The organism is Microbacterium sp. LWH11-1.2 (genome assembly GCF_038397745.1).
Taxonomy (GTDB): Bacteria; Actinomycetota; Actinomycetes; order Actinomycetales; family Microbacteriaceae; genus Microbacterium.
The window spans coordinates 2,684,420-2,797,179 of sequence record NZ_CP151636.1; the positions used below are offsets into that span (position 1 = coordinate 2,684,420).

Genomic DNA, 112,760 nt, shown 5'->3' on the forward strand with positions numbered 1-112,760 from the left:
CCGAGACCGAGGAGCCGGCGAAGGCCGAGACCGCTGAGCCTGCTCCCGTGCAGCAGCGTGTGCCGGCCACGAGCATCGAGCCGGCGTTCGCGGATGACGACATCGACATCCCCGAATTCCTGAAGTGACAGGAGTGACGGCCGAGGACAGTCAGCAGTCGGACCTGGCCGCGCGGCTGTCGGCGATCGACGAGCGCATCGCCGACGCCGCGCGCCGGGCCGACCGCGATCCCGCGGAGATCACTCGGATCGTCGTCACGAAGTTCCACCCCGCATCGCTGGTGACGGATCTGCAGGCGCTGGGCGTGCGCGAGGTCGGTGAGAACCGGCAGCAGGAGCTCTCCGCCAAGCAGGCCGAGCTCTCGGCACTGGATGTTCGCTGGCACTTCATCGGCCAGGGGCAGACGAACAAGGCGGCGGCGATCCGACGGAGCGCGGATGTCGTGCACTCGGTCGACCGCGGTCGACTCGCCGATGCGCTGCACCGCGCCGCGGAAGACGACGATGTGCTCGACGTCCTCGTGCAGGTCAATCTGACGGACGACGCGGGGCGAGGCGGTGTCGCCCCGGCCGAGGCCCGCGCTCTGGCTGAGCACGTGCTGACTCTGCCGTCCCTGCGTCTGCGCGGGGTGATGGCGGTGGCACCCCTCGACGAGGAGCCTGCCTCGGCGTTCGCCCGTCTTCGCGGCATCGCCGATGCGATCCGCGAGGTCGAGCCCTCGGCCACCTGGATCTCCGCCGGAATGACGGGTGACTTCGTCGAAGCGATCGACGCGGGCGCGACACACCTGCGGATCGGCTCCGCAATCACCGGACCCCGCCCCGACCGGGGTTAACCTGTGAACAGACCACCCCAAACGTTCGAACCGGAGGACACGATGGGTAACCCGCTGAAGAAGACCATGGTGTATCTCGGCCTCGCCGACGAGGAAGAGGTCTACGAGGAGGAGACGCAGGCTCCGGCCCGCGCCCACCGCGAACGTGACCGCGACCGCGATCGTGACCGCGAGGAGTCGGCTCCGGCTCCCGTCACGCCGCTGCGCCGCCCGGTCGCCGTCCGTCAGCCTGCTGCCGGCACGGTGAACGAGATCCTCACGGTGCACCCGAAGCAGTACCGCGACGCTCAGCTGATCGCGGAGAGCTTCCGTGAGGGTGTCCCGGTCATCATCAACCTCTCGCAGATGAGCGACGCCGACGCGCGTCGTCTGATCGATTTCGCCAGCGGCCTCTCGCTCGGGCTCTACGGCCGCATCGAGCGCGTGACCTCGAAGGTCTTCCTGCTCTCGCCGGAGAACATCGCGGTCTCGGGCCAAGGGGGAATCGCGCACGCGGACGCCGAGTCCGCGGGCTTCGACCAGTCGTAGCCCGTGGAGCTGGTCTCCGTCGTCGCCAGGATCGTCCATCTGGTGCTGCTGCTCTACATCTTCGTGCTCTTCGCGAGGCTGATCCTGGACTACATCCCGATGTTCAATCGGGAGTGGCGTCCGAAGGGATTCGGGCTCGTCGTCGCAGAGGCCGCCTACACGGTGACCGATCCGCCCATCCGGTTCTTCCGGCGGATCATCCCCCCGTTGCGGATCGGCTCGCTGTCGCTGGACTTCGGGTTCGCACTGACGATGCTCATCGTCCTGGTGCTCATGAACATCGTGGGATTGTTCATCTGACCGACCGGCGAGTTCTCGCGCCCTGGGTGTCGTGACATCGCGACGCCGAGGCTCGGGGACTATGCTGGCACCCAGGTGCGCGCCCCGGGTTCGCGCCACATAAAGACCGCGCCATAATCGTTACTGGCAACCGAACTCATCGAAAGAGGAGCCATCATGGCACTTACCCCGGATGACGTCGTCACCAAGCAGTTCCAGCACGTCCGCTTCAAGGACGGCTTCGACCCGGACGAGGTGGACGACTTCCTCGACGAGATCGTCATCGAGTGGCGCAAGGCTCTCGAGGAGAACGTCGAGCTGAAGGCCAAGCTGGCCGCCTACGAGTCGGGCGCAGCCCCCGCGGCCGCTGAGCCCGCCGCTGCCGCCCCCGTGGTCGCCGAGGCGCCTGCCGCTCCCGTCGCCGAGGTCCCGGCCGAGCCTGCTCCGTCGGGTTCCGCCACCGCGACGGCCGGCATCATCGAGCTGGCCCAGCGCCTGCACGACGAGCACGTCGCCGAGGGTGAGGCGAAGCGCAACCAGCTGATCGCCGACGCCGAGGCCGAGGTCGGCCGCATCCGCAGCGAGGCCGAGGCCAAGCAGCGCGAAGAGGCCGCACGTCTGGAGCGCGAGCGCAACACGCTCGAGGCCCGGATCACCGAGCTCCGCAACTTCGAGCGCGACTACCGGTCGCAGCTCCGCGGCTACATCGAGGGTCAGCTCCGCGACCTCGACGAGAAGTCGGCCTCCACGGACTCCACGCCGGTCTCCGCGATCGGCCTGTAAGGCGCCCTCTTGTCAGGACGTCGTCCCCTTCGTCGGTCGGCGGCCGGTGCGATCGTTGCGATTCTCGCAGCGGTCGTACTGGCCGCCGATCAGTTTGTGAAGTACCTCACCATCGAGCACCTCCCTCTCCATGAGGTCGTGCCCGTGCTCGGGGAGTTCCTTCAGCTGTATTACATCCGCAATTCGGGCGCGGCCTTCTCGCTCGGCAGCGGAGTGACCTGGATCTTCACCATCGCTCTGAGCGTGGTCGCCGTGGTCATCATCTGGAAGGCGTTCGACGTCCGCTCCCGTTGGTGGGCAGTCGTCCTCGGCGCGCTGCTCGGCGGCGTGCTCGGCAACCTCACCGACCGTCTCTTCCGCGAGCCGGGATTCGGCAACGGTCACGTGGTCGACATGATCTCGATGCCGTGGATGATGCCCGCGATCTTCAACGTCGCGGACATCTTCATCGTGACCGGGATGATCTCGGTCGCGCTGCTCGTCGTGCTCGGTCTGCGTTTCGACGGCACCCGGGAACGGGACCACGCGCCGGTCGAGACAGAAGAGGAGGCCGAGGCCGCCGCTGTCGCCGCCGAGGACCAGGAGATGCTCGACGACGCGGATGCCGTCGCCGACGCGGATTCCGCATCGGTCGCCGGCGAGGTCGCGTCCGCCGAGGATTCGTCGCCGTCGGACGGTCGCTGACCGTGGAGTCGCGGTCCCTTCCCGTCCCCGACGGCATGGACGGCGAGCGCGTCGACGCGGCGCTCGCGCGCATGCTCGGCTTCTCCCGCACCTTCGCCGCCGATGTGGCGTCCGCGGGGGGAGTGCAGCTCGACGGCGTCGTCCTGGACAAGTCGGATCGTCTGCGAGGCGGCGCCTGGCTCGAGGTCGAGTGGCAGCCCAAGGAGGCGCCGAGGATCATCCCGATCGCCGTCCCCGAGTTGGGCATCGTCTACGACGATGACGACATCGTCGTGGTCGACAAGCCCTCGGGCGTCGCAGCTCACCCGTCGGTCGGGTGGGAGGGGCCCACGGTCATCGGCGCCCTCGCCGCGGCGGGATTCCGCATCGCGACCAGCGGTGCGGCCGAGCGTCAGGGGGTCGTGCACCGTCTCGACGTGGGAACCAGCGGCCTGATGGTGGTCGCCAAGACCGAGGCCGCGTACACGGCTCTCAAGCACGCGTTCAAGGAGCGTACGGTCGAGAAGATCTACCACGCCGTCGTGCAGGGGCATCCGGATCCGCTCGCCGGCACGATCGACGCTCCGATCGGTCGCCATCCGAACCACTCGTGGAAGTTCGCCGTCGTCCCGGACGGGAAGCCCTCCGTGACGCACTACGAGACCCTGGAGGCGTTCCCGGGGGCCTCGCTCCTCGAGATCCATCTGGAGACCGGGCGCACCCATCAGATCCGCGTGCACATGGCGGCGCACCGGCATCCGTGCGTCGGCGACCCGCTCTACGGCGCCGACCCGACGCTGTCCGCCAGGCTCGGCCTGACGCGGCAGTGGCTGCACGCACACCAGCTGGCCTTCACCCACCCGGCGACGGGGGAGTGGGTGCAGTTCGCGTCGCCGTATCCCGCGGACTTCCAGCACGCGCTCGATGTGCTCCGCGGAGAGTAGTCCGCGCCGATCTGGGCCGCTGAGCCCGTCGAAGCGTGCGATGTCGCCGGGGTGCGCCACACTGGGCGCATGAGCATCGAGGTGCGTCCGGCGACCGTGTTCGACGACGTCGCGACGCTGGTGGGGCCGAAGAAGCCGACGTCGAACGTCTGCTTCTGTCTGAGCTATCGCATCGGCAGCAAGGAGAACGTCGCGCTGAAAGGAAATGCGCGCGCCGACCGGGTGCGGGAGCTGTGCCATCAGGATCCGCCGCCGGGCGTGATCGCCTACCTCGACGACGAGCCGGTCGGCTGGGCGGCCCTGCATCCGCGGAGTGAGACGAGCTTCGCGCGCAATCGGCTCATCCCGCACATCGACGACCTCGACGTGTGGTCGCTGTGGTGCTTCCGGGTTCGGCCTGGGCACCGCAGACAGGGCATCTCGCACGCGCTGATCGAGGGCGCCGTCGCCTACGCGAAGAAGCGCGGGGCCCCTGCGATCGAGGGATATCCCGTCGACAACCGCGGCGAGAAGGTGAACCTCACGATGGCGTACGTCGGCACGAGGAGCCTGTTCGAAGACGCCGGATTCACGAAGGCGGCCGACACGGACTCGGTCCTCGACGGCTTCCCGCGCGTGCTCATGCGCCTCGATCTGACGGCATCGAAGAAGTCGTCGAAGAAAACGTGAACCCATCCGGGGCGCACGGACAATACACAGCGTGAGCACAGACAGCGAGATCATCCAACGGTCTCTGGACCAACCATCAGCCTTCGCCCAGCTGTTCGATCGACATGCGCGCGTGGTCAACGCCTTCGCGACGTACCGGATCGGCCGGCATGCGGCGGAGGACGTCCTGAGCGAGACGTTCCTCGTGGCGTTCCGACGTCGCGCGGACTTCGATCGTGACGTCGAGTCGGCCGTGCCCTGGCTGCTCGGCATCGCCTCCCGCCTCATCCGCCGACACCGCGCAGTGGAGGCCAAGCACTGGCGTTCGTTCGCGGCGGCCGTCTCGGGTGAGGAGCATTCCTCCGAGGGAGGTGTCGACGACGCGATGACGCGGATCGACGCGGAGCGCGAGGTCGCAGGGCTCAGAGCACGTATCGCCGCGCTCGCGCCGAGGGATCGGGAGACGCTCCTGCTCTACGCATGGCAGGGGTTGTCCTACGACGAGGTGGCGACAGCGCTCGGCGTCCCGGTCGGGACCGTCCGTTCGCGGTTGAACCGCGTGCGGAAGCGCCTGGACCCCGTTCGCAGGGCGCATGCGAGGCGACAGACAGAGATACAGACAGAGACGCAGACAGACCGAGCAGCAGGGAGCATCCGATGAACGTTTTCGAGAAGGTGCAGGAGACCCGACCGGAGATCGACGGGGCCGAGGAGAACATCTCGGCGGCGCGGGTGCGACTCCTGAGTGAGATCCACGCCGAACAGCGCCCTGCGCGGTCGCGCGCGGCACGACGCCCGTGGATCATCACGGCCGGCCTGGTGGGCGCCGCCGCGGCGGTGACCGCCGGTGTTCTCGTGGTCGGCAACCTCACGACGCCGACGACCGGAAGGGTCGAGGCCATTCCGACCATCGTGCCGAAGCCGTCGGTGGAGCCCACACCGGAGCCGACGGTGGAGCCGTTGACGGCCGCCGGAGCGTTCAGCGCGGCAGGAGCATCCGCGAGCACGTTCACCGGATTGACGGTCGCACCGGGGCAGTATCTGAGGGTGCACACCGACTCCGAACAGATGGTCTACCAGCACCCGGACACCGGGGTGGGAGAATTCCAGACTGATCGATCGACCGCGGCGAACGCCTGGATGGATGCCGTCTCCTGGGACAACTACGTCCCCGCGGACACATCGTCCGACTGGTACTCCGTGGGGGGCCAGGTCGAGATCCTGCAGGAGTTCGGCCCCGATGCCGCCGCGCTCGCGGAACAACATGTGCAGGAGATCGGCGGGCCGAGTGGGCCGAACACGTTCGCCGGCGGGATTCCGCCCTGGGAGACCTCGAGCGGTTTCTCGATGCACTCCTTCTGGCAGGACATGCCTCGCGATCCGGCCCAGCTGATCGCGTGGATCAGGCAGAATCAGGGTTCCGTGACGGGGGACCAGGACTACAAGGTCGGTTGGGTGCTGGTGGACCTGCTCGCGAAGAACGTCGGGTCACCCGACGTCCGATCGGCGATGTACGGTGCGCTGAGCATGCTCAGCGGCTCGGAGATCGTCGAGACCCAGGGGAACATCGTCACGCTGAGCTTCTCCGCTGCTGAGCAGGCGCTGTCCGGTACTGACGGCATCCGACGTCGGACAGTGACCATCGACATCTCGTCGGGGCTCGTCCTCGAGAAGACGGTGACGCTCGATGTCGCGTCGCCCCTGGTCCCCGCGGACCTCCCGGACGAGCGGTACACCTACACCGTGAGCGTCGTCGACGCGCTGCCGTGACGAATTTCGAACCGTCTGCGCTCTCCGGGGCAATACATAGTGTGAGCACAGACAGCGAGATCATTCAGCGGTCGCTCGGGCAGCCCCGAGCCTTCGCCGAACTGTTCGATCGGCACGCCAGGACGGTGGGCGGCTATGCCGCCCGCCGTCTCGGGGCCGATGCGGGCGAGGACATCCTCAGTGAGACGTTCCTGGTCGCGTTCGCACGACGGAAGTCGTTCGACACTTCCTGGGACTCGGCGCTTCCCTGGTTGTACGGGATAGCTTCGCGACTGATCAGGAAGCATCGGGCCCGAGAGGCCAAGCACTTCCGGTCGAGCGTCGAGTCCGCGCAGCGCGAGGAGCACATCTCCCACGGAGACCTCGAGACGACGATCGCGCGTCTCGACGCCGAGATATCCACCCGCGAGCTGGCGCCGCGGATCGCGGCCCTCTCGGCCAAGGACCGGGAGACCCTCCTGCTCTACGCCTGGGGAGACCTGACCTATGAAGAGGTCGCCGTCGCCCTGGGCGTCCCCGTCGGGACCGTCCGGTCCCGGATGAACCGCGTTCGGACGCGGTTGGATCCGGCCAGGGCGATCACCCGAGAACGAGCAATGAATGACAAGGAAGGAGCGGTCGATGGACGTTTTCGAGCGCGTGCGTGACGTGAATGCAGGAACCGGCCTGACGGAGGATCGGATCATCGGTGCCCGCATACGGCTTCTCCAGGGGATCGACGACAGCCGCAGTGCGGAGCGCAAGCGCCTCCTGAAGAGGCCGATGTTCCTGATCGCCGGCGCGGTGGCCGGAGCGGCCGCGGTGACGGCGGGCGTCGTCGTGGTCAGCCAACTCACGGCACCCTCTCCACACGTGGAGGCTATTCCCGCGCCCACGGCGGGACCTCGTGAGCCCGGCCAGACCGTTCCGAAACCGGAGCCGACCTCCGGCACGACGATCACGGAACCGTACCCCGGCACGACCCCGCAGGCCGGGCAGTATCTTCACGTGGGGATCACATCGGAGCGCCTGCTCTACCGGGACGGGCGCGTGTTCGTCTGGCCGGCGCACGGCGATTTCCCGCCGATCTCCGGCCTGTTGGTCCGTGAGTACAGTCAGACCTACGTCCCTGCCGATCGATCGGGCGACTGGTATTTCGAGTGGGGGCCGAGCTCCGAACGGGTGCAGTTCTTCCCGGAGGATCAAGGTCCGGCGGGCGAGCTCGCCTGGGACAACCAGGTTCCGGTGAACCCCGAGGTCATCGGGAGCTGGAACACCGGCGGCCAGCCGGGCGACGGCGACGTGCAGACCGGTTCGACCGCCTGGTACGCGCCCTATCCTCGCGATCCCCAAGCGCTGCTCGACTACCTCCGCGCTCAGGCTGCGACCTACGCCGAGTCGCCGGAAGCCGTCGACGACGCCCTGATCGACAATCTCATCTTCACGATCCAGTCCAACATCGCCCCGGCGGACGTGCGAGCGGCCTTCATCGGCGCCCTCGAACTCAGCGGGCTCGCACAGAAAGAGACGACGGCGGACGGGAAGACGAGATACCAGGTGCACCGCGCACTCTTCGATGCCCGCACCGAAACGCTCACGATCGACCCCGCGACGGGATGGGCGACCGAGTACACGCTGCGGTACGACCGCACCGACGGGGCAGCGGGGGACATGGTACCGGCGAACATCCCGGACATCCGGGCCACCTACACGGTCTCCATCGTCAACTCCGTCCCGTAGTCCGGAGGGGCCGAGGAGCCCCGGCACCTATCTCGGTGCCGGGGCTCTTCGGCGTCCGACGTCGGATGCCGAAAGTAGACTCGAAGGCATGGCATCCGACTCCTTCGCCCACCTCCATGTGCACAGCGAATACTCGATGCTCGACGGTGCAGCGAAGATCGCGGCGATGACCCAGGCGGCCGCCGATTACGGCATGCCGGCCATCGCGGTGACCGATCACGGCAACACCTTCGCCGCGTTCGAGTTCTACAAGGCGGCGAACGCCGCAGGCGTCAAGCCGATCATCGGGCTCGAGGCCTATGTGACCCCGGGAACGCATCGCAGCGACAAGTCGCGCGTGCAGTGGGGCTCGCCCGATCAGAAGAGCGACGACGTCTCCGGTTCCGGTGCGTACACCCACATGACGATGTGGAGCGAGACGACCGAGGGCATGCACAACCTCTTCCGGCTCAGCTCCCGCTCGAGCATGGAGGGCTACTACTTCAAGCCGCGCATGGACCGTGAGCTTCTCCAGACCTATTCCAAGGGCCTGATCGCGACGACCGGCTGCCCCTCCGGCGAGATCCAGACGCGCCTGCGTCTCGGTCAGTACGACGCCGCGCGCGCGGCGGCAGCGGAATTCCAGGACCTCTTCGGCAAGGAGAACTACTTCGCCGAGATCATGGACCACGGCCTCTCCATCGAGCGGCGCGTGATGACCGATCTCCTGCGTCTGGCGAAGGACCTGAACATCCCGCTGGTCGGCACCAACGACTCGCACTACACCCACCAGCACGAGGCCGACGCGCACGAGGCGCTGCTCTGCGTCCAGTCCGGCTCGACGCTCGACGACCCGAACCGCTTCAAGTTCGACGGCGACGGCTACTACATCAAGACCGCCGCCGAGATGCGCCAGCTGTTCCGCGACCACCCCGAGGCGTGCGACAACACGCTGCTGATCGCCGAGCGCTGCGAGGTCGAGTTCAACACCGCGGCGAACTACATGCCGCGTTTCCCCGTCCCCGACGGCGAGACCGAAGACAGCTGGCTCATCAAAGAGGTCGAGGTCGGCCTCCACTACCGGTATCCCAACGGCATCCCCGACAAGGTGCGCAAGCAGGCCGAGTACGAGACCGGCATCATCCTGCAGATGGGGTTCCCCGGCTACTTCCTCGTCGTCGCCGACTTCATCAACTGGGCCAAGGACAACGGCATCCGCGTCGGTCCCGGTCGTGGTTCCGGTGCCGGCTCGATGGTCGCCTACGCCATGCGGATCACCGACCTCGACCCGCTCGAGCACGGCCTCATCTTCGAGCGCTTCCTCAACCCCGACCGCGTCTCGATGCCCGACTTCGACGTCGACTTCGATGACCGGCGCCGTGGCGAGGTCATCGAGTACGTGACCCAGAAGTACGGTTCCGAGCGCGTCGCGCAGATCGTCACGTACGGCACCATCAAGTCCAAGCAGGCGCTGAAGGATGCCGGGCGCGTGCTCGGCTTCCCGTTCAGCATGGGAGAGCGTCTGACGAAGGCGATGCCGCCGCCCGTCATGGGAAAGGACATGCCCCTCGACGGCATGTTCGACTCGGCGCACCCGCGCTACAAGGAAGCCAGCGAGTTCCGGGTCCTCATCGAGACCGACCCCGAGGCGAAGACGGTATTCGACCGCGCGCTCGGGCTGGAGGGACTGAAGCGCCAGTGGGGCGTGCACGCGGCCGGCGTCATCATGTCGTCCGAGCCGCTGCTCGACATCATCCCGATCATGCGCCGCGAGCAGGACGGCCAGATCGTCACGCAGTTCGACTACCCGTCCTGCGAGTCCCTCGGCCTGATCAAGATGGACTTCCTGGGGCTGCGCAACCTCACGATCATCTCCGACGCGCTCGACAACATCCGCATGAACCGCGGCGAGGAACTCGATCTCGAGCGCCTTCCCCTCGACGACCGCGGCGCCTACGACCTTCTGGGCCGCGGTGAGTCGCTCGGCGTCTTCCAGCTCGACGGCGGGCCGATGCGCTCGCTGATGCGCCTGATGAAGCCCGACAACTTCGGCGACATCTCGGCCCTCATCGCGCTGTACCGTCCGGGCCCCATGGGCGCGAACTCCCACACGAACTACGCGCTCCGCAAGAACGGCGCCCAGCCGATCACGCCGATCCACCCCGAGTTCACCGAGTCGCTCGCCGACATCCTCGAGGAGTCCTACGGTCTGATCATCTATCAGGAGCAGGTCATGGCCATCGCGCAGCGCGTGGCCGGGTTCTCGCTCGGTCAGGCCGACATCCTCCGTCGCGCGATGGGCAAGAAGAAGAAATCCGAGCTGGACAAGCAGTTCGAGGGCTTCCAGGCCGGAATGCACGCGAACGGCTACTCCGACGGGGCCGTCAACGCGCTCTGGGAGATCCTGCTGCCGTTCTCCGACTACGCGTTCAACAAAGCGCACTCGGCGGCCTACGGCGTCGTCTCGTACTGGACCGCGTACCTCAAGGCGCACTATCCCGCCGAGTACATGGCCGCGCTCCTCACCAGCGTCGGTGACTCCAAGGACAAGATGGCGCTCTACCTGAACGAGTGCCGCCGCATGGGGATCAAGGTGCTCCCGCCCGACGTCTCGGAGTCCATCAACTTCTTCGCGGCCATCGGAGACGACATCCGCTTCGGTCTCGGCGCCGTCCGCAACGTCGGCAGCAACGTCGTCGACGGCATCGTGCAGTCCCGCAAGGACGAGCGCTTCGACTCGTTCCACCACTTCCTCGACAAGGTCCCGCTGCACGTCTCGAACAAGCGCACCGTCGAGTCCCTGATCAAGGCCGGGGCCTTCGACTCGATGGGCGACTCGCGACGCGCCCTCATGGAGGTGCACGAAGACGCGGTCGAGGCCGCCGTCGATCGCAAGCGGAACGAGGCGCAGGGCGCGATCGGATTCGACTTCGACAGCCTCTACGACGGCACCGAAGAGGTGGCGCCGGCCAAGGTCCCCGCGCGGCCGGAGTGGATCAAGAAGGACAAGCTCGCGTTCGAGCGCGAGATGCTCGGTCTCTATGTGTCCGATCATCCGCTCGCCGGTCTCGAGGTGCCCCTCGCCAAGCACGCGTCGATCTCGATCCATGACCTGAACAATTCCGAGGACATGCAGGACGGAGACCAGGTCACCGTCGCGGGGCTGGTGACCAGCGTGCAGCATCGTGTCGCCAAGGCCAGCGGCAACCCCTACGGCATGATCACCGTCGAGGACTTCAACGGCGAGGTCACCGTGATGTTCATGGGCAAGACGTACATCGAGTTCCAGCACATCCTGCAGCAGGACTCGATCCTGGCCGTGCGCGGGCGCGTGTCGCGTCGCGACGACGGGCTGAACCTCCATGCCCAGTCCGCGTTCGCGCCCGACGTCGGCTCGTTCGATGCGGCCGGTCCGCTGTCGCTCGTGCTCGCCGAGCAGCGCGCGACCGAACGCGTCATGAACGAGCTCGCCGAGATCCTGCGTCGGCACAACGGCGACACCGAGGTCCTGCTGCGGGTGCACCGCGGCGGAAGCGCGAAGGTCTTCGAGGTGCCGATGCCGGTCAAGGTCTCCGCCGACCTCTTCGGTGACCTCAAGTCGCTGCTCGGCCCCGCCTGTCTGGGGTGAGCGGGTAGGATCGTGAGCCGTCGGGGGGCGATCAACGCGCCCCGGACGAGCACCGTGACGAAAGGACGACCATGAGCACGGATCTGCCCGAGCAGTCGGACATCGAGGACGAGACCTTCACCGACGACGACGGCGTCCTCTACGACGAGGACGTCACGCCGGAGTTCGGCATCCTCGGCTTCACGCTGCGCGAGCTCCTGATCGTGGGCGTGTGGCTGGTGTCCTTCGTCGTCTCCTTCTTCCCTCTGGGCGGCGGGCTCTCGCTCTGGGGCGTCGGCGTCCAGTGGATCCTGCCGATCGGCGTGCCCACCGCCGCCGTGTTCCTCCTCGTGCTCCGGCGCTTCTCGCCGGACGGCATCCGTCGCGTCGGCTCGCTGGGCATCGATCAGTTCGCCTCCGTCGCGTTCTCGGTGTCGGCGACCGTGTGGGTCGGGACGCTGTGGCTCGCGGTCTCCACCCTGATCGAGGGAGGCTTCTGGAGCCTCCCGTGGAACGGGATCCTGCTGCTGGTGACCTCGCTCGCCCTCGTCGTCCTCACGGTCTTCGCCCCGATCATCCCCGGGCTGAAGGAGGACTTCCACGGTCGCCTCGTGACCCTGGCGCACCGCAACGCCAACCCGGTCCGCCCGGTCATCGCGCGTCCGCGCCCCGAGGTCGTCGCCGCTCCCGAGACGGTGGCCGCTCCCGAGACGGTCGACGCTCCAGAGGCCGTGGCTGGTCCGGAATCGGATGCCCCGGCGCCCGAGAACAACGCAGACTTCACCGAGACCACCGCGTTCCCGGCCGACTTCGACCGGGAACTCTCCGGGCAGCAGGCGACCGACGAGGTGGCGCGCCTCGACCTCGCGGCGCAGGTGCCGCTCGTGGCCCACGCCTCGGGCGGTGACACCGGTACCGAGCAGGTCACCTCGGATGACGAGTACGTCCCCACGTACTCCCGACGGTCCCGCGGCCAGGAGCAGGAGATCGTGTCGGACACCGGCAGCATCGAATCGCTGCTCGAGACCGCGGCGCGCGTGGAGGGCGAGGAACCCTACGTCGAGAGCGACGACATCGTCGACGCCGACCTCGACGCGACCAACCCGCGTGAGTCCGCTCCCGTCGCGCAGCCGTTCTGGATCCTCGCGCCCTCGGAGCGCGATGTGCACGACGAGCGCGGCGAACCGCTGTTCCGCATCGGGCCGACCGCCTGGGCGCTGGTGATCGAAGATCGTGGAGGCGCGTACGTCATCCGCCATGACGACGGCCGGATCGGCTACCTCCACGAGATCTCCGACATCACGAAGGGCTGACATGCGAACGATCGATCTGCGAGGGCGCGAGCTCTCGCCGGCTGACATGCTCGCCGCCGTCCCGCGTGCCACGCAGGCGCGCGCGGAAGCGCTCGACGCGGCCACGCGCATCGTCGACGACGTGCGCGACCGCGGCGAGGCCGCCCTGCGGGAGCAGGCGGAGCAGTTCGATCGGGTGACCGGTCACGCCATCCGGGTTCCCGCCGACCAGATCACTGCGGCGCTCGCATCGGTCGATCCGACCGTGCGTGCGGCGCTCGAGGAGGCGATCATCCGGGTGCGCCAGGGCTCCGCAGCCCAGGTGCCCGCCCCGCAGGTCACCGAGATCGGCCCCGGCGCCCGGATCCTGCAACGCTGGCAGCCGGTCGCGCGCGCCGGCGTCTACATCCCGGGCGGCAAGGCGGTGTACCCGTCGAGCGTGATCATGAACGTCGTTCCCGCGCAGATCGCCGGCGTGCAGCAGATCGCCCTCGCCTCACCGCCGCAGGCCGACCACGACGGTCGCATCCACCCGACGATCCTCGCCGCGGCCGCACTGCTCGGCGTCAGCGAGGTCTACGCGATGGGCGGCGCCGGAGCGATCGGCGCGCTCGCATGGGGAGTCCCGACGATCGGGCTCGACCCGGTCGACGTGGTCTCCGGTCCAGGCAACAACTTCGTGGCCTCCGCCAAGCGGGCGGTCGCGGGCGTGGTCGGCACGGATTCCGAGGCCGGTGCCACCGAGATCCTCATCGTCGCCGACGAGAGCGCCGACCCGCGGCTCGTCGCCGCCGACCTGATCAGCCAGGCCGAGCACGACGAGCAGGCATCCGCTGTGCTGGTCACCGACGCGGTCGAACTCGCCGAGCAGGTCGCGGTCGAGATCGACCGGCAGGCCGCCGCGACGCGCCACAGCGAACGGGTGCGTGTCGCGCTCGACGGTCCCCAGTCCGCGATCGTGCTCGTCGACGACCGGGCCATGGCGACCGCGTTCAGCAACGCGTACGCCCCCGAGCACCTCGAGCTCCACCTCACCGACGCCGAGGACGCGGCATCCGCCTTCACCAGCGCGGGCGCGGTCTTCGTCGGAGATCAGACGCCGGTCAGCCTGGGCGACTACATGGCCGGCAGCAACCACGTGCTGCCCACCGGGGGACAGGCGCGCTACGCTCCCGGCCTCGGCGCGTACACGTTCCTGCGTCCGCAGCAGGTCATCTCCTATGACCGGGCGGCACTCGCCTCCGTGCGGGAGGGCGTCGTCGCCCTGGCGAACGCCGAGGTCCTGCCCGCGCACGGCGAGGCGATCGAGGCGCGCTTCACGGCGTAGGATCGGTCAGATGCACTGCCCCTTCTGCCGTCACTCCGATTCGCGCGTCATCGATTCGCGTACCAGCGACGACGGGCTCTCCATCCGACGGCGCCGTCAGTGCCCGGAGTGCGGAGGCCGTTTCACGACCACCGAAACCGCGAGTCTCAACGTGATCAAGCGCTCCGGCGTCATGGAGCCGTTCAGCCGCGAGAAGGTCATCTCGGGCGTGCGCAAGGCCTGCCAGGGCCGCCCCGTCACCGAGGCGGACCTCGCGGTCCTCGCGCAGCGCGTGGAGGAGGCGGTCCGGCAGACCGGTGTGTCGCAGCTCGACACGAACGAGATCGGCCTCGCGATCCTCGGACCGCTGCGCGAGCTCGACGAGGTCGCCTTCCTGCGCTTCGCCAGCGTCTACCAGGCCTTCGACTCCCTCGAGGACTTCGAATCCGCGATCACCGATCTGCGCGCCGACCACGCGGAGCAGGAGCGCGCGGACCGGTAATCTGGCAGGGATGTATCCGCTGCTCTTCCGCGCTGTCCTCTCGCGCTTCGATCCCGAGTTCGCCCATCACGCCGGCATGGCGGTGATCCGCGTCCTCGGGACGCCGCCGTTCTCCGCGGCGACCCGCGCGATGACCCGCCCCGATCCGTCGCTCCGCGTCGAAGCTCTCGGGCTGACCTTCCCGTCGCCCTTCGGCATCGCGGCGGGCTTCGACAAGAACGCCGTCGGCGTGCGCGGTCTCGCAGCGCTCGGCTTCGGGCACGTCGAGGTGGGCACCGTGACGGCGATCCCGCAGGACGGGAACCCCAAGCCGCGACTCTTCCGCCTCATCGCGGATCGCGCCGTGATCAACCGGATGGGCTTCAACAACCAGGGGGCGGATGCCGTTGCACGCCGTCTCGCGAAGCTCCGCCGCGGCGCGCCCGATACGGTGATCGGCGTCAACATCGGCAAGAGCCGGGTCGTCGAGGTCGAGGACGCGACCGCCGACTACGTCGCCTCCGCCACGAGGCTGGCCCCGCTCGCCGACTACCTGGCCGTCAACGTGTCGTCCCCGAACACCCCGGGTCTGCGCGGTCTGCAGGCCGTCGAGACCCTCGCGCCCCTGCTCCGTGCGGTGCGCGAGGCATCCGGCTCCACGCCGCTGCTCGTGAAGATCGCGCCCGACCTCCCCGATGAGGAGATCGCCGCGATCTCGCGGATGGCCGTCGACGAGGGGCTCGCCGGCATCATCGCGCACAACACCACGATCAGCCGCGACGGCCTGCTCACGGATGACGCGACCGTCGAGGCCGCGGGCGCGGGTGGTCTCTCGGGGGCACCTCTCAAGCAGCGCTCGCTCGAGGTGCTCCGCGTCGTGCGCGGCTCCGTGCCCGCCGACTTCTGCGTCATCGCCGTCGGCGGCGTCGAGACGCCCTCCGATGTCCAGGAGCGACTGGATGCCGGAGCGACCCTGGTGCAGGGCTACACGGCGTTCCTCTACCGCGGCCCGTTCTGGGGCCGCGAGCTCAACAGGGGACTGGTCAGTCGGGGTACTGTCCGCGCTTGACCTGCGGCTTCGGCAGACGCATGAAGCGCATCTGCAGGGCGCGCATCGCGGCGTACCAGCCGAGACCGCGCTCCATCCGCTCGGCGCCGAACTTCGCCGCGACCTTGCGCTTCACCCGGAAGCCGAGCAGGATCATGCCGCCGATCGCGATCACCAGGTAGCCCATCATCACGATGTAGGCGTAGAAGGAGATCGCGAGGTTGGCGGGGATGAGAGACGCGAGGATGACGAGCACCATGACCGCCATGACGAACTCGGCGGGGTGCCAGCCGGCATCCACGTAGTCCCGCACCCAGCGGCGCTGCGGACCCTTGTCGCGCGCCGGGAGGAACTTCTCCTCACCCGCGGCCATGCCCGCCTGGGCGCGTGCGCGACGCTCGTTGAGCTCGGCGCGGGCGGCGGCCTTGGCCTCCTTGGTGTTGGCGACCAGGGGACGGCGACGGGCCGCCTCCTGCTCCGCGCGGGTCGGCGTCGCACGACCCTTGCCGACGGCTGGCGTCTCGGAGGCGTCGTCGTTCGTCGAAGGGGAGACAGGGGTAGTGGCCACGAGATTCCTCGGTTCGCTGAAAAGAGATCACCTTAAGATTACTCGCATGACCTCTTCTGCTCATCCCGCTCCGTCGACACCGCCCAGCGAATCCGAGGCGGCCGTCCTCGAAGCGGTCGCGACGGGCATCCCGTCGGCCCTGTCGGATCTGGGACACCTGGTCCGCATCCCCGGGATGGCATGGCCGGCCTTCGACCAGACGCAGCTGGAGCGGAGTGCGGATGCCGTGGCAGCCCTGGCGAAGGACACGGGCGTCTTCGACGAGGTGCGCGTGCTGCGGGCGGCGATCCCCGGCACCGACGAGCACGGACAGCCCGCCGTGCTGGCCACGCGCGCGGCGCGCAACGGCAAGCCCACGATCCTGCTCTACGCGCACCACGACGTGCAGCCTCCGGGAGACGATGCGCTGTGGGAGACCCCGCCGTTCGAGCCGACGGTGCGCGACGGTCGTCTCTACGGACGCGGCGCCGCGGACGACAAGGCGGGGATCATGGCGCACATCGCGTCGATCCGGGCGGTCAGCGAGGTGCTGGGCGACGATCTCGACCTGGGCATCGCGATGTTCATCGAGGGGGAGGAGGAGTACGGCTCCCGCTCCTTCGCGCAGTTCCTCTCCGACAACAAGGACGCGCTGCGCGCCGACGCCATCGTCGTCGCCGACTCGGGGAACTGGGACTCCGTCACCCCGGGACTCACTGTCTCGCTGCGCGGCAACGCCCGCTTCACGGTGCGCGTGCGCACGCTCGACCACGCATCGCACTCCGGGATGTTCGGCGGCGCAGCGCCCGACGCGATGATGACGACCGTCCGGATGCTGTCGACGCTGTGGAACGACGACGGCTCCGTCGCCGTCGAGGGGATGACCGAGCGCGATGCGCCGACGCCCGACTACAGCGAGGAGACGCTCCGCGACGAGGCGGGGCTGCTCCCCGGCACGACGCCGATCGGTAACGGCTCGATCCTCAGCCGCATCTGGAACAAGCCGTCGATCACGATCATCGGCATCGATGCCACGAGCGTCGCGGCGGCGTCCAACACGCTGCTCCCCGAGGTCACGGTCGTGATCAGCGCCCGCGTCGCCCCCGGGCAGACGGGGGAGGAGGCCTACGCGGCGCTCGAGCGTCACCTGCGCGCCCACGCGCCGTTCGGAGCGGAGCTCGAGTTCTCTGACGTCGATCTCGGCAACGGGTTCCTGGTGGACACCAGCGGATGGGCCGTCGCCCTCACGCGCGACGCGATGCGGGACGGCTACGGCGTCCCTCCGGTCGACCTCGGGGTCGGCGGATCGATCCCGTTCATCGCCGACCTGGTGCGGGAGTTCCCGACCGCGCAGATCCTGGTCACGGGGGTCGAGGACCCCCACTCGCGGGCACACAGCCCGAACGAGTCCCTGCACCTCGACACGTTCCGGCACGCCGTCGCGACCGAGGCGCTGCTGCTCGCGCGGATGAACGCGCGCGACCTCTGAGCCTTCCGGTCCGACCGGCGGTAGAATTACCGGGAACGCCGTGCCCCTGCGGCCCCGTGACAAGGAGCGACATGAGCGACACCACACTGACTTCCGCTGAGACCACCACCCGCGCGCACGGCATCAGCCTCACCGACGCCGCCGCGGTCAAGGTCAAGAACCTCCTCGAGCAGGAGGGTCGCGACGACCTGCGTCTGCGCGTCGCCGTGCAGCCCGGCGGATGCTCGGGTCTGATCTACCAGCTCTACTTCGACGAGCGCTACCTCGAGGGCGACGAGACCGTCGACTTCGACGGCGTCGAGGTCATCGTGGACAACATGAGCGTCCCGTATCTCGACGGTGCATCCATCGATTTCAAGGACACGATCTCCGAGCAGGGATTCACGATCGACAACCCCAACGCGGCGGGCAGCTGCGCGTGCGGCGACAGCTTCCACTGATCCGAACGACCCCCGCCAACCTGCGTGGTTGGCATGAATCAGGTGTGAGGTTGCCCTAGACTTGGGGTGTGCCCTGTCCGCAATCTGAAAGGTGCATCGTGCCCTCGAAACACCGCCTTCGTTGGGTCGCTCTCCCCTTGGGAGTGGCGGCAGCCGTGGTCCTGGCGGGATGTACCACCACCGAGTTGAACGGCTACCTCCCCGGCTTCATCGAGGGTGAGGCTGCGGCCACCAACCAGACCGAGCGGGTCTCCTCCCTCTGGGTGAACTCCTGGATCGTCCTGCTCGCCGTCGGCATCATCACCTGGGGCCTGATGGCCTGGGCCGCGATCGCGTACCGCCGCCGCAAGGGCCAGACCGGCCTGCCGGTGCAGATGCGCTACAACATGCCGATCGAGATCTTCTACACGATCGTGCCGCTCATCCTGGTGCTGGGAATGTTCTTCTTCACGGCTCGCGATCAGACGGAGATCGAGGCGAAGTGGGACGACCCCGACGTCGAGATCACCGCGATCGCCAAGCAGTGGGCGTGGGACTTCCAGTACGACGCCGAGTCCGACGACGACACCGTCTGGACGATGGGCATCCAGGCCCAGCCCGACGCCGAGGGCAACATCGACCAGGCGCAGCTGCCCACGCTGGTGCTGCCGGTCGACAAGAAGGTCACGATCGACCTGCGGTCGCGCGACGTCATCCACTCGTTCTGGATCATCGACTTCCTCTACAAGAAGGACATGTTCATCGGGGCGGACAACTCCTGGTCCTTCATCCCGACGCGTGTCGGCGAGTACGCCGGCAAGTGCGCCGAGCTCTGCGGCGAGTACCACTCGATGATGCTCTTCAACGTGAAGGTCGTCGAGCAGGACGAGTACGACGCCTACCTCGAGTCGCTCAAGGAGAAGGGCAACACGGGAGACATCACGGACGAGTACGACCGTCTCTCGAACCTCCCCGGAACCACGCCGAAGAACGACTCCGAGGAAGGAGAGGAGTAAGCCATGTCGACCACTGAAGCCCCCCGTACCGATGAGGCCCCTCGCTCTCGACCCACCGCTCTGCCCGCCCGCCAGGCCGCTCTGATGAGCTCCTCGCGCGTGGAGCAGAAGGGCAACATCGTCGTCAAGTGGATCACCTCCACCGACCACAAGACCATCGGGTACATGTACCTGATCGCGTCGGTGCTGTTCTTCCTCCTCGGCGGTGTGATGGCCCTCGTCATCCGCGCCGAGCTGTTCGCTCCGGGAATGCAGATCATCCCGACGAAGGAGCAGTACAACCAGCTCTTCACGATGCACGGCACGATCATGCTGCTCATGTTCGCGACCCCGCTGTTCGCCGGCTTCGCGAACGCGATCCTGCCGCTGCAGCTCGGTGCCCCCGACGTCGCGTTCCCGCGTCTGAACGCCTTCGCGTTCTGGCTGTTCCTGTTCGGCTCCACGATCGCGGTCGCCGGCTTCCTCACCCCGCAGGGCGCGGCATCCTTCGGCTGGTTCGCATATCAGCCGCTCGCCGGAGCGTCGTTCACGCCCGGCGCCGGTGGAAACCTCTGGATGGTCGGACTCGGGATCTCCGGTTTCGGAACGATCCTCGGTGCCGTGAACTTCATCACCACGATCATCACGATGCGCGCCCCCGGCATGACGATGTGGCGCATGCCGATCTTCTCGTGGAACACGCTCATCACGAGCCTCCTCGTCCTGATGGCCTTCCCGGTGCTCGCTGCGGCGATCTTCGCGGCAGCCGCGGACCGCATCCTGGGCGCGCACATCTACGACCCGGCCAACGGTGGCGTCCTGCTCTGGCAGCACCTGTTCTGGTTCTTCGGGCACCCTGAGGTGTACATCATCGCGCTGCCGTTCTTCGGCATCGTGTCGGAGATCTTCCCGGTGTTCAGCCGCAAGCCGATCTTCGGGTACAAGACGCTCGTCTACGCGACGATCGCGATCGCAGCCCTCTCCGTCGCCGTGTGGGCGCACCACATGTACGTCACGGGATCCGTGCTGCTGCCGTTCTTCGCCCTGATGACGATGCTCATCGCAGTACCGACAGGTGTGAAGATCTTCAACTGGATCGGCACGCTGTGGCGGGGCTCCGTGACCTTCGAGACGCCGATGGTCTTCGCGCTCGGCTTCCTGGTCTCGTTCGTCTTCGGCGGACTGACCGGTGTCATCCTCGCGGCGCCGCCGCTGGACTTCGCGCTCTCGGACTCGTACTTCGTCGTCGCGCACTTCCACTACGTCGTCTTCGGCACCGTGGTGTTCGCCATGTTCGCCGGCTTCTACTTCTGGTGGCCCAAGTGGACCGGGCGGATGCTGAACGAGCGTCTGGGCTACGTGCACTTCTGGATGCTGTTCATCGGCTTCCACATGACCTTCCTCATCCAGCACTGGCTGGGTGTCGACGGCATGGTGCGTCGCTACGCGGACTACTCGGCGGCCGACGGATGGACCTGGCAGAACCAGGTCTCGACGATCGGTGCGATCATCCTTGGTGCTTCGATGCTGCCGTTCTTCCTGAACGTCTGGATCACGGCGCGCAAGGCGCCGAAAGTCACGGTCAACGACCCGTGGGGATACGGCGCTTCGCTCGAGTGGGCGACGTCCTGCCCGCCGCCGCGTCACAACTTCACGTCGATCCCGCGCATCCGCAGCGAGCGTCCGGCCTTCGACCTGAACCACCCCGAGGCAGCTGAGTTCGCGACCACCGCGCCCGGCGAGCGAGAGGCCCACTAAGTCATGCGCGACAACGTCATTCTCTGGTGGATCCTGACCGCCTTCTTCGCCCTCGTCGGCGTCGTCTACACCGGCTGGCACATCATCGCTACGCCGGACCCCGAATTCGCGAAGCGGATCGAGTGGGTCGGCACGGTCGCGCTGTTCTTCGCCGCCTTCATGGGCGCGATGATCGCGTTCTACCTCGACCGTACGCACAGCGCCCAGGGCGGTGAGCTTCCGGAGGACATCCTGACGGCAGACATCGACGACGGCGATCCTGAGCTCGGCGAGTTCAGCCCGTGGTCGTGGTGGCCGATCGTGCTCGCGGCTTCCGCCGGCGTCTTCGTCGTCGGGCTCGCCGTCGGACATTTCCTGCTCCCGATCGGACTCGCGATCTTCGTGGTCGCGATCGTCGGCTGGGTGTACGAGTACTACCGCGGGCACTTCGCACGCTGACACACGTCCAAGAAGGCCCCCGGATCGCTCCGGGGGCCTTCTTCGTGTGTCCAGCGGTGGACGGTCAGGCGCGGGTGCGGATGCGAGCGACACCGGTGAGCGGGTCGACGGGGCGGTGGTGCACGCCGTCGGCATCCTCTACGGGATAGCCCTCGCGTACCCAGTACTCGAAGCCGCCGATCATCTCGCGGACGCGATAGCCGAGCTTCGCGAACTCGAGGGCGCCTTTCGCGCCGGCGTTGCAGCCCGGGCTCCAGCAGTACACGACGACCTCGGCATCCTCGGGGATCTCCTTCGGAGCTCTCGTGGCGATCTCGCCGTAGTGCATGTGCACTGCGCCCGCGACGCGCCCCTGCGCCCAGGCCTCGTCGGAGCGCACGTCGATCACGACGAGCTCGTCTCCGGCCTTGAGGGCGGCATGCACATCACTGGCGTCGGTCTCGAAGGAGAGCTTGGCTGCGAAGAAGTCGGCGCGATCGATCATGCCCTCAGCCTAGGCGGGCGGCGTCGCCACTCAGTAGCGCATTACCGCCGTCTGACGCCGGAATCGCGCCACGCTCCGGAGCGATCAGAACGCGATGGTCATCTGCACGCGTCGGCCATGCGCGGAGAGCTGCAGGGCTTCCTCCGTGGCGATCAGCCGCCGGTGGAACGCGGAGTCGGGCTCGCTCTCCACGAAGCCGCAGGAGGCGTAGAACGGAGCGTTCCACGGGACGTCGGCATAGGTGCGCAGGGTCACGCGCTCGTGGCCGCGCTCCCGAGCTTCGTCCAGCGCTGCGCGCACGAGTCGCCGGCCGATTCCGCGTCGTCCGTGTGCCGGGTGCACGGAGAGCTGCTCCAGGTGCGCGTGCCCGTCGATCTCGAGGACGTGCACGAAGCCGGCGGCGACGGGAGGCGCGGCATCCTCCACGACCTCCGCGACGAGGAGGAAGCCGGGAAGGGCCGACCGCTCTGCGTCCGTAGCCGGAGGAGGCCAGTCGGCCGCGTCGAAGCGTTGGATGAGGAGGGTGTCGGCGGCGGCTTCGATCTCCGAGATCGTTGCGGCGTCCGCCGGCCGACTGTGGCGCACCGACGTCGTCACGGCTGCTCGCCTCGGACAGCGGCGACGGCCTCGATCTCCACCAGCTGGTCGCGGTAGCCGAGCACCGTCACTCCGAGCAGCGTGCTCGGAACATCGTGCTCACCGAATGCGGCATGCACGACATCCCAGGCGTCGACGAGATCGGCCTGATCAGACGACGCCACGAGCACGCGTGTGCTGATGACATCCGTGAGGCCAGCACCGGCGGCTTTCAGCGCCTCGGTCAGGGTCTGCACGCACTTCGCAGCCTGCGCGGCGTAGTCGCCGGGCGCGGCGGTCGTACCGTCTTCGTTCAGAGGGCAGGAGCCGGCGAGGAAGATGAAGCGAGAGCCGGCCGGCGCGGTGGCCGCGTACGCATAGGGGGCGTCGGCGAGAGAGGCGGCACGGATCAGCTGTACGACGGAGGACACTCGTCGATCCTTTCACAGCAGCGAGAACGATGAAGGCCCCGTCCGGATCGGACGAGGCCTTCATCGATGGGGGAGTGGCGACTACTCGCCCTCCTCCGACTTCTTCTTGCGCGGCTTCTTCACCGGCTCCGTGGCGATCACGGTGCTGGGTGTGTTCGCCGTCTCCTCGACGTGCGTCTCGCTGGCGACGAGCGGTGCATCCGGTGCTCCCGCACGCTCATGAGCGCCCTGGATCTCGGCTGCCTCGGTCTCCTCGTTGTGAGCCGTGACGTGGTGCTGGTGCGAGTCCGCCTCGTCGACCTCTGCCTGCGTGAGCGGGGCGAGACGGTCTTCGAAGAACCACCGCGAGATCGACGAACGGAGGTTCTCGGTCCAGGGGATGCGGCCCTTGGCGTTCGGACGGACGACCAGCGGCTCGTAGCCGTCGACGTCGATGAGCTTCCAGCGGTCGTACTCGTCGACCGGCTGGTGCACCTCGATGAACTCGCCGCCGGGGAGGCGGACGATGCGTCCGGACTCGTAGCCGTGCAGCACGATCTCACGGTCCTTCTTCTGCAGCGCGATGCAGATGCGCTTGGTGACGAAGTAGCCGAGGACAGGGCCGACGAAGAGCAGCGCCTGGAGGGTGTGGATGACCCCTTCCATCGTGAGCATGAAGTGCGTCGCGATGAGGTCGGACGAGGCCGCAGCCCACAGCACGGCGTAGAAGATGACGCCGGCGACGCCGATGGCGGTGCGGGTCGCCGCGTTGCGGGGACGCTGAGCGATGTGGTGCTCGCGCTTGTCGCCCGTCAGCCACGCCTCGAGGAACGGGTAGATCGCCACGACGACGATGAACAGACCCAGGACCGCGACCGGGAGCAGGATGCCGAACGACCAGGTCCGATCGAAGAGCACGAGGTCGAGGTTCGACGGTGCGAGTCGGAGGGCGCCGTCGGCGAACCCGATGTACCAGTCCGGCTGCGTTCCAGCCGAGACGGGGGACGGGTCGTAGGGACCGTACGCCCAGATCGGGTTGATCTGGAAGAACGTCGCGATCAGCACGATCGTGCCGAACACGATGAACAGGTATCCGCCCATCTTCGACATGTAGACCGGCATCATCGGGTAGCCGACGACGTTCTCGTTCGTGCGACCGGGGCCGGCGAACTGCGTGTGCTTGTTCACGATCATGAGCATCAGGTGCACCACGATCAGCCCGATCACGAGCAGCGGCAGCAGCAGGATGTGCAGCGTGTACAGGCGGCCGACGATGTCGGTGCCGGGGAACTCGCCGCCGAACACGATGAACGACGTCCAGGTGCCGATCAGCGGGATGCCCTTGACCATGCCGTCGATGATGCGGAGGCCGTTGCCCGACAGCAGGTCGTCGGGGAGCGAGTAGCCCGTGAAGCCCTCGGCCAGCGCCAGGATGAACAGCACGAAGCCGATGACCCAGTTGAGCTCGCGCGGCTTGCGGAACGCACCCGTGAAGAAGATGCGGAGCATGTGCACGCCGATGCCGGCGATGAACACGAGCGCAGCCCAGTGGTGGATCTGGCGGACCAGGAGGCCACCGCGCAGGTCGAACGAGATGTGCAGCGACGACTCGAGGGCCGCAGACATCTCGATGCCACGCATCGGGGCGTATGCGCCGGTGTAGTGGGTCTCGACCATCGAGGCCTGGAAGAAGAACGTCAGGAAGGTTCCGGAGAGGAACACGACCACGAAGCTCCACAGCGCGATCTCGCCGAGCATGAACGACCAGTGGTCGGGGAAGATCTTGCGACCGAGCTCCTTGACGAAGCCCGAGAGGCTGGTGCGCTCATCGATGTAGTTCGACGCGGCTCCCACGAAGCGGCCGCCGAGGGGCGCCTTCGTGTCCTTGTCGTCCTTGGACAGCGTTGCGGTGCTCAATGGCGCTCCCAGAAGCTCGGGCCGACGGGTTCCGTGAAGTCGCTGCGTGCGACCAGGTAGCCCTCGTCATCGACGGTGATGGGCAGCTGCGGCAGCGGGCGGGCCGCCGGGCCGAAGATGACCTTTGCGTGGTCCGTGACGTCGAACTGCGACTGGTGGCACGGGCACAGCAGGTGGTGCGTCTGCTGCTCGTACAGTGCCACGGGGCATCCGACGTGCGTGCAGACCTTGGAATAGGCGACGATGCCGTCGTAGGACCAGTCCTTGCGGTCCTCGGCCTCGATGAGCTGCTCGGGGCGGAGGCGCATCATCAGGACGATAGCCTTGGCCTTCTCCTCGAGGTAGCCGTCGTGGTGGCTGAGCTCCGCGAGCTCCTCGGGGATCACGTGGAACGCGGAGCCGAGGGTCACGTCGGCGGCCCGGATCGGCGTGCCGTCGGGGTCACGGACGAGGCGCGAGCCCTCTTCCCACATCGTGTGCTTGAGCAGCGCCACCGGGTCGCCCGCGGTGGGGTCGTCCGGCGTGGAGTGCGGAGCCAGTCCGCGGAAGAGCGTGACGCCGGGGATGATCGAGGCGACGACCGCGGCGAACAGCGAGTTGCGGATCATGGAGCGGCGGCCGAAACCGGACTCCTCGTTCGCATCGGAGAACGCCTTGATGGCCGCTTCGCGCGTCGAGTCCTTGCCCCGCGTGGGGTGGCGGTACTCGATGTGCTCCTTGTCGGACATGAGCGCCTTGGACCAGTGGATCGCACCGATGCCGAGGGCCAGCAGCGCGAGAGCGATGCCGAGTCCGATGAAGAGGTTGTTCTGCCGGATGTCGATGAGCGCGCCGCTCTCGATCGGGAACAGCATGTAGGCGGCGACCGCCCAGATGCTGCCTGCGAGCGAGAGGTAGAACAGGGTGTAGACCGTGCGGGCCGCGTTCTTCTCGGCGCGCGGGTCCTTGTCGGTCATCCGCTCGCGGTGCGGCGGCAGTCCCGGGTTCTGCACGGGATCGCTGACTGCGACACCCAGCCCCGGAGAGGGCTGGTAGGCCCTGTCAAGAGCCTGCGAGTCGTCGTCGTGTGCCATGGTGCTCCTCGTACGTTCCTCTTCGATGAATAAGCGTCAGTTGGACTTCGCCGTGATCCACACGGTTACGGCGACGAGCGCGCCGATACCGAAGATCCACACGAAGAGACCCTCGGAGACCGGTCCGAGGTTGCCGAGCGAGAAGCCGCCGACCGGCACGGCCTGCTGCTGGAAGAGCAGCGCCGAGATGATGTCGCGCTTGTCCTCGTCGGACAGGTTCATGTCGCCGAAGACCGGCATGTTCTGCGGTCCGGTGACCATCGCGGCGTACATGTGCAGCGCGCTGGTCTCGGTCAGCGCCGGAGCGTACTTGCCCTCGGTGAGGGCACCGCCGGCAGCCGAGACGTTGTGGCACATCGCGCAGTTCACGCGGAAGAGCTCGGCGCCGTTGGCGACGTCGCCCTTGCCGTCGAGCGTGTGCTCGCTGGGGTAGGTGGGGCCGGGGGCGACCGACTGGATGTACGACGCCATCGCGAGGATCTGGTCCTCGGTGAACTGCGGCTCCTTCTGCGGCGCCTGCGGTCCCTGCATCTGCAGCGGCATGCGGCCGGTGGAGAGCTGGAACTCTGCCGCGAGCTCGCCGACGCCGTAGAGGCTCGGTCCGTTCGCGGTGCCCTGGAGGTCGAGTCCGTGGCAGGTGGCGCAGTTCGCCGTGAACAGCTTCTCGCCGTCCTCGACGGTCAGCTGCGTCGCCGCTGTCGGCGTATCGGTCGCCGCGAACGCGGCTGACGCGCCGGCGTACACGGCGCCGGTGATCATGAGGCCTGCTCCGATGAGCGCGGCCGCCGCCAAAGGGCTGCGACGACCGCCAGAACGGCGCTTCTTCTCTCGTGCCATCTCGGGGATCAGCTCCGCTCTTATTTCAGGAAGTAGATAACGAGGAACAGCACGATCCAGACGACGTCGACGAAGTGCCAGTAGTAGGACACCACGATCGAGGAGGTCGCCTCCTTGTGCCGGAAGTTCTTGACGGCGTACGCACGGCCGATCACGAGCAGGAACGCGACGAGTCCGCCGGTGACGTGCAGGGCGTGGAAGCCGGTCGTCAGGTAGAACGCGGAAGCGTACGAGTCGGCGTTGATCGGCATGCCTTCAGCGACGAGCTGCGCGTACTCCCACACCTGGCCCGAGACGAAAATCGCGCCGAGAGCGAAGGTGAGGAAGAACCACTCGACCATGCCCCAGCCGAACAGTCGACGACGACCGGCGCCGTTCTTCTGTCCCTTGTCGAGCTTGTAGGGCTGCAGGTCCTCGGCCGCGAACACACCCATCTGGCAGGTGAACGAGGAGAGCACGAGGATCGCGGTGTTCACTGCGGCGAAGGGGACGTTCAGCAGGTCGCTGCGCTCGGCCCAGAGCTCGGGGGAGGTGCTGCGGAGAGTGAAGTAGATCGCGAAGAGTCCCGCGAAGAACATCACCTCGCTGCCGAGCCACACAATGGTGCCGACAGCTACCGGGTTGGGCCGCTTGATCGTTCTCGCCGCCGGGGCATACGTCGCTGAGGTCGTCACCCTTCCATTATGGCCGATCCTCGGGGGTGATTCTCGCACCGGAGGGCCTCGTTTTGCCCTCCAGGGACTTAGGGGACCCTAAGAAAACACTGCGAATACCCGGTGAATACGCGGGAAACGGCGGATGCCCACGCGATGGGTGCGCGCCCTGAACCGTCTGCACGTTTTCTCGGCGCCGATAGGATCGCACACATGGCTGATTCCCTGACCTGGTCCGATGTGCTCACCTCTCTGCTGGAGCGCCGCGACCTCACGGTCTGGGAGTCCACGTGGGCGATGCGGCAGATCATGCAGGGGAGTGTGACGGAGGCTCAGCTCGCCGGGTTCCTCATCGCGCTGCGCGCGAAGGGCGAGACGATCGATGAGATCGTCGGCTTCCGCGATGCGATCCTCGAGGCCGCGGTTCCGCTCCCCGTCTCACCGAACGTGCTCGACATCGTCGGCACGGGCGGCGACCGCGTCGGCACCGTGAACGTGTCGACGACGGCAGCGATCGTCATCGGCGCCACGGGAGTCCCCGTCGTCAAGCACGGCAACCGGGCCGCGAGCTCGGCATCCGGTTCCTCCGACGTCCTCGGGGCGCTCGGGCTGGAGCTCTCGCTCGACCCCGCGGCCGTGGCATCCATCCTCGACCGCACCGGCATCACGTTCGCGTGGGCGGGAGCGTTCCACCCCGGCTTCAAGCACGCGGGTCCGGTGCGCGCCGAACTCGGCGTGCCGACCGTGTTCAACATGCTCGGCCCGCTCTGCAACCCCGCGCGCGCCGAGGCGAACGCGGTCGGCGTCGCGCAGATCGAACGCGTCCCCCTGATCACCGGCGTCTTCCGTACCCGTGGCGCGACCGCGCTCGTGTTCCGGGGCGACGACGGGCTCGACGAGCTCACCACCACCGGGCACAGCCGGATCTGGGAGGTCACGCGCGGAGATATCCACGAGCACGACCTCGATCCCCGTGATCTCGGCATCCCGCTGGCCGATCTCGCAGATCTGATCGGCGGGTCGCCGCAGCACAATGCCGAGGTGCTCCGCCGCACGCTCGCGGGCGAGACCGGGGCGGTGCGGGACATCGTCCTGCTCAACGCGGCGGCCGGCATCGTGGCGTTCGAGCTCTCGCAGGACGCGACGCAGGTGCAGCGGCCGATCCTCGAGCGGCTCCGCGAAGGGTACGAGCGGGCGACCGCGGCCGTGGACGATGGCCGCGCCCTGGCGAAGCTCGATCAGTGGATCGGCGTGAGCCGCGAACTGGCCGCCGCCGAGGGCTGACATGGATCCCGTCGACGCACTGCTCGAGATCGCCTCTCTGCTGGAGCGCGAGCGGGCGTCGCGGTATCGGGCCAAGGCGTTCCGCCAGGCGGCGCAGACCCTGCAGGACCTGCCGGACGACGTCCAGGCGGATCCGACCCGGCTCCGAGCAGCTCGCGGTATCGGCGAATCCACCTTCGCTGTCATCCGACAGGCGCAGTCGGGCCAGGTGCCGGACTATCTCGTGGAGCTGCGCGGCGATGTCGAGCCGGAGATCGTCTCCGAGCTGCGCGCGAAGCTGCGAGGAGATCTGCACGCCCACACCGACTGGTCCGACGGCACGACCTCGATCCCGGTGATGGCGGCGGCCGCGCGGGCGCAGGGGCACGAGTATCAGGCGATCACCGATCATTCGCCGCGGTTGCGCGTGGCGCGTGGGCTGTCTGCCGAGCGACTTCGTGAGCAGATGCCGTTGGTGAGAGCGGAGTCCGGAGACGGCTTCACGCTGCTCGCCGGGATCGAGGTCGACATCCTCGAGGACGGTGGGCTGGACCAGGAGGACTCGCTTCTCGCGGAGCTCGACATCGTCGTGGCCTCGGTGCATTCCAAACTGCGCATGGATCGGCGGCCGATGACAGCGCGGATGATCGCGGCGGTGTCGCACCCGAGGGTCAACGTGCTCGGGCACTGCACGGGACGCCTGGTGCAGGGCGACCGGGGGACGCGTCCGCAGTCGGAGTTCGACGCCGCCGCGGTGTTCGCCGCCTGCGCGGAGAACGGTGTCGCGGTGGAGATCAACTCCCGGCCCGAACGGCAGGATCCGCCGGACGAGCTGATCGCGATCGCGCTCGAGGCCGGATGCCTGTTCTCGATCGACTCCGATGCCCACGCGCCGGGGCAGCTGTCGCTTCTCGATCACGGTGCCGAGAGGGCCGAGCGCGCAGGGGTCCCCGCGTCGCGCATCGTCACGACGTGGGGCCTCGAGAGACTGCTGTCCTGGGCCGAGTGACGCGAGCCGGTGATCAGCCGGCCGCGAGGGCCGCGTTCGAGACGGCTGCCACGGCGCGAGTCATCGACCCGCCGAGGTTCCACTTGTCGGCGAGGGCTGTCGCAGCGTCGGCCTCGGCGGGATCCAGCGCGTGCAGCGGGATGCTCGGATCGTTGATGGGCAGTGATCTGGCGACGGCGACGACGGTCGGCGCGACGTCGAGGTAGGCGGTCGAGGCGAGGATCTTCGCCCGCACGCCGGCGCTCATCCCTTCGCCGGCTTCGGCGGCGGCTCGGATGCCTTCGAGGTCGGCATGATTCTGCAGCAGGGTGGCGGCGGTCTTGTCGCCGACGCCGGCGACGCCGGGCAGTCCGTCGGAGGCATCGCCGCGCATCGTGGCGAAGTCCGCGTACTGCGAGGGCAGCACGCCGTACTTCGCCACGACGGTCGCGTCGGTGACGATCTCGAGATTGCTCATGCCCTTCGCCGTATAGATGACCCGCACGTCGCGCGCGTCGTCGACCAGCTGGAAGAGGTCGCGGTCGCCGGTGACGATGTCGACCGGGATGGCGGAGTTCGAGGCGAGTGTTCCGATGACGTCATCGGCTTCGTGTTCTGCGACGCCGATGATGGGGATGCCGATGGCTCCGAGTGTCTCGCGGATGAGCGGGATCTGCGCCTCGAGCGGATCGGGGACCTCTTCGACGTCGGGTCCGGCCGGCACGACCTCGACGACGCGGTGCGCCTTGTAGCTCGGGATCAGGTCGACGCGCCACTGCGGACGCCAGTCGTCGTCCCAGCAGGCGATCACGTGCGTGGGCTCGTACAGGGTGACGAGCTTCGCGACGATGTCGAGCAGACCGCGGGCCGCGTTGATGGGGGAGCCGTCGGGTGCCTTCACCTTGTCGGGGACGCCGTAGAAGGCGCGGAAGTAGAGGCTGGCGGTGTCGAGCAGCATGAGGCGGTCGGCGCGGGGCATGGACTCAGAGTAACGACGACCATCGACGTTCAGCACCCGGGTGCTGCGGGTTGCTCGGCGCAGGTGCGGGCGACGAGGGCGGTGTGCGCCTCGAAGATGCGGATCTGCTGCGTCGGGCCGTCTATGGTGAGCTGGCCCGCGACGGGGAACCATCCGACACCCAGATCGACCTCGGCCGTGTAGCGGACCGTGACACCGGCCTCGTAGGTGCCACGCTCGCGGTAAGTGTGGCTGGTCGCCGTCGGGGTGAACGACGCCTGACCCAGCGCCGCCCAGGTCTGTCCACCGGTGGCTGAGGAGGCGGCGTCGCCGTCGCCGTACCGGAAGTCGAAGCCGACCGGCGTGAAGCGCACGGTCAGCGGGAGCCCGAAGAGCGCGCCGGTCCGCGTGTGGACGGATGCCGCGGCCACGAAGTTCGTCGGCATTCCGGCGACGCCGAGGTTGTCGGGCTCGCCCACCGTCACGACGGGTTCCGGTGCGAACTGTGCGAGATCCGTGAGCGTGATCGCAGGGATCGCGGGCTCCTCAGTGACCTCTTCCGCATCTTCCCGCGCGCGGAAGCAGCGGTTGTAGCTGTCCCAATCGGTGATGCACGAGTCGAGGTTGAACTCCTTGGGTGGGTACCAGGGTCCTCCCTCGGCGTCGTCACCGCACGGGGAGTCGCCGCCGTCGGATCCCGGGGTCTCGCGGGTTCCTTCGATCGTGACCGAGGTTCCGCTGTTGGCGGCGCACCCACCAACCCAAGATACGGCGGCATTGCATTCCCCGGCTTGTGCGATTTCCGCGGTCACAGGAATCGTGGACATGAGAATGAGTGTGACTGCTACTGCTGTCAGCACTCGAACTCCTCGCTGCCGCTGAGCGAGCTGATGCGCAACTCGGCCGCTTCGTCGGTCCGGAAGATGATCGCCATCGGCTGAAGCGACTCGCGTTCGGGGGAAACAACGGATCTACCCTCCGGGTCGAGAACGTCTACCGCGGTTACATCCAGACAGACGCGAGCTCTTATCTCTCCTCGCGCTAGATCTGCTGTGTTTCCTTCGAACGAGTTGTAGGCCGTTGTGCCGGTCACGCGAAGGCTCTCGGCATGGAACTGGCTGAAAGTCTTCCGTGTTGAAGACGCGGCTGACGATTGTAAAAGCGCGTAAACGGGTTCAAAGGTCGTTGGTTCCGCGAAGTCAACTTGGTTGAGGGCGTCTATGTAGGCCCGATACGTCTCCTCCGCCGCGGCGAAGGCCTCCTCCTCCGTCGCGAACGCGGCGGTCGGGGTCGGCCTGGGCGTAGGCGAGGGGGAGCAACCCACGACCAGCGTCGACAGCAGTGCGAGCGCGATGACCGGGGTGAGAACATGGCGGTGGTGATTCACCCGCACACGGTAGCCCGAGGGGGCAGAACGCCGCTCGAGTTTTCCACAGGCCACGGGGGCGAAACCGAATCCCACCGGCATCCGGACTTCTGATAACCTGAGATGTCACTCGTGGCGTGCCTACGCATGCCCTCGTGTCATGCACACCAAAATCCAACCGCTGGGAAGCATGCAGTCGGCCGTGCGCGGCCTTTGCCTCTCAGCCTGAGTCTCCATCCAACAAGGACAACCCACTACATGACTACCGCAACGACCGCCCCGGCCACCAAGCAGGTCGCCATCAACGACATCGGATCTGCTGAGGACTTCCTGGCCGCGGTCGAGAAGACCCTGAAGTTCTTCAACGACGGCGACATCATCGAAGGCACGATCGTCAAGATCGACCGCGATGAGGTTCTGCTCGACGTCGGATACAAGACCGAGGGCGTCATCCCCTCGCGCGAGCTCTCCATCAAGCACGACGTCGACCCCAACGAGGTCGTCAAGGTCGGCGACGAGGTCGAGGCACTCGTTCTCCAGAAGGAGGACAAGGAAGGCCGCCTGATCCTCTCCAAGAAGCGCGCTCAGTACGAGCGTGCCTGGGGAGACGTCGAGAAGATCAAGGAGAACGACGGCGTCGTCACCGGTACGGTCATCGAGGTCGTCAAGGGTGGGCTCATCGTCGACATCGGCCTCCGCGGCTTCCTGCCGGCTTCGCTCATCGAGCTGCGCCGCGTCCGCGACCTCACGCCGTACCTCGGCCAGGAGATCGAGGCCAAGATCCTCGAGCTCGACAAGAACCGCAACAACGTCGTCCTCAGCCGCCGTGCGCTGCTCGAGCAGACGCAGTCGGAGTCGCGCACCACGTTCCTGAACAACCTGCACAAGGGTCAGGTCCGCAAGGGTGTCGTCTCGTCGATCGTCAACTTCGGTGCGTTCGTCGACCTGGGTGGCGTGGACGGCCTCGTGCACGTCTCCGAGCTGTCCTGGAAGCACATCGAGCACGCCTCCGAGGTCGTCGAGGTGGGCCAGGAGGTCACCGTCGAGATCCTCGAGGTCGACCTCGACCGCGAGCGCGTCTCCCTGTCGCTGAAGGCGACGCAGGAGGACCCGTGGCAGGTCTTCGCCCGCACCCACGCGATCGGTCAGGTCACGCCGGGTAAGGTCACCAAGCTCGTTCCGTTCGGTGCGTTCGTGCGCGTCGCAGACGGCATCGAGGGCCTCGTCCACATCTCCGAGCTCTCCAGCAAGCACGTCGAGCTGGCCGAGCAGGTCGTGTCGGTCGGCGAAGAGGTCTTCGTCAAGGTCATCGACATCGACCTCGAGCGCCGCCGCATCTCGCTGTCGCTGAAGCAGGCCAACGAGTCGGTCGACCCCAACGGCACCGAGTTCGACCCGGCCCTGTACGGCATGCTCGCCGAGTACGACGAGAACGGCGAGTACAAGTACCCGGAGGGCTTCGACGCCGAGACCGGTGCGTGGAAGGAAGGCTTCGACACGCAGCGCGAGGCATGGGAGCAGGAGTACGCAGCGGCTCAGGCTCGCTGGGAGGCTCACAAGGCTCAGGTCACCAAGGCGGCCGAGGCCGAGGCAGAGGCCGGCGCCGACTTCGGCGGCCAGGTCTTCTCCAGCGAGGCGACCGGTGCAGGCACCCTCGCCGACGACGAGGCACTCGCGGCTCTCCGCGAGAAGCTGTCGGGCGGCAACGCGTAAGCATCACGCTCTGAGACGGGCCGTCACCTCTCCTTCGGGAGGGCGTGGCGGCCCGTTTCGCATGCCCGGGGCCCGGGATTCCCTGCGTGACGGAACATTACGACGGCATTCGTAACAATCGCCGGGCTCGGCCAGCATGGGGATCATGACTGCCCTCCTGTCTGCGTCGCGCGCTGCCGACGCCCCGCGATCGGCGGGGCTGGCACAGGGCGTGCGGCTCGAGGGCATCGAGCGCGCGTTCCCGCTTCCGCAGGGACGGCGCGAGGTCCTCCGCGGGGTCGACCTCGATGTCGCCCCGGGTGAGATCGTCGCCGTCGTCGGCCCGTCCGGATGCGGCAAGTCGACGCTCCTCCGTCTGGTCGGCGGACTGGACACCCCCACGCGCGGGAGCATCCGCCTCGACGGCACCGGCGTCGCCGACGTCGACGAGCGCACCGCGATCGCCTTCCAGGAGCCGCGCCTGCTGCCGTGGCGCACGCTCGCGCAGAACGTCGAACTCGGTCTTCCCCGCGGCACCGCTCGCCGCCCAGGGCGCGAGCGTGTGCGTGAGCTGCTGCACCTCGTCGGGCTCGAGCACGCGGCCGATCAGCGTCCGCGCGAGGTCTCCGGCGGCATGGCGCAGCGCGCCTCCCTCGCCAGGGCCCTGGCGCGCAACCCCGGTGTGCTCCTCCTCGACGAGCCGTTCGGTGCTCTCGACGCGCTCACCCGTCTGCGCATGCACGACCTCCTGCTGAAGATCCACGCGGCGGAGCCCACCACCATCCTCCTCGTCACGCATGACGTCGAAGAGGCCCTCTACCTCGCCGATCGCGTGCTCCTGCTGCGCACGCTGACCGGAGACACCGGCGATGCCGAGCCGTCGATCGCCCGAACGGTCGCCGTGCCCGGCATCCGCCCCCGAGACCGCGCGGATCGCGGCCTCGCCGACCTGCGCGCCGAGCTCCTCGAAGGACTCGGCGTCGACACCCATCACCGCATCACCGAGGAGACCCGATGAGCACCATCACCCGCCGAATCATCCCCGCGATCGCGATCGCCGGGACGATGATGCTCGTCGCGACCGGCTGCGTCGCCGGTGAGAACGCCACGGCCGATGCTCCCGAGAGCGAGAGCACCGCGGAAGCAGGCGAGTGGTCGGCGGACACGCTGTCCATCGACTTCGCCACCTACAACCCGCTCAGCCTCGTCATCAAGGACCAGGGCATCCTTGAGGAGATCCTCGGCGACGACGTCGCTGTCGAGTGGATCCAGTCCGCCGGCTCCAACAAGGCGAACGAGCTGCTGCGCTCCGGCTCGGTCGATGTCGGTTCCACCGCCGGCTCCGCGGCGCTGCTCGCCCGCGCCAACGGCTCGCCGATCCAGGTGATCGACATCTTCTCGCAGCCCGAGTGGTCGGCCATCGTCGTCGGACCCGACAGCGACATCACCTCCGTCGAAGACCTCAAGGGCAAGTCGGTCGCCGCGACGAAGGGCACCGACCCGTACTTCTTCCTGCTCCAGGCGCTCGAGGAGGGCGGTCTCTCCCTCTCCGACGTCGAGGTGCAGAACCTGCAGCACGCCGACGGCCGCGCCGCGCTCGACGGCGGATCCGTCGCCGCGTGGGCGGGACTCGACCCGATCATGGCCGCAGCCGAGTCGGAGTCGGGCGACAAGCTCATCTACCGCAACGTCGACTTCAACACCTACGGCTTCCTCAACGCCACCGAGGACTTCATCACGAACCACCCCGACCTGGCGCAGGCCGTCGTCGACGCCTACGAGAAGGCACGCGAGTGGGCTCTCGAGAACCCGGAAGAGACCGCGGCGCTGCTCGCCGAGGTCGCCGGCATCGACATCGCCGTCGCGACGACCGTCATCGAGGAGCGCTCGAACCTCGACGTGAGCGGCATCCCCGGTGACGACCAGATCGCGGTGCTCGAGAAGATCGCCCCGGTGCTCGTCGAGTCCGGCGACGTCCAGGGCGGCAAGGACTCCGTCGACAAGGCGCTCTCGTCCATCGTGAACGCGACCTTCGCCGAGAAGGCGGTCGGCGGCGAGTGACCGTGCCCGACCAGCAGGTCAACGTCCCGGCGGATTCGAGAGAGGCTCTCGATCTCGCGAAGGGGGTGCGGCGGCGCCCGGATGCCGGTGCGCGTCGCGCATGGGATCGACCGGTCGTGCGGATTCTCGCGGGGCTCATCCTGCCCGCCGTCATCCTGATCGCCTGGCAGGCCGTCACGTCGGCGGGCCTCATCGAGCCGTACCGCCTTCCCGCACCGGCATCCGTCTTCCTCGCCGGGGTCGAGCTCGCGGAGACCGGTCAGCTCTGGACCCACATCGCGATCTCGGTGCAGCGCGTCGTGCTCGGTTTCGCGATCGGATCCGTGATCGGCCTCGCCGTCGCGGGCCTGGTGGGGCTGTCCCGGGTCGGCGACGTGCTCCTCAGCCCGACGCTCGCCGCCGTGCGTGCCGTGCCCTCCCTCGCCTGGGTGCCGCTGCTGATCCTGTGGATGCAGATCGGTGAGGAGTCGAAGGTCACGCTCATCGCGATCGGCGCGTTCTTCCCGGTGTACACGACGGTCGCGTCGGCGCTGCGCCACGTCGACCCGCACCTCGTCGAAGCAGGACGCTCGTTCAGCCTGCACGGCTGGTCGTTGTTCCGCACCGTGCAGCTGCCCGCCGTGGTGCCCTCGGTCGTCTCCGGGCTGCGTCTCGCTCTCGCCCAGGCGTGGCTGTTCCTCGTCGCGGCGGAGCTCATCGCGTCGTCGATGGGTCTGGGCTTCCTGCTGACCGACTCCCAGAGCACCGGCCGCGTCGACCGCATCCTGCTCTCCATCGTGCTGCTGGCTCTGCTCGGCACCATCACCAACGGCATCCTCGCGCTGCTGGAGAAGTACCTGCTCAGAAGATGGACGTGACTGTGACCGAGGCCCGACTCCAGGAGTCGCGCGTCTTCGCGCCGCCGGCCGGCTTCGCCGATCAGGCGAACATCGGCGCCGAGGCGTACGAGCGCGCGGCATCCGATCCGACCGCCTTCTGGGAGGATGCCGCGCGCCGCCTCGACTGGTTCGAGCCCTGGTACACGGCGCACGAGTGGGAGCCGCCCACCGACGGCGCGATCCCCGTGGCGCGATGGTTCCTCGGCGGCACGCTCAACGTGGCGTACAACTGCGTCGACCGGCACGTGGCCGCCGGCCGCGGTGACAAGGTCGCCCTGCACTTCGAGGGCGAGCCAGGGGATCGTGTGTCGGTCACCTACGCGGATCTGCAGCGTCGGGTGTCCCAGGCGGCGAATGCGCTCGTCGCTCTCGGCATCCGTCCCGGTGATCGCGTGGTGATCTACCTTCCCGTGCTCGTCGAGACCGTGGTGATCACGCTCGCCTGCGCCCGGATCGGCGCCGTGCACTCGCTCGTGTTCGGCGGATTCTCGGCCGAGGCTGTGCGGTTCCGCCTGGAGGACACGGGCGCGAAGCTGCTCGTCACGAGCGACGGACAGTTCCGCAGGGGCACGGCCACCGAGGTCAAGTCCACCGCCGACATCGCCGCCGCCGACCTGCCGGAGCTCGAGCACGTCCTCGTGCTGCGCCGCACCGGCCAGGACGTGCCGTGGACCGAGGACCGCGACGTCTGGTGGCACGATGTCGTCGACACGGCCGCCACCGTGCACGAGGCCCAGCCGTTCGACGCGGAGCATCCGCTCTTCATCATCTACACCTCCGGCACGACCGGGAAGCCCAAGGGACTCGTCCACACCTCCGGCGGGTACCTGACGCACGCGAGCTGGGCGCACTGGGCGCACTTCGACGCGAAGCCCGACGACGTGCACTGGTGCACGGCCGACCTCGCCTGGGTGACCGCACACACGTACGAGATCTACGGTCCGCTCTCGAACGGGCTCACCCAGGTCATCTACGAGGGAACGCCCGACGCCCCGCACCGTGAGCGCCACCTCGAGATCATCGAGCGCTACGGCGTCACGGTGTACTACACCGCGCCGACGCTGATCCGCACGTTCATGACCTGGTTCGGCGCCGACCTGCCGACCGGACACGATCTCTCCACGCTCCGCCTGCTCGGGACCGTCGGCGAGGCCATCAACCCCGAGGCGTGGGTGTGGTTCCGCCGGAACTTCGGTCGCGACGAGCTGCCGATCGTCGACACATGGTGGCAGTCCGAGACAGGAGCGGCGATGATCGCGCCGCTGCCCGGCGTCACGAGCCTCAAGCCCGGGTCGGCCACCGTCTCGCTGCCCGGCATCGATGTCGCCGTCGTCGACGAACAGGGGCGGGAGGTCGCTCCCGGGCGATCGGGCACGCTGGTCGTGCGGCGACCCTGGCCGGGCATGGCGCGCACCGTCTGGGGAGACCCGCAGCGGTACCGCGACGCCTACTGGTCGGCATACGCCGGACATGGCGAGGCCGGCGGCTACTACGTCGCAGGCGACGGAGCCACCCGCGACGTCGACGGGTACATCTGGATCCTCGGGCGCCTCGACGACGTGGTCAACGTCTCCGGACACCGGCTCTCGACCATCGAGATCGAATCCGCCCTCGTCGCTCACGACACCGTCGGCGAGGCAGGCTCCGCCGGCGTGGCCGATCCGGTCACCGGTCAGGCCGTCGTCGCCTTCGTGACGCCGTCGGGTCGAGCCGAGGTGACGCCCGCGGATCTCCGCGCCCAGGTCGCACTCGCCATCGGCCCCGTCGCCAAGCCGAAGCACGTCGTGATCGTTCCCGACCTCCCCAAGACACGTTCGGGCAAGATCATGCGCCGACTGCTGGCACAGTTGTGGGAGGCCGAGCAGGATCGCCGTGCCGGACGCGAACCGCACCCGCTCGGCGACACCACCTCGCTGCAGAACCCCTGGGCCGTCGACGACATCGCCGACGTGCTCGCTGCCGCCGAACTCACACCACGGTCTCACTGACCACTCCGAACGGAGGACAGCATGACGGAAGAACACCGCTTCGGATTCCGAACCAGGGCCCTGCACGCGGGCGGGACCCCCGACGCGTCGACCGGCGCCCGCGCCGTGCCGATCTACCAGACGACCTCGTTCGTCTTCGACGACGCCGCGGATGCCGGGAACCTGTTCGCCCTGCAGAAGTACGGCAACATCTACTCCCGCATCGGCAACCCGACGGTCGCCGCGCTCGAGGAGCGCCTGGCCTCTCTCGAGGGCGGTATCGGCGCCGTGGCCACGGCATCCGGGATGAGCGCCGAGTTCATCACGTTCGCAGCCCTCGTCGGAGCCGGAGACCACGTGGTCGCGGCTGCGCAGCTCTACGGCGGCACGGTGACGCAGCTCGACGTGACGCTCCGGCGCTTCGGCGTCGAGACCACGTTCGTCGCTTCGACCGACCCCGCCGACTACGCCGCCGCGATCCGCCCGGAGACCAAGGTCGTGTACGTGGAGATGATCGGCAACCCCTCGGGCGAGATCGCCGACATCGAGGGGCTGGCCGCCGTCGCGCACGAGGCCGGGGTGCCTCTCGTCGTCGATGCGACGCTGGCGACGCCCTACCTCGCCCGCCCGCTCGAGCACGGTGCCGACATCGTCATCCATTCGGTCACGAAGTTCCTCGGCGGCCACGGCACGACGCTCGGAGGCGTCGTGATCGAGAAGGGCACGTTCGACTGGGGCAACGGCAAGTTCCCGCAGATGACCGAGCCCGTCGAGTCCTACGGCGGCATCAAGTGGTGGGACAACTTCGGCGAGTACGGCTTCCTGACCAAGCTGCGCTCCGAGCAGCTGCGCGACATCGGTCCGGCGCTCAGCCCGCAGTCCGCCTTCAACCTGCTGCAGGGCATCGAGACCCTGCCGCAGCGGATCGACGCGCACCTCGCGAACGCACGGATCGTGGCCGACTGGCTCGCGTCCGATCCGCGGGTCGCCTACGTCACGTGGGCGGGGCTCGACGGGCACCCGCACCGCGAGCGCGCCGCCAAGTACCTCCCGCTCGGGCCGGGCTCGGTCTTCGCGTTCGGCGTCGCGGCCGACGACGGGCGTGCGGCGGGAGAGACGCTGATCGAGAACCTGCAGCTCGCCTCGCACCTCGCGAACATCGGCGATGCGCGGACCCTGGTGATCCATCCCGCATCCACGACCCACCGTCAGCTCACCGACGAGCAGCTCGTAGCCGCGGGCGTGCGATCGGATCTGATCCGTATCTCCGTCGGTCTCGAAGACGCCGACGACATCATCTGGGACCTCGATCAGGCCCTGACCACGGCGACGGGAGCGAACCGATGAGCGCGACGAATCCAGCGACGGCGGACGCCTGCGCCGTCCCGGCTGTGGCGGACGCCGTGGCATGCGCGCTTCCCGGCGTCGCCCCGGCCGTATCGGGACGGACATGGATCGGCCCGAATCAGCAGGAGCGGTTCGCGCTGCTCCGCCGGGCGAAGTCCGTGGCGATCGTCGGCGCATCGAACAACCCGGCGCGCGCGTCGTTCTTCGTCGCGACGTACCTGTTGTCGAGCACCGCCTACGACGTGTACCTGGTGAACCCGCGCGAGACGGAGATCCTCGGCCAGCCCGTGTACGCCTCCCTCGCCGACCTCCCCGTGGTGCCCGACGTCGTCGACGTGTTCCGTCGCCACGACGATCTCCCCGGTGTCGCGCAGGAGGCGATCGACGTCGGTGCCAAGGCGCTCTGGCTGCAGCTCGGCTCGTGGAACGAGGAGGCCGCGGCCCTTGCAGAAGAGGCAGGGCTCTCGGTCGTCATGGATCGCTGCATCAAGATCGAGCATGCGCGATTCCACGGCGGACTCCACCTGGCCGGCTTCGACACCGGGGTGATCAGCTCCCGTCGCCAGCTCCTGTCGCGGTGAGACCGGAAGCCTCCGAACTCTAGACTGGCCGCATGCCCCTCATCGCACTCACCGGCGGTATCGCGTCCGGGAAGTCGACCATCGCGCGACGCCTGGCGGAGCGCGGAGCGATCATCGTCGACGCCGATCAGATCGTGCGCGACGTGCAGTCGCCCGGTTCGCCCGTGCTGGCGCGGATCGCGGAGACCTTCGGCGCCGAGGTCGTCGCATCCGACGGCGCCCTCGACCGGGCGGCGCTCGGCGGCAAGGTGTTCGGTGACGCCGAGCTGCTGACGCAGCTGAACGCCATCGTCCATCCGGCCGTGCGGGCGGAGTCGCAGCGCCGGTTCGAGGAGGCCTTCGCCGCCGATCCCCGGGCCGTCGTCGTGTACGACGTTCCCCTTCTCGTCGAGGCCAGGGTCGACGACCCCTGGGACATGATCGTCGTCGCGCACGCCCCGGCATCCGTGCGCCTGCGTCGTCTTGTCGAGCTGCGGGGAATGGACGAGACGGCCGCGCAGGAGCGGATCGCCGCGCAGGTGTCCGACGAGAAGCGCCTGGCGATCGCCGACGTCGTGATCGACACGGCCGGCGACATCGCGGAGACGCACGCGCAGACCGACGCCCTCTGGGAGCGGATCCGCGGGCAGTGACCTTCTCCGGCCACGCGCCAGGTTCCCGCGAGTACCGGCGCCTGATCATCGGTCTGTTCTTCGCCGGGATCGCGACCTTCGCGCAGCTGTACTCCGCGCAGGCCGTTCTGCCGCAGATCTCCGCGGACCTCGCGGTCAGCCCGGCGACGGCGGCGCTCAGCGTGTCGGCCGCGACGCTCGGGCTGGCCCTCGCCGTCATCCCGTGGTCGACGGTCGCCGATCGCATCGGTCGGGTGCCGGCCATGGCGACGGGCGTGCTCACCGCTACCCTGTTCGGCCTCGTCGCCCCGCTGAGCGGTGACATCGTCACGCTCCTCGCCCTGCGGTTCGCGGAGGGAGTCGCGCTGGGGGCGGTCCCGGCCGTCGCCCTCGCCTACCTCAGCGAGGAGGTCGAGGGGCGCCACGCCGCCACGGCCGCAGGGAGCTACATCGCCGGCACCACGGTGGGCGGACTGCTCGGACGCATCGTCTCCGGGATCGTGGGAGAGTTCGGCGGGTGGCAGGCCGGGGTCCTGAGCGTCGCGGTGCTCTGCGCGGCGGCCGCCGTGCTGTTCCTCTGGCTCACGCCGCGCGCGAGGGGCTTCGTGCCCGGCCGTCTGCGAGCGGTCCGTGGGCCCGGCATCGTGGAACGTCTGCGCGCGCCGCTGCGCTCCGCGCTGCAGTGGGCGCTCTACGCGCAGGGCTTCCTGCTGATGGGCGCCTTCGTGGCGGTCTACAACTACCTGGGGTTCCACCTCTCCGCACCGCCGTTCGACCTTCCGTCGTGGCTGGTGACCCTGCTCTTCCTCGCCTATCTCGCCGGCACCGTGTCGTCGCCGTGGGCGGGCGCCCTCGCCTCCCGCGTCGGGCGCTTCCCGGTGCTCCTCGGCTCGATCGGCATCATGGCCACCGGAGCGGGTCTGCTGCTCGTCCCCGCCGCCGCCGTCGTGCTCGTAGGCCTGCTCCTGTTCACGGCTGGCTTCTTCGGCGCGCACGCCGTCGCCTCGGGGTGGACGCCGGTCGCCGCAGACCCGGCGAGCAGAGCGCAGGCCTCGTCCCTCTACTACTTCGCGTACTACGCGGGCTCCAGTCTCTTCGGCTGGCTGCTCGGCCTCGTCTTCGGCGCGGCGAGCTGGAGCTGGTTCGTGGCGGCCGTCGTGGCGATGTGCGCGGCCGCCGCCCTCGCCGCCTGGTCGGCCCTGCGCGGGGTGCCGACCGGTCGAGGATGAGCTTCCCGCTCTGAGAGGATCGTCACATGCGGCAGGAGTATCTCGAGGCCTACGACAGTCAGCTGCGCACCGCCGCGGAGATCGCGAACGCCGTGGAGGTGACGGAGCACGGTCCGCTGCGTCTCGCGACGATGCCGGGCGGTCAGGGCTTCATCACGTACGCAGATCTCGGGGGAGCGGATGCCGACGGCATCGCCGCTCTCGTCGACGCAGCCGCCGAGCATTTCCGCGGGCTCGGCGGCATCTCCTCGGTGGAGTGGAAGACCCGTGGTCACGACCGTGCCCCTGGGCTGCACGACAGCCTCGTCCGCCGCGGCTTCGTGCCGGAGGAGCCGGAATCGATCATGATCGGCGAGGCCCGGCTGCTCGCGCAGACGATCGAGATCCCCGCGGGTGTGGACATCCGGCGCGCGCGGACCGATGCGGAGGTGCTCGCCGCCGGCGAGATGCAGGGCGAGGTGTTCGCCGACGCGGAGTGGCGCTCGCGCGCAGAAGCACTCGTCGCACGTCTGCGCGCGGATGACGCCGTCGAACTGTGGATCGCGGTGGCGGAGGGCGCCGTGGTGAGCGCCGGCCGGTTGGAGCCCGTCGCGCGCACGGACTTCGCCGGGCTCTGGGGCGGGGCCACCCGGCCGGAGTGGCGTGGTCGCGGCATCTACCGGGCGCTCACCGCCGAGCGCGCGCGGTCCGCCCTGAGCCGTGGCCTGCGCTACCTGCAGTCCGATTCGACCGAGTTCTCCCGTCCGATCCTCGAGCGATCAGGGCTCATCAAGGTCTCGACGACGACGCCCTACGTCTGGACGCCGCCCTCGCGCTGACGGGCGCCTCTCTCCCTGCGTCGTCGCGCCGTGCGGCGCAGCACCACGATCGCCGTCACGACGAGCCCGATGAGCAGGATGCCTGCCACGACCGGCACGATGATCGCGGCGGCTGCGAGGGCGAAAGACGTGCCGTCCTCGACCGTGCTCAGCACGGGGGCGGCGAGACCTCCGGTCGTGGCGTTCGCGGCGAGGCGCGCCGTCGCCTTGAGCACGTGCACGGCGAGAGCGATCACGATCCCCGCCGCGACGGGCACCCAGGTGTTGTCCGCGAAGAACGACGCCGGATCGTCGACGGCGATCGTCTGCGCGCCGGCACCCGCCCCGAAAGCGATGCCGCCGGCCGCCGGTCGGATGATGCTCTGCACGACGTCGTTGATCGAATCGAGAGCCGGGATCTTGTCGGCCACGATCTCGAGCACGAGGAGCGCTCCGATCACCCAGAGCGCCACGTCGCCGGACAGCCACGACCAGCCCGCGGGGAGGGCCATCGCGGGGAGCAGCCGATCCGCGAGCCCGAGCAGGAACAGCGGCATCCACGCGTTCAGCCCCGCAGCGGCGGCGAGGCTGGAGCCGATGATGAACTCGATCACGCGCCCCACTCTACGGCCGGGGCGCCGCGCTCCCATCGAGCTCGGAGAGTCGCGCTGATATTCTGATATGAGGCGTGGGGACGCCCAGGGGAGCGTCTGCTGGGGACGATTTTTCTGCGCCGGAAAGCAGAACATGACTGACGACAAGCCGGGGATCTCTCGTCGCACGATGGTCAAGGGCGCAGCGTGGTCGCTGCCCGTGATCGCGGTCGCCACCGCGGTGCCGCTCGCGGCGGCGAGCACGGGCGGCACGATCAACAGCGAGGCGAACTACTACTGGGATGCCGAGGCGCAGGGCGACTTCACGACGCTGGTCGCGGCCCAGGACGGCCTGCGGGCGACCTTCAGCACCCAGATCAGCTATCGCGCCGACCCCTGGGTGAACCCGCCGGCGGATGCATCGCTCGTCGTCGTGGTGGTCTTCGACTCGCCGGTCACCATCGACGCCGGTTCATCGATCGGCGGCTGGAGCGCCACGCCGGGTCTCGGCAGCACGGCGAGCTCGTTCACGTTCGTCTCCACACCTTCCGGGTTCGGCAGGGCGCTCACGTTCAACGTGGTCGGATCCGCGCCAGGACCGCTCACATCGACGGCGACGATGAGCCTCCTCAACGGCGGGACGACGACCTGGGCGCAGGAATCCTCTGCGGAGACGGCCACCCTCAACGCCTGACGGCCTCGATGTCGGAGGGGCGGCATACGCTGGAGACATGCAAACCACGCGCAGCGTCCGCCCCTTCGAGGTCATCAGCGAGTACGCGCCCGCCGGTGACCAGCCGCAGGCCATCGCCGAGCTCGCTGGACGCATCAACGCGGGCGAGACCGACGTCGTGCTGCTGGGCGCCACCGGTACCGGAAAATCCGCGACGACGGCGTGGCTGGTCGAGCAGGTGCAGCGCCCCACGCTGGTGCTCGCGCACAACAAGACCCTCGCGGCACAGCTCGCGAACGAGTTCCGCGAGCTCATGCCGAACAATGCGGTCGAGTACTTCGTCTCGTACTACGACTACTACCAGCCTGAGGCCTACGTTCCCCAGACAGACACCTTCATCGAGAAGGACTCGTCGATCAACGCCGAGGTCGAGCGGCTGCGGCACTCCACGACGAATTCGCTGCTCAGCCGGCGCGACGTCGTCGTGGTGTCGACCGTCTCGTGCATCTACGGTCTCGGTGCGCCGGAGGAGTATCTGCGCGCCATGGTCGCTCTGCAGGTGGGGGAGCGGTACGACCGCGACGCCCTCATCCGCCAGTTCATCGCTATGCAGTACAACCGCAACGACGTCGACTTCTCGCGCGGCAACTTCCGCGTGCGCGGCGACACGATCGAGATCATCCCGGTCTACGAGGAGCACGCGATCCGCATCGAGCTGTTCGGCGACGAGATCGAGGGGCTGTACTCGCTGCATCCGCTGACCGGCGAGGTCATCGAGAAGCTCGACTCGGTGCCGATCTTCCCGGCATCGCACTATGTCGCCGGCACCGACGTCATCCAGCGCTCGATCGGCACCATCGAGCACGAGCTCGAAGAGCGGCTGGCCGAGTTCGAGCGCCAGGGCAAGCTGCTCGAGGCGCAGCGTCTGCGCATGCGCACGACGTTCGACCTCGAGATGCTGCAGCAGCTCGGCTTCTGCTCGGGCATCGAGAACTACTCGCGGCACATGGACGGGCGCATGCCCGGCGAGCCGCCGCACACGCTGCTCGACTTCTTCCCCGACGACTTCCTCCTGGTCATCGACGAGTCGCACGTGACCGTGCCGCAGATCGGCGCGATGTACGAAGGAGACGCGTCGCGCAAGCGCACTCTCGTGGACCACGGGTTCCGTCTGCCGAGCGCGATGGACAACCGGCCGCTGCGGTGGGACGAGTTCAAGAACCGCATCGGTCAGACCGTCTATCTGTCGGCCACCCCCGGCAAGTACGAGATGGGCATCGCCGACGGCATCGTGGAGCAGATCATCCGTCCGACGGGTCTGGTCGACCCGCACATCGTCGTGAAGCCGTCGAAGGGCCAGATCGACGATCTGCTCGAGGAGATCCGCCTGCGGGTCGAGCGTGACGAGCGCGTTCTCGTCACGACCCTCACCAAGAAGATGTCGGAAGAGCTCACCGACTTCCTCGGCGAGCACGGCGTCCGCGTGCGCTACCTGCACTCCGACGTCGACACGCTCCGACGGGTCGAACTGCTCAGCGAGCTGCGGGCGGGCGTCTACGACGTGCTGGTCGGCATCAACCTGCTGCGAGAAGGGCTCGACCTCCCCGAGGTCTCACTCGTCGCGATCCTCGACGCCGACAAGGAGGGCTTCCTGCGATCGGGAACCTCGTTGATCCAGACGATCGGCCGTGCCGCCCGAAACGTCTCCGGTGAGGTCCACATGTACGCCGACAAGATCACCGACTCGATGGCCAAGGCGATCGAGGAGACCGATCGCCGTCGCGAGAAGCAGGTCGCCTACAACCTCGAACACGGCATCGACCCGACACCGCTGCGCAAGCGCATCGCCGACATCACCGAGGTGCTGGCGCGCGAGGGCGCCGACACAGCCGACATGCTCTCCGGCCGCGGACGTCAGTCCGGGAAGGGCAAGTCGCCGACACCGAACCTCCGACGCACCGGCATCGCCGCCGAGGGCGCTCAGCAGCTCGAGGCGACGATTCAGGACCTGTCGAACCAGATGCTGGCCGCCGCTGCAGAGCTCAAGTTCGAGCTCGCCGGGCGCTTGCGTGACGAGGTGCAGGACCTCAAGAAGGAGCTCCGCGCCATGGAGCGCGCCGGGCACGCGTGAGCGGTGGCTGACCGGTGGATGCCGCAGGGGAAGAGCTCGCCGACCGCGTGAGAGCGCTGCTCCACGTCGGCGGCGACGTCGAGGAGAAGCGGATGTTCGGCACCCGGGCCTTCCTGCTCGACGGTCGCATCCTCGTGGGAGCGCGGAAGAACGGCGTCCTTCTGGTGCGGGTGGACGAGGAGAGCGGAGCAGCGCTCGTCACACAGTCCGGCGTCGCCGTCGCCGTGATGGGCGCGAAGACGATGGGGAACGGCTGGCTCGATGTGTCACCGGGTGTGCTGGGCGACGACGACGCCCTCATGTTCTGGCTCGACGCCGCTCGCGAGGCGAACGAGACCTCACGACGGGAGTGATCAGAGCTCCGCGCCGCGAGTCGAGGCGACGCGTGGGTCTAGGGGCAGTGCACCAGGGTCTTCGGACCGCTGCGGTCGATCTCGTGCTCGGTCATCGGCGCGCCGCACAAGGGGCAGGCGCGCTCGGCGCGCTCCGCGGCACTGGGCGGAGGAGTCTTCTCGTACGGGCCGACCGAGGCGGGTCCGGCGAACCGGATCAGGTTGCTGTTCACCCAGGCGTAGAGCCCACCGGCTTCGCGGATGCGGGTGCGAAGGGGAGCGCGGTCCGGGTCGTGTGCCATGTTCATTAGTGTACTAACGATTAGGGTCGATGTATAGTCGCGGTGTGACGGCATCCGACGACCTTCTCCGACTCGAGAACCAGCTCTGCTTCGCGCTGGTGACCGCGGCGCGCAACGTCGTCGCGATCTACCGACCGATCCTCGAACCGCTCGGGCTCACGCATCCGCAGTACCTGGTGATGCTCGCTCTCTGGGAGCGCGCGCCGCGCACGCTCAACGATCTCGCCACCGACCTCGCGCTCGAACCGGCCACCGCCTCGCCCCTCGTGAAGCGCCTCGAAGCCGAGGGCCTGGTCATCCGGCAGCGCAGCAGCGAGGACGAACGACGCCTGGAGATCACGCTGACCGCCGCCGGCGCAGCGCTGCGGGATCGGGCGATCGACGTCCCTCGCCAGGTCATGGCCGCGGTCGGCATGGACGTGTCCGAGGTCTCGGCGCTGCGCGACGGTCTCGGCCCCTTCGCCGGGCGCCGTCCTGACCTCGGCTGAGCGTACTCACAGGGTGCGCGGAGCCGATGTCCGTGGCCCCTCGTAGACTTGACCGGTGCCTATCGTCCCCGTTGCCACCCCAGGAAAACTCAGCGTTCGCGGCGCCCGAGTCCACAATCTCAAGAACGTCGACATCGACATCCCGCGCGACTCGCTCGTCGTGTTCACAGGCCTGTCCGGTTCCGGGAAATCCAGCCTCGCGTTCGACACGATCTTCGCCGAGGGGCAGCGTCGCTACGTCGAATCGCTGAGCGCCTACGCGCGCCAGTTCCTCGGTCAGGTCGACCGTCCCGACGTCGATTTCATCGAGGGTCTGAGCCCTGCCGTCTCGATCGATCAGAAGTCCACGAACCGCAACCCGCGGTCGACCGTCGGCACGATCACCGAGATCTACGACTACATGCGTCTGCTGTGGGCGCGCATCGGCGTTCCGCACTGCCCCGAGTGCGGGGAGAAGATCCAGCGCCAGACCGTGCAGCAGATCGCCGATCAGCTCATGGAGCTGCCCGAGCGCACGCGGTACCAGATCGTCGCTCCGATCGTCTCGCAGAAGAAGGGCGAGTTCGTCGACCTCTTCCGGGAACTCGGCGCGAAGGGCTATTCGCGCGCGATCGTCGACGGAGACCTCATCCAGCTCGCCGAGCCGCCGACGCTCAAGAAGAGCTACAAGCACGACATCGCCGTGGTCGTCGACCGGCTCGTGGCGTCCGACGAGATCCTCAGCCGGGTCACCGACTCGGTCGAGACCGCGCTGGGCCTCGCCGGCGGCGTCGTGCAGGTCAACTACGTCGACGGCGAGGGCGACGACGCCTGGCAGACCTTCTCCGAGAAGCTGGCCTGCCCGAACGGGCATGCGCTGACCCTCACTGAGATCGAGCCGCGCACGTTCTCGTTCAACGCGCCGTTCGGTGCGTGCCCCGCGTGCTCCGGCCTCGGCACGCGCATGTCGGTCGACGTCGATCTGATGCTCGGCGACACCGACCTCTCGATCCGCGAGGGCGTCATCATCCCCTGGACCACGCAGGGCAAGGGACTGTTCCAGTACTACGAGCGCCTGCTCGAAGGCCTCTCCCGCGACCTCGACTTCTCCCTCGACACGCCCTGGCACAAGCTCCACTCCGATGTGCAGGACGCGGTCCTCCGTGGCGAGAACTACAAGGTGACCGTCAAGTGGAAGAACCGGTACGGGCGCGAGATGAGGTACGCGTCGGGCTTCGAGGGCGTCGTCCCCTACATCGAGCGGCAGTACCTGCAGGCCGAGTCGGACACGCAGCGCAGCCGCTGGGGCGAGTACCTCCGCGAGGTGCCGTGCCCCGTCTGCGACGGCAACCGCCTCAAGCCGGAGGTGCTGGCGGTGCAGGTGCACGGCCACTCGATCGCCGAGGTCTCGCACCTCAGCCTCGCGGATGCGCGCGCCTTCATGGAGACCCTCACGCTGACCGACCGCGAGGCGAAGATCGCCGCCCAGGTCCTCCGCGAGATCCGTCTCCGCCTCGACTTCCTGCTGCAGGTCGGGCTCTCGTACCTCAACCTCAGCCGCTCGGCAGGTTCGCTCTCGGGTGGCGAGGCGCAGCGCATCCGTCTCGCGACGCAGATCGGCTCCGGGCTCACCGGTGTCCTCTACGTTCTCGACGAGCCGTCCATCGGGCTGCACCAGCGTGACAACCGCCGCCTCATCAACACGCTCATCAAGCTCCGCGACCTCGGCAACACGCTCATCGTCGTCGAGCACGACGAGGAGACCATCGAGGCGGCCGACTGGGTCGTCGACATCGGTCCGGGAGCCGGCGTCAACGGCGGTGCGGTCGTGCATTCCGGACCGTACTCGGCCCTGCTCGACGACAGCGAGTCGATGACCGGGCAGTACCTCTCGGGCCGCCGCGAGATCCCGATGCCGAAGAAGCGCAGGAAGATCGACAAGAAGCGCATGCTCAGCGTCGTCGGCGCCCGGGCCAACAACCTGCGCAACGTCACGGCCGACTTCCCGCTCGGCGTCCTGACCGCCGTCACGGGCGTCAGCGGCTCGGGCAAGTCGTCGCTCGTGAACGACATCCTCTACCAGGTGCTCGCGTCGCGCCTGAACGGTGCGCGCACGGTTCCGGGCAAGCACACCCGCGTGACGGGGCTCGACAACCTCGACAAGGTCGTCCACGTCGACCAGGCGCCGATCGGTCGCACGCCGCGATCGAACCCGGCCACCTACACGGGTGTCTTCGACCGCATCCGCACCCTCTTCAGCGAGACGCCCGAAGCGAAGGTTCGCGGCTACCTTCCCGGACGCTTCAGCTTCAACGTCAAGGGCGGGCGCTGCGAGGCGTGCTCGGGTGACGGCACGATCAAGATCGAGATGAACTTCCTGCCCGACGTCTACGTGGACTGCGAGGTGTGCCACGGCAAGCGGTACAACCGCGACACGCTCTCGGTGCACTACAAGGGCAAGAACATCGCCGAGGTGCTCGAAATGCCGATCGAGGAGGCCGCGGACTTCTTCGAGCCGATCCAGGCCATCCACCGGTACATGAAGACGCTGGTGGACGTGGGGCTGGGCTACGTCCGGCTCGGCCAGTCCGCGACGACGCTCTCCGGCGGCGAGGCGCAGCGCGTCAAGCTGGCGACCGAGCTCCAGCGGCGCAGCAATGGGCGCAGCATCTATGTGCTCGACGAGCCGACGACGGGACTGCACTTCGAAGACGTCCGCAAGCTGCTCGAGGTGCTGAACGGCCTCGTCGACAAGGGCAACACGGTCATCGTCATCGAGCACAACCTCGACGTGATCAAGTCGGCCGACTGGGTGATCGACCTGGGACCCGAGGGTGGTTCGGGCGGTGGGCAGATCATCGCCACCGGCACCCCGGAGCAGATCGCGCGCGTGGAGGAGAGCCACACCGGGCTGTTCCTCGGCGAGATCCTGGGTGAGGGGCGCGCAGCGCGGAAGGCCAGCTGATGGCAGACGTCCTGCCGTACAAGCCGCGGACAGGGGAGATCCCGACGGACCCGGGCGTGTACCGGTTCCGTGACGCCGACGGACGCGTTCTGTACGTGGGCAAGGCGAAGAACCTCCGGCAGCGGCTGTCGAACTACTTCGCTCCGCTGCGCACGCTGCACGAGCGCACCCGCCGCATGGTCACCACGGCGTCCTCGGTGGAGTGGACGGTCGTGCCGACCGACGTCGACTCCCTGCAGCTCGAGTACATGTGGATCAAGGAGTTCGATCCGCCCTTCAACGTGCGGTACAAGGACGACAAGTCCTACCCGTTCATGGCGGTGACGCTGGGCGACGAGGCGCCGCGGGTGATCGTCACGCGCAACCGCAAGATCCCCGGCGCGCGGTACTTCGGTCCGTTCCCCAAGGTCTGGGCCGTGCACGAGACCATCGACCTCATGATCAAGGCCTTCCCGATCCGCACCTGCAGCGACGCGAGCTACAAGCGCGCCATGCAGACCGGGAGGCCGTGCTTCCCCGGGCAGATCGGCAAGTGCGGCGGTCCGTGTTCGATGACCGTGACGATCGAGGAGCACCGCGCCATGGTCGACGATTTCGTCGCCTTCATGGCCGGCGGAGACGAGCGGTTCACGAAAGAGCTCACCACGCGGATGCTGGCCGCCTCCGCGGCGATGGACTACGAGGCGGCGGCGAAGTACCGCGACAAGCTCGGGGCGATCGAAGCCGTGCTCGGCAAGAGCGCTCTCGTTCTCCAGCCCGATGAGGATGCCGATCTCTTCGGCATCGCCGAGGACGAGCTGGCGGCGGCGGTGCAGCACTTCGTGATCCGCGGCGGCCGCGTGCGCGGTGTCCGGGCGATGACGATCGAGAAGGAGATCGACATCACGACCGCGGAGCTCGTCGACCAGGTCCTGCAACGCGCCTACGGCGACGCGCAGGACGTGCCGCGGCGCATCCTCGTGCCGACCCTTCCGGACGACGCCGCGGAGCTCGAGGTGTGGTTGCGCGAGCGTCGGGGGAAGAAGACCGAGATCGCCGTGGCGCAGCGGGGTCAGCGTGCCGATCTGATGCGCACCGCGACCCTGAACGCGCAGCAGGCGCTCATCCGCTACAAGACTCGGCGCACCAGTGACTACGTCGCACGCACCCAGGCGCTGACCGACCTGCAGAGCGCGCTCGGCATGAGCGAAGCCCCTCTGCGCATCGAGTGCTTCGACATCTCGCACCTCGGCGGAACGAACGTCGTCGCATCGATGGTGGTGTTCGAGGACGGACTTCCCCGCAAGGATCAGTACCGATCGTTCGGCATCCCCGAGACCACCGACGACACCGACTCGATGTACCAGGTGCTGCGCCGTCGTCTGGCCTATCTCGACCGTCCGGAGGAACCGGAGGAGGAGGCCGGCGAAGAGGGCGTCGTCCGTCGCAAGCCGCGGTTCGCCTACCCGCCGCAGCTCCTGCTCGTGGACGGCGGCCAGCCGCAGGTCGAGGCGGCAGCGCGTGCCCTTCGAGACGCCGGACACACCGAGATCGCGGTCTGCGGCATCGCGAAGCGTCTCGAGGAGGTGTGGCTGCCCGGCGACGACTTCCCCGTGATCCTGCCCCGCACGAGCGAGGCCCTCTACCTGCTGCAGCGCCTGCGTGACGAGGCGCACCGCTTCGCGATCACCCATCAGCGCAAGAAGCGCCGAGGCGACATCACGACGGTGCTGGCCGAAGTGCCGGGTCTCGGCGCCTCCCGGATCAAGGTGCTGCTCAAGCACTTCGGGTCCGTCACGGCGTTGCGTGCGGCTCAGCCGGGGGAGATCCAGGAAGTCCAGGGAATCGGTCCGGTGCTCGCACAGAATATCCACACGCACCTCTCCACTCGCTAGGCTGGAACGCACGGGGGAGAGGGAGCGCAGAGCAATGACTGGGGACAAGGGCGAGTTTCTCATCGTCACGGGGATGTCGGGCGCCGGCCGGACCACGGTGGCGAACGCCCTCGAGGATCTCGGCTGGTACGTGGTCGACAACCTGCCCCCGCAGATCCTCCGCCCGCTGCTCGACCTCACCGACATGGGCGGCAATGCGCTGCCCAAGGTGGCGGCGGTGGTCGACGTGCGCGGTCGAAACCTCTTCGACGACTTCCCGGGCGTCGCGCGCGCACTCCGCTCCCGTGGCTCGGTACGGGTCCTCTTCCTCGACGCCTCCGACGACGTGCTGGTCCGGCGGTTCGAATCGGTGCGGCGACCGCACCCGCTGCAGGGCGACGGAACCCTGCTCGACGGCATCCGCATCGAACGCACGCGGCTGGCGCCGATCCGCGAGGCCGCCGATCTCGTGATCGACACCTCCGCGCTCAACATCCACCAGCTGGCGACGCAGGTGTCCGACATCTTCTCCGAAGAGGGCGAGGCCCGGCACCGCGTCACGCTCCTCAGCTTCGGATTCAAGTACGGGCTCCCGACCGACGTCGACATCGTCGCCGACATGCGGTTCCTCCCCAACCCGTTCTGGAACGAGGAGCTGCGCGGCCTCACGGGTCAAGACGAGACGGTCCGCGAGTACGTCCTCTCCCGCGAGGGCGCCACGGAGTTCCTCGAGTCGTACTCCGCGGCCCTGGTTCCCGTGTTGGAGGGCTATCAACGCGAGAACAAGAGCCACTCCACGATCGCGATCGGCTGCACCGGCGGCAAGCACCGCTCCGTCGCGATGTCGGAGGAGCTCGCGCGCAGGCTCGCCGCCGTCCCCGGTGTGGCCGTCAATGTCCGTCATCGGGACCTCGGCAGAGAGTAGCGGGTCGCCCGGCCGAGTAGGCTGGACGTTTGCGTCGCGATCCGGCGCGTGAACGTGAAGGAGTGTCGTGGCACTAACCACCGACGTCAAGGCTGAGCTGGTCAGCATCCGCAACGCACCTCCGACGGTGCGCGTCGCCGAGGTGACCGCGATCCTCCGGTTCGCCGGTGGACTGCATTCGATCGCCGGCCGTGTGGCTGTGGAAGCCGAAGTCGATGCCGAGACGCTCGCGCGTCGCGTCGCCAGGGACCTCGCCGAGATCTACGGCGTCCGTCCCGAGATCGCCCAGGTGCAGTCGAGCACGGCGAACGACGGTGCCCGGTGGGCCGTGCGCGTGATCACGCAGGGGGAGACGCTCGCCCGCCAGACGGGTCTGCTCGACCAGCGTCGTCGTCCCGTGCGCGGGCTTCCCAACCGCCTGACCACCGGCTCTCGGGCCGAGGTCGCCGGTCTCTGGCGTGGTGCCTTCCTGGCCGCGGGGACGCTCAGCGAGCCGGGACGCTCCGCGATGCTCGAGGTGGTGTGCCCCTCGAGCGAGGCGGCCATGGCTCTCGTCGGCGCCGCCCACCGTCTCGGCGTGGCCGCGAAGGCCCGTGAGGTGCGCGGCATGCCGCGCGTCGTCGTGCGCGAGGGCGAGGCGATCCGGACGATCCTCAACGAGATGGGTGCGCAGAAGACCGCCATCACGTGGGAGGAGCTGCGTCAGCGCCGCGAGGTCCGCGCGGGCGTCAACCGCCTGGTGAACTTCGACGACGCGAACCTGCGTCGCTCTGCACAGGCCGCCGTCGCCGCGTGCGCGCGCGTGGAGCGGGCTCTCGAGATCCTCGCGGACGAAGTGCCCGATCACCTCAAGGTCGCCGGAGAGCTGCGTCTCGCGCATCGTGATGCGAGCCTCGACGAGCTCGGTCACCACGCGGATCCGCCCCTGACGAAGGATGCTGTCGCCGGGCGCATCCGTCGCCTGCTCGCCATGGCCGACAAGCGCGCCCAGCAGGAGGGCATCCCCGGCACCGAGGCCGCGGTGCCCGTCGGACTCGACGTCTGACCCTGACACGAGAAGACCCGCCCCCGGTGCTCCCGGAGGCGGGTCTTTCGTCATATGGCGGAAGGAACTGGTCCCGGCTCGTGTTGTCGTCAGTAGGATGAGTTACGTCCGCTCTACGCCGCACATCGGTGGCGCGGAGGATCGGCAAGCGCCGCGGCGCGGCGCGGATTGGATGAATGCGATATGGCGATTTACACGCTCCCCGACCTTCCCTACGACTTCGCAGCCCTCGAGCCGCACATCAGCGGCAAGATCATGGAACTCCACCATGACAAGCACCACGCGACCTACGTCGCAGGAGCGAACACCGCACTCGAGCAGCTCGCCGAGGCCCGTGAGAGCGGCAATCTCGCGAACGTCAACAAGCTCGAGAAGGACCTCGCCTTCAACCTGGGCGGTCACGTCAACCACTCGATCTTCTGGACCAACCTGTCGCCGAACGGCGGAGGACAGCCCGAGGGCGAGCTGAAGGCCGCGATCGACGAGTACTTCGGCTCGTTCGAGAAGTTCCAGGCCCACTTCACGGCTGCGGCCACCGGCATCCAGGGCTCCGGCTGGGCCGTGCTCAGCTGGGACTCGATCGGCTCGCGCCTGATCATCCAGCAGCTCTTCGACCAGCAGTCGAACACGGCGCAGGGCACCATCCCGCTGTTCCAGCTGGACATGTGGGAGCACGCCTTCTACCTGGACTACCTCAACGTCAAGGCGGATTACGTCAAGGCGGCGTGGAACATCGCCAACTGGGAGAACGTCGCCCAGCGTCTCGAGGTCGCCCGCAAGCAGACGAACGGCCTGCTGGTACTGTCGTAATCAAGACGGGTGTCCCGACGGACATCTCGCCCGTCGGGACGCCGTTGTCCATGCTTGTCTAGTTGAAACCGCGCGTATGCGCACGAGAAATCAGGAGACCTTAGTGTCTGTCAAGATCGGTATCAACGGCTTCGGCCGCATCGGACGCAACTACTTCCGCGCGGCTCTCGCGCAGGGAGCAGACCTCGAGATCGTCGCGGTCAACGACCTCACCGACAACAAGACCCTCGCGCACCTGCTGAAGTACGACTCGGTCGGCGGCGTCCTCGATGCCGAGATCAGCTACGACGACGACAGCATCACCGTCAACGGCAAGGCCATCAAGGCGTTCGCCGAGCGCGACCCCGCCAACCTCCCGTGGGGCGAGCTGGGCGTCGACATCGTCATCGAGTCGACCGGCTTCTTCACCAAGGCCGAGGCCGCCAAGAAGCACATCGACGCCGGCGCGAAGAAGGTCCTCATCTCGGCTCCTGGCACGGGCGTCGACGGCACGTTCGTGATGGGCGTGAACGAGGACACGTACAACCCGGAGACGGACCACATCATCTCCAACGCCTCGTGCACCACCAACTGCCTCGCGCCGCTCGCGCAGGTCTTCAACGACGCGTTCGGCATCGACCGCGGCTTCATGATGACCGCGCACGCATACACGGCCGACCAGAACCTGCAGGACGGCCCGCACAGCGACCTCCGTCGTGCACGTGCCGCCGCGATCAACATCACCCCGGCGTCGACCGGCGCCGCCAAGGCCATCGGCGAGGTGCTCCCCGAGCTCCAGGGCAAGCTCAGCGGCTCGTCCTACCGCGTGCCGGTTCCCACCGGCTCGATCGTCGACCTCACGCTGATCACCGACCGCGAGGACCTGACGATCGACGAGGTCAACGAGGCCTACAAGAAGGCAGCCGCAGACGGTCGTCTCGCCGGCTACCTCCAGTACAACGCCGACCAGATCGTGTCGAGCGACATCGTGCACAACCCGCACTCGTCGATCTTCGACTCGACCCTCACCAACGTGAGCGGCAACCTCGTCAAGGTCTCGAGCTGGTACGACAACGAGTGGGGCTACTCCAACCGTCTCGTCGACCTGACCGAGTACGTCGCCGAGCGTCTCTGAGCTCTGACACATGACTCTGCGCACCCTGGACACACTGGGTTCGCTCGAGGGCAAGCGCGTCATCGTCCGTTGTGATCTGAACGTCCCCCTGCGGGACGGGGTCATAACGGACGATGGCCGTGTACGCGCCTCGCTGCCGACTCTCAACGCACTGATCAACGCGGGAGCCCGCGTCGTCGTGTGCTCCCACCTCGGACGCCCCGACGGCGCGCCCGACCCCCAGTACAGCCTCGAGCCGGTGGCTCAGCGGCTGTCGGAGCTGCTCGGCGCCCCGGTCGCGTTCGCGCGCGACACCGTGGGCGAGTCCGCTCAGGATGCTGTGGCCTCGCTCGAGGACGGCGGGGTCGTCGTCATCGAGAACCTGCGCTTCAACGCGGGGGAGACGGCGAAGGACGACGCGACGCGCGCTGCTTTCGCCGCCGAGCTCGCGAAGCTCGGCGACGTGCTCGTGTCCGACGGCTTCGGCGTCGTGCACCGCAAGCAGGCGAGCGTGTACGAGCTCGCCGAGCTGCTGCCCTCGGCCGCCGGTCTGCTGATCGAGACCGAGCTCGACGTGCTCGACCGTCTCACCGAGAACCCCGAGCGCCCGTACGCGGTCGTGCTCGGCGGCTCGAAGGTCAGCGACAAGCTCGGCGTCATCTCGCACCTGCTGCCGCGCGTCGACCGCATCCTGGTCGGCGGCGGCATGCTGTTCACGTTCCTCAAGGCGCAGGGTCACGACGTGGCCTCCAGCCTTCTGGAAGAGGACCAGCTCGAGACGGTCCGCGGCTACATCGCGGAGGCCGCGGAGCGGGGCGTGGAGTTCGTGCTCCCGACCGACGTCGTGGTCGCCGCCTCGTTCAGCGCGGATGCCGCGCACGAGACCGTCTCCGCCGACGCGATCGAGTCGACGGCGTTCGGCACGTCCGGCATCGGCCTCGACATCGGTCCGGAGACGGCTGCCCGGTTCGCAGAGGTCATCCGCGGGTCGAAGACGGTGTTCTGGAACGGCCCGATGGGCGTGTTCGAGTTCCCGGCGTTCGCCGCCGGAACCAAGACCGTCGCGCAGGCTCTGACCGAAGTCGACGGCCTCAGCGTCGTCGGCGGCGGAGACTCCGCGGCTGCCGTGCGTCAGCTCGGCTTCACCGACGACCGGTTCGGGCACATCTCGACCGGCGGCGGCGCAAGCCTCGAGTTCCTCGAGGGAAAGAAACTACCCGGCCTGGAGGTGCTCGGATGGGCATAGCGACCCGTACCCCGCTGATCGCGGGCAACTGGAAGATGAACCTGGACCACCTGCAGGCGGTCGCGTTCGTGCAGAAGCTGCACTGGACGCTCAAGGACGCGAAGCACGAGGACGGATCCGTCGAGGTGGCGGTCTTCCCGCCTTTCACCGATATCCGCAGTGTGCAGACGCTGATCGACGCGGACAAGATCCCGTTCGCCCTCGGCGCGCAGGATGTCTCGGCGCACGACTCCGGTGCCTACACCGGCGAGGTCTCGGGTGCCTTCCTGGCGAAGCTCGACGCGAAGTACGTCATCATCGGCCACTCGGAGCGTCGTGAGTACCACGCCGAGTCCGACGAGGTCGTCTCCGCCAAGGTGCAGGCATCGCTCAAGCACGGACTGGTTCCGGTCATCTGCGTCGGCGAGACCGCGGAGGACCTGGAGAAGTTCGGCGCCAGTGCGGTCCCCGCCGGTCAGCTCGAGGCAGCGCTCCAGGGCGTCTCGCCGAAGGCCGACATCGTGGTCGCGTACGAGCCCGTCTGGGCCATCGGCTCCGGTCAGGCCGCGACGCCGCAGCAGGCGCAGGACGTCTGCGCGGCGCTCCGCACCGTGATCGCGAAGGTCCTCGGGGATGACGCGGCCGCGCGCACGCGCATCCTCTACGGCGGCTCGGTGAAGTCGGCGAACATCGCCAGCTTCATGCGGGAGCCCGATGTGGACGGCGCTCTGGTCGGCGGCGCGAGCCTCGTCGTCGACGAGTTCGCCGCGATCATCCGCTTCGAGAAGCACGTCGGGGTGTGAGTGCGGCGGGGCTCCGGCCCCGCTGCACCGTATACTTGACCGTTACGGGGGCGCACCTGCCCCAGCGAAAGGCTCTTTCTCGTGGCAATTCTCGAGTTCGTTCTGCAGGTCGTGCTGGGTATCACCAGCGTCCTGCTGACCCTCCTCATCCTCTTGCACAAGGGTCGCGGTGGCGGCCTTTCCGACATGTTCGGCGGAGGCATGACCTCGGCGGTCGGCTCTTCCGGTCTCGCGGAGCGGAACCTGAACCGCTTCACCGTCGTCCTCGCGCTGACCTGGTTCGTCGCCATCGTCGCGCTCGGACTCATCACGAAGTTCGAGGTGATCTGATGGCTACCGGTGGAAACGCGATCCGCGGCACCCGCGTCGGCTCCGGCCCGATGGGGGAGCAGGACCACGGCTACCATGCCGACCGCATCGCGGTGTCGTACTGGGACGGACTCGGCAACGAGACGGTCCGCTACTTCGCCGCGGGTCTCCCCGAAGAGGAGATCCCGGAGACGATCGATCACCCGCAGTCGGGCCTGCCGGCCGGACGCGACAAGGAGAATCCTCCTGCCCTCGCGAAGGCCGAGCCGTACAAGACGCACCTCGCCTACGTGAAGGAGCGCCGCACCGACGAGGAAGCGGTCCAGCTCCTCGAGGATGCGCTCACGCAGCTGCGCGAGCGTCGGGGCCAGTGATCTCCTGATCTGACGATGAAGAAGCCGCCGCGAGTGATCGCGGCGGCTTCTTCCGTCTCAGCGGCGGCCGTTCAGCGGCACCCCGCTGCGGCATCGATATAGCTCTGCGGCGGGTAGCCGTAGGCCCACACTCCGTTGGCGTCGTCGGTGTAGCCCATGCTGATGGCCCAGGCGGTCGCCCACTTCTCGATGCTGTCCTGCGTCGACGAGTCGTACATGTCCTCGCACTTGACGCTGATCGCGTGACCGACCTCGTGCGCGACGAGCGCCCTGCTGCGATCCGCCGGCCACTGCTCGGCGACGGAGTCGGACAGCTGGATGACGGATCGGCCGGGCTCGTCCCACCACCAGGTGGTGTATCCGCCCATGCTGCCGTTGAATCCTGCGCCGTTGACGATCGGGGCCCAGTCGAATTCCAGCAGCACGCCGGGGGCGAGCGCGCGGGCGAACGCCTCGATCTCGAGCCGGGCGTCCATCAGCGGGCCGGACTTCTCGGCCAGCTCCTCGTTCTCGGTCGCGACGACCTGCGCCGCGGCACTCTGGAGGCTCGCGTACGCGTTCACGGCCGCGTCGTCGATCGTGGTCGTGGCGATCGCCGCGGCTGCGGCGTCCCGCAACTCGATCACCGCATCGTTCCGGGCGGAGATGTGGGCGGCCTCGAAGGCGACGGCCGCTTCGCCCGCAGAGGTCAGGAGCGCGACGCCGCTCTCGGTGACCGCATCGGAGGCGGTGAGCACGTCGGCAGCTTCGGCGAGGAGCTCGTCGGCGAGATCTGCGGCCTCGTCGCGCTTCTCCTCGAGCTTCGTGGTGGCGCCGAACAGCTCCCAGAACCACACGGGCTTCTCTCCCGCGACGGGGACCTCGGTGGCGATCAGCTGGTCGGCCTCCGCTGCGGCGCTCTCGGCTTCGGCGACCGCACCGGCGAGGGCCGCTTCGGTCTCCGCCGGGGCGACGATGGCCTCGTTCTCGCCGGCGACGATCAGTCCCGCGGAATCCGCGAGGGCCTGGAGGTCGGCGGCCTCGGCACGGAGCTGCGTCTTCTCGCTGTTCGCCGAGGCCACGGCATCCGCATGGCTCTCCGCGGCGGTGTCGTAGCCCATGCTGGCCGAGACCTGGGTGATCGCGATCGCGGCGATCACGGCCGCACCGCCGATCAGGCCGAGGACGAGGCCCTTGCGCTTGCGCTTCGGCTTCCGCGGGGGAGCGGTCGAGGCGCCGCCCGTGAAGCGTGCGGACAGCTCGTGCCCGCCCAGGGGCGCGGATGCCGGCGCATCCGCGCGATACGGGGGGAGAGCGGTCACGTCGTCCTCATTCGATCAGCCTCACGTTCGGAGCTGCATGCAGCGGCACTGCCAGGGTATGCGAGAAGGCCCCCACCGTGCGGTGGGGGCCTTCTGGAAGCGAGGGGCTGACGGGAATCGAACCCGCATCATTAGTTTGGAAGACTAAGGCTTTACCACTAAGCTACAGCCCCGAATCCCGGTGCACTTCGACAGGCTCAGTGACCCGGGGATCGGACCGGAATCGCAACTCCGGCGTGATCGATCATACCGGACCGTGAGGGGTGCTCCCGTCCGTTAGACTCGATGGGGCTGAATCTGCGCGCGGATTCCCCGGGGCGTAGCTCAGCTTGGTAGAGCGCCCGCTTTGGGAGCGGGAGGTCGCAGGTTCAACTCCTGTCGCCCCGACACGGCATCTTCAGCCTGACAGCCGCGTTCACTCGCGGAGACAACAAGGAGAACACACCAGCATGGCGAACAGCACCGTCGAGAAGCTGACCCCGACCCGGGTCAAGCTCAGCATCACGGTCACCCCGGACGACCTCAAGCCGAGCATCGCTCACGCCTACGAGCACATCGCTCAGGACGTCCAGATCCCCGGCTTCCGCAAGGGCAAGGTGCCCGCCCCGATCATCGACCAGCGCATCGGTCGCGGCGCGGTCATCGAGCACGCCGTCAACGAGGGCCTCGACAAGTTCTTCCGCGAGGCGAGCGCCGAGCACAAGCTGCGCGTCGTCGGACGCCCGGCGGCGGACATCACGCAGTGGCCGAACGAGAAGGACTTCTCCGGCGACCTGCTCGTCGACGTCGAGGTGGACGTCCGTCCCGACATCGAGATCCCCTCCTACGAGGGCATCACCGTGACCGTCGACGCCGTCGAGGCCGATGAGGCCGCACTCGACGCCGAGCTCGAGAACATGCGCGCGCGCTTCGGCACGCTCGTCCCGGTCGACCGTCCGGCCGCCAAGGGCGACTTCGTCGACCTCGACCTCGTCGCCACGATCGACGGCGCCGAGATCGACCGCGCCGAGGGCGTGTCGTACGAGATCGGCTCCGGCGAGCTGCTCGAGGGCATCGACGACGCGATCGAGTCGCTCACGGCAGGCGAGGACACCACGTTCCGCTCCGCTCTCGTCGGCGGCGACCACGCCGGTTCCGAGGCCGAGGTCTCCGTGACGGTCAAGGCCGTCAAGGAGCGCGAGCTCCCCGAGGCCGACGACGACTTCGCGCAGATCGCGAGCGAGTTCGACACGATCGCCGAGCTCCGTGCGAGCCTCGCCGAGCGCGTCGCTCAGCAGGGCGTCTTCACGCAGGGCTCCGCCGCACGCGACAAGCTCGTCGAGACGCTGCTCGAGCAGATCGACATCCCCGTGCCGCCGCAGCTCATCGAGGACGAGGTGCACAACCACCTCGAGGGCGAGAACCGCCTCGAGGACGACGTGCACCGGGCCGAGGTCACCGAGGCGAGCGAGAAGCAGTTCCGCACGCAGGTGCTGCTCGACACGATCGCCGAGCAGGCCGACGTGCAGGTCTCGCAGGAGGAGCTGAGCCAGTACCTCATCCAGTCCGCTTCGCAGTACGGCATGGCGCCGCAGGAGTTCGTCGAGGCGCTGCAGTCGTCGAACCAGCTGCCCGCGCTCGTCGGTGAGGTCGCCCGCAACAAGGCCCTCGCGATCGCGCTCGGCAAGGTGAAGGTCGTCGACACCAACGGCAAGCCCGTCGACCTGTCCGACTTCATCGTCACCGACGACGAGGCTGAAGCGGCTGACGAGGCTCCGGCGGAGGAGAAGCCCGCGAAGAAGGCTCCTGCGAAGAAGCCTGCTGCCAAGAAGGCTCCGGCGAAGAAGGCCGACGACGCCGAGGCTGCGGACAAGCCCGCCGCGAAGAAGCCTGCCGCCAAGAAGGCTCCGGCCAAGAAGGCGGCCGACAAGGCCGAGTGATCGGACACGATCCACAGAAGAGGGCGGATGCTGCGGCATCCGCCCTCTTTCGCATCACAGGGAGAGGCGAGCATGAAGAGCTGGAACGAGCGGATCGACGACGTCTGGGCGGATGCCAGCGGCGAAGAGGTCGGCGACGACACGATCGCGCGGATCGACGCCCTCGCGGCGGAGCGCGGAGCGGATGACGCGCGTGCGGAGTTCGAGCGGGCCGGAGCTCGGGATTCGGCGGGCCGCCCGGCCGACGCCGTCGTCCTGTACCGACGCGCCCTCGAGCTCGGCCTCGACGAGGAGCACCGTCCGCAGTGCGTGATCCAGCTCGCCAGCTCGTTGCGGAACCTGGGTGCGTTCGACGACGCCCTCGCCGTGATCCGCGCGGAGGAGGAGCTGTCGGCCGACGGTCCGTACCGCGACGCGGTCGCTGCGGTTCACGCCCTCATCCTCGCCAGCGCCGGCCGGCCCGCGCAGGGCCTCTCGGTCGCGCTTCTCGCGCTGGTGCCGCACCTCCCGCGCTACCACCGCTCGATGACCGCCTACGCGCGGGAGATCGCGGAATCCGACACCTGATATGCCGACGGCGAACACGGCCTGGGTGCCGCGCCGACGCCGGTAGATTCGAAGCACGAACACGGAAACAGGAGCTGAAATGGCTGCAGAACCCCTTGTCGCGACGAGCGTCTTCGACAGGCTGCTGAAGGATCGCATCATCTGGCTTGGTTCAGAGGTGCGTGACCAGAACGCCAACGAGATCTGCGCGAAGATCCTTCTTCTCGCCGCGGAAGACTCAGAGAAGGACATCTACCTCTACATCAACTCGCCCGGTGGCTCGATCACCGCGGGCATGGCGATCTACGACACCATGCAGTTCGTGCCGAACGACATCGTCACTGTCGGCATCGGCATGGCCGCGTCGATGGGTCAGCTCCTGCTGACGAGCGGCACCAAGGGCAAGCGCTACATCACCCCCAATGCGCGGGTCCTGCTGCACCAGCCCCACGGCGGGTTCGGCGGCACGTCGAGTGACATCCAGACCCAGGCGCAGCTCATCCTCTCGATGAAGAAGCGCCTCGCGGAGATCACGGCGGGACAGACCGGCAAGTCGGTCGAGCAGATCAACGCCGATGGTGACCGCGACCGCTGGTTCACCGCCGAGGAGGCCCTCGAGTACGGCTTCGTCGACCACATCCGCGAGCACGCCAGCGATGTGACCGGCGGCGGCGGCACCGCGGACGACGCAGAGTAATCCGGATTCGAGAGGACACCATGTACACCCCCACTTTCCAATCCGCAGGCAACCTGCCGTCCAGCCGCTACGTGCTCCCGCAGTTCGAGGAGCGTACGGCCTACGGCTTCAAGCGCCAGGACCCGTACAACAAGCTCTTCGAAGATCGCGTGATCTTCCTGGGCGTGCAGGTCGACGACGCGTCCGCCGACGATGTGATGGCGCAGCTGCTCGTCCTGGAGAGCCAGGATGCCGAGCGCGACATCACGATGTACATCAACTCGCCCGGTGGCTCCTTCACGGCCATGACGGCGATCTACGACACGATGCAGTACGTCGCGCCGCAGATCCAGACCGTCGTGCTCGGACAGGCGGCTTCCGCCGCGGCCGTGCTGCTCGCCGCCGGCGCGCCGGGCAAGCGCCTCGCGCTCCCGAACGCCCGTGTGCTGATCCACCAGCCCGCGATGGGCGAGGCCGGTCAGGGCCAGGCATCCGACATCGAGATCCAGGCGGCGGAGATCCTCCGCATGCGCACCTGGCTCGAGGAGACCATGGCCGCGCACACGGGCAAGCCCGTCGAGCAGGTGAACCGCGACATCGATCGCGACAACATCCTCTCGGCGACGCAGGCCCTCGAGTACGGCATCGTCGATCAGGTCCTCACCACGCGCAAGCGCGCCTGAGAACCTCGACTCCGAAGGGGCGTCCGTCACCATGACGGGCGCCCCTTCGCCGTCCCCGGCGGATGTGCAGGCTGTGGGTGGGCGGCTGCGCATATGAGCACGCGGATGCGCGAACGCAGATCAGGGCCTATTCTGGAAGAGGAAGGAGGATGCCGTGGAAGAAGATCTGCTCATGGTCCGCGTCGCCGAGCTGTACTACGACGAGGACAAGACACAGGACGAGATCGGCGGACTCCTCAAGGTCTCCCGCTGGAAGGTCGGCCGGCTCCTGACGCAGGCCCGCGAGCGCGGCATCGTCCGCATCGAGATCGTGCACCCGCGCGCACGACGCCTGGGCCTCGAGCGTCTGCTCGTCGAGCGCTTCGGCCTGGCCGACGCAGTCGTCGTGCCCGCACCCGACGGCGACGACGGCACACTGGAACGTGTCGCGCAGGCCGCTGCCGACTTCCTCTCCGCCCTCCGGCCGGCTCCGCGCACGCTGGGCGTGAGCTGGGGCCGCACGCTCCGGGCTGTCGCCGAGGCGCTCCCGGACGGATGGGCCAACGGCGTCACCGTCGTGCAGCTCAACGGCGGGGTGAGTCTGAACAGGCGCTCCGGCGGTGCCGCCGGCCTCGCCGTGACGATCGCGCAGCGCGCCTCCGGTCAGGTGTCGCTGCTGCCGAGCCCCGCGATCCTCGAGCGCGTCGAGACCAAGCAGGCCATCGAGTCCGACCGCACCGTCGCTGCCGTCCTCGAGGAGGCCGCAGAGGCGCAGGCGTTCCTCTTCACCGCCGGTCCCTGCGACGCGACGTCCGCCCATGTCGAGAACGGCTACCTCACCGCTGAGGACGTCGAAGAGCTCGCGCGAAGGGGCGCGGTCGGCGATGTCCTGGGCCGCTACGTCGATGCCGAGGGCAACATCGTCGACTCGCAGCTCGACGCCCGCACGGTCGGCGTCTCGCTCGACCGTCTGCGCGGCGCCAAGCGGGCGATCTTCGTCACGGCGGGCCCCGCCAAGCACGACATCGCGCGTACAGTCGTGACCAGCGGCCTGTGCGGCGTTCTGGTGACCGATGAGACCACAGCACGAGCATTGTTGGAGGAACAGTGACGACCAAAGAACTCAGCCGCAGAGCGGCGGTGGACGTTCTCGGCGGTGAGCCGGACGACGCCACTCTCCGACGCTTCCTGCACGGCCTTCCGGGCGTCGACGCGGTGGGACTCGAGCAGCGTGCTGCCGGGCTCGGCACCCGCTCGATCAAGACCACGTCGAAGGCGTGGGCGCTCGACACCATCATCAAGCTGATCGACCTCACGACCCTCGAGGGCGCAGACACCCCGGGCAAGGTCCGCTCGCTCGTCGCGAAGGCGAAGAACCCGGATGCCGCCGACCCGACGACTCCGCGGGTCGCGGCCGTCTGCGTGTACGGCGACATGGTCGGTGACGCGGTCACCGCACTCGGCAGCCTGCACGGCGACCCCGACGACGGACTGATCTCGGTGGCCGCCGTCGCCACGGCGTTCCCGAGCGGGCGCTCGTCGCTCGCGATCAAGCTCGCCGACACCGCTGAAGCCGTCGCCGCCGGAGCCGACGAGATCGACATGGTCATCGACCGCGGCGCGTTCCTCTCGGGACGCTACGGTCTGGTGTTCGACCAGATCGCCCAGGTGAAGGAGGCCTGCCGTCGCGAGGACGGGACGTACGCCTCGCTCAAGGTGATCCTCGAGACCGGCGAGCTCAATACCTACGACAACATCAAGCGCGCCTCGTGGCTCGGCATCCTGGCGGGCGGCGACTTCATCAAGACGTCGACCGGCAAGGTGCAGCCCGCGGCCACGCTGCCGACCACGCTCCTGATGCTCGAGACCGTGCGCGACTGGTATCGAGGCACGGGCGAGAAGATCGGCGTGAAGCCCGCCGGCGGCATCCGTGCGTCGAAGGACGCCGTGAAGTACCTCGTCACGGTCGCCGAGACGGTGGGGGAGGAGTGGCTCCAGCCGCACCTGTTCCGCTTCGGGGCGTCGAGCCTGCTCAACGATGTGCTCCTGCAGCGTCAGAAGCTCAGCTCCGGCCACTACTCCGGCCCCGACTACGTCACGATCGACTAGGGATTCTCATGTCATTTCTGGAATACGCTCCGGCACCGGAGTCGAAGGCGATCCTGAACCTGAAGGACAGCTACGGACTGTTCATCGACGGCGAGTTCGTCGACGGATCAGGAAAGAGCTTCAGCACCATCTCGCCCTCCGACGAGACGCGCATCGCCGAGATCGCCACGGCGGATGACGGCGACATCGACCGGGCCGTCGCCGCCGCTCGACGCGCCTACGAGAAGACCTGGTCGCGGATGAGCGGGCGCGACCGCGGGAAGTACCTCTTCCGCATCGCCCGTCTCGTGCAGGAGCGGGCCCGCGAGCTCGCCGTGGCCGAGAGCCTCGACAACGGCAAGCCGATCAAGGAGAGCCGCGACGTCGACGTCCCGCTCGTCGCCTCCTGGTTCTTCTACTACGCCGGCTGGGCCGACAAGCTCGACCATGCGGGTCTCGGCGCGAACCCGCGAGCGCTCGGCGTCGCTGCCCAGGTGATCCCATGGAACTTCCCGCTGCTGATGCTCGCGTGGAAGCTCGCGCCCGCTCTGGCCGCGGGCAACACGGTCGTGCTGAAACCGGCCGAGACCACGCCGCTCACGGCGCTGATCTTCGCCGAGATCCTCCAGCAGGCGGATCTGCCAGCGGGTGTCGTGAACATCGTGACCGGCGCCGGCGCGACCGGCGCGACACTCGTGCGGCACCCCGATGTCGACAAGGTGGCCTTCACCGGATCCACCGGCGTGGGCCGCGACATCGCCAAGGCCGTCGCCGGCACGAAGAAGAAGCTGACGCTCGAGCTCGGCGGCAAGGCGGCCAACATCGTCTTCGACGACGCGCCCATCGACCAGGCCGTCGAGGGCATCGTGAACGGCATCTTCTTCAACCAGGGGCATGTCTGCTGCGCAGGCAGCAGGCTGCTGGTGCAGGAGTCGATCCACGACGAGGTCATCGATCGGCTCAAGAACCGCTTGTCGACGTTGCGCCTCGGCGACCCGCTCGACAAGAACACCGACATCGGTGCGATCAACTCGGCGGCGCAGCTCGCGCGCATCCGGGAGCTCAGCGACATCGGCGAGGCCGAGGGCGCTGAGCGCTGGACCGCGGACTGTGTCATCCCGGAGAAGGGGTTCTGGTTCGCGCCGACGATCTTCACCGGTGTCGAGGCGTCGCATCGCATCGCCAGGGACGAGGTGTTCGGCCCGGTTCTCTCGGTGCTGACCTTCCGCACCCCGGCCGAGGCGATCGCCAAGGCGAACAACACGCCGTACGGTCTCTCCGCCGGCATCTGGTCGGACAAGGGCTCGCGCATCCTCGCGGTCGCCGACCGTCTGCGCGCCGGAGTCATCTGGGCGAACACGTTCAACCGTTTCGATCCGTCGAGCCCGTTCGGCGGCTACAAGGAGTCCGGATACGGCCGCGAGGGCGGACGACAGGGTCTCACCGCCTACCTCAAGGGAGCCGCAGCATGAGCAAGCGACTGAGCGTTCCGAAGACGTACAAGCTCGCCATCGGCGGGGCGTTCCCGCGGAGCGAGTCGGGCCGGACCTACGAGGTGCTGTCGCCGAAGGGCGCGTTCCTGGCCAACGCCGCTCAGGGGTCCCGCAAGGACGCCCGTGACGCCGTGGTCGCCGCGCGCGCCGCGGTCAAGGGCTGGTCGGGCGCGACCGCCTACAACCGCGGCCAGGTGCTCTATCGCGTGGCCGAGGTGCTCGAGGGGCGCCGCGCGCAGTTCATCGACGAGATCGTCGCCCAGGAGGGCGGGTCCGCGTCAGCGGCCGCCGCACAGGTCGACGAGGCGATCGACCTCTGGGTCTGGTACGCCGGCTGGTGCGACAAGTACGCGCAGGTCGCCGGCAACGCGAACCCCGTGTCTGGTCCGTACTTCAACATCTCCGTGCCGGAGCCGACCGGTGTCGTCGCGATCGTCGCGCCGCAGGACTCCGCGCTGCTCGGCCTCGTCTCGGTCGTCGCCCCGGCTCTCGTCGCGGGCAACACCGTGGTGGTGATCGCGAGCGAGCGGCATCCGCTCTCCGCCATCAGCCTCGCCGAGGTCCTCGCCACCAGCGATGTGCCCGGAGGAGTCGTCAACGTGCTCACCGGCTCGCCGGCGGAGATCGCGCCGTGGCTCGCCTCGCACCAGGACGTCAACGCGCTCGATCTCGCCGGTGCGGGCGACCTGGACTGGGTCGACATGCAGATCGCCGCGGCCGAGACTCTGAAGCGCGTCCTCGCGCCGGGAGAGGTCGTGGCCTCGCCCGAGCGCATCGGCGCCTTCACCGAGGTGAAGACGGTGTGGCACACGAAGAGCATGGTCTGATCCGAGACGCCTCGGAGGCCGGGCCCGCAGGCGACTGCGGGCCCGGCCTCGCTGCGTCGCGGTCGTGTCGGAACCGGTACGCGCCAATGCGGCCCTGTGTCGCACGCAGAGGTTAGGCTCGAAGGACGATCTCTGGATCCCCCATAGGAGGACGCGCATGGCCCGTATCGGTGAAAGCGCTGACTTGTTCAAGTGCTCGTTCTGCGGAAAGAGCCAGAAGCAGGTGCAGCAGCTCATCGCTGGCCCCGGTGTGTACATCTGCGACGAGTGCGTCGAGCTGTGCAACGAGATCATCGAGGAGCGGATGGCGGAGTCCTCCGCTGACGGCGTCGCGGAGTTCGATCTGCCGAAGCCCCGCGAGATCTTCTCCTTCCTCGAGGAATACGTGGTCGGTCAGGAGCCCGCGAAGCGCGCACTGGCGGTCGCCGTGTACAACCACTACAAGCGCGTGCGTGCCCACGGGACCCTCCAGACGGCCGAGCAGAAGGCCGAAGAGGTCGAGATCGCGAAGAGCAACATCCTCCTGATCGGACCGACCGGCTGCGGCAAGACCTATCTCGCCCAGACACTCGCCAAGCGTCTCAACGTGCCGTTCGCCGTGGCGGACGCCACCGCTCTGACCGAGGCGGGCTATGTCGGCGAGGATGTCGAGAACATCCTCCTCAAGCTCATCCAGGCCGCGGACTACGACGTGAAGCGCGCCGAGCAGGGCATCATCTACATCGACGAGGTCGACAAGATCGCCCGCAAGGCCGAGAACCCGTCGATCACGCGCGATGTGTCCGGCGAGGGCGTGCAGCAGGCGCTGCTCAAGATCATCGAGGGCACGGTCGCCTCGGTCCCGCCGCAGGGCGGCCGCAAGCATCCGCACCAGGAGTTCCTGCAGATCGATACGACGAACGTCCTCTTCATCGTTGCCGGCGCGTTCGCGGGCCTCGAGGACATCGTGTCGGCGCGCGTCGGCAAGCACGGCATCGGCTTCGGTGCTCCGCTGCACGACAAGACCAAGGACCTCGATCTCTTCAGCGAAGTGCTGCCGGAAGACCTGCACAAGTTCGGTCTCATCCCGGAGTTCATCGGGCGCCTGCCCGTGGTGACGAACGTCTCGCCGCTCGATCAGGACGCGCTGATGGAGATCCTCACCGGTCCCCGCAACGCACTGGTCAAGCAGTACCAGCGCATGTTCGAGCTCGACGGCGTCCAGCTGGAATTCGACGAAGAGGCGCTGCGGTCGATCGCCGACCTGGCGGTCGAGCGGAAGACGGGAGCCCGCGGTCTCCGCGCCATCCTCGAAGACGTGCTCGGCCCGATCATGTTCGAGATCCCCTCGGCCGAAGACGTCGCCAAGGTCATCGTGACCCGCGCCGCCGTCGACGAGGGTGCGCCTCCCACCATCGTGATGGAGCGCAAGCGCAAGAGCGCGTGAGTCCGTCCCGCGGAGAGTGATTCCGGGATGTCGGTGGTCGCGCGTAGCGTCGCGTCATGCGCAGCTTCCAGATAGCGATCCCGGACGACGTCATCGACGACCTTCGTGCACGGCTCTCGCGAACGCGACTGCTGCCGGATTCGCCGCGTCGCCCAGAGGCCGGCATGTCCGCCGAGTACCTCCGTGTGCTCGTCGACAGCTGGGCGGACTTCGACTGGCGGGCTCGCGAGCGATCGCTGAACGAGAGTCCACAGTACCTCGCCGACGTCGGCGGCACCGAGATCCACTTCGTCCACCTGCCGTCCGATCGTCCCGATGCGCCCGCACTGCTCGTCATGCACGGCTGGCCGCACACGTTCGCCCTCCAGCTCGCGCTCGCCCGGCTGCTGCCGGACTTCCACGTCGTGGTTCCGAGCCTGCCGGGTTTCGCCTTCTCCGCGCCGTTCGACGGAACGCTGACCGAGAGCGTCATGGCCGAACTGATGCACACGCTCATGACGGACGTGCTGGGCTATCCGCACTACCTGACCTACGGCGAAGACGTCTCCGCGAACGTGAGCGACCTCATCGCCGCGCGCCACCCCGAGGCGGTGCAGGGGATCCTCGCGACCCATGCGCACTTCGGCACCGCGGAGGAGCGCGACGCTCTGGACGACCCGGAGGCGCGAGCGTTCTTCGACGCACTCGCCGCCCGTGGCGGGCCGGACGGCGCCTACGCGCACATCCAGGCGACACGGCCCGACACCCTGGCCGTCGGTCTCAACGACTCTCCGGCCGGGCTGCTCGCCTGGCTCACCGAGAAGCTCGTCGAGTGGAGCGACACGCCCACCGCGCAGCCGGAGCTGGTCGAGCGGCGGATCTCGCGCGATCGGATCCTCACCGAGGCGACGATCTACTGGGCGACCCAGAGCATCGCGACATCGTTCCGTCCGTATTTCGACGGTGGCGCCGATGAGCGGATCCCTCCGGTGGAGGTGCCGGCGGCCGTCGCGATCCAGACGCACGAGCACGACTACCCGGAGAGCGTCGCTCGTTCCTTCTACCGTGACCTTCGCTCCTTCGACCGGATGCCGGAGGGCGGGCACTTCGCGGCCGCCGAGGTTCCGGAAGCGGTCGCCGAGCGGATGCGTGGCTTCGCGCGCGGCCTCGGGCTGCTCGCGGGCTGAGGTCGCGCCTCAGGATCAGCTCGACGTCCCGTCCACGACGAACTCCGCGAGGAGCAGATCGTCGGTCCCGTCGCTCCAGTCGCGGTGGCGCCGCAACGCGAACCGATGGTGCTCGAATGTCGCGGCGATGCGCGTCGGGCTCGAATAGGGCTCGTGGTGTCGAGGGTAGGGTCGGTCGACGGTCCCGACCACAGGGGCGCCGTGCCCGGATGCGTCGATCTTCCGGAACGTCGCGGTGACGAGACGCCCACCGGGCCGGAGAAGCCGTCGCCACTCCGCAGCCGCTCCGCCGACGTCGGGGATGATGTGCAGCGCGGTCACGCAGGTGATCACATCGACGGATGCCGAGGCGAGAGGGATCGCGGAGGCCTCTGCCTCGATCCATCGGGCCTGCGGCAGGTGCGACTGTGCGACGTCCAGCATCCCCGCGGATATGTCGACGCCGATGAGATCCGCCTCGACATCTCGTGACGCGATCTCCCGGAGGACGAGACCGGTGCCGGTGGCGACGTCCAGAACGACCCGTGCCTCGGACAGGTCGGTGAACGCGGCCGTGGCGGCGGCGACCGAACGATGCATCGCGCTCTCGTCGTACCGGGCGGCTCGCGCGTCGAACGCCTCGCTGATCAGGCGCAGCGGATCCTTCATGCGCGACTCAGGCCTCGAGGCCGCGGCGTGTGAGAAGCGGCCCGATCTCGGCATCGCGGCCGCGGAAGTCGCGGTACGCCTCGAGCGGATCCTTCGACCCTCCGACGCCCAGGAGGCGGTCCCGGAACCGGTCGCCGTTCTCGCGCGTCAGGCCGCCGTTCTCGCGGAACCACTCCACGGTGTCGGCGTCGAGCACCTCGCTCCAGATGTACGAGTAGTAGCCCGCGCTGTACCCGCCGGAGAAGACGTGCGCGAAGTAGGTGGACGAGTAGCGGGTGGGGACCACCGGGTCGTCGAGCCCGATGTCGGCGAGGGCCGCCGCTTCGAAGGCCGCGACGTCGTCGATCTCGGTCGCGGTGCCGATCCGGTGCCACGCCTGATCGAGCCAGGCGGCGGCGAGGTACTCGCTGGTCGCGTGTCCCTGGTCGAACGTCTCCGTGGCCCGCAGGCGCTCGACGATCGCGGGGTCGAGAGGCTCTCCGGTCTCATGGTGGCGCGCGTAGTTGTCGAGGACCTCGGGCCAGAGGATCCACATCTCGTTCACCTGGCTCGGGAACTCGACGAAGTCACGGAACACGTTCGTCCCGGCGAAGTGCGGGTAGGCGACGGTGGCGAACAGGCCGTGCAGCGCGTGACCGAATTCGTGGAACAGCGTCGTCACCTCGTCGAGGGTCAGCAGCGTGGGCTCGCCGTCACCGGGCAGAGGCACGTTCAGGTTGTTGACGACCACGGGCGCCGTGCCGCGCAGCCGCGACTGGCTGACGATCGGGTTCATCCACGCGCCGCCGCGCTTGGCGTCTCGGGTGTAGAGGTCGAGGATGTAGAGCCCGAGGGCGCTTCCATCGGCGTTGCTCACCTCGAACACCCGCGCGCCGGGGTGGTAGGCCACGAGATCGCGGCGTTCGGCGAACGTGACGCCGAACAGGCGCTCCGCCGCGAAGAAGACGCCGTCCTGCAGGACTCGCTCGGCCTCGAACCAGGGTCGGAGCGCGCTGGAGTCGATGTCGTAGCGGGCGCTGCGCACCTTCTCGGTATAGAACGCCCAGTCGTGCGCCTCGACGGGGAAGGGCGCCGCCTCGGTCTCGTCGACGATCGCCTGCAGCGCCTCGCGCTCCGCGGTGGCGTTCCTCGCGGACGGGGCCGCGAGTCTGCGCAGCATCCGCTCGACGGCGTCCGGGGTGCCGGCGGTCTCGTCGGCGGTGACGTACGCCGCGTGCGACTCGTACCCGAGGAGCTGCGCGCGCTCGGCGCGCAGGCGCACGATCTCGGTGAGCACCGGTCGATTGTCGTTCGCATTGCTGCGCGAGCCGCGTGCTCGTGACGCTGCCATGATCCGCCGGCGCGACTCCCTGTCGCGCAGCTGCGCGAGGTACGGGTGACCGGTGAAGAGCGGGAGGGCGATCAGGAAACCGCCGTCCAGCTCGCGCTCCTGTGCCGCGCGGGCCGCCGCGGAGAGCTCGCCCGCGGTCAGCCCGTCGAGCTCCTCGGCGGAGTCGAACACCACGGCGAGGTCGTTCGTGTCATTGAGGAGGTTGCGTTCGAACGTGTTGCTCAGGGTCGACAGGTGCTGATTGAGCAGGGTCAGTCGCGCCTTCGCCTCGTCGTCGAGCCCCGCACCCGCGTGCGACATCTCGCGGTGGTGGCGTTCGACGAGGTATCGCTGCTCGGCATCGAGATCGAGGTCGTCGAGATGATCGTGCACCTGCTGCACGCGCCAGAAGAGCGCACTGTCGAGCGAGACCGCGTCCTGATGGGCGGCCATCAGGGGAGCGAGCTGCTCGTCCACTGCCTGGATCGCGGGCGTCGCGTCGGCCGAGCTCACGGTGTAGAAGGCGTGCGACACGCGGTCCAGAAGCTCGCCGGAGCGCTCCAGCGCCTCGATGGTGTTCTCGAACGTCGGCATGGATCGCACCATCGTGATCCGGGAGACCTCGCGAAGGTGCTCTTCGAAGGCGGCGCGGAATGCGGGGAGGTAGTGCTCGGGGCGGATCGCGCGGTAGTCGGGGAGACCGTAGGCGAGTGCGGACGGCTGGAGCAGCGGGTTCGAGGCGTCGGTCATCCTCCGAGCCTAGCCATCGGCACGGCTCGCGCTCAGGAGGCGGTCTCGCTCAGCATGGTCATCACCCGCTGCAGCGCGTCGACGGTGAGCCGCACCGAGCGGCGCCGCAGGTTCTCCGGTCGAGCGAGCAGATCGATCATGCGGTGGGTGCTCACACCGCGCAGCGGCACGCGGACGATGTCGCGGTCGTCCACGCCGCGCGAGGTGAAGCGGGGCAGCATGCCCAGCACGCCGCCCGCCGCGACGACCGCCGACACCGCGCCGTAGTCGTTGATGCGATGCTGCACCTCGATCGGCCGCTTCGCGACCGCGGATACGGCGCGGAGCACGTCATCGGGGGAGTATCCGACGCGGCTCGTCACCCATCGCTCACCCGCGACGTCCTGCGGCGTGACACTGCGGCGTGACGCGAGCGGATGCGAGGCTGGTACGGCCACGTCGAGGGGTTCGCGGATGAGCGTCAGACTGCGCACTCCCTGGGGCGGCCACGGATCGGAGTGCTCCATGCGATGTGCCAGCACGAGGTCGTAGCGGGCCGTGAGCCCGGGGAATTCGCTCTGCGCGACGTCTTCGTCGGTGAGCTGCACGGTGGGTGCGTCGGGGACATCGGAGAGCTCGCGCAGCAGGGGGCCGAACAGTGCCTGGCCCACGCTGTGGAAGCCGCTGACGCTCACCACGCCGGTGGCCGTGCCCTCGAAGTCGTCGAGGGCGTTCCGCGCCGCCGCCATCGCATCGATCGCGTCGGCACCGGCCGCCGCGAGGACCTCACCGGCGGGAGTGAGGACGAGGGTCCTGCCCTCTCGGCGGGTGAGGGGGCTGCGGAAGCCGCGCTGCAGAGCCGCGAGATGCTGCGAGACCGCCGAGGGGGTCACACGCAGGGCCTCGGCCACGGCGGTGACGCTGCCGAGCGCATGCAGTTCCCGCAGGATCTGCAGCTGATGGAGTTCCATCCCGAGAGTTTAGTTCGAGCTACAACGATGGTGCAGACAATGAGGATTGCTCTACAGGGTTCGATGAGGTGGGATCGAGACCATGAAGGCACTGTTCAAAGGCGCACGCGGTGCAGGTCTCGAACTCGTCGACCGGCCCGATCCGGTGGCCGCCGCGGATGAGGTGATCATCCGGGTGCTCCGCACCGGGATCTGCGGCACCGACCTGCACATCCGCCGCTGGGACGACTGGGCCGCTTCGGCGATCGCCGCGCCCCTCATCCCCGGCCACGAGTTCTACGGCGAGGTCGTCGAGGTCGGACCCCTCGTGCATGACATCGCCGTCGGGGATCGCGTGTCCGGCGAGGGGCACATCGTGTGCGGCACGTGCCGCAACTGCCGCGCCGGGCGACGCCAGATGTGCATCCGGACGATCGGCCTCGGACTCCAGCGCGACGGCGCGTTCGCCGAGTACCTGTCGCTGCCCGCTACGAACGTGTGGGTGCATCACGCCGAGGTGAGCCCCGAGCTGGGCGCGATCTTCGATCCCCTCGGCAACGCCGTTCACACCGCGCTCACCTTCCCGCTCGTCGGGGAGGACGTGCTGGTCACCGGGTGCGGTCCGATCGGCCTCATGGCGATCGCGGTCGCGCGGCACGCCGGCGCACGTTTCATCACAGCGACCGACGTCAGCGCCCCGCGGCTGGAGATGGCGCGACGGATGGGAGCCGACGAGGTCGTCGACGTCTCGAAGCGCGACATCCGCGACGCGCAGCGCGTGCTCGGCCTGCGCGAGGGGTTCGACATCGGATTCGAGATGAGCGGCTCGGCATCCGCTCTTCCGGCGATGATCGACAACATGAACCACGGCGGGCGCATCGCGATGCTCGGCCTGCCGAGCGCGGGCTTCGAGATCGACTGGGGCAAGCTCGTGACCCACATGCTCACCATCAAGGGCATCTACGGACGGGAGATGTTCGAGACCTGGAACGCGATGGGGGCGATGCTGCAGACCAGTGCGACGCTCCGGGACTCGATCGGCCGCGTCATCGCCGATGTCATCCCTGCGCGGGACTGGGAGTCGGGTTTCGCCGCGGCGGAGTCCGCGGGCACGGGCAAGATCATCCTCGATTGGACGGAGCTGTGATGTACGGGACATTCCAGAAGCATGTGGAGTCGGAGCTGGCGGGGATCGAGGAGGCGGGGCTCACGAAGCACGAGCGCGGCATCCGCGGTGCGCAGAGCGCCGAGATCACCGCCGACGGCGCCGAGGTGCTGAACTTCTGCGCCAACAACTACCTGGGTCTCGCGGACGACCCGCGGATCCTGGACGCGGCGACGACAGCGCTGCAGGAGTGGGGCTACGGTCTTGCCAGCGTGCGCTTCATCTGCGGCACCCAGGAGCAGCACCTGGAGCTGGAGGGTCGCCTCGCGGGCTTCCTCGGCACCGAGGCCGCGATCCTGTACTCGTCGTGCTTCGACGCGAACGGCGGCGTCTTCGAGACGCTGTTCGGCGCCGAGGACGCGATCATCTCGGACGAGCTCAACCATGCCTCGATCATCGACGGCATCCGTCTGTCGAAGGCGCGGCGGCTGCGCTACCGCAACCGCGACATGGCGGATCTCGAGGAGCAGCTGCGTGCGGCATCCGATGCGCGGTTCCGTGTGGTCGTGACGGACGGCGTCTTCTCGATGGACGGGTACATCGCCCCGCTCGCAGAGATCTGCGACCTCGCCGAGCGCTACGACGCACTCGTGTTCGTCGATGACTCGCACGCCGTGGGCTTCGTCGGCGAGAACGGTCGTGGCACCCCGGAGCTCTGCGGCGTCGCGGATCGCGTCGACATCTACACCGGGACCTTCGGGAAGGCCCTCGGCGGAGCATCCGGGGGATATGTCGCCTCGCATGCCGACATCGTCGCCCTGCTGCGCCAGCGCTCGCGCCCGTATCTGTTCTCGAACACCCTCGCTCCGGCGATCGTCGCCGGCACGCTGACGGCGCTCGATCTGGTGGAGGGTTCCGCCGACCTGCGCGCCCGGCTCCGCGAGAACGCCGCGCACTTCCGTGAGCGGATGACGGCTGAGGGCTTCGACCTGCTCCCGGGGGAGCACCCCATCGTGCCGGTGATGTTCGGCGACGCCGCGAAGACCGCGCTGATCGCGAAGGAGATGCAGGCGCAGGGGATCTTCGTCACCGCGTTCAGCTTCCCGGTCGTCCCGCGCGGGCTCGCCCGCATCCGCGTGCAGCTCTCGGCCGCGCACACCGCCGAGCAGATCGACCGGTGCGTCGCGGCCTTCGTCACGGCACGGGAGTCGGTGGGCTGACTCCGGCCTGTGCAGAGGATCTGTTGCAAAGAAATACTTGCAAAGAAGTCTTTGCAAGGGTATCTTTGCATGCATGACGGATGACACGCAGATCAGGACCCTCGACTCGGGGGCGCTCAAGGCTCTCGCGCACCCGCTGCGGGTGCGGATCTTCGACATCCTCGCGTCCCAGGGGCCGCAGACCGCGAGCTCGCTCGCCGCGCTGGTCGGCGAGACGTCGGGGTCGACGAGCTATCACCTTCGTGCCCTCGCCGCGCACGACCTGATCCGCGAGGTCGAAGGCCGCGGCACCGCGCGGGAGCGGTGGTGGGAGCGCCCCAAGGGACGCATCGACATGCCCGGTCCGGACGAGACCATGTCGCCGGCGAACCGCGCAGCCGCCCAGATCGTGACGTCGGAGTTCTTCCGCCTGCGCCATGAGACGTTGATGACCTACCTCAACCGTCCGCAGTCCGAGGTGCCCGAGGAGTGGCGCGACGTCGGACTGACGATGACGACGCACCTCGACATGACGGCCGCGCAGGTGATGGAGCTCCGCGGTGAGCTCGAAGCGATCGTCGAGAGCGCGATCGAGCGCTTCCGCGGGCAGACCGGGCCCGACGTGCGGCGCGTGTCCCTGCGTGCCGAGATCTTCGACCTGCCCCAGGCGGACAGCCGCCGGAACAGCCCTGAGGAGGGATCATGACCACCGCGACGCTCCGCCTCGCCACCCCCACGCCCTTCGAGCGGATGCTCCAGCGCACCGCGCTCGGGATCGTCCGTCACGTCGAGTGGCGCATCGCCGCGCGCGCCGAGCGCCGCGAGATCGCCCTCGACATGCTCCGCGAACAGCAGGCCCGCAAGCAGGACCCGCGTGCCGTCGACCTCGCTCTCGCGCAGCTGGGGCTCCCGCTGCGCTGATCGGGTTGCAGGTGCGGGGTCAGTCCTGGAACGGACGGGCCACGACATCGCCTGCGGCGGTCTGGAAGACCTCCCATCCGGCATCGAGCTCGGCGATCGCCCTGCCCTCCAGCCAGGTGAGGGTCCAATGGCCCTTCGACCCGCTCGCCGCGGACAGATCCGATTCGACCGCGGCGATCGCCGGACGCAGGGCTGCGGGCACCGAGGCCGGTGGCTCCGATCCCGCTGCCCAGCGCGTGCCCAGCTGCATCACGCGTCCTCGACCGGGGCGAGCTCGATCGCGGTGACCGCGAACTCCTCGGCCTCCACGAACTCGAGCTCCGCGATGCGGCCGACGGCACGGAGGTCATCGGCGGCCGCACGCAGCGCGGTGAGCTTCGCGGCGGGAGCGGCGATGACGGCGCGGGAGACCGGGGTCTTCTGCGAGGCCTTGGCCTCGGTCTTCGCGCGCCGGATGCCGATGAGCGCCTCGCTCGCCACGGACAGCACGGCCGGGTCTCCCTCGCCCGTCGACGAGCTCAGGGACCCAGCCAGCGGCCACTCGGCCGTGTGCACGGAACCCTCCTCGAACCAGGACCAGGCCTCTTCCGTGGCGAAGGAGAGCACCGGGGCGAGCAGACGCAGCAGGGTCAACAGGGCCAGGCGCAGCGAGAGCGCGGCGGATGCCTGCCCCACGTCGGCCTGGTTGTAGGCGCGCTCCTTCACGAGCTCCAGGTAGTCGTCGCAGAACGTCCAGAAGAACGCCTCGGTGAGCTCGAGCGCGCGAGCCGCGTCGTAGCGGTCGAAGGCCTTCGTCGCCTCGACGACCACGTTGTCGAGGGCGGAGAGCATCGACGCGTCGAGTGCGTGCGTGATCTGCGCGCCCTCGGGCACGGGGAAGGACAGTACGAACTTCGCGGCGTTGAGCACCTTGATCGCCAGGCGTCGGCCGATCTTCACCTGCGTCGGGTTCTGCGGGTCGAACGCCGCGTCCATGCCCAGACGGCTCGATGCCGCCCAGTAGCGCACGGCATCCGATCCGTGGTTGTCCAGCACGTCGGCGGGCGTGACGACGTTGCCCTTCGACTTCGACATCTTCTTGCGGTCGGGGTCGACGATGAAGCCGGAGATTGCGGCGTTGCGCCACGGCGTCCTGCCGTCTTCGAGCGTGGAACGGAGCATCGTCGAGAACAGCCAGGTGCGGATGATGTCCTGGCCCTGCGGGCGCAGATCGAAGGGCGCGGTGAGCTGCCACAGCTCCTCGTCCCGCTGCCAGCCGCCGGCCAGCTGCGGGGTGAGCGACGACGTCGCCCAGGTGTCGAGGATGTCGGCCTCGGCGTCGAATCCGCCGGCCACGCCACGCTGATCCTCGGTGTACCCGGCGGGGACGTCGGTCGTCGGGTCGATCGGGAGGGACTCGGCGTCGGGCGCGAGCACGCGGTCGTAGTCGCGCTCCCCGTTCTCGTCGAGGCCGTACCAGAGGGGGATGGGCACGCCGAAGAAGCGCTGCCGCGACACGAGCCAGTCGCCGGTCAGGCCTCCGACCCAGTTCTCGTAGCGCACGCGCATGAATTCGGGGTGCCAGGCGAGCTCGGTGCCGTGTGCGATGAGCTGGTCGCGCAGTTCGCCGTCGCGGGCGCCGTTGCGGATGTACCACTGGCGGGTCGACACGATCTCGAGCGGACGATCGCCCTTCTCGAAGAACTTCACGGCGTGGTTGAAGGGCTTGCCGACCGCGGTCATGTCGCCGGTCTCCTGCAGCTTCTCCACGAGCGCCTTGCGCGCGCTGAACACGGTCTTGCCGCCCATGTTCTCGGCGTACCAGGCGGTGGCCTCGTCCGCGCCCACGGATGCGGGCGCCTCGGGCAGGAAGCGCCCGTCCAGGCCGATGGTGGTCATGTTCGGGAGAGACTCTCCGGCGGTGGTGCGCAGCTCGCGCCACCAGATGATGTCGGTCACGTCACCGAACGTGCAGACCATCGCCGCACCGGTGCCCTTGTCGGGCTGGGCGAGGTGGTGGCCGTGGATCTCGATCTCGGCGTCGAAGAAGGGCGTGCGCACCTTCGTGCCGATGAGGTGCTTGTGCGGACCTTCCGGGTGCGTCACGATCGCGATGCACGCCGGGAGCAGCTCCGGGCGGGTGGTGTCGACGGCGATGGAGCCGGAGCCGTCCGCGAAGGGGAATTCGATGGTGTGGTACGCGGCCTGCTGGTCGCGGTCCTCGAGCTCGGCCTGCGCGATGGCCGAGCGGAAGTCGATGTCCCAGAGCGTGGGGGCCAGCGCCTGGTAGGCCTCACCGCGCTCGATGTTGCGCAGGAACGCCAGCTGGCTCTGACGGATCGTGTCACCCGAGATGGTGCGGTACGTCTGGGTCCAGTCGACGCTGAGCCCGAGCTGGCGGAACAGCGCCTCGAACTGCTTCTCGTCCTCGATCGTGAGGCGCTCGCAGAGCTCGATGAAGTTGCGGCGGCTGATCGGCTGCTGGTCGGCCGCACGGCTCGACTTGTTGTCGCCGCCCTCGAACGGGGGAGTGAAGTCCGCGTCGTAGGGGAGGGACGGGTCGCAGCGCACGCCGTAGTAGTTCTGCACGCGTCGCTCGGTGGGCAGGCCGTTGTCGTCCCAGCCCATCGGGTAGAACACCGTCTTGCCGCGCATGCGCTCGTATCGTGCCTTGACATCGGTGTGCGTGTACGAGAACACGTGGCCGATGTGCAGGCTTCCGGATGCCGTGGGCGGCGGGGTGTCGATCGAGTAGACGCCCTCGCGTCCGGCCTGTGCCGCGCGGAGGCGGTCGAACAGGTAGGTCCCCTGCTCCGCCCAGGCGGCGTCCCACTTCGCTTCGAGACCTTCGAGTGCGGGCTTGTCGGGAATAGACATGACGGTCTCCTTGCGCGATGTATGCGGCACTGTGTGAGCGTGCCTGAGTGTGGGGTGTGTCGACCAGTCTAGCGAGCCGCGGATGTGCTCCCGCCGGAGGGGGCCGGGTCGATCGGAGCGACGCAGATCGACCCGGTCCAACAATTCGGCCATAGACTTGAGGCATCCCGACCCGTTCGTCCTGAGGAATCGTCATGCCCGCACATCCCGCGCGTCGTCTCCTGCCCTTCGCCGCGCTCGCCGCCGCCACCGCGCTCGTGCTGACAGCCTGCGCCGGGCCCTCCGGCGGGAGCGACGGCGAGCTCGTCTGGTCGATCGAAGGAGCGAACCTCTCGGCGGGGCACATGGACCCGCAGGTCAGCCAGCTCGACGTCTCCGGCATGGTGCAGCGCGCGGTCCTCGACTCGCTGGTCTTCCAGGAGGAGGACGGCTCCTTCACGCCGTGGCTGGCGAAGGAGTGGGAGGTGTCGGACGACAGCACCGAGTACACCTTCACGCTCCGCGACGACGTGACGTTCACCGATGGCGAGCCGTTCGACGCCGCCGCGGTGAAGGCGAACTTCGACCGGATCGTCGATCCCGAGACCGCGTCGGCTCAGGCCGCCAGCATGCTCGGTGCGGACTTCTACGCCGGCACCGAGGTCGTCGACGACCACACGGTGAAGGTGACGTTCACGCAGCCCTATGCGCCGTTCCTGCAGGCGGCGAGCACGCCGCAGCTCGGGTTCTACTCGCCGGCGGTCCTCGAGGAGTCCGCTGACCAGCTGAAGGCGGGCGGCCCCGGCATCACCGTCGGCACCGGCCCGTTCGAGCTCACCGAGTACACGCCCGACCAGGAGATCGTCTACACGCGCAACGACGACTACGCCTGGGGCCCGCACGGCGAGAAGGCACCGAAGGTCGAGACGCTCCGGGTCGAGATCCAGCCCGAGGCATCGGTGCGTGCCGGCGTCGTGGAGAGCGGCGAGGCCGACCTCGCCAGCAACATCCCGCCGAACCTGGCGAAGGACCTCGGCGACGGCCTCACGGTCGACTCGGTCGAGTACCCCGGACTGCCGTACTCGCTGTACCTCAACGAGAAGTACGGCGTCTTCGCCGACGAGAGGGTGCGGCAGGCGTTCGCCCGCGGCATCGACATCGATCCGGCCGTGAAGGAGATCTTCTTCGGCCAGTTCCCGCGCGCCTGGAGCGTGCTGGGATCGACCACCCCCGGGTACGACGCCTCTCTCGAAGGAACATGGGAGTTCGACCAGGACGCCGCCAACGCGCTCCTCGACGAAGCCGGATGGACGGAACGCGATGCCGACGGCATCCGCACCAAGGGCGGGCAGCCGCTCTCCGTGCGCTGGATCGCCTGGACGCCGGTCCCCGACGACCGCGCCGCTCTCGCGAACGCGATCCAGTCCGACCTCAAGGAGATCGGCATCGACGTGGTCCGCGAGGTGCTGGAGCCCGGTGCGTACAACGAGCAGTACGGCCCGAAGACGTTCGACCTCACCGACTGGGGCTTCTCCGGCGTGGATCCCGACTTCCTGCGCAGCCACCTGCACACGGACGGCTTCCAGAACGCGTCGCAGGTGTCCGATCCGGCGGTCGACGCTCTGCTCGAGCAGGCCGTCGCGTCGAGCGACCAGGACGAGCGCAACGTGCTCTACACGCAGCTGCAGGAGTGGAACGCCGAGCACACGGCGATCGTGCCCCTCTACAGCCCGTCCGCGATCACCGCGGTCGGCGAGCGTGTGAAGGGACTCGCCTACGACCTGTACGGTCGGCCGCTGTTCTACGATGTGAGCGTCGGCTGATGCCTCTCGGTCGTTGAGCGAGCGGAGCGAGACGAAACGGTGAAGGCTGTGCTGCTCTGTGTCGCCGGCCTCGCAGCATCCGTGGTCATCGTCCTGTGGGGCGCCGCGACGGTCGCGTTCCTCGCCTTCCGGGTGATCCCTGGTGATCCCGTGTCGGTGATGCTCGGACCGCAGGCGCAGGTGAGCGAGGCGGTCAAGGACGGCATCCGCGCCGACCTCGGCCTCGACCGACCACCGCTCGAGCAGTACCTGACGTACATCGGCCAGCTCGCGCGTGGCGATCTCGGCGAGTCGTACCAGCTGCGGATGCCGGTGACCGAGGTCATCGGGCGACAGCTCGGTGCGACGCTGCAGCTCTCGGTGCTCGCGCTCCTGATCGCGGTCGTGCTCGCGCTGGCCGTGGCGCTGTTCGTGCGCGGTCAGGCCGGTCGCGCCGTCGCGGCGGGGATCGAGCTCGTGGTGCTGTCGTCTCCGGTGTTCTGGATCGGGCTGATCCTGCTCAGCGTCTTCGCGTTCGGGCTCGGATGGTTCCCGGTCTCGGGCGCCCGCAATCCCGCGACGATCGTGCTGCCCGCGATCACCCTGGCGCTCCCGGTGGCGGCGCTGCTGAGCCAGGTGCTCCGCGACGGGCTCGTGCAGGCGGAGCGGATGCCGTTCGCCGAGACCGTCCGCGCGCGCGGCGCCGGTCCCACCTGGTTCACGCTGAGGCACGGCCTGCGGCACGGTGCCGCGGGGGCTGTGACCCTCGCCGCCTACCTGACCGGCTCGGTACTGGGCGGGGCTGTGCTGGTGGAGACCGTGTTCGCTCGTCCCGGCCTCGGACGCGTCACGCTCGCCGCCATCAGCGACCGTGATCTTCCGGTCATCACGGGGATCATCCTGCTGAGCGCCGTCGTGTTCGTCGCCGTGAACCTCATCGTCGAGCTGCTGCATCCGCTGATCGATCCTCGGGTGAGGGCCGCGCGCTCCGGCGGTGGCCGATGAGGCGCGCGCAGCGGTGGCTGCTCGGAGTCGCGGTCACCGTCCTGCTCGTGATCGCGTTCGCGGCGCTCTGGCCCGGTGTCCTCGCGACCCACGATCCGCTGCAGACCGACGTGCAGTCTGCGCTCCTGCCGCCCGGTGCCGAGCACCTCTTCGGCACCGATCAGAGCGGGCGCGACGTGTACTCGCGGGTCGTGTACGGAGCCGGACGCTCGCTGGGCATCGGTCTGCTCGCCACCGGCATCGCCCTCGTCGGAGGTCTCCTCCTCGGGGCGCTCGCCGGCGTCGCGCCGCGCGGCATCGACGCGGCGATGATGCGCATCAACGACGTCCTCATGGCGTTCCCGGAGTTCCTGGTCGCACTCGTCGTCGTCGCGGTGCTCGGCCCGGGGCCGGTGAACATCGCGATCGCCGTGACGCTCGCCGCCGGCCCGGTCTACATCCGCCTCGCCCGGGTGCAGACGCGCACGCTGCGGGTCGCGGAGCACGTCGAGGCGGCGCGTATCCTCGGCGTCCCTCCGCTCCGGGCATTCCTCCGGCACGTCGCGCCGGGGGTGCTCGGCTCGCTGAGCGTGCTCGCCACGATCGGCATCGGATCGAGCATCCTCGCCGCCGCAGGCCTGAGCTTCCTCGGTCTCGGTCCGTCCGAGCCGACGCCGGAGTGGGGGCTGATGCTCGCCGGCGGACGCAACGTGCTGGGGCAGGCCTGGTGGATCTCCGTGTTCCCCGGCATCGCCATCACGCTCACAGTGGTCTCGGCGACGGTCGTCGGACGGATCCTGCGGGCACGGGGAGAGGGCCGGACGCCATGAGCGCCGCACTCGAGCTGCAGGGACTGCGGATCGCCTTCGACGGAGCGAGCGTCGTCGACGGTGTCTCGCTCACGGTCGCGCCGGGCGAGTGCGTCGCGATCGTCGGGGAGTCCGGCGCCGGCAAGTCGTTCACCGCACGCGCCCTCCTCGGATTGACGCCGACCGATGCCGACGTGCACGTCGACCGGCTCGTGATCGACGGCACGGATGCCGCAGCTCTCGGTGAGCGCGAGTGGCGGAAGCTGCGCGGTGCGCGCATCGGCCTCGTCTCGCAGGACGCGCTGGTGTCGCTCGACCCGCTGCAGCGCATCGGCGCCGAGATCGCCGAGCCGCTGCGGCTGCACGGCATCGTCCACGGTCGCACCGCGCTGGCCGAACGGGTGCGCTCGCTGCTGGCGCGCGTGTGGATGCCGGATGCCGAGCGCCGCATCCGCCAGTACCCTCACGAACTGTCCGGCGGGCAGCGACAGCGCGCGCTGATCGCCTCGGCCATCGCCGCGGATCCAGCCGTCCTCGTGGCGGACGAACCGACCACCGCGCTCGATGCGACGGTGCAGGCACGTGTCCTGGACCTGCTGCGCGAGATCGCCGACACCGGGACGGCCGTGGTCTTCATCAGTCACGACTTCGCCGCCGTCCGCAGGCTCGCGGACCGGGTGCTCGTGATGCGCCGCGGAGCGGTGGTCGAGAGCGGGCCGGTCGCCGATGTGCTGGGACGACCGCAGCACGAGTACACGCGACAGCTCATCGCGGCGACGATGCACGAGCCGCGGGTCTCGTCATCGGCGGCGTCCGCTCCCGTGCTCACCGTCGTGGAGGCGTCGAAGAGCTTCGGCGAGGTCCCCGCGGTCGTGGCGGCATCGTTCTCGGTCGCCGAGGGGCGCACACTCGGTGTCGTGGGGGAGTCGGGGTCGGGCAAGACGACTCTGGCGCGCATGATCGTCGGTGTCGAGCAGCCGGATGAGGGAACCCTGCGCTGGATCGGCGATCGTCGCGTGCAGCTCGTGCATCAGAACCCGCTCGGGGCCTTCGATCCGCGGTGGACGGTCGGACGCTCGCTGCGGGAGGCGCTCGAGGCGGGAGGGGTTCCTCGGGACCGACGTGCCGCACGTGTGGCCGCCCTTCTCGCCGAGGTCGACCTCGACCCTGTTCTCGCCGACCGGCGTCCGGCCGCGCTCTCCGGAGGCCAGCGCCAGCGCGCGGCCATCGCCCGGGCGCTCGCCGCCGAACCGGAGGTGCTCGTGCTCGATGAGCCGGTCTCGGCCCTCGACCCGTCGGTGCGCGAGCGCATCCTGGGTCTGCTGACGAGGCTGCAGCAGGAGCGCGGGCTGACGATGATCCTCGTCTCGCACGACCTCGACGTCGTGGGCGCGGTCGCCGACGACATCATCGTGATGCAGGACGGGCGCATCGTCGAGCAGGGGGCGACGGGTGACGTCTTCTCCGCGCCGCAGCATCCGTTCACCCGGGAGCTGCTCGACGCGAGCGGAACCGTCACTCCTTGATCTGGATACCCAGGCCGACGGCGATCACGGGGGCGAGCTGCTGCACCTGGAACCCGGTGAGCGTGGTGCCGCGCAGGCTGTTCGCATCGAGATAGGCGAGGGCGTCGAGACCGCGCAGGTCCACGTCCTTCGCCTTCATGCCCCGGGGATCGACCTCGTCGCTCGACGTGGCCGTGAAGCGCGCGCGGGTGACCTCGGCCTGGGGCAGATCGATCGCGCGGATGCGGCAGCCGGAGATCTCGACGTCGGTCGCGCGCACGGCACCGAGGTTCAGGTAGTCGATGCGCAGGTCGCGGAGCTCGAGCTCGTCGATGCGCGCACCACTGAGGTCGAGCGTGCCGATCCGGCCTCCGCTGATCCGCAGCCGCCGGATGCCGGCGTCGCGCATCTTCAGCGACGCGATGCGGACGCCGTCCATCGCGACGTCGAGGATCGTCGCTCCGGTGAGGTCGACCTCGTCGGCGTCGGCGCGCACCGTGCACTGCTCGAGCGACGCGTAGGCCAGATCGGCGCTCGCGGTGAGGTCGAGGCTCGCGGCGAGGAGGTCGCCGCTGCGCGTCGGGGCGGCCGGCTCGAACACGTCGGGAAGGTCGGGAGGGGAGATGCGGGGTGCAGCGGGAGATTCTGTCGTGCGGGGCATGGGTCGAGGCTAGTGGGGCGGACCGACAGTCGCGTCGCCCGTGCGCCTGGACAGGACTCGTGCGCCAGACAAGGGCATCCTGCGGCAGGTCGACCTTGTCAGACGTTCTTGTCCTGCGCTGGCGTACGAGTCGCACGGGCGGGCGGGTGGCCGGCGTAGGGGTTGGAATCGCCGCGCCAGTCTCGCTGCACAGGGAGTGCCCCTTTCGACCTGTCCACATCTGCGGCGTCCTCGCGGCGGGGCGACGCGACGACGGATGCCGGAGCGCCAGGCTGTTCCGGATGACGCGCCTCGATGAACTGTCCGCCTTCCTCACCGTTCTCGGCGGGGTCGCTCGCTCTGTGGTCGTCGCGGAGCGGGGGTTCTCCCGCCGGACGGTCGATGCGGGCGTGGCGCGCGGGATCATCACGAGACCTCGTCGCGGATGGATCGCGGCGACGGATGCCGATAGGCAGCTGGTGGCCGCCGCACGGTTGGGGGTGGTGCTGACCTGCCGCACTCAGGCGAGCCGTCTCGGCTTGTGGCTGCATGATCACCGTGGTCGACCGCACTTCGCGGTGCCGCCGCACAGCGCGCCGCAGCTCCCCGTGGATGCGAAGCTGCACTGGGGACGTGTGCCTCTGCCGCGGCATCCGGACGCGCTCGCCGACCCGGTGGAGAACGTCCTGGCGCACATCGCCGAATGCGAGCCATTCGAACAGGCACTCGCGACCTGGGAATCGGCGCTCCACGGGGGACTGGTGACGGTGGAGTCGCTGCACGGCCTCGCCTGGAAGCCGGCCGCGAGGGGGATCCTGCTCCGCGCGTCGCCGTTCGCCGATGCCGGGCTCGAGACCTACGTGCGCGAGCGGCTTCGCTGGCTGAAGCTGCGCGTCCTGGTGCAGATCTGGATCGCCGGCCATCGTGTCGACACGCTCATCGGAGATCGCCTCGTCCTGCAGATCGACGGAGCGCACCATACGGGATCCCAGCGGTCCGAGGACATCCGCCACGATGCGGAGTTGTTGCTGATGGGGTACCGGGTGATCCGGGGGGAGATGTGCGCCTCGCAAGGATGCATCGGCCGTATCCGGCCTTGCGAAGAGCACATCTCCGCGCGGGGCGCTCACGCGCGGCGCAGGCCTCCGCGCCGGAGCGTACAATGGACGCACGAGCATCGATCCGGCATCACCGGGGAGCTCTCGGAAGAACGCTTCGGCAGGCTCAGCGCAGGCAGAAGTCAGTAGAACCGAGCGGGGCAGGCCCGTCACAGCCGCAGTGAGAGTGGCCCGCCGTGAGGCGCGCACGCGAGGTGGTACCGCGGTCCGCGAGGATCGTCCTCGCAGGAGCATCCGCCACGACGATCACTGCGAGACACGATGACCTACCCCCGCCCTTCGACAAGCTCAGGGACCTCCTCCTTCGGCCCCGCCGCCGACTCCGTCGCGCCGAGCCCCCGCTTCCCCCAGATCGAGGAGGAGGTGCTCGACTTCTGGAAGGCCGACGACACCTTCCGCGCCTCGATCGCGCAGCGCGAGGGATCGCCCGAGTGGGTGTTCTACGACGGTCCGCCGTTCGCCAACGGTCTGCCCCACTACGGTCACCTGCTCACGGGTTATGCGAAGGACGTGTTCCCGCGCTTCCAGACCATGACCGGCCACAAGGTCGACCGCGTCTTCGGCTGGGACACCCATGGGCTCCCCGCCGAGCTCGAGGCGATGAAGCAGCTCGGCATCACGGAGAAGAGCGAGATCGAGGCCATGGGCATCGACGTCTTCAACGCGAAGGCGAAGAGCTCGGTGCTGGCGTACACGCACGAGTGGCAGGACTACGTCACCCGTCAGGCCCGCTGGGTCGACTTCGACCGCGGCTACAAGACGCTCGACCTCGGCTACATGGAGAGCGTGCTGTGGGCGTTCAAGACCCTGTACGACAAGGGTCTCGCCTACGAGGGGTACCGGGTGCTCCCGTACTGCTGGCGCGACGAGACGCCGCTCTCGGCGCACGAGCTCCGCATGGACGACGACGTGTACCAGATGCGTCAGGACCCCTCGGTCACGGTCACGTTCCCGCTGACCGGCGCCAAGGCGGAGTCGCTCGGCCTCACCGGCGTGCGGGCCCTCGCCTGGACGACCACGCCCTGGACTCTCCCGACGAACCTCGCGCTCGCCGTGGGACCCGACATCGACTACGTCGTCCTCCCCGCGGGTCCCGCCGGCGCGGCCGACGTGCATCAGACGCCGGGAACGACGGATGCCGCGGTCGAGGCCTCCGCCCACCGCTACCTGCTCGCGCGCGATCTGCTCGGCGGATACGCGAAGGATCTCGGCTACGAGAACGCCGAGGAGGCGCTCGCCGCCGTCGACGCGACCGTCCGCGGCTCCGAGCTGCAGGACGTCACCTACGACCGGCTGTTCGACTACTACGCGGATGCCGAGACCTACGGCACCGAGAACGCCTGGCGCATCCTCGTCGACGACTACGTCACCACAACGGACGGCACCGGCATCGTGCACCAGGCTCCGGCCTTCGGTGAGGACGACCTCCGGGTGGCGGGAGCCGCCGGCATCCCCACGATCCTCTCGCTCGACGACGGCGGTCGCTTCCTCCCGAACGTCACCGACGTCGCCGGGGAGCTCTGGATGGAGGCGAACACGCCGCTCGTCCGGATCATCCGCGACAACGGACGCCTCATCCGTCTGCAGAGCTACGAGCACTCGTACCCGCACTGCTGGCGCTGCCGGAACCCTCTGATCTACAAGGCCGTGTCGAGCTGGTTCATCCGCGTCACGGACATCAAAGACGACATGCTCGCGAACAACGAGCAGATCACCTGGGTGCCGGAGAACGTCAAGCACGGCCAGTTCGGCAAGTGGCTCGAGGGCGCACGCGACTGGTCGATCAGCCGCAACCGCTATTGGGGCTCGCCGATCCCGATCTGGAAGAGCGACGACCCGGAGTACCCGCGCGTCGACGCCTACGGATCGCTGGGGGACCTCGAGCGCGACTTCGGCACGCTGCCGCGCAACCCCGAGGGCGAGATCGACCTGCACCGCCCGTACATCGACGACCTCACCCGCCCGAACCCGGACGACCCCACCGGCAAGAGCACGATGCGCCGCATCGAGGACGTGTTCGACGTGTGGTTCGACTCCGGCTCGATGCCGTACGCGCAGGTGCACTACCCGTTCGAGAACCAGGAGTGGTTCGACTCGCACGCGCCGGCCGACTTCATCGTCGAGTACATCGGGCAGACCCGCGGATGGTTCTACGTCATGCACGTGCTGTCCACCGCGCTCTTCGACCGTCCCGCGTTCACGGGCGTCAGCTGCCACGGCATCGTGCTCGGCAGCGACGGCTACAAGATGTCGAAGTCGCTGCGGAACTACCCGGACGTGTCCGAGGTGCTCGACCGCGACGGCTCCGACGCGATGCGCTGGTTCCTGATGTCGAGCTCCGTTCTGCGCGGCGGCAACCTCGCCGTGACGGAGGAGGGGATCCGCGCCGGCGTCCGCGAGTTCCTGCTGCCGCTGTGGAACTCCTGGTACTTCTTCGCGACGTATGCCAACGCTTCGGGCCCGGACGGGTACGAGGCGTCGTGGCGCACCGACTCCACGGATGTGCTCGACCGCTACATCCTGGCGCGCCTGGGCGACCTCGTGCGCGAGGTGCGCTCCGACCTGGAAGGCCTCGACTCGACGACGGCATCCGCTCGTCTGCGCGACTTCGCCGAGGTCCTGACGAACTGGTACATCCGGCGCTCGCGCGACCGGTTCTGGGTCGGCGTGACCGACGACCCGAAGAGCCGGGAGGCCTTCGACACGCTCTACACGGTGCTGGAGACGCTGACCCGCGTCGCCGCCCCGCTCGTGCCGCTGGTCAGTGAGCGCGTCTGGCAGGGGCTCACCGGCGGCCGCAGCGTGCACCTGCAGGACTGGCCGGACGCCGCCGCGTTCCCGGCAGCCGACGACATCCGCGATGCGATGGATGCCGTGCGCGAGCTCTCCAGCGTCGGAAACGCGCTCCGCAAGAAGGAGAAGTTGCGAGTGCGCCTGCCGCTGGCCCGCCTCACGGTCGTGTCGCCGCAGGCCGCGTCGCTCGGGCAGTTCGAGGACATCCTCCGCGAGGAGCTCAACGTCAAGGCGGTCGAGCTGGTGACGCTCGCCGAGAGCACGGCCGCCGACTACGGCATCACGCACCGCCTCAGTGTGAATGCCCGAGCGGCCGGTCCGCGTCTGGGCAAGAACGTCCAGACGGTGATCAAGGCGGCGAAGGCCGGCGACTGGTCGCAGGTCGACGGTGTGGTGACCGCCGGCGGGCTGGCTCTGGAGCCTTCCGAGTACGAACTCGCGCTGGAGACCACCGGTCGACCCGAGGGCGAGGCACTCGCCATCGTGCCGTCGGGCGGCTTCGTGCTGCTCGACACGCAGACCACGCCGCAGCTCGAGGCGGAGGGGCTCGCCAGAGATGCGATCCGTGTCGTCCAGGAGGCGCGCAAGAACGCGGGCCTCGACGTCAGCGACCGCATCGTCCTCGCGCTCAACGCCGCACCGGAGCACGCCGCGGCGCTCGAGGAGCACGCGGAGCTGATCGCGGCCGAGACGCTCTCGGTGGCGTTCGCCGTGCAGGCGACGGAGGAGATGGAGACGCTGGTGGATGACGTGACCAGTCCGGGTGACGGGGTCTTCCGCTCCGGCGCCCGCGCGCTCGGCGCCACGAAGGCACCGATCATCGTGACCATCGATGCCACGGCGGTCGTCAGCGGAAAGGCGGCGTCATGAGCGATCGCGAACGGGCCGACGCGGTCTACGAGGCCCTGCTGAGTCGTGCGGGGGAGCGCTGGGTGCAGCCGCGCAAGGAGCGCACCGCGCGCATCCTCGCCTTCCTCGACGACCCGCAGCGGACGTACCGGGTCGTGCACATCACGGGCACGAACGGCAAGACCTCGACCGCGCGGATGATCGAGAGCCTCCTGCGGGCCCATGACCTGCGCACGGGCCTGTTCACGAGTCCGCATCTGGAGCGCTTCACCGAGCGCATCATGATCGACGGTGAGCCGATCGACGATGCCGCGGTCGCCGACGCCTGGGACGAGATCGAGCCGTTCGTCGACATCGTCGACGCCGAGCTCGAGGCCGCAGGCGACGCGCCCCTCACCTTCTTCGAGCTGCTCACCGTCCTGGCCTTCGTGGCCGCGGCGGATGCGCCGATCGACGTGCTCGTGCTCGAGGTCGGCATGGGCGGCGAGTGGGACTCGACGAACACCGCAGACGGCGACGTCGCGGTCTTCGCTCCGATCGACATCGATCACGCGGATCGGCTCGGGAACACGATCGCCGAGATCGCCCAGGTCAAGGCCGGCATCATCAAGGAGGGCGCCGCCGTGGTGTCGGCTCAGCAGCCGCCGGAGGCCGCCGAGGTGCTGCGACGCGTCGCAGCCGAGCGCCACGCGACGATCGCGTTCGAGGGCGAGGAGTTCGGACTCGTCGACCAGAAGCTCGCCGTCGGCGGACAGCTCCTCTCGATCCGCGGTCTGGCGGGGGAGTACGTCGAGGAGTACCTGCCTCTCTACGGCGCCCACCAGGGCCACAACGCCGCTCTCGCCGTCGCGGCGGTCGAGTCGCTCATCGGCGGCGGCACCCAGCGCATCGCCGCCGAGGTCATCACCGACGGCCTGCAGGGCGCCACCTCACCGGGGCGCCTGCAGCTGCTCGGCATCGCCCCGACCGTCGTCGTCGATGCCGCCCACAACCCGCACGGCGCGAAGGCGCTCGCGCAGGCGCTCGACGACAGCTTCGACTTCGACGAGTGGGGCCTCGTGCTCGGCGTGCTCTCCGACAAGGACGCCGCGGGCATCATCGCGCAGCTCGCTCCGGCGGCGGCGCACGTGTTCGCCACAGCACCCGACTCCGACCGGGCGAGCGATGCGGATGCCATCGCCGACCTGGTCGAGCAGGCGGGTCACCGCGCCACCGTGCATCACTCCCTGGCCGACGCCGCCGACGCCGCGCGCGAATGGGCGGCATCGTCGGACCGTCGCGCCGTGGTCATCGCCGGATCCGTCGTGCTGGCCGGCGAGGCCATCGCCCTCGCCGAAGAAGAGGACTGGAAGTCGGGGTGGCGCGCGTGAGTGCGGATGCCGCGCCCGCCCGCCGGCCTCGTCCGCCGCGCACGCTCGTGCAGAAGCTCGCACCGATCGTGCTGGGCTTCGAGGCGATCGTGGTGTTCCTCGCCGGACTCACGATCTTCGGCCTGAAGGCTCTCCCCACCGGCATCGAGCCCTGGTGGGCGATCGTCGCCGGTGCGGTCGTCGGTCTGGCGTGCATCGCCGTCGCCGGCATGATCACCAAGCCGTGGGCGATCGCTGCAGGCTGGGTCATCCAGGTCGTCATCGCGCTGGCGGCGTTCCTCGAACCGGCCATCCTGCTCGTCGTCCTGATTTTCGGCGGCATGTGGGCGTATGCGACGATCATGGGGGCCCGCCTGGACGCACGACGTCCCGCCGAGCCCTCGACCGAGACTCAGACAGAGAGTGAATGACATGGCCACCGAAGAAACACTCGTCCTCGTCAAGCCCGACGGCGTCGCCCGCGGCCTCACCGGAGCGATCCTGGCGCGCATCGAGGCGAAGGGCTACGCGCTCGTCGACATCCGCCTCGTCGAGCCGGACCGCGACCTCCTCGCCGCGCACTACGCCGAGCACGAGGGCAAGCCCTTCTACGAGCCGCTGCTCGAGTTCATGCTCTCCGGCCCGTCGGTCGCGATCCGTCTCGCGGGCAACCGCGTGATCGAGGGCTTCCGCTCGCTCGCCGGCACCACCGACCCGACCACGGCTGCGCCCGGCACGATCCGCGGCGACTTCGGTCGCGACTGGGGCCTGAAGGTGCAGCAGAACCTCGTGCACGGCTCCGACAGCCCCGAGTCCGCCGCGCGCGAACTCGGCATCTGGTTCGACTGAGACCACGTACGACGAAGCCCGCCGGAGGATCCTCGGATCCCGGCGGGCTTCGTCGTCCGTGCGGTGCGAATCAGGAGATCATGCCGATGACCTCGCCGAGGAGGTCGAGACCGCGGAGCTGCACGAGCAGGATGATGACGGCGTAGGCGAGGATCGTCGCCAGCGGAACCCAGACCATGAGGCGGTTCGCCCGCTCCTGGACCTTCTCGTTGCCGGTGAACGTCCCGTTGCGCGTGAGATGGAGCATGGTCGCGAAGAACGTCGGGATCGTGACCGACCAGGTGAGCATGCACCAGGGGCACAGCACGCCGAGGTTCGGAGCGTAGAGGCTCTGACCGATGAGCCAGCAGACGAAGACGAAGGCGAGGAGGACCCCTGCCCCGAACGTCGCCCAGAACCACCGGGGGAAGCGCGCTCCGGCCAGGAGTGCCACGCCCACGAAGATCGGGGCCATCCAGCCCGCGATGCCGAGGATCGGATTCGGGAAGCCGAACAGCTCGCCCTGCCAGGAGTCGAGGTTCTTGCCGCATTGGATCATCACGCTGACGTTGCAGCTGAGATCGGCCTCCGGATTCGCCAGCTGGATGAACTTGTCCATCGTCAGCTGGAAGGCGGCGAACCAGCCGATGACGCCGGCGATGATCAACCAGACGGCGTAGACCACGGGGCGGGTGCGCTGCTCGCTCATATCGGGATTATCTCAGTGACGGCTATGGATGCGACGAGAACAGGCCGGAGAAAACGCGGGCTCGACGGTGGGATGCCGTATTCCACGCGACTTGGTGCGATAATGGCCTGTGATGCGATGGACGGCGCCGCCGTCACGCGCATCGACGCAGACTTCGGGGCCCCATGGCCCCACGCGATCAGAGCCATGAGCCGGTCGCACTTCGATTGAGTTCGCGGCACCCGCGGGTGTCGCATGAGATTTCGCGGAGCACCTGGTGCTCTGCGCAGGGAGCAAGCCAGAGATGGCCGATGAGAACAATGACAACAACGTCCCTACCCTCGACACCTCGGCTGACGCCGCGGAGTCTCTGACGGAGTCGACGGCTTCCGAGACTGACGCGACGCCCGAGGGCGAGGCGGCCGAGCAGGCCGCGCCGGCGGAGGCGCCGACCATCGACGAGCCGCACACCGACGAGCCGATCATCGACTCAGAGGCCGTTGCTGTCGCGGTCGCCGAGGCCGAGATCGCCGCGGACGAGGCTGACGGTGGAGCATCCGCTGCGGGCGTCGACGAGACGTCCGTCGCCGAGGCGACGCCGGTCGAGGACGAGACCGTCGATGCGCCGGAGGACGACGCCGAGGTGATCGCCGAGGCCCTCGTCGCCTCCAGCCTCGAGATCGAGTCGGACGTGAAGCCCGCTGATGACGCTGAGCTCCCGGCGGAGCCGGCGGCCGAGACCGAGACGAAGGCGGCCGAGGAGACGAAGCCGGCTGAGGAGCCCGAGGTCGCAGCACCCGTGACCGCGGTGTCGCTGGGCCTGCTGCCCGAGGTGTTCGTCTCCCAGGTCTCCACCCAGCTGCACTTCTACGCGCCCGAGATCGTGCCGCTCCCGGCGCGCCCCGAGCGCAACGAGCGCATCTTCGACCGTATCGCCGAGCGCGACCAGGACGAGCCGGCATCCGGCCGCCGAGGACGCCGCCGTCGCGGCGGTTCCGAAGGCGATGACCAGCGGGACGAGCCTCGTCCGCGTCAGCGCGTCGTCGAGTACATCACCGAGCCGAAGGCCATCAAGGGCTCGACGCGTCTCGAGGCGAAGAAGCAGCGCCGCCGCGACGGGCGTGACGCAGGTCGTCGTCGCCCGGTCGTGACCGAGGCCGAGTTCCTCGCCCGGCGCGAGTCGGTCGATCGCAAGATGGTCGTCCGCGCCAAGAACGGCCGCACGCAGATCGGCGTCCTCGAGGACGGCGTCCTCGTCGAGCACTACGTCGCCCGCAACCAGGACGCGTCGCTGATCGGCAACGTGTACCTCGGCCGCGTGCAGAACGTCCTCCCCAGCATGGAAGCCGCGTTCGTCGACATCGGCCGCGGCCGCAACGCCGTGCTGTACTCCGGCGAGGTCGACTGGGACGGCGTCGAGACCGGCAACCAGCCGCGTCGCATCGAGCTCGCTCTCAAGCCGGGCGACCGCGTGCTCGTGCAGGTCACGAAGGACCCGATCGGGCACAAGGGTGCTCGCCTGACCAGCCAGATCTCGCTTCCCGGCCGCTACCTCGTGTACGTGCCGGGCGGCTCGATGAACGGCATCAGCCGCAAGCTTCCCGACAACGAGCGCGCCCGTCTGAAGCGCATCCTCAAGGAGGTGCTGCCCGAGTCGTCCGGTGTGATCGTCCGTACCGCCGCCGAGGGGGCCACCGAGGACCAGCTGACGCGCGACGTGCAGCGTCTCACCGCGCAGTGGGAGCACATCCGGAAGCAGGTCGAGAACCAGCAGGCGCCGGCCCTCCTGCACGCGGAGCCGGACCTGCTCGTCAAGATCGTCCGGGATGTCTTCAACGAGGACTTCACGAAGATGCTCATCCAGGGCGACGAGTCGCAGCGCACCATCCGCGCGTACCTCGAGAGCGTCGCTCCCGACCTGCTCGAGCGGGTCGAGGCCTACGAGGACGAGACAGACCCGTTTGACGCGTTCCGCATCACCGAGCAGATCGAGAAGGCGCTGGACCGCAAGGTCTGGCTGCCCTCCGGCGGCTCGCTCGTGATCGACCGCACCGAGGCCATGACGGTCGTCGACGTCAACACCGGCAAGTTCGTCGGCTCGGGCGGAAACCTCGAGGAGACGGTCACCAAGAACAACCTCGAGGCCGCGGAGGAGATCGTCCGCCAGCTGCGTCTGCGCGACATCGGCGGCATCATCGTCGTCGACTTCATCGACATGGTCCTCGAGTCCAACCGCGACCTCGTGCTGCGTCGCCTGATCGAGTGCCTGAGCCGCGACCGGACGAAGCACCAGGTCGCCGAGGTCACATCGCTCGGTCTCGTGCAGATGACGCGCAAGAAGCTCGGCCTGGGCCTGCTGGAGACCTTCAGCGAGGCCTGCGAGGTCTGCGCCGGTCGCGGTGTCATCGTGCACCACGACCCGGTCGTCAAGCACCGCTCCAACGGCAACGATCGCAGCAACGGGAACGGGAACGGCAACAGCCAGGGCAACCGCCGCCAGCGCGGCGGGGGCAACGGCCAGAGCCAGAGCGCGCCGCCCGCGCCGAACGTCACGCACAGCATTCCCGAGGGCGCCAAGTCGGCGCTCGCGCAGATCGCCGCGTCGACCCTGGCGCCGAGCATCGAGCCGGTCGAGATCGCCGCGGATGCCGGTTCGGCCGAGGCGGCGCAGAGCGCTGCGCCGGAGCGCGCGAAGAAGCCGAGGAAGAAGCGCGGCTCCGACCGCAAGGCGCCCAAGTCGCCGGCGGAGGCGCTGCTCGACTCGGTTCTCGACGCGCTGCCAGAGCCCAAGGCTCCCGGTCAGGGCCGAGGACGTCGTCGCGTGAGCACGGCCGCGCTCACCGGTACCCCGGTGTCGGTCAACAACGACGCGTCAGCGGCGCCGGTCGCGTCCGCGGACACGGAGTCCTGAGGCGATCAGTCGTCGCACCAGCTCTTTGCCCGCGACGTGCTCGGCGCCCCCGGCGATGAGCCGGGGGACCAGGTCGGCGGGAACGTCGTAGTGATCCAGGTCGAAGGCGCGCGCGGGGACGTCGTGCGCCTTCGCGAAGGCGTGCAGCTCGTCGAGATCGGCGTCGCTCACCAGGTGGGCCCAGAGGCGCCCGTGCGCGGGCCAGAGCGGGTCGTCGACGAGTACGGTCATCCCGCAAGCCTAGGACGCGGACACGCCACCCGGCTCGCTTTGCGACACCGCTCCGCATCCGGTAAAGTAGTCCCTTGGTGCGTATGCCGTCCCGTCCTCGTCGGTCGGAGCGGAGAGCCTTGCTTTCGCACTCGTCGTCCTGCGACGCATGCAAGCAACAGTCTTCCCGTGAGATTCTCGGAGCCGCGTGCTCCCCAACGAAACAGGTATGAAGTGGTTTACGCAGTAGTGCGCGCCGGTGGGCGGCAGGAGAAGGTCGAGGTCGGCACGATCGTTCAGCTCGACCGTGTCAAGGCTGCCCAGGGCGAGAAGATCGAGCTTGCCGCTGTGCTGCTCGTCGACGGCGCCACGGTGACCACCGACGCTGACAAGCTGGCGAAGGTCAAGGTCACGGCCGAGGTCATCGGCAACCTCCGCGGCCCGAAGATCATCATCCAGAAGTACAAGAACAAGACCGGCTACAAGAAGCGTCAGGGCCACCGCCAGGAGCTCACGCGCGTCAAGATCACCGGCATCAAGTAAGACCGAGGAGACCAGGACATGGCACATAAAAAGGGCGCAAGCTCCACCCGCAACGGTCGTGACTCCAACGCTCAGCGACTTGGCGTCAAGCGCTTCGGCGGTCAGCAGGTCCTCGCCGGCGAGATCATCGTCCGCCAGCGCGGCACGCACTTCCACCCCGGCGTGAACGTCGGCCGTGGTGGCGACGACACGCTGTTCGCTCTGGCCGCCGGTGCGGTCCAGTTCGGCGCGAAGGGCGGCCGCAAGGTCGTCAACATCGTCGCCGCTGCTGAGTGATCTCAGCGCGACACTAGTCATCCGGACGGGGCGGGCTTCGGCTCGCCCCGTCCGTGTATCTGCCCGCCGGGACTTCGGCGGGCAGCACAGATTCAAACAGGAGGAGATCGAGACATGGTCACGTTCGTCGACACCGTGACGCTGCACCTGCGTGCGGGCAAGGGCGGCAACGGCTGTGTCTCGGTCCACCGCGAGAAGTTCAAGCCTCTCGGAGGCCCGGACGGCGGCAACGGCGGTGATGGCGGAGACGTCGTGCTGGTCGCCGACCCGCAGACCGGCACCCTGCTGTCGTACCACCACTCGCCGCATCGCAGCTCCGGCAACGGCGGACCCGGCATGGGCGATCACCGCTCGGGGTTCCTGGGCGAGACGCTGGAACTGCCCGTTCCCGTCGGCACCGTCGTGAAGAACACGGCCGGCGAGGTCCTGATCGACATGATCGAGCCGGGGGAGCGCTTCGTCGTCGCCGCCGGAGGTCAGGGAGGCCTCGGGAACGCGGCCCTCGCGACCCCGAAGCGCAAGGCGCCCGGTTTCGCCCTGCTCGGCACTCCCGGGTACGAGGGCGATGTCGTCCTCGAGCTGAAGACCGTCGCCGACATCGCACTCGTCGGCTACCCGTCCGCCGGCAAGTCGAGCCTGATCGGTGCGATCTCCGCCGCCCGGCCCAAGATCGCGGACTACCCTTTCACCACGCTGCACCCGAACCTCGGTGTCGTGCAGTCGGAGGACTTCCGTTACACGGTCGCCGACGTCCCCGGGCTCATCGAGGGCGCGAGCGAGGGGCGCGGTCTCGGCCTCGAGTTCCTTCGCCATGTCGAGCGCTGCACCGCCCTGCTGCACGTTCTCGACTGTGCGACGCTCGAGCCGGGCCGCGACCCGATCTCCGACCTCGACGTGATCCTGGCGGAGCTCGGGGCATACGAGGTCCCCGAGGGACAGACGCCGCTCCTCGAGCGTCCGCAGATCATCGCCCTGAACAAGATCGACGTGCCGGAGGCGCGCGACCTCGCAGAGATGGTGCGCCCCGACCTGGAGGCACGCGGCTTCCGCGTCTTCGAGATCTCCACGGTCTCGCACGAGGGGCTGCGTCCGCTCACCCTGGCCCTCGGCGAGCTCGTCGAGAAGCACCGGGCCGAGGCGGTCATCGCGCCGCCGAAGGAGCGCGTCGTCATCCGCCCTCGCGGCTCGAAGAAGGAGTTCTCGATCCGCGTCGAGGGCGGCACCTACGGCAACGTGTACCGCATCCTCGGCGAGAAGCCGGTGCGCTGGGTCCAGCAGACCGACTTCCAGAACGAGGAGGCCGTGGGCTACCTCGCGGACCGGCTCGAGAAGCTCGGCGTCGAAGACGAGCTCTTCCGCGTGGGCGCCGTGCAGGGGTCCACCGTCGTGATCGGCGAGGCCGACAGCATCGTGTTCGACTGGGAGCCGACGATGAGCTCGGCCGCCGAGCTGATGGCTGCGCCCCGTGGAACCGACCCGCGCCTCGCGCCGAACGATCGGCGCACCACGTCGGAGCGTCGCGCCACATACTACGAGCGCATGGACGCCAAGGCCGCTGCACGTGCGGAGGTGGAGGCCCAGCGCCTCGCGGCATACCGCGAGGAGGGCGAGTGACCGCTCGCACCCGCGCCGATCTCGCCACCGCCTCCCGCATCGTCGTGAAGGTGGGGTCCTCGTCCATCAGCGGGGAGTCGTCCTGGCGCATCCCGGTGCTGGTCGAGGCTCTCGCCGCCGCGCACGCCCGCGGCGCCGAGGTCGTCCTGGTCTCCTCGGGCGCCATCGCCACCGGCATCCCCTTCCTGCGTCTCGACGCACGCCCCACCGATCTCGCGACGCAGCAGGCGGCCGCGGCCGTGGGGCAGAACATCCTCGTCTACCGCTACCAGGAGTCGCTGCGTCCCTTCGACATCGTCGCGGGACAGGTGCTGCTCACGACCGGCGACCTGGAGCACCCGACCTCGCGATCGAACGCCCGCCGCGCGATGGAGCGGCTGCTCGGCCTGCGCATCCTCCCCATCGTCAACGAGAACGACACCGTGGCGACGCAGGAGATCCGCTTCGGCGACAACGACCGGCTCGGCGCCCTCGTCGCGCAGCTGATCGAGGCGGACGCGCTCATCCTGCTCAGCGACATCGAGTCGCTCTACACGAAGCCGCCGTCCGATCCCGGAGCGGAGCCGATCGACATCGTCGCACCGGATGCCGACCTCGCCGGGCTCGAGTTCGGCGCGACGGTCGTGAACAGCGTCGGAACCGGGGGAGCGGCGACCAAGGTCTCCGCCGCGCGTCTCGCCGCGGCATCCGGCATCGGCGTCCTGGTGACCAGCGCCGACCTGGTGGACAAGGCCCTCACCGGCGCTGAAATAGGAACCTGGTTCGAACCGGCCATCTCCTAAACTGATCGGATGACCGACCAGACCCCGCAGGTGCGCCTGGAGCGCGCCAAGGAGGCGTCTCGCGCCACTGCCGCCCTCACCAGCGACGACAAGGTGCGCGCCCTCGAATCGATCGCCGTGGCGCTCGAGCAGAACAGCGCCCGCATCATCGAGGCGAACGCCCGCGACATCGAGCGCGGCCGCGCCGACGGCATCGGCGAGTCGCTCATCGACCGGCTGCGGCTCGACGAGAAGCGCGTCGCCGCCCTCGCCGCCGCGGTGCGCCAGGTCTCCTCGCTTCCGGATCCGGTCGGCCGCGTCGTGGGTGGGCACCGCATGCCGAACGGCGTGGCTCTGGAGCAGGTTCGCGTGCCCTTCGGCGTGGTCGGAGCGATCTACGAGGCGCGTCCCAATGTGACGGTCGACATCGCCGCTCTCGCCCTGCGATCGGGCAACGCCGTCGTGCTGCGTGGCGGAAGCGCGGCGCGCGAGTCGAACACGGTGCTGGTCGAGGTCATGCGCGACGCGCTCGAGGGCGCCGGAGTCACGGCAGAGGCGATCCAGACCGTCGACGACTTCGGGCGCGAAGGCGCGAAGGCGCTCATGAACGGCCGGGGCTTCATCGATGTCCTCGTGCCGCGGGGGAGCGCCGGGCTGATCGAGACCGTCGTCACCGAGTCGACGGTCCCGGTGATCGAGACGGGCGCGGGCAACGTCCACATCCTGCTCGACGAGACCGCTCCCGACGACTGGGCGCGTGACATCGTGGTGAACGCCAAGGTGCAGCGTCCGAGCGTGTGCAACGCGGTCGAGACCGTGCTCGTGCACCGGCAGGCCGCGCCGCGACTGATCCCGCTCGTCGCCAGTGCGCTGCAGAGCGAGGGCGTCGCGATCCACGGAGACGACGTCGTCGCCGGCCTCGTGTCGAACGTGATCCCCGCGACGGAGGAGGACTGGGCCACCGAGTACCTGAGCCTCGACATCGCGATGAAGGTCGTCGATTCGCTCGACGAGGCGCTCGACCACATCCGCCGCTACAGCACGGGTCACACCGAGTCGATCGTCACGACCGACACGCGCAATGCGGAGCGCTTCCTCGCGGAGGTCGACTCCGCCGTGGTCATGGCCAACGCATCCACCCGCTTCACCGACGGAGGCGAGTTCGGGTTCGGTGCGGAGGTCGGCATCTCGACACAGAAGCTGCACGCTCGCGGCCCGATGGGGCTCTCCGAGCTGACCAGCACGAAGTGGCTCGCGCGTGGATCGGGTCAGACCCGCGGCTGAGGGCTAGACTGGGGGACGCTGTCCCGCTCAGGATCCCGAAGAGCACGCCACGAAACGGAGTCACGATGAACCTCGTCGCACAGATCGCGATGGCCGCCGCCGAAACCGAGCACCACGGTAACGTCGCGCTCGAGACGGTGATCTTCGGAGTCATCGCTGCGATCGTGTTCGCGTTCCTGGCGCTCGTGACGCTCTCGTACAAGAACGTCGCCAACCGTCATTCGGCGAAGGCCGAGGCCTGGGCCGCGAAGCACGGCAAGGACGGACACGAGGCAGGACACGGCCACTAGGCCCTTATGGACACTGCTGCGACCACGCGCACCCCGCGCATCGGCGTGATGGGCGGAACGTTCGACCCCATCCATCACGGCCACCTGGTCGCCGCGAGCGAGGTCGCGCACTCCTTCGACCTCGACGAGGTGGTGTTCGTCCCGACCGGCCACCCGTGGCAGAAGTCCGACGTCACCCCCAGCGAGCACCGCTATCTGATGACGGTGATCGCGACGGCATCCAACCCCCGATTCACGGTGAGCCGCGTCGACATCGACCGCGAGGGACCGACCTACACGATCGACACGCTCCGCGATCTGAAGCGCGACCGGCCCGACGCGGAGCTCTTCTTCATCACCGGAGCGGACGCCGTAGCGCAAATTCTCAGTTGGAGGGACCATGATGAGTTGTGGGAGTTGGCCCACTTCGTCGCGGTCTCTCGCCCAGGACACGTTCTGAGCACCGACGGCCTCCCGAGCGACAACGTCAGCCAACTGGAGGTACCGGCACTGTCGATCTCATCGACGGTCTGCCGTGAACGCGTTCGCGACGATCAGCCGGTCTGGTACCTGGTCCCCGACGGAGTCGTTCAGTACATCGCGAAGCATCATCTGTATCGGAGCAAGGCATGAGTACTTCGGATCAGCCGGATCACGGTCCGCTGACGCGCAAGCAGCTGCGGGAGATCCGCCTGACGGGGTCGACCCCCGTGATCACCCCGGAAGAGGCGGCAGCCGTCGCCGAGGCCGCCCCGCCGGCGCCGCCCCTGCCCCGCGCCGCAGAGCCGGTGCAGGTCCCGTCCGCCCCGACGGATGCCGTCGACGGCGCGGGAGCCCCGCTGACGCGCCGTCAGGTCCGCGAGCAGGAGCGCCTCAAGACCGGCGCCGTCTCCGTCGGCGAGACCGACGCCCCTGCCGTCGATGACGCGCCTGCCTCTGATGCTGCCGTCGTCGAGCCCGAGGTCATCGAGCCCGAGGTCATCGAGCCCGAGGCGGTCGCACCGGCGATCGCGCAGCCTGAGGTCGTCGAACCCGAAGCCGCCGCACCCGAGGCCGTCGAGCAGCCTGCTCCGGCGTCGTCCGGCATCGTGTCCGGTCTGCCCGACTTCTCCGCTCCCGCGCCGGTCGATGCCCCGGCCGACACGGCAGGCGACGACGACGACATCGACGACGAGATCGTGGTAGAGCCGGTCCGCGCCTCCGATGCGTCCGACAGCGTGGGCGTCGTCCCGCTCGACGTCCTCGAGGAGCCGGCGGAGGCCGAGCGACAGGACGACGTCGCCGCGGTCCTCGGGTTCTCGCCCGAGCCGCAGGACGCCACGGCCGACGACGACGTGCTCGCCGACGTCGATGACGCGGACGACGACGATGTCGTCGAGGATCCTCGCCCGACCGTCAACCCCGCATTCGGCGAGGGCGTCCTGACGGATGCTCCCGACGTGCATGCTCCGTTCCGCCCTTCGTTCGACGAGCTGCTCACCGTGGGCGACTCCACGGGGTCGCAGCATTCCGCTCCCAACGCGCTGATCTTCACCCCGTCCGCGGGGGAGGGCTCGCTGTCCGGTCCCGTCGCCTCGACCGGCGAGATCCTGGTGACCGGCTCGTACGAGCTCCCCAAGGGCCTCGGCTCGCAGGGCCACGCGCACGGGACGACCGACGGCAAGGACGTCGACGCCGTGCTGATCGACGGCGAGCTGCCGCCGGCATCCTCTCCCACGCCGATCGCCGCGAGCGCCGCGGTCAGCACCATCAAGCCCGCGGGCGAAGTCATCCGTCCGCCCGCCCCCGAAAAGGGCAACCGACTCTTGCTCATCCTGGCCATCGTCGCCGGAGGTCTCGCCCTCGCGGTGGGTACTGCCGTCATCGTCGCCTTCTCAACGAATGTGTTCTGATGCAATCACCTGAAACCGCCGAAGAGATGCTGCGCCTCGCAGCACAAGCCGCCATCGACAAGGGCGGTGAGGATCTCGTCGCGCTCAACGTGTCGGAGCCGCTGCCGCTCGTCGACATCTTCCTGCTCGTCACCGGAAACAGCGAGCGCAACGTCGCCGCCATCGCCGACGAGATCGAGGACCGGCTGATCGAGTCGGGGCACAAGCGCGTCCGCCGCGAGGGACGCGCCGAGGCGCGCTGGGTGCTCCTCGACTTCGGCGACCTGATCGTCCACGTCTTCCACCAGGAGGAGCGGGTCTACTACGGTCTCGAGCGCCTCTGGAAGGACTGCCCCGTGGTCCCGATCGACGTCGCCGAGCCGGCTGCGGATCGTCCCTGACGTGCAGACGCACCTGATCACCGGTGCGGGCTCCGGCATCGGCGCTGTCGTCGCGCGTCGGCTGCTCGATCGCGGAGATCAGGTCGTCGCGGTCGCGAGAGACGTCGGTCGCGCCCGCGAGATCGTGGCGGAGCTTCCCGGTGCCTCGACGCTGGTCGCGGATCTCGCGAACCCCGGCCGCATCTCCTGGGCGCTCTCGAAGCAGCACCTGCCGGAGCGCATCGACTCGCTGCTGCACGTGGCGGGCGTCGTCGACCTCGGCACGGTGGCCGACCTTCCACCGGCACTGTGGGAGCAGCAGCTGGCCGTGAACCTCGTCGCACCCGCCGAGCTCACGAGGCTCCTCCTCCCGGTGCTGCGCGTGACGCGCGGACAGGTGGTGTTCGTCAACTCGGGCGCCGGCCTGCATGCACACGCCGGATGGGCGGCATACGCCGCGTCGAAGCACGGACTCAAGGCGCTGGCCGACGCCCTGCGGGCGGAAGAGGCCGAGCACGGTGTGCGCGTCACCTCGATCTTCCCCGGACGGACCGCCACGCCGATGCAGGAACGCGTGCACCAGCAGGAAGGCAGCGAGTACGTGCCTGAGCGCTTCATCAGCGCGGATGCCGTCGCGACGACCGTCCTCACCGCACTCGATCTGCCGCGTGACGCGCAGATCACCGACCTGACGGTGCGTCCGGGCGTCTGAGCCCGGTCACGCCGTCAGACGCGTCCTCCGGGAGAGCATCCCTCGCTCGGCGCGCGTCTGCGGAGGGATCGCCGAGAGCAGCGAGCGCGTGTACGGGTGCGTCGGGTTCCGATAGACCTCTTCCGTGTCGCCGATCTCGACCATGTGCCCGAGGTACATCACGGCGACGCGGTCGGCGATGTGGCGCACGAGCGACAGATCGTGCGCGATGAAGACGATGGACATGCCGAGGCGCTCTCGCAGGTCGCAGAGCAGGTCGATGATCTGCGCGCGGATCGACACGTCGAGCGCGGAGACCGGCTCGTCGCACACCAGGACGTCGGGGTCGAGGGCGAGAGCGCGGGCGATGCCGATGCGCTGGCGCTGGCCGCCGGAGAACTGATGCGGGAAGCGCGAGGCCATCTCCGGGGTGAGCCCCACGAGCTCGAGCAGCTCGGCGACGCGGTCGCGTCGGCTCGCCGGACTCCCGGTGCGCGTGGCGGCGAGAGGCTCGGCGATGATCTGCTGGACGGTCATCCTCGGATTCAGCGACATGTACGGGTCCTGGAACACCATCTGCACGCCGCGACGCAGGATCCTGCGGTCGCGCAGTCGGCCTCGGGTCACGTCCTCGTCGCGGTAGCGCAGGGTGCCGGCATCCGGGGAGTCGAGGCCGACCAGCATCCGCGCCAGCGTCGACTTGCCGCTGCCGGACTCCCCGACGATCGCGAGGATCTCTCCGCTGCGCAGCTGGAGGTCGACACCGGCGACGGCGGCCACGCGATGCGCCCGACGCCCGCTCCCGGATCGGAAGGTGCGTTCGAGACCGCGTCCGTCGAGGATCGGCGTCGAGCCGTCGTCCTCCACCGCGGCGCTCACGTCCTGCGGCACGGCGTTCAACAGCTGCAGGGTGTACGGATGCTGGGGGCGGGTGAGGACGTCGTCGGCCCTGCCGGCCTCGACGATGCGTCCCGTGCGCATGACGGCGACGTGATCGGCGACCTCCATCACGACGCCGAGGTCATGGGTGATCAGCAGGATCCCCATCCCCAGCCGATCGCGCAGCGAGAGCAGCAGATCGAGGATCTGCGCCTGCACCGTGACGTCGAGCGCGGTCGTCGGCTCGTCGGCGATGATCAGGTCGGGCTCGAGGGCGATCGCCATCGCGATCAGGATGCGCTGTCGCTGACCGCCGGAGAACTGATGCGCGTAGTCGTGCACGCGCTTCTCGGGCGTGGGGATGCCGACCAGCGTCAGGAGCTCGACCGCGCGCACCAGTGCGGCACGGCGGCTGTCCGGTCGGTGCGCGCGGATGAGGTCGACGATCTGATCGCCGATGCTGAGCACCGGGTTGAGGGCGGAGAGCGCGTCCTGCATGACGAGACTGACCTTGACGCCGCGCAGGCGGCGATGCTGCTCGGGGGAGAGGGCGAGCAGGTCGGTGGAGCCGAGCGTCATGCTGGTCGCCTCGACCTCGCCGTTGTCGATCAGACCCATGATCGCCCGTGCGGTCATGGACTTCCCCGACCCGGACTCGCCGAGCAGGGCGAAGACCTCGCCACGGCGCACCGTGACGTCGATGTCGTCGACCACGCGGTTCGGACGCCCATCGGTGGACAGCGTGACTGTGAGCCCGCGGACGTCGAGGACGACGCCGTTCTCCGGCGCTGACGTGTTCTCCATGCTTGCCATCATGCCAGGAGAGTACCCCCGAATTGTTTCGAACAGGAAACATCTCAGCCGAATTTGTTCAGCAAGGTTGACATTTGCGCCGAAATCATCGAGATTCGAGGAAATCTCCCACTCGTCGATCGGGAGAGGCATCCGCACAACCGAACCGAAGGAGCGCATTCGTGCTCGAAGAAGCAGACCGCTACAGCGGCTACACCGCCTACGACTACCTCGAGGCGGGCAAGGACTACCGCGAGTTCCGCTACGCGAAGCAGATCGGCCGCGTGCCGGCGTACGAGGGTCTCGAGCTCAGCGACTCGCAGAAGGAGCGCACCGAGCGCCTGCTGCGCGAGGAGACCGTCATCTCGCTGCACGAGCACGTGCAGGTGTTCCCGGAGGACATGGGTGAGCTCCGCGACCACATCCGTCAGGGCCGCGAACCTACCGGCTACCAGGGTCTGGCCCGCTCGGGTCTGACCGCCGTCTTCGACAACGGCATGGACGGCACCTGCTGCATCTCCAGCGACGCCGGCTGGAAGTACCAGGACGTGCTGTTCGACCTCGGCGTGCGCATGGCCGACCTCGCGCACCAGGACTTCGTCATCAAGGCCGAGTCCATCAAGGACATCCGGTACGCGGCGGAGACCGGGCGCGTCGCCCACATCTTCGCGCTCGAGGCGTCGACCATGATCGAGAACGAGGTCGACCGGCTCGACGTGCTCTACGGCTTCGGCGTGCGGCAGATGGGCATCGCCTACTCGGAGGCCAACATGCTGGGCGGCGGCCTCAAGGAGCGCGGCGACGGCGGCCTGACGTACTTCGGCGAGCGCGCCGTCGAGCGCATGAACAAGCTCGGCATCGCGATCGACATCTCGCACTCCGGCGACCAGACGTGCCTCGATGTGATCGCGCACTCGCAGAAGCCGGTGTTCATCACGCACGCCGGTGCGCGCGGCCTCTGGCCGACCAACCGCATGAAGACCGACGAGACGATCATCCAGTGCGCGAAGCGCGGCGGCGTGATCGGCATCGAGGCGGCGCCGCACACGACCATCTCGCCGCAGCATCCGAAGCACTCGCTGGAATCCGTGATGGACCACTTCCAGTACTGCGTCGACCTGGTGGGACTCGAGCACGTGAGCTTCGGTCCCGACACCCTGTTCGGCGACCACGTCGGCCTGCACGACGCCTTCTCGTCGAACCTCTCGCTCGGCCAGGCGCACGCCAACGTCGAATACGAGAAGCAGCCGTACGTCGACGGCATCGAGAACCCGGCCGAGGCGTTCTACAACATCATCGGCTGGCTTGTGAAGCACGACTACTCCGACGACGAGATCCGCGCCGTCGTCGGTGGGAACACCATGCGCGTACTCGAGGAGGTTTGGGTCTGATGAAGCACAGCAAGTACCTCGCACTCGGCGCCGCCGCGGCTCTCGCCGTCGGCCTCGCCGCGTGCGCTCCCACGGCTCCGGAGCCTGGCGAGACATCGGGGAGCACCGGTCCGAGCGATGAGACGCTCAGCATCGGCACGACGACCGACGTCGTGAACTTCAACCCGGTGCTCGGCAACAGCCGGACCGACTCGTGGATCACGAACCTGATGTATCCGCACCTGCTGAGCATCAGCGAGGACGGCACCAAGGAGGCCCACGTGGCCACCGACTGGGGCTACGTGGACGACACGACCGGGTTCTACGAGATCCGCGACGATCTCACGTGGAGCGACGGCGAGCCGTTGACCGCCGAGGATGTCGCCTGGACGCTGAACGCGGTCAAGCGCGATCAGGCACCGGGCACGTTCTTCGGGCAGCTGGGCAACCTCGACACCGCGACCGCGGTCTCGGACACCCGCGTCGAGCTCACGCTCACCCAGCCGGACTCGTCGATCATCGAGGAGATCGGATTCTGGGGCGTCGTGGTTCCGAAACACGTGTTCGACCCGAAGGGCTCGATCGCCGAGTTCGCGAACGACGGCAGCGACGGCGGCTGGGTCGGCATGGGCCCGTTCGTGCTGAGCGACTTCCAGGTCGGCCAGCACTACACGCTCGAGCGTGTAGTGCACTACCCGCTCGTCGAGGGCGGCGTCCCCGGTCCCGCCGAGGTCGTCTACCGCGTGTATCCCGACGTGAACACCGAGATCCTCGCACTGCAGAGCGGCGAGATCGACGTGATCGCGAACGCGCTTCCGCCCGCGCAGGTCGAGCAGCTCAGCAGCACCGACGGGTTGCAGGTCATCGAGGCGGCGGGTCTCGGCTACGCGCACCTCGTGTACAACATGGAGAAGCCGGACCTCGCGAAGACCGAGGTCCGTCAGGCGCTCGCCCATGCCGTGGACTACGACGCGATCCGGACGGTGGTGCTGCAGGATCAGGCCGTCTCGACCGGCTCCAGCGCGCTGATGCCGGTGCTCGCGAAGTACTACGACGACTCGGTGAAGGAGTACGAGTTCGACCCCGAGAAGTCGCGCTCCCTCATGGAGGACGCCGGCTACACGGCCGACGCCAGTGGCAACTTCCCGGTGTCGTTCCGCCTGATCTACTCCCTGCAGGACAGCGTCACGAGCCAGTGGGCGCAGATGGTGAAGGACAGCGCGGCGGAGGCCGGCATCACGATCGAGCTCCAGGGCACCGAGCGGAACACGTACCTCTCGATGACCAGCGAAGGGGACTACGACATCTATGCGGGCAACTTCGCCATCATGGACGACCCGGTGACGAACTTCGCCCTGTCGTACCTGCCGGGCGGAGCGATCAACTACACGCACGTCGACGACCCCGATCTGAACGCCCTGATCGAAGAGGGCATGGTCACCTTCGACGAGGACGAGAAGATCTCGATCATGCGCGACGCGAACAAGATCGTGCACGAGCAGGTCTACGACAACATCATGTACACGCAGAACCTGTTCTTCGCCGCCAGCGACGAGTGGGCCGGCTTCATCTCGAAGCCGAGCGAGCTGCTCTCGATCGTGAACCCGCTCTCGCTCGCGAGCGCGCACCCGGTCGAATAACACCACCGAAATCTCGAGGAAGGTCGCCCGGGTGTCCCGAGCATCGTTCATTCTCCGTCGCGCAGGTCGAGGTCTGCTCACGATCTGGTTCGCCGTGACCGTGACGTTCCTGCTCCTGCGGCTGCTTCCCGGTGATCCGGCCCTGGCGCTGGCGAGCCCGAACATGACGGACGACATCCGGGCGACCATCCTCGAGCAGTACGGGCTCGACCAGCCCCTGATCGTGCAGTACGGCCTCTACATGTGGCAGCTGGTACAGGGGAACCTCGGCATCTCGTTCACGCAGTCCATCCCCGTGCTCGACGTGCTCCTGCAGCGGCTGCCCTGGACGCTGCTGCTGACGCTCACCGCCCTGGCGCTGACGATCATCATCGGCATCCCGCTGGGGGTCGCTGCCGCCTCGCACAAGGGACGATTCATCGACCGGGCGGTGCAGATCGTCGGGGTCACGGGCCAGTCCCTGTTCGTGCCGAGCGTCGCGATCCTGCTCCTGTTCGTCTTCGGGCTGAACCTCGGCTGGTTCCCGATCGGCGGCGCGTACACGAACAACACCTACGGCATCGAGTGGTACCTCAGCGTCGCCCAGCACCTGGTGCTCCCCGCCGTCTCGCTCATGCTCATCCAGGTCGGGTCCTACGTGCTCACGATGCGCTCGACGCTCATCGAGACGCTCGGAGAGGACTACATCCTGCTCGCGAAGGCCAACGGGCTCCGCGGTCGGCGCATCCTGTGGAAGCACGCGCTCCGCAACGCGCTGCTGCCGACGACCACGCTGATCGGCCTGCAGCTCGGCTTCCTCGTCGGCGGGGCGGTGCTGACCGAGACGGTGTTCGCCTACCCGGGCATCGGGCGCGGCATCTACGAGGCTGTCACGCAGCTCGACTTCCCGGTGCTGCAGGGCGCGTTCCTGATGCTCGCCACCACAGTCGTGGTCGCGAACACCGCCACCGACATCATCTACGGCTACCTGGACCCGAGAGTGAAGACCTCATGACCGCGCCGCTCCCTTCGTCCGTCCCTCTCGCCCCGAGCGAGCCCGCCGCCGTCGGCAGCGAGCGCGCCGGTGCGCACACCTGGCGGGCGTTCCGCCGCGATCCGCTCGGCATGATCTCGCTGGGGCTGCTGATCCTGCTCGTGATCATCGCGCTGGCGGCGCCGCTCATCGCACCGTATCCGGCCAGCTACGGACCCGACGTGCTGCGCCCGCCGAGCGGCGACCACTGGTTCGGGACCGACGCGCTCGGTCGCGACGTGTTCGCCGAGGTGATCTGGGGCACCCAGCAGAGCGTGCTCGTCGCTGTCGCGGCCTCTGTGATCGCAATCGTGTTCGGCACGATCATCGCCGTGATCGGCGCCTACTTCCGCAAGCTCGACAGCATCATCAGCGTGATCGTCGACATGACGCTCTCGCTGCCCGTGCTGCCGCTCATGATCCTGATCGCCGCCCTCGTGGGGCCCAGCACCTCGACGATCATCTTCGTCGTCGCGGCGTTCTCGTGGCCCGAGGTCACGCGGCTCGTGCGCTCCCAGGCGCTCACCGTGGTCGGCCTCCCGTACGTCGACGCCTCGCGGCTCATGACGACCTCTCCGCTCTGGATCATCTCGCGGCACGTCCTCCCTGCCGTCACCCCGGTCGTGGTCGTCTCGGTCGTGGTGACGGCGTCTCGTGCCGTGCTCTCCGCCGCGGGCCTCGCGTTCCTCGGGCTCGGGGATCCGACCACCTGGTCGTGGGGGCGCATCCTCTATGAGGCGCAGCAGGCCGGTGCGATGGTGAGCGCCTGGTGGCTGACGCTCTTCCCGTCGATCGCGATCCTCATCCTCGTGCTCTCGGCGACACTGCTGTCGATCGCCTACAACGACGCGCGCAATCCGCGCCATCTCGCCCGCTAGGAGACCGACATGACCGAGTTCGACCAGCGTCTCGACCCCGCGTTCTTCGACCGGGTGCAGGCCCGTGTGCGCGACCGCATGGCCGAAGAGGGCTTCGATGCCTTCCTCACCGACCACCCCGAGGACATCGCGTACCTCACCGGGTTCTTCCACCACCCGTCGGAGCGTCCGGTGGCGATCTGGATCGAGGCCGGCGGGCGGGTCGTGATGCTCCTGCCGGAGCTCGAGCGTGAGTACGCGCAGTCGCAGTCGGCACGCGCGGAGCTGGTCGCATTCTTCGAGTTCCCCGGGGTCGTCTCGCCGTTCGAGGTGCTCGCGACCGCGGTGGCGCCGCGGGGTCGGGTCGGCTTCGCCTCGACCATGCCCTACCAGCGCCTCTCGGCGGCACGGGCGGCGATGAGCGGTGCGGAGCTCGTCGGGTCTGACCTGCTCGCCCGCGCCCGGTACGTGAAGTTCCCCGAGGAGGTCGTCCTGCACCGCGAGGCCGCGCGCATCACCGACCGGATGCTGGAGGCCGGCGTGCAGCTCGTGAGCGACGCGGTCGCCGCCGGCGGCGACCTCCCCACCGAGACCGAGCTCGAGCGTCACGTGACCTCGGCCGGGACCGCGCTGATGTACGCGGAGCACCGCAACGTGGTCGTCGCCTCGCTGCTCGCGGGCGGACTGGTCTACTCCGGGGCGAACTCCGCTTTCCCGCACGGTCTGCCGTCCGTCAACCGGCTGAAGTCGGGGGACACGTTCATGCTGTCGCTCGGGTGCGCGGTCGGCGGACGCTTCATCGAGGGGGAGCGGACCTTCGTGCTCGGCGAGCCGACGGTCGAGCAGCGGCGCTACCACGACACGATCCACGCGGCGCAGCAGCTGGGCCGGGAGACGATCCGTGCGGGGCTCGAATGCCGCGAGGCGAATCGGCTCTGCCTCGACGTGATCCGCGAGGCGGGTCTCGGCGAGTTCATCCGGCACCGTCAGGGGCACGGCATCGGCCTCGGCATGCACGAGGCGCCGTGGCTGGAGGACGGCGATGCGACCCTGCTCGAGGCGGGCATGGTGGTGTCGAACGAGCCGGGCATCTACGTGCCCGGCCATGCCGGCTACCGC

The 112,760-nt window shown here is 68.5% G+C and carries 110 protein-coding genes and 2 tRNA genes (2 of these 112 running past the window's edge); 88 read left to right on the forward strand and 24 right to left on the reverse strand.

Annotated features, from left to right (window positions below; genetic code table 11):
• From ftsZ to MRBLWH11_RS13045, 17 genes are all read left to right on the forward strand, one after another.
• Positions 1-128, forward strand: the final stretch of a protein-coding gene (ftsZ, locus tag MRBLWH11_RS12965; protein ID WP_116636819.1) for a cell division protein FtsZ. It extends 1,018 nt beyond the left edge of the window; 128 of the gene's 1,146 nt are visible here — the last part of the coding sequence; its start codon lies beyond the left edge, outside the window; it ends in the stop codon at positions 126-128.
• Positions 125-835, forward strand: coding sequence for a YggS family pyridoxal phosphate-dependent enzyme (locus MRBLWH11_RS12970; RefSeq protein WP_341945168.1), 711 nt, complete (start codon positions 125-127; stop codon positions 833-835). The genes ftsZ and MRBLWH11_RS12970 overlap by 4 nt, the downstream gene beginning before the upstream one ends.
• A gap of 42 nt (positions 836-877) precedes the next feature.
• Positions 878-1,363 carry a cell division protein SepF gene (gene sepF, locus MRBLWH11_RS12975; RefSeq protein ID WP_282216781.1) on the forward strand — a complete coding sequence of 162 codons (486 nt, stop codon included), beginning with the start codon at positions 878-880 and terminating at the stop codon, positions 1,361-1,363.
• Positions 1,364-1,366: 3 nt separating this feature from the next.
• Positions 1,367-1,663, forward strand: coding sequence for a YggT family protein (locus MRBLWH11_RS12980; protein ID WP_116636822.1), 297 nt, complete (start codon positions 1,367-1,369; stop codon positions 1,661-1,663).
• A 156-nt stretch (positions 1,664-1,819) separates the two neighbouring features.
• Positions 1,820-2,425, forward strand: coding sequence for a DivIVA domain-containing protein (locus MRBLWH11_RS12985; RefSeq protein ID WP_116636823.1), 606 nt, complete (start codon positions 1,820-1,822; stop codon positions 2,423-2,425).
• Positions 2,426-2,434: 9 nt separating this feature from the next.
• Positions 2,435-3,109: a signal peptidase II gene (gene lspA / locus MRBLWH11_RS12990; RefSeq protein WP_341945169.1), complete on the forward strand. Its 675-nt coding sequence runs from the start codon at positions 2,435-2,437 to the stop codon at positions 3,107-3,109.
• Positions 3,110-3,111: 2 nt separating this feature from the next.
• The gene (locus MRBLWH11_RS12995; protein ID WP_116636825.1) at positions 3,112-4,032 is read left to right on the forward strand and encodes an RluA family pseudouridine synthase; all 921 of its coding nucleotides are present in this window, start codon (positions 3,112-3,114) and stop codon (positions 4,030-4,032) included.
• A gap of 69 nt (positions 4,033-4,101) precedes the next feature.
• Positions 4,102-4,701 carry a GNAT family N-acetyltransferase gene (locus tag MRBLWH11_RS13000; protein ID WP_341945170.1) on the forward strand — a complete coding sequence of 200 codons (600 nt, stop codon included), beginning with the start codon at positions 4,102-4,104 and terminating at the stop codon, positions 4,699-4,701.
• 31 nt (positions 4,702-4,732) lie between these two features.
• On the forward strand, positions 4,733-5,341 hold the full coding sequence (locus MRBLWH11_RS13005) for a sigma-70 family RNA polymerase sigma factor (protein WP_341945171.1): 609 nt from the start codon (positions 4,733-4,735) through the stop codon (positions 5,339-5,341).
• Positions 5,338-6,450 (forward strand): hypothetical protein, encoded by a 1,113-nt coding sequence (locus MRBLWH11_RS13010; RefSeq protein ID WP_341945172.1) that lies wholly within the window; start codon positions 5,338-5,340, stop codon positions 6,448-6,450. The genes MRBLWH11_RS13005 and MRBLWH11_RS13010 overlap by 4 nt, the downstream gene beginning before the upstream one ends.
• A gap of 41 nt (positions 6,451-6,491) precedes the next feature.
• On the forward strand, positions 6,492-7,097 hold the full coding sequence (locus MRBLWH11_RS13015) for a sigma-70 family RNA polymerase sigma factor (RefSeq protein WP_341945173.1): 606 nt from the start codon (positions 6,492-6,494) through the stop codon (positions 7,095-7,097).
• Complete coding sequence (locus MRBLWH11_RS13020; protein ID WP_341945174.1) at positions 7,072-8,169, forward strand: hypothetical protein; 1,098 nt, start codon at positions 7,072-7,074, stop codon at positions 8,167-8,169. Before MRBLWH11_RS13015 ends, MRBLWH11_RS13020 begins: the two co-directional genes overlap by 26 nt.
• Before the next feature lie 88 nt (positions 8,170-8,257).
• A complete protein-coding gene (gene dnaE, locus MRBLWH11_RS13025; protein WP_341945175.1) occupies positions 8,258-11,776 on the forward strand; it encodes a DNA polymerase III subunit alpha in 3,519 nt (1,172 codons plus the stop codon).
• A gap of 71 nt (positions 11,777-11,847) precedes the next feature.
• Positions 11,848-13,068: a hypothetical protein gene (locus MRBLWH11_RS13030; RefSeq protein WP_341945176.1), complete on the forward strand. Its 1,221-nt coding sequence runs from the start codon at positions 11,848-11,850 to the stop codon at positions 13,066-13,068.
• A 1-nt stretch (position 13,069) separates the two neighbouring features.
• On the forward strand, positions 13,070-14,374 hold the full coding sequence (gene hisD / locus MRBLWH11_RS13035) for a histidinol dehydrogenase (RefSeq protein ID WP_341945177.1): 1,305 nt from the start codon (positions 13,070-13,072) through the stop codon (positions 14,372-14,374).
• 10 nt (positions 14,375-14,384) lie between these two features.
• On the forward strand, positions 14,385-14,855 hold the full coding sequence (gene nrdR, locus MRBLWH11_RS13040; protein WP_116636834.1) for a transcriptional regulator NrdR: 471 nt from the start codon (positions 14,385-14,387) through the stop codon (positions 14,853-14,855).
• A gap of 10 nt (positions 14,856-14,865) precedes the next feature.
• Positions 14,866-15,903: a quinone-dependent dihydroorotate dehydrogenase gene (locus tag MRBLWH11_RS13045; RefSeq protein WP_341945178.1), complete on the forward strand. Its 1,038-nt coding sequence runs from the start codon at positions 14,866-14,868 to the stop codon at positions 15,901-15,903.
• Here MRBLWH11_RS13045 and MRBLWH11_RS13050 read toward each other — a convergent pair.
• Positions 15,878-16,450, reverse strand: a complete 573-nt coding sequence (locus MRBLWH11_RS13050) for a DUF3043 domain-containing protein (RefSeq protein WP_116636836.1) — start codon at positions 16,448-16,450, stop codon at positions 15,878-15,880. The genes MRBLWH11_RS13045 and MRBLWH11_RS13050 overlap by 26 nt on opposite strands.
• 46 nt (positions 16,451-16,496) lie before the next feature.
• Here MRBLWH11_RS13050 and MRBLWH11_RS13055 point away from each other — a divergent pair, with 46 nt between their 5' ends.
• From MRBLWH11_RS13055 to MRBLWH11_RS13075, 5 genes are all read left to right on the forward strand, one after another.
• On the forward strand, positions 16,497-17,918 hold the full coding sequence (locus MRBLWH11_RS13055; RefSeq protein ID WP_341945179.1) for a dipeptidase: 1,422 nt from the start codon (positions 16,497-16,499) through the stop codon (positions 17,916-17,918).
• A 71-nt stretch (positions 17,919-17,989) separates the two neighbouring features.
• Positions 17,990-18,358: an iron-sulfur cluster insertion protein ErpA gene (erpA, locus tag MRBLWH11_RS13060; RefSeq protein ID WP_116636838.1), complete on the forward strand. Its 369-nt coding sequence runs from the start codon at positions 17,990-17,992 to the stop codon at positions 18,356-18,358.
• 98 nt (positions 18,359-18,456) lie between these two features.
• Entirely contained in the window at positions 18,457-19,353 is an 897-nt protein-coding gene (coxB, locus tag MRBLWH11_RS13065; RefSeq protein WP_116636839.1) for a cytochrome c oxidase subunit II, read from the forward strand.
• A gap of 3 nt (positions 19,354-19,356) precedes the next feature.
• A complete protein-coding gene (gene ctaD, locus MRBLWH11_RS13070) occupies positions 19,357-21,090 on the forward strand; it encodes a cytochrome c oxidase subunit I (RefSeq protein ID WP_207770003.1) in 1,734 nt (577 codons plus the stop codon).
• Positions 21,091-21,093: 3 nt separating this feature from the next.
• Positions 21,094-21,528 carry a cytochrome c oxidase subunit 4 gene (locus tag MRBLWH11_RS13075; protein WP_341945180.1) on the forward strand — a complete coding sequence of 145 codons (435 nt, stop codon included), beginning with the start codon at positions 21,094-21,096 and terminating at the stop codon, positions 21,526-21,528.
• Between the two features lie 64 nt (positions 21,529-21,592).
• Here MRBLWH11_RS13075 and MRBLWH11_RS13080 read toward each other — a convergent pair whose 3' ends face one another.
• The 7 genes from MRBLWH11_RS13080 to MRBLWH11_RS13110 all read right to left on the reverse strand — a co-directional run bounded on the left by MRBLWH11_RS13080 (position 21,593) and on the right by MRBLWH11_RS13110 (position 27,403).
• Positions 21,593-22,012, reverse strand: coding sequence for a rhodanese-like domain-containing protein (locus tag MRBLWH11_RS13080; RefSeq protein ID WP_341945181.1), 420 nt, complete (start codon positions 22,010-22,012; stop codon positions 21,593-21,595).
• Between the two features lie 84 nt (positions 22,013-22,096).
• The gene (locus MRBLWH11_RS13085) at positions 22,097-22,609 is read right to left on the reverse strand and encodes a GNAT family N-acetyltransferase (protein ID WP_341945182.1); all 513 of its coding nucleotides are present in this window, start codon (positions 22,607-22,609) and stop codon (positions 22,097-22,099) included.
• Positions 22,606-23,019, reverse strand: coding sequence for a Rid family hydrolase (locus MRBLWH11_RS13090; protein ID WP_341945183.1), 414 nt, complete (start codon positions 23,017-23,019; stop codon positions 22,606-22,608). The genes MRBLWH11_RS13085 and MRBLWH11_RS13090 overlap by 4 nt, the downstream gene beginning before the upstream one ends.
• Before the next feature lie 81 nt (positions 23,020-23,100).
• Positions 23,101-24,915, reverse strand: a complete 1,815-nt coding sequence (locus MRBLWH11_RS13095; RefSeq protein WP_116636845.1) for a cytochrome bc complex cytochrome b subunit — start codon at positions 24,913-24,915, stop codon at positions 23,101-23,103.
• Complete coding sequence (locus MRBLWH11_RS13100; RefSeq protein WP_116636846.1) at positions 24,912-25,988, reverse strand: Rieske (2Fe-2S) protein; 1,077 nt, start codon at positions 25,986-25,988, stop codon at positions 24,912-24,914. Before MRBLWH11_RS13100 ends, MRBLWH11_RS13095 begins: the two co-directional genes overlap by 4 nt.
• A gap of 36 nt (positions 25,989-26,024) precedes the next feature.
• A complete protein-coding gene (locus MRBLWH11_RS13105) occupies positions 26,025-26,825 on the reverse strand; it encodes a c-type cytochrome (protein WP_116636847.1) in 801 nt (266 codons plus the stop codon).
• A gap of 20 nt (positions 26,826-26,845) precedes the next feature.
• Entirely contained in the window at positions 26,846-27,403 is a 558-nt protein-coding gene (locus tag MRBLWH11_RS13110) for a heme-copper oxidase subunit III (protein WP_341947829.1), read from the reverse strand.
• A gap of 288 nt (positions 27,404-27,691) precedes the next feature.
• Between MRBLWH11_RS13110 and trpD the strand changes: the two genes are divergently transcribed.
• Positions 27,692-28,762, forward strand: coding sequence for an anthranilate phosphoribosyltransferase (gene trpD / locus MRBLWH11_RS13115; RefSeq protein ID WP_116636849.1), 1,071 nt, complete (start codon positions 27,692-27,694; stop codon positions 28,760-28,762).
• Position 28,763: 1 nt separating this feature from the next.
• The gene (locus MRBLWH11_RS13120; RefSeq protein WP_341945184.1) at positions 28,764-29,750 is read left to right on the forward strand and encodes a PHP domain-containing protein; all 987 of its coding nucleotides are present in this window, start codon (positions 28,764-28,766) and stop codon (positions 29,748-29,750) included.
• A 13-nt stretch (positions 29,751-29,763) separates the two neighbouring features.
• On the opposite strand, the gene MRBLWH11_RS13125 is transcribed toward MRBLWH11_RS13120, so the two are convergent.
• The 3 genes from MRBLWH11_RS13125 to MRBLWH11_RS13135 are packed head-to-tail and all read right to left on the reverse strand — an operon-like array spanning position 29,764 to position 32,074.
• The gene (locus MRBLWH11_RS13125) at positions 29,764-30,708 is read right to left on the reverse strand and encodes a 5'-3' exonuclease (RefSeq protein WP_341945185.1); all 945 of its coding nucleotides are present in this window, start codon (positions 30,706-30,708) and stop codon (positions 29,764-29,766) included.
• Between the two features lie 29 nt (positions 30,709-30,737).
• A complete protein-coding gene (locus tag MRBLWH11_RS13130; RefSeq protein WP_341945186.1) occupies positions 30,738-31,514 on the reverse strand; it encodes a hypothetical protein in 777 nt (258 codons plus the stop codon).
• A 26-nt stretch (positions 31,515-31,540) separates the two neighbouring features.
• Positions 31,541-32,074 carry a hypothetical protein gene (locus MRBLWH11_RS13135; RefSeq protein ID WP_341945187.1) on the reverse strand — a complete coding sequence of 178 codons (534 nt, stop codon included), beginning with the start codon at positions 32,072-32,074 and terminating at the stop codon, positions 31,541-31,543.
• A gap of 237 nt (positions 32,075-32,311) precedes the next feature.
• Between MRBLWH11_RS13135 and rpsA the strand changes: the two genes are divergently transcribed.
• From rpsA to MRBLWH11_RS13185, 10 genes are all read left to right on the forward strand, one after another.
• Positions 32,312-33,766, forward strand: a complete 1,455-nt coding sequence (gene rpsA, locus MRBLWH11_RS13140) for a 30S ribosomal protein S1 (protein ID WP_116636854.1) — start codon at positions 32,312-32,314, stop codon at positions 33,764-33,766.
• A 145-nt stretch (positions 33,767-33,911) separates the two neighbouring features.
• The gene (locus MRBLWH11_RS13145; RefSeq protein ID WP_341945188.1) at positions 33,912-34,763 is read left to right on the forward strand and encodes an ABC transporter ATP-binding protein; all 852 of its coding nucleotides are present in this window, start codon (positions 33,912-33,914) and stop codon (positions 34,761-34,763) included.
• On the forward strand, positions 34,760-35,806 hold the full coding sequence (locus MRBLWH11_RS13150) for an aliphatic sulfonate ABC transporter substrate-binding protein (protein ID WP_116636855.1): 1,047 nt from the start codon (positions 34,760-34,762) through the stop codon (positions 35,804-35,806). Before MRBLWH11_RS13145 ends, MRBLWH11_RS13150 begins: the two co-directional genes overlap by 4 nt.
• Before the next feature lie 65 nt (positions 35,807-35,871).
• Positions 35,872-36,663, forward strand: coding sequence for an ABC transporter permease (locus MRBLWH11_RS13155; protein WP_341947830.1), 792 nt, complete (start codon positions 35,872-35,874; stop codon positions 36,661-36,663).
• Positions 36,654-38,672, forward strand: coding sequence for an acetate--CoA ligase (gene acs / locus MRBLWH11_RS13160; protein WP_341945189.1), 2,019 nt, complete (start codon positions 36,654-36,656; stop codon positions 38,670-38,672). Before MRBLWH11_RS13155 ends, acs begins: the two co-directional genes overlap by 10 nt.
• 21 nt (positions 38,673-38,693) lie before the next feature.
• Complete coding sequence (locus tag MRBLWH11_RS13165) at positions 38,694-39,998, forward strand: O-acetylhomoserine aminocarboxypropyltransferase/cysteine synthase family protein (RefSeq protein WP_341945190.1); 1,305 nt, start codon at positions 38,694-38,696, stop codon at positions 39,996-39,998.
• The gene (locus tag MRBLWH11_RS13170; protein ID WP_341945191.1) at positions 39,995-40,579 is read left to right on the forward strand and encodes a CoA-binding protein; all 585 of its coding nucleotides are present in this window, start codon (positions 39,995-39,997) and stop codon (positions 40,577-40,579) included. Before MRBLWH11_RS13165 ends, MRBLWH11_RS13170 begins: the two co-directional genes overlap by 4 nt.
• 32 nt (positions 40,580-40,611) lie before the next feature.
• A complete protein-coding gene (coaE, locus tag MRBLWH11_RS13175; protein WP_341945192.1) occupies positions 40,612-41,211 on the forward strand; it encodes a dephospho-CoA kinase in 600 nt (199 codons plus the stop codon).
• On the forward strand, positions 41,208-42,419 hold the full coding sequence (locus tag MRBLWH11_RS13180; protein ID WP_341945193.1) for an MFS transporter: 1,212 nt from the start codon (positions 41,208-41,210) through the stop codon (positions 42,417-42,419). The genes coaE and MRBLWH11_RS13180 overlap by 4 nt, the downstream gene beginning before the upstream one ends.
• 26 nt (positions 42,420-42,445) lie before the next feature.
• Positions 42,446-43,237 (forward strand): GNAT family N-acetyltransferase, encoded by a 792-nt coding sequence (locus tag MRBLWH11_RS13185; RefSeq protein ID WP_341945194.1) that lies wholly within the window; start codon positions 42,446-42,448, stop codon positions 43,235-43,237.
• Here the strand turns inward: MRBLWH11_RS13185 and MRBLWH11_RS13190 are convergent.
• Positions 43,210-43,830, reverse strand: a complete 621-nt coding sequence (locus tag MRBLWH11_RS13190; RefSeq protein WP_341945195.1) for a DUF4126 domain-containing protein — start codon at positions 43,828-43,830, stop codon at positions 43,210-43,212. The genes MRBLWH11_RS13185 and MRBLWH11_RS13190 overlap by 28 nt on opposite strands.
• Before the next feature lie 133 nt (positions 43,831-43,963).
• On the opposite strand from MRBLWH11_RS13190, the gene MRBLWH11_RS13195 reads away from it, so the two are divergent.
• Genes MRBLWH11_RS13195 through MRBLWH11_RS13205 form a run of 3 tightly spaced genes read left to right on the forward strand, consistent with a single transcriptional unit; the run spans position 43,964 to position 46,966 of the window.
• Positions 43,964-44,503, forward strand: coding sequence for a hypothetical protein (locus MRBLWH11_RS13195; RefSeq protein WP_116636863.1), 540 nt, complete (start codon positions 43,964-43,966; stop codon positions 44,501-44,503).
• Positions 44,504-44,540: 37 nt separating this feature from the next.
• Positions 44,541-46,613: an excinuclease ABC subunit UvrB gene (gene uvrB / locus MRBLWH11_RS13200; protein WP_341945196.1), complete on the forward strand. Its 2,073-nt coding sequence runs from the start codon at positions 44,541-44,543 to the stop codon at positions 46,611-46,613.
• A gap of 14 nt (positions 46,614-46,627) precedes the next feature.
• Entirely contained in the window at positions 46,628-46,966 is a 339-nt protein-coding gene (locus MRBLWH11_RS13205; RefSeq protein ID WP_341945197.1) for a TfoX/Sxy family protein, read from the forward strand.
• 38 nt (positions 46,967-47,004) lie between these two features.
• On the opposite strand, the gene MRBLWH11_RS13210 is transcribed toward MRBLWH11_RS13205, so the two are convergent.
• Entirely contained in the window at positions 47,005-47,247 is a 243-nt protein-coding gene (locus tag MRBLWH11_RS13210; RefSeq protein WP_341945198.1) for a hypothetical protein, read from the reverse strand.
• A 44-nt stretch (positions 47,248-47,291) separates the two neighbouring features.
• On the opposite strand from MRBLWH11_RS13210, the gene MRBLWH11_RS13215 reads away from it, so the two are divergent.
• The 11 genes from MRBLWH11_RS13215 (at position 47,292) to MRBLWH11_RS13265 (ending at position 59,116) form a co-directional block, all read left to right on the forward strand.
• Entirely contained in the window at positions 47,292-47,735 is a 444-nt protein-coding gene (locus tag MRBLWH11_RS13215) for a MarR family transcriptional regulator (protein WP_243409006.1), read from the forward strand.
• A 55-nt stretch (positions 47,736-47,790) separates the two neighbouring features.
• Positions 47,791-50,679, forward strand: coding sequence for an excinuclease ABC subunit UvrA (gene uvrA, locus MRBLWH11_RS13220; RefSeq protein ID WP_116636746.1), 2,889 nt, complete (start codon positions 47,791-47,793; stop codon positions 50,677-50,679).
• The gene (uvrC, locus tag MRBLWH11_RS13225) at positions 50,679-52,553 is read left to right on the forward strand and encodes an excinuclease ABC subunit UvrC (protein WP_116636745.1); all 1,875 of its coding nucleotides are present in this window, start codon (positions 50,679-50,681) and stop codon (positions 52,551-52,553) included. Before uvrA ends, uvrC begins: the two co-directional genes overlap by 1 nt.
• A 34-nt stretch (positions 52,554-52,587) precedes the next feature.
• The gene (gene rapZ, locus MRBLWH11_RS13230) at positions 52,588-53,457 is read left to right on the forward strand and encodes an RNase adapter RapZ (RefSeq protein WP_116636744.1); all 870 of its coding nucleotides are present in this window, start codon (positions 52,588-52,590) and stop codon (positions 53,455-53,457) included.
• Positions 53,458-53,524: 67 nt separating this feature from the next.
• Positions 53,525-54,502, forward strand: coding sequence for a DNA-binding protein WhiA (whiA, locus tag MRBLWH11_RS13235; protein WP_116636743.1), 978 nt, complete (start codon positions 53,525-53,527; stop codon positions 54,500-54,502).
• Positions 54,503-54,685: 183 nt separating this feature from the next.
• On the forward strand, positions 54,686-55,312 hold the full coding sequence (locus MRBLWH11_RS13240; protein WP_116636742.1) for a superoxide dismutase: 627 nt from the start codon (positions 54,686-54,688) through the stop codon (positions 55,310-55,312).
• Between the two features lie 103 nt (positions 55,313-55,415).
• The gene (gene gap, locus MRBLWH11_RS13245; RefSeq protein WP_341945199.1) at positions 55,416-56,426 is read left to right on the forward strand and encodes a type I glyceraldehyde-3-phosphate dehydrogenase; all 1,011 of its coding nucleotides are present in this window, start codon (positions 55,416-55,418) and stop codon (positions 56,424-56,426) included.
• Positions 56,427-56,436: 10 nt separating this feature from the next.
• On the forward strand, positions 56,437-57,651 hold the full coding sequence (locus MRBLWH11_RS13250) for a phosphoglycerate kinase (RefSeq protein ID WP_341945200.1): 1,215 nt from the start codon (positions 56,437-56,439) through the stop codon (positions 57,649-57,651).
• Positions 57,642-58,433 carry a triose-phosphate isomerase gene (gene tpiA / locus MRBLWH11_RS13255; RefSeq protein ID WP_116636739.1) on the forward strand — a complete coding sequence of 264 codons (792 nt, stop codon included), beginning with the start codon at positions 57,642-57,644 and terminating at the stop codon, positions 58,431-58,433. Before MRBLWH11_RS13250 ends, tpiA begins: the two co-directional genes overlap by 10 nt.
• A gap of 81 nt (positions 58,434-58,514) precedes the next feature.
• On the forward strand, positions 58,515-58,763 hold the full coding sequence (gene secG, locus MRBLWH11_RS13260; protein WP_029261623.1) for a preprotein translocase subunit SecG: 249 nt from the start codon (positions 58,515-58,517) through the stop codon (positions 58,761-58,763).
• Positions 58,763-59,116, forward strand: a complete 354-nt coding sequence (locus MRBLWH11_RS13265) for an RNA polymerase-binding protein RbpA (protein ID WP_116636738.1) — start codon at positions 58,763-58,765, stop codon at positions 59,114-59,116. Before secG ends, MRBLWH11_RS13265 begins: the two co-directional genes overlap by 1 nt.
• A gap of 71 nt (positions 59,117-59,187) precedes the next feature.
• Here the strand turns inward: MRBLWH11_RS13265 and MRBLWH11_RS13270 are convergent, their stop codons facing one another.
• Together MRBLWH11_RS13270 and MRBLWH11_RS13275 are read right to left on the reverse strand one after the other, a co-directional pair.
• Complete coding sequence (locus MRBLWH11_RS13270; RefSeq protein ID WP_341945201.1) at positions 59,188-60,417, reverse strand: hypothetical protein; 1,230 nt, start codon at positions 60,415-60,417, stop codon at positions 59,188-59,190.
• A gap of 102 nt (positions 60,418-60,519) precedes the next feature.
• Positions 60,520-60,590: transfer RNA gene (locus MRBLWH11_RS13275), tRNA-Gly, on the reverse strand.
• A gap of 140 nt (positions 60,591-60,730) precedes the next feature.
• Between MRBLWH11_RS13275 and MRBLWH11_RS13280 the strand changes: the two genes are divergently transcribed.
• The 11 genes from MRBLWH11_RS13280 to MRBLWH11_RS13330 all read left to right on the forward strand — a co-directional run bounded on the left by MRBLWH11_RS13280 (position 60,731) and on the right by MRBLWH11_RS13330 (position 71,220).
• A tRNA-Pro gene (locus MRBLWH11_RS13280) sits at positions 60,731-60,804 on the forward strand.
• A gap of 62 nt (positions 60,805-60,866) precedes the next feature.
• Entirely contained in the window at positions 60,867-62,336 is a 1,470-nt protein-coding gene (tig, locus tag MRBLWH11_RS13285; RefSeq protein WP_341945202.1) for a trigger factor, read from the forward strand.
• Between the two features lie 72 nt (positions 62,337-62,408).
• Positions 62,409-62,903 carry a tetratricopeptide repeat protein gene (locus tag MRBLWH11_RS13290; RefSeq protein ID WP_341945203.1) on the forward strand — a complete coding sequence of 165 codons (495 nt, stop codon included), beginning with the start codon at positions 62,409-62,411 and terminating at the stop codon, positions 62,901-62,903.
• A 79-nt stretch (positions 62,904-62,982) separates the two neighbouring features.
• On the forward strand, positions 62,983-63,579 hold the full coding sequence (locus tag MRBLWH11_RS13295; RefSeq protein ID WP_116636734.1) for an ATP-dependent Clp protease proteolytic subunit: 597 nt from the start codon (positions 62,983-62,985) through the stop codon (positions 63,577-63,579).
• A gap of 20 nt (positions 63,580-63,599) precedes the next feature.
• Positions 63,600-64,241, forward strand: coding sequence for an ATP-dependent Clp protease proteolytic subunit (locus tag MRBLWH11_RS13300; RefSeq protein WP_116636733.1), 642 nt, complete (start codon positions 63,600-63,602; stop codon positions 64,239-64,241).
• Between the two features lie 154 nt (positions 64,242-64,395).
• Positions 64,396-65,331 carry a sugar-binding domain-containing protein gene (locus MRBLWH11_RS13305; RefSeq protein ID WP_116636732.1) on the forward strand — a complete coding sequence of 312 codons (936 nt, stop codon included), beginning with the start codon at positions 64,396-64,398 and terminating at the stop codon, positions 65,329-65,331.
• Positions 65,328-66,329 carry a deoxyribose-phosphate aldolase gene (gene deoC, locus MRBLWH11_RS13310; protein WP_116636731.1) on the forward strand — a complete coding sequence of 334 codons (1,002 nt, stop codon included), beginning with the start codon at positions 65,328-65,330 and terminating at the stop codon, positions 66,327-66,329. Before MRBLWH11_RS13305 ends, deoC begins: the two co-directional genes overlap by 4 nt.
• A gap of 8 nt (positions 66,330-66,337) precedes the next feature.
• On the forward strand, positions 66,338-67,780 hold the full coding sequence (locus MRBLWH11_RS13315) for an aldehyde dehydrogenase family protein (RefSeq protein ID WP_116636730.1): 1,443 nt from the start codon (positions 66,338-66,340) through the stop codon (positions 67,778-67,780).
• Positions 67,777-68,628: an aldehyde dehydrogenase family protein gene (locus tag MRBLWH11_RS13320; RefSeq protein ID WP_116636729.1), complete on the forward strand. Its 852-nt coding sequence runs from the start codon at positions 67,777-67,779 to the stop codon at positions 68,626-68,628. Before MRBLWH11_RS13315 ends, MRBLWH11_RS13320 begins: the two co-directional genes overlap by 4 nt.
• Positions 68,629-68,785: 157 nt before the next feature.
• Positions 68,786-70,054 carry an ATP-dependent Clp protease ATP-binding subunit ClpX gene (clpX, locus tag MRBLWH11_RS13325; protein WP_116636728.1) on the forward strand — a complete coding sequence of 423 codons (1,269 nt, stop codon included), beginning with the start codon at positions 68,786-68,788 and terminating at the stop codon, positions 70,052-70,054.
• A gap of 56 nt (positions 70,055-70,110) precedes the next feature.
• Complete coding sequence (locus MRBLWH11_RS13330; RefSeq protein ID WP_341945204.1) at positions 70,111-71,220, forward strand: epoxide hydrolase family protein; 1,110 nt, start codon at positions 70,111-70,113, stop codon at positions 71,218-71,220.
• Positions 71,221-71,235: 15 nt separating this feature from the next.
• Here the strand turns inward: MRBLWH11_RS13330 and MRBLWH11_RS13335 are convergent, their stop codons facing one another.
• Genes MRBLWH11_RS13335 through MRBLWH11_RS13345 form a run of 3 tightly spaced genes read right to left on the reverse strand, consistent with a single transcriptional unit; the run spans position 71,236 to position 74,877 of the window.
• Positions 71,236-71,868, reverse strand: coding sequence for a methyltransferase domain-containing protein (locus MRBLWH11_RS13335; RefSeq protein WP_341945205.1), 633 nt, complete (start codon positions 71,866-71,868; stop codon positions 71,236-71,238).
• A gap of 7 nt (positions 71,869-71,875) precedes the next feature.
• Positions 71,876-73,927 carry a M3 family metallopeptidase gene (locus MRBLWH11_RS13340; protein WP_341945206.1) on the reverse strand — a complete coding sequence of 684 codons (2,052 nt, stop codon included), beginning with the start codon at positions 73,925-73,927 and terminating at the stop codon, positions 71,876-71,878.
• A 32-nt stretch (positions 73,928-73,959) separates the two neighbouring features.
• Positions 73,960-74,877 (reverse strand): LysR family transcriptional regulator, encoded by a 918-nt coding sequence (locus tag MRBLWH11_RS13345; protein WP_341945207.1) that lies wholly within the window; start codon positions 74,875-74,877, stop codon positions 73,960-73,962.
• 82 nt (positions 74,878-74,959) lie between these two features.
• Between MRBLWH11_RS13345 and tdh the strand changes: the two genes are divergently transcribed.
• The 4 genes from tdh to MRBLWH11_RS13365 all read left to right on the forward strand — a co-directional run bounded on the left by tdh (position 74,960) and on the right by MRBLWH11_RS13365 (position 78,081).
• Positions 74,960-76,003 carry an L-threonine 3-dehydrogenase gene (tdh, locus tag MRBLWH11_RS13350; protein ID WP_341945208.1) on the forward strand — a complete coding sequence of 348 codons (1,044 nt, stop codon included), beginning with the start codon at positions 74,960-74,962 and terminating at the stop codon, positions 76,001-76,003.
• A complete protein-coding gene (locus tag MRBLWH11_RS13355; RefSeq protein ID WP_341945209.1) occupies positions 76,003-77,181 on the forward strand; it encodes a glycine C-acetyltransferase in 1,179 nt (392 codons plus the stop codon). The genes tdh and MRBLWH11_RS13355 overlap by 1 nt, the downstream gene beginning before the upstream one ends.
• A gap of 73 nt (positions 77,182-77,254) precedes the next feature.
• Positions 77,255-77,866, forward strand: a complete 612-nt coding sequence (locus MRBLWH11_RS13360; protein ID WP_341945210.1) for a helix-turn-helix domain-containing protein — start codon at positions 77,255-77,257, stop codon at positions 77,864-77,866.
• The gene (locus tag MRBLWH11_RS13365) at positions 77,863-78,081 is read left to right on the forward strand and encodes a hypothetical protein (protein ID WP_116636721.1); all 219 of its coding nucleotides are present in this window, start codon (positions 77,863-77,865) and stop codon (positions 78,079-78,081) included. The genes MRBLWH11_RS13360 and MRBLWH11_RS13365 overlap by 4 nt, the downstream gene beginning before the upstream one ends.
• Positions 78,082-78,100: 19 nt before the next feature.
• Here the strand turns inward: MRBLWH11_RS13365 and MRBLWH11_RS13370 are convergent, their stop codons facing one another.
• Complete coding sequence (locus MRBLWH11_RS13370; protein ID WP_341945211.1) at positions 78,101-78,331, reverse strand: hypothetical protein; 231 nt, start codon at positions 78,329-78,331, stop codon at positions 78,101-78,103.
• Positions 78,331-80,937 carry a valine--tRNA ligase gene (gene valS, locus MRBLWH11_RS13375; protein WP_341945212.1) on the reverse strand — a complete coding sequence of 869 codons (2,607 nt, stop codon included), beginning with the start codon at positions 80,935-80,937 and terminating at the stop codon, positions 78,331-78,333. The genes MRBLWH11_RS13370 and valS overlap by 1 nt, the downstream gene beginning before the upstream one ends.
• A gap of 194 nt (positions 80,938-81,131) precedes the next feature.
• Between valS and MRBLWH11_RS13380 the strand changes: the two genes are divergently transcribed.
• Genes MRBLWH11_RS13380 through MRBLWH11_RS13395 form a run of 4 tightly spaced genes read left to right on the forward strand, consistent with a single transcriptional unit; the run spans position 81,132 to position 86,037 of the window.
• Positions 81,132-82,739: an ABC transporter substrate-binding protein gene (locus MRBLWH11_RS13380; RefSeq protein WP_341945213.1), complete on the forward strand. Its 1,608-nt coding sequence runs from the start codon at positions 81,132-81,134 to the stop codon at positions 82,737-82,739.
• Between the two features lie 39 nt (positions 82,740-82,778).
• Positions 82,779-83,723 carry an ABC transporter permease gene (locus MRBLWH11_RS13385; protein ID WP_341945214.1) on the forward strand — a complete coding sequence of 315 codons (945 nt, stop codon included), beginning with the start codon at positions 82,779-82,781 and terminating at the stop codon, positions 83,721-83,723.
• A complete protein-coding gene (locus MRBLWH11_RS13390) occupies positions 83,720-84,532 on the forward strand; it encodes an ABC transporter permease (protein ID WP_341945215.1) in 813 nt (270 codons plus the stop codon). The genes MRBLWH11_RS13385 and MRBLWH11_RS13390 overlap by 4 nt, the downstream gene beginning before the upstream one ends.
• Complete coding sequence (locus tag MRBLWH11_RS13395) at positions 84,529-86,037, forward strand: ABC transporter ATP-binding protein (RefSeq protein ID WP_341945216.1); 1,509 nt, start codon at positions 84,529-84,531, stop codon at positions 86,035-86,037. The genes MRBLWH11_RS13390 and MRBLWH11_RS13395 overlap by 4 nt, the downstream gene beginning before the upstream one ends.
• Here MRBLWH11_RS13395 and MRBLWH11_RS13400 read toward each other — a convergent pair.
• Positions 86,027-86,677, reverse strand: coding sequence for a pentapeptide repeat-containing protein (locus tag MRBLWH11_RS13400; RefSeq protein WP_341945217.1), 651 nt, complete (start codon positions 86,675-86,677; stop codon positions 86,027-86,029). The genes MRBLWH11_RS13395 and MRBLWH11_RS13400 overlap by 11 nt on opposite strands.
• 281 nt (positions 86,678-86,958) lie before the next feature.
• Here MRBLWH11_RS13400 and MRBLWH11_RS13405 point away from each other — a divergent pair, with 281 nt between their 5' ends.
• From MRBLWH11_RS13405 to ndk, 5 genes are all read left to right on the forward strand, one after another.
• Positions 86,959-87,903, forward strand: a complete 945-nt coding sequence (locus tag MRBLWH11_RS13405) for a DNA/RNA helicase (protein WP_341945218.1) — start codon at positions 86,959-86,961, stop codon at positions 87,901-87,903.
• A 132-nt stretch (positions 87,904-88,035) separates the two neighbouring features.
• Positions 88,036-91,437: an isoleucine--tRNA ligase gene (gene ileS, locus MRBLWH11_RS13410; protein WP_341945219.1), complete on the forward strand. Its 3,402-nt coding sequence runs from the start codon at positions 88,036-88,038 to the stop codon at positions 91,435-91,437.
• Positions 91,434-92,786, forward strand: coding sequence for a folylpolyglutamate synthase/dihydrofolate synthase family protein (locus MRBLWH11_RS13415; RefSeq protein WP_341945220.1), 1,353 nt, complete (start codon positions 91,434-91,436; stop codon positions 92,784-92,786). Before ileS ends, MRBLWH11_RS13415 begins: the two co-directional genes overlap by 4 nt.
• Positions 92,774-93,196, forward strand: coding sequence for a DUF4233 domain-containing protein (locus MRBLWH11_RS13420; protein WP_341945221.1), 423 nt, complete (start codon positions 92,774-92,776; stop codon positions 93,194-93,196). Before MRBLWH11_RS13415 ends, MRBLWH11_RS13420 begins: the two co-directional genes overlap by 13 nt.
• Position 93,197: 1 nt before the next feature.
• On the forward strand, positions 93,198-93,614 hold the full coding sequence (gene ndk, locus MRBLWH11_RS13425; protein ID WP_067120383.1) for a nucleoside-diphosphate kinase: 417 nt from the start codon (positions 93,198-93,200) through the stop codon (positions 93,612-93,614).
• A 70-nt stretch (positions 93,615-93,684) separates the two neighbouring features.
• Here the strand turns inward: ndk and MRBLWH11_RS13430 are convergent, their stop codons facing one another.
• Entirely contained in the window at positions 93,685-94,302 is a 618-nt protein-coding gene (locus tag MRBLWH11_RS13430) for a vitamin K epoxide reductase family protein (RefSeq protein ID WP_341945222.1), read from the reverse strand.
• Between the two features lie 283 nt (positions 94,303-94,585).
• Between MRBLWH11_RS13430 and MRBLWH11_RS13435 the strand changes: the two genes are divergently transcribed.
• Positions 94,586-97,192, forward strand: a complete 2,607-nt coding sequence (locus tag MRBLWH11_RS13435; RefSeq protein WP_341945223.1) for an Rne/Rng family ribonuclease — start codon at positions 94,586-94,588, stop codon at positions 97,190-97,192.
• On the opposite strand, the gene MRBLWH11_RS13440 is transcribed toward MRBLWH11_RS13435, so the two are convergent.
• Positions 97,154-97,423, reverse strand: coding sequence for a DUF4031 domain-containing protein (locus MRBLWH11_RS13440; protein ID WP_116636707.1), 270 nt, complete (start codon positions 97,421-97,423; stop codon positions 97,154-97,156). The two genes, MRBLWH11_RS13435 and MRBLWH11_RS13440, sit on opposite strands and share 39 nt — an antisense overlap.
• 213 nt (positions 97,424-97,636) lie before the next feature.
• Here MRBLWH11_RS13440 and rplU point away from each other — a divergent pair, with 213 nt between their 5' ends.
• The 10 genes from rplU (at position 97,637) to MRBLWH11_RS13490 (ending at position 105,112) form a co-directional block, all read left to right on the forward strand.
• Positions 97,637-97,945, forward strand: a complete 309-nt coding sequence (rplU, locus tag MRBLWH11_RS13445) for a 50S ribosomal protein L21 (protein WP_046012653.1) — start codon at positions 97,637-97,639, stop codon at positions 97,943-97,945.
• A gap of 18 nt (positions 97,946-97,963) precedes the next feature.
• Positions 97,964-98,221 carry a 50S ribosomal protein L27 gene (rpmA, locus tag MRBLWH11_RS13450; RefSeq protein WP_028501603.1) on the forward strand — a complete coding sequence of 86 codons (258 nt, stop codon included), beginning with the start codon at positions 97,964-97,966 and terminating at the stop codon, positions 98,219-98,221.
• Positions 98,222-98,335: 114 nt separating this feature from the next.
• A complete protein-coding gene (obgE, locus tag MRBLWH11_RS13455; protein ID WP_116636706.1) occupies positions 98,336-99,835 on the forward strand; it encodes a GTPase ObgE in 1,500 nt (499 codons plus the stop codon).
• Complete coding sequence (gene proB, locus MRBLWH11_RS13460; RefSeq protein ID WP_341945224.1) at positions 99,832-100,617, forward strand: glutamate 5-kinase; 786 nt, start codon at positions 99,832-99,834, stop codon at positions 100,615-100,617. The genes obgE and proB overlap by 4 nt, the downstream gene beginning before the upstream one ends.
• A gap of 9 nt (positions 100,618-100,626) precedes the next feature.
• Positions 100,627-101,880 (forward strand): glutamate-5-semialdehyde dehydrogenase, encoded by a 1,254-nt coding sequence (locus MRBLWH11_RS13465; protein ID WP_116636704.1) that lies wholly within the window; start codon positions 100,627-100,629, stop codon positions 101,878-101,880.
• A 65-nt stretch (positions 101,881-101,945) separates the two neighbouring features.
• Positions 101,946-102,170: a hypothetical protein gene (locus MRBLWH11_RS13470; RefSeq protein ID WP_047519875.1), complete on the forward strand. Its 225-nt coding sequence runs from the start codon at positions 101,946-101,948 to the stop codon at positions 102,168-102,170.
• A gap of 6 nt (positions 102,171-102,176) precedes the next feature.
• A complete protein-coding gene (gene nadD, locus MRBLWH11_RS13475) occupies positions 102,177-102,782 on the forward strand; it encodes a nicotinate-nucleotide adenylyltransferase (RefSeq protein ID WP_116636702.1) in 606 nt (201 codons plus the stop codon).
• A complete protein-coding gene (locus tag MRBLWH11_RS13480; RefSeq protein ID WP_341945225.1) occupies positions 102,779-104,041 on the forward strand; it encodes a hypothetical protein in 1,263 nt (420 codons plus the stop codon). Before nadD ends, MRBLWH11_RS13480 begins: the two co-directional genes overlap by 4 nt.
• Complete coding sequence (gene rsfS, locus MRBLWH11_RS13485; RefSeq protein WP_116636700.1) at positions 104,041-104,421, forward strand: ribosome silencing factor; 381 nt, start codon at positions 104,041-104,043, stop codon at positions 104,419-104,421. Before MRBLWH11_RS13480 ends, rsfS begins: the two co-directional genes overlap by 1 nt.
• 1 nt (position 104,422) lies before the next feature.
• On the forward strand, positions 104,423-105,112 hold the full coding sequence (locus MRBLWH11_RS13490; protein WP_341945226.1) for an SDR family oxidoreductase: 690 nt from the start codon (positions 104,423-104,425) through the stop codon (positions 105,110-105,112).
• A gap of 6 nt (positions 105,113-105,118) precedes the next feature.
• Here the strand turns inward: MRBLWH11_RS13490 and MRBLWH11_RS13495 are convergent, their stop codons facing one another.
• On the reverse strand, positions 105,119-106,774 hold the full coding sequence (locus tag MRBLWH11_RS13495) for an ABC transporter ATP-binding protein (protein ID WP_341945228.1): 1,656 nt from the start codon (positions 106,772-106,774) through the stop codon (positions 105,119-105,121).
• 170 nt (positions 106,775-106,944) lie between these two features.
• Here MRBLWH11_RS13495 and MRBLWH11_RS13500 point away from each other — a divergent pair, with 170 nt between their 5' ends.
• The 5 genes in view from MRBLWH11_RS13500 to MRBLWH11_RS13520 are tightly spaced (at most 31 nt apart) and all read left to right on the forward strand, a layout consistent with a single transcriptional unit that may run on beyond the window.
• A complete protein-coding gene (locus MRBLWH11_RS13500; RefSeq protein ID WP_341945229.1) occupies positions 106,945-108,153 on the forward strand; it encodes a membrane dipeptidase in 1,209 nt (402 codons plus the stop codon).
• Complete coding sequence (locus MRBLWH11_RS13505) at positions 108,153-109,772, forward strand: ABC transporter substrate-binding protein (RefSeq protein ID WP_341945230.1); 1,620 nt, start codon at positions 108,153-108,155, stop codon at positions 109,770-109,772. Before MRBLWH11_RS13500 ends, MRBLWH11_RS13505 begins: the two co-directional genes overlap by 1 nt.
• A 31-nt stretch (positions 109,773-109,803) precedes the next feature.
• A complete protein-coding gene (locus tag MRBLWH11_RS13510) occupies positions 109,804-110,766 on the forward strand; it encodes an ABC transporter permease (RefSeq protein WP_116636695.1) in 963 nt (320 codons plus the stop codon).
• The gene (locus tag MRBLWH11_RS13515) at positions 110,763-111,662 is read left to right on the forward strand and encodes an ABC transporter permease (protein WP_116636694.1); all 900 of its coding nucleotides are present in this window, start codon (positions 110,763-110,765) and stop codon (positions 111,660-111,662) included. The genes MRBLWH11_RS13510 and MRBLWH11_RS13515 overlap by 4 nt, the downstream gene beginning before the upstream one ends.
• 9 nt (positions 111,663-111,671) lie before the next feature.
• Positions 111,672-112,760, forward strand: partial view of a Xaa-Pro peptidase family protein gene (locus MRBLWH11_RS13520; RefSeq protein ID WP_341945231.1) — the 5' portion only. It continues 90 nt past the right edge of the window; the window shows 1,089 of its 1,179 coding nt (coding positions 1-1,089); it begins with the start codon at positions 111,672-111,674; its stop codon lies beyond the right edge, outside the window.

Bases quoted from the DNA above. Each gene is read 5' to 3' on its own strand.
- erpA (WP_116636838.1), top strand. From the start codon at position 17,990: ATGAGCGACACCACACTGACTTCCGCTGAGACCACCACCCGCGCGCAC.
- MRBLWH11_RS13480 (WP_341945225.1), top strand. From the start codon at position 102,779: ATGAGTACTTCGGATCAGCCGGATCACGGTCCGCTGACGCGCAAGCAG.
- MRBLWH11_RS13515 (WP_116636694.1), top strand. From the start codon at position 110,763: ATGACCGCGCCGCTCCCTTCGTCCGTCCCTCTCGCCCCGAGCGAGCCC.
- MRBLWH11_RS13470 (WP_047519875.1), top strand. From the start codon at position 101,946: ATGAACCTCGTCGCACAGATCGCGATGGCCGCCGCCGAAACCGAGCAC.
- MRBLWH11_RS13435 (WP_341945223.1), top strand. From the start codon at position 94,586: ATGGCCGATGAGAACAATGACAACAACGTCCCTACCCTCGACACCTCG.
- MRBLWH11_RS13165 (WP_341945190.1), top strand. From the start codon at position 38,694: ATGACGGAAGAACACCGCTTCGGATTCCGAACCAGGGCCCTGCACGCG.
- MRBLWH11_RS13380 (WP_341945213.1), top strand. From the start codon at position 81,132: ATGCCCGCACATCCCGCGCGTCGTCTCCTGCCCTTCGCCGCGCTCGCC.
- MRBLWH11_RS13300 (WP_116636733.1), top strand. From the start codon at position 63,600: ATGTACACCCCCACTTTCCAATCCGCAGGCAACCTGCCGTCCAGCCGC.
- MRBLWH11_RS13345 (WP_341945207.1), bottom strand. From the start codon at position 74,877: ATGGAACTCCATCAGCTGCAGATCCTGCGGGAACTGCATGCGCTCGGC.
- MRBLWH11_RS13440 (WP_116636707.1), bottom strand. From the start codon at position 97,423: ATGACCGTACTCGTCGACGACCCGCTCTGGCCCGCGCACGGGCGCCTC.
- hisD (WP_341945177.1), top strand. From the start codon at position 13,070: ATGCGAACGATCGATCTGCGAGGGCGCGAGCTCTCGCCGGCTGACATG.
- nadD (WP_116636702.1), top strand. From the start codon at position 102,177: ATGGACACTGCTGCGACCACGCGCACCCCGCGCATCGGCGTGATGGGC.
- MRBLWH11_RS13185 (WP_341945194.1), top strand. From the start codon at position 42,446: ATGCGGCAGGAGTATCTCGAGGCCTACGACAGTCAGCTGCGCACCGCC.
- rpsA (WP_116636854.1), top strand. From the start codon at position 32,312: ATGACTACCGCAACGACCGCCCCGGCCACCAAGCAGGTCGCCATCAAC.
- MRBLWH11_RS13430 (WP_341945222.1), bottom strand. From the start codon at position 94,302: ATGAGCGAGCAGCGCACCCGCCCCGTGGTCTACGCCGTCTGGTTGATC.
- tig (WP_341945202.1), top strand. From the start codon at position 60,867: ATGGCGAACAGCACCGTCGAGAAGCTGACCCCGACCCGGGTCAAGCTC.
- MRBLWH11_RS13505 (WP_341945230.1), top strand. From the start codon at position 108,153: ATGAAGCACAGCAAGTACCTCGCACTCGGCGCCGCCGCGGCTCTCGCC.
- MRBLWH11_RS13195 (WP_116636863.1), top strand. From the start codon at position 43,964: ATGACTGACGACAAGCCGGGGATCTCTCGTCGCACGATGGTCAAGGGC.
- MRBLWH11_RS13045 (WP_341945178.1), top strand. From the start codon at position 14,866: ATGTATCCGCTGCTCTTCCGCGCTGTCCTCTCGCGCTTCGATCCCGAG.
- MRBLWH11_RS12985 (WP_116636823.1), top strand. From the start codon at position 1,820: ATGGCACTTACCCCGGATGACGTCGTCACCAAGCAGTTCCAGCACGTC.
- MRBLWH11_RS13295 (WP_116636734.1), top strand. From the start codon at position 62,983: ATGGCTGCAGAACCCCTTGTCGCGACGAGCGTCTTCGACAGGCTGCTG.
- MRBLWH11_RS13000 (WP_341945170.1), top strand. From the start codon at position 4,102: ATGAGCATCGAGGTGCGTCCGGCGACCGTGTTCGACGACGTCGCGACG.
- valS (WP_341945212.1), bottom strand. From the start codon at position 80,937: ATGTCTATTCCCGACAAGCCCGCACTCGAAGGTCTCGAAGCGAAGTGG.
- MRBLWH11_RS13355 (WP_341945209.1), top strand. From the start codon at position 76,003: ATGTACGGGACATTCCAGAAGCATGTGGAGTCGGAGCTGGCGGGGATC.
- MRBLWH11_RS13340 (WP_341945206.1), bottom strand. From the start codon at position 73,927: ATGACCGACGCCTCGAACCCGCTGCTCCAGCCGTCCGCACTCGCCTAC.
- MRBLWH11_RS13320 (WP_116636729.1), top strand. From the start codon at position 67,777: ATGAGCAAGCGACTGAGCGTTCCGAAGACGTACAAGCTCGCCATCGGC.
- obgE (WP_116636706.1), top strand. From the start codon at position 98,336: ATGGTCACGTTCGTCGACACCGTGACGCTGCACCTGCGTGCGGGCAAG.
- MRBLWH11_RS13105 (WP_116636847.1), bottom strand. From the start codon at position 26,825: ATGGCACGAGAGAAGAAGCGCCGTTCTGGCGGTCGTCGCAGCCCTTTG.
- MRBLWH11_RS13210 (WP_341945198.1), bottom strand. From the start codon at position 47,247: ATGGCACACGACCCGGACCGCGCTCCCCTTCGCACCCGCATCCGCGAA.
- MRBLWH11_RS13400 (WP_341945217.1), bottom strand. From the start codon at position 86,677: ATGCCCCGCACGACAGAATCTCCCGCTGCACCCCGCATCTCCCCTCCC.
- uvrB (WP_341945196.1), top strand. From the start codon at position 44,541: ATGCAAACCACGCGCAGCGTCCGCCCCTTCGAGGTCATCAGCGAGTAC.
- MRBLWH11_RS13290 (WP_341945203.1), top strand. From the start codon at position 62,409: ATGAAGAGCTGGAACGAGCGGATCGACGACGTCTGGGCGGATGCCAGC.
- MRBLWH11_RS13405 (WP_341945218.1), top strand. From the start codon at position 86,959: ATGACGCGCCTCGATGAACTGTCCGCCTTCCTCACCGTTCTCGGCGGG.
- MRBLWH11_RS13335 (WP_341945205.1), bottom strand. From the start codon at position 71,868: ATGAAGGATCCGCTGCGCCTGATCAGCGAGGCGTTCGACGCGCGAGCC.
- MRBLWH11_RS13075 (WP_341945180.1), top strand. From the start codon at position 21,094: ATGCGCGACAACGTCATTCTCTGGTGGATCCTGACCGCCTTCTTCGCC.
- clpX (WP_116636728.1), top strand. From the start codon at position 68,786: ATGGCCCGTATCGGTGAAAGCGCTGACTTGTTCAAGTGCTCGTTCTGC.
- MRBLWH11_RS13415 (WP_341945220.1), top strand. From the start codon at position 91,434: ATGAGCGATCGCGAACGGGCCGACGCGGTCTACGAGGCCCTGCTGAGT.
- MRBLWH11_RS13370 (WP_341945211.1), bottom strand. From the start codon at position 78,331: ATGCAGCTGGGCACGCGCTGGGCAGCGGGATCGGAGCCACCGGCCTCG.
- MRBLWH11_RS13240 (WP_116636742.1), top strand. From the start codon at position 54,686: ATGGCGATTTACACGCTCCCCGACCTTCCCTACGACTTCGCAGCCCTC.
- MRBLWH11_RS13265 (WP_116636738.1), top strand. From the start codon at position 58,763: ATGGCTACCGGTGGAAACGCGATCCGCGGCACCCGCGTCGGCTCCGGC.
- ndk (WP_067120383.1), top strand. From the start codon at position 93,198: ATGGCCACCGAAGAAACACTCGTCCTCGTCAAGCCCGACGGCGTCGCC.
- coaE (WP_341945192.1), top strand. From the start codon at position 40,612: ATGCCCCTCATCGCACTCACCGGCGGTATCGCGTCCGGGAAGTCGACC.
- MRBLWH11_RS13010 (WP_341945172.1), top strand. From the start codon at position 5,338: ATGAACGTTTTCGAGAAGGTGCAGGAGACCCGACCGGAGATCGACGGG.
- MRBLWH11_RS13110 (WP_341947829.1), bottom strand. From the start codon at position 27,403: ATGTTCTTCGCGGGACTCTTCGCGATCTACTTCACTCTCCGCAGCACC.
- trpD (WP_116636849.1), top strand. From the start codon at position 27,692: ATGGCTGATTCCCTGACCTGGTCCGATGTGCTCACCTCTCTGCTGGAG.
- tdh (WP_341945208.1), top strand. From the start codon at position 74,960: ATGAAGGCACTGTTCAAAGGCGCACGCGGTGCAGGTCTCGAACTCGTC.
- ileS (WP_341945219.1), top strand. From the start codon at position 88,036: ATGACCTACCCCCGCCCTTCGACAAGCTCAGGGACCTCCTCCTTCGGC.
- MRBLWH11_RS13125 (WP_341945185.1), bottom strand. From the start codon at position 30,708: ATGCCCCGCGCCGACCGCCTCATGCTGCTCGACACCGCCAGCCTCTAC.
- rsfS (WP_116636700.1), top strand. From the start codon at position 104,041: ATGCAATCACCTGAAACCGCCGAAGAGATGCTGCGCCTCGCAGCACAA.
- dnaE (WP_341945175.1), top strand. From the start codon at position 8,258: ATGGCATCCGACTCCTTCGCCCACCTCCATGTGCACAGCGAATACTCG.
- rpmA (WP_028501603.1), top strand. From the start codon at position 97,964: ATGGCACATAAAAAGGGCGCAAGCTCCACCCGCAACGGTCGTGACTCC.
- MRBLWH11_RS13080 (WP_341945181.1), bottom strand. From the start codon at position 22,012: ATGATCGATCGCGCCGACTTCTTCGCAGCCAAGCTCTCCTTCGAGACC.
- uvrC (WP_116636745.1), top strand. From the start codon at position 50,679: ATGGCAGACGTCCTGCCGTACAAGCCGCGGACAGGGGAGATCCCGACG.
- MRBLWH11_RS13055 (WP_341945179.1), top strand. From the start codon at position 16,497: ATGACCTCTTCTGCTCATCCCGCTCCGTCGACACCGCCCAGCGAATCC.
- sepF (WP_282216781.1), top strand. From the start codon at position 878: ATGGGTAACCCGCTGAAGAAGACCATGGTGTATCTCGGCCTCGCCGAC.
- MRBLWH11_RS13250 (WP_341945200.1), top strand. From the start codon at position 56,437: ATGACTCTGCGCACCCTGGACACACTGGGTTCGCTCGAGGGCAAGCGC.
- rapZ (WP_116636744.1), top strand. From the start codon at position 52,588: ATGACTGGGGACAAGGGCGAGTTTCTCATCGTCACGGGGATGTCGGGC.
- acs (WP_341945189.1), top strand. From the start codon at position 36,654: ATGGACGTGACTGTGACCGAGGCCCGACTCCAGGAGTCGCGCGTCTTC.
- MRBLWH11_RS13100 (WP_116636846.1), bottom strand. From the start codon at position 25,988: ATGGCACACGACGACGACTCGCAGGCTCTTGACAGGGCCTACCAGCCC.
- MRBLWH11_RS13020 (WP_341945174.1), top strand. From the start codon at position 7,072: ATGGACGTTTTCGAGCGCGTGCGTGACGTGAATGCAGGAACCGGCCTG.
- MRBLWH11_RS13365 (WP_116636721.1), top strand. From the start codon at position 77,863: ATGACCACCGCGACGCTCCGCCTCGCCACCCCCACGCCCTTCGAGCGG.
- MRBLWH11_RS13330 (WP_341945204.1), top strand. From the start codon at position 70,111: ATGCGCAGCTTCCAGATAGCGATCCCGGACGACGTCATCGACGACCTT.
- MRBLWH11_RS13465 (WP_116636704.1), top strand. From the start codon at position 100,627: ATGACCGACCAGACCCCGCAGGTGCGCCTGGAGCGCGCCAAGGAGGCG.
- MRBLWH11_RS13360 (WP_341945210.1), top strand. From the start codon at position 77,255: ATGACGGATGACACGCAGATCAGGACCCTCGACTCGGGGGCGCTCAAG.
- MRBLWH11_RS13120 (WP_341945184.1), top strand. From the start codon at position 28,764: ATGGATCCCGTCGACGCACTGCTCGAGATCGCCTCTCTGCTGGAGCGC.
- nrdR (WP_116636834.1), top strand. From the start codon at position 14,385: ATGCACTGCCCCTTCTGCCGTCACTCCGATTCGCGCGTCATCGATTCG.
- MRBLWH11_RS13390 (WP_341945215.1), top strand. From the start codon at position 83,720: ATGAGGCGCGCGCAGCGGTGGCTGCTCGGAGTCGCGGTCACCGTCCTG.
- MRBLWH11_RS13150 (WP_116636855.1), top strand. From the start codon at position 34,760: ATGAGCACCATCACCCGCCGAATCATCCCCGCGATCGCGATCGCCGGG.
- tpiA (WP_116636739.1), top strand. From the start codon at position 57,642: ATGGGCATAGCGACCCGTACCCCGCTGATCGCGGGCAACTGGAAGATG.
- MRBLWH11_RS13395 (WP_341945216.1), top strand. From the start codon at position 84,529: ATGAGCGCCGCACTCGAGCTGCAGGGACTGCGGATCGCCTTCGACGGA.
- MRBLWH11_RS13130 (WP_341945186.1), bottom strand. From the start codon at position 31,514: ATGTCCACGATTCCTGTGACCGCGGAAATCGCACAAGCCGGGGAATGC.
- MRBLWH11_RS13495 (WP_341945228.1), bottom strand. From the start codon at position 106,774: ATGGAGAACACGTCAGCGCCGGAGAACGGCGTCGTCCTCGACGTCCGC.
- MRBLWH11_RS13170 (WP_341945191.1), top strand. From the start codon at position 39,995: ATGAGCGCGACGAATCCAGCGACGGCGGACGCCTGCGCCGTCCCGGCT.
- ctaD (WP_207770003.1), top strand. From the start codon at position 19,357: ATGTCGACCACTGAAGCCCCCCGTACCGATGAGGCCCCTCGCTCTCGA.
- MRBLWH11_RS13315 (WP_116636730.1), top strand. From the start codon at position 66,338: ATGTCATTTCTGGAATACGCTCCGGCACCGGAGTCGAAGGCGATCCTG.
- MRBLWH11_RS13145 (WP_341945188.1), top strand. From the start codon at position 33,912: ATGACTGCCCTCCTGTCTGCGTCGCGCGCTGCCGACGCCCCGCGATCG.
- MRBLWH11_RS13030 (WP_341945176.1), top strand. From the start codon at position 11,848: ATGAGCACGGATCTGCCCGAGCAGTCGGACATCGAGGACGAGACCTTC.